We start from the raw sequence: 85,936 nt of genomic DNA on the forward strand, positions 1-85,936 counted from the left end.
TCCAGTCGGGCAGGTCTTCGCCTTTGCGTCGACGGTGGGGCATGACCAGTCCGGTGCCGGGATAGCCGCCGTCGGCGATCGTCATGGTCCGGCCGACGGCGGCCTTGGCGCCGGATTCCTCCCATGCCTTGCAGTCGTTGCGGTTTCCGGGCAAGGGCCGGCCGATCACTACGACCAGGCGGGTATCGGCGTCGATGACGACCTGGTGGTTGGTGGAGTACCGATAGTTCTTCGACTGCGCCGAGATGGTGTGGTCGCGGGTGGGCACCAGGGTGCCGTCCACGATCAGCACGGTGTCCTTGGCGAACCGCTTTCGGGGCTGGAGCGCGAGCCTCGGCCCGAGGTGGTCGATGATGCGGTCCGCCGCCGACTTCGAGACCCCGAACAGCGGGGCGAGCTGGCGCATCGTCAAGTTCGTCCGCCAGTACGCCGCCACCAGCAGAGCACGGTCCTCCAGCGGAAGGTCGGCCCTTTCGGACCACATCCGCACCCTCGCGCCGCAACACGGTCACCAGCTTCCCGAAACAGCGCGGGCTCAGTCCGCTGAACGGGGCTATCCAAGACGGCTCCGACGCCGTGATCACACCAATCACGGCGAGATCGTCTCGCCTTGATCACGCCGTGGGGACCGCCAGCCGCCGGCGGGACGCATCTCGGTCGCCCGGACGGATTCGGCATGAGAGCCTCACGTCCGTGGCTACTGAATCCGAGGTTGGAGAGCTGTTGCAGCAGCGCGGCTGGCGGACGGCATTCACGGTCACTGACAGGGTGAACGCGTGGGCTGCCCTGGTGAGCGTCATCGAGCGCGGCTACGGCGACGACATCTACGAATACGCCAACGACCTCTACTGCCGAAACTGGCTGCACGAGGCGTGGCTCCTGCTGGACGAACACGTCGTCCAGCTCTGGACCCCGCGGATCAAAGCTCTGGACGACCGGTACAAGGCCGCGACCATGGACGACGACGGCCAAGCACTCGATCAGTTCCAAAGGCTGCCCGGCCCCGATCTGTGGTGGTGGCGGCGCCACCCCCGCATCCTTACCGGAGACCTCGGGCGTTCGCTTCGCTCGGCCGGTGCCATCGGCGCTGACTCGGACACTGCATGACCCTCAGCCTCGTGGGATTACGGGACAGCGCTTAGCGCCGGTCCTGGTGCTGCCGGGACGGTCCGTGCCAGACGCGTGCCAGATCCTGCGGGGGACAACGGGCAACCGAGCCGACGGCCACCAAGCGCCAAGACCGCTTCGCCGCAAGTTAGCGTCACAGCGAGCCCGAGATCACCTTAGCTTCCCAAGCTGAGGGCTCGGCCATCATCACTACGACCCAACTACCGCGGGTGCAGCGGCCAGCGGGCCACAGCAGGCGTCTAGCGTCGGTCGGGGTGCAACTCGGTGGGACGCGCAAAAGGAAGTCCCGGTTGATGCAGATGTAACGAGCCACATCGACCCGGAGGGTCCGGTCAGTTCAAGATCCCTCACCATGGATTTGGCCCACTGTCCACGACCTTCCTGGAGAGGGACGGCTACATCTCGGCGTCCTCTTCTTCCTCTTCTTTCGCACCGCCCTTGGTGTAGTCGTCCACCCATCGCCACTCATGTCTGCAGTTGCCGATGGCGTGGCCACGAGGGTTCAGGCACTGGAAGCGCCGGTAGCCGCTTACGTCACCGGTGTAGGGCGGCCGGGGTGCAGGGGTGTTGAGACTGGAGCTGTCGTCCTGTTCCGCAGCGGCTTGATCAAGGATGCGGGCAACCTCAGCAAGGATGCCGCCGGACTCCTTGGCCTCCCCCTCGTCGTCGGTCACGGTCGCCCAGGAGTGAGCGGCAGCGATAACGCCTCCAACCACGGCAGCAGCCACCCCGATCACCCCCGCCTTGCCGGTGGGCCCAAGCTTGTTCCAGGCATCAGTTACACGCCGCCGCAGCGGCTTTCGCTCGACGTCGTCTTCTGGCGGGGGTCCAGATGGCGGTTCGGGCGATCGTGGTCCATCAGTCATGTGTCCCTCTTGGCGGAGAGTTGCCAGGGACGTCCATTTTGGCAGTCAGACCGTTCCCTTCAGAGCTGGAACCTCGGAAGTCGACCGCGCGCCTGGGAACCTAGAGGCCGGCACTGACAACGGCCACGTATTGCGATTGACCGCTGAGCGTTGCGTGTCTAACTGCGTGACAACGCAGGCGAACAGCGGCGAACAGGCCCGGACGTCTGCGAACCGTCAGTGCAGGTGAGAGCCACACCAGTCCAAGGCAACACCCCCACCTAAGTTGCTTCGGGACGAAGAGGTCCATGACCCATCGAGCGGCGAACCGCGGAGAGCCATGGTGGCGCTGGCATCGCGGAGCCCGACGGCCCCTCACTGTTTCAGCTGGCGAGGGGCAGTACACCTGCGGGTGGAGTGGGGTTTGAACCCACGGTGGTTTGCGCCAACCGCCGACGGGCCCACACCCGGCCGACAGGACGCAACGTATGGTTCCGAACCGGGGAGCTCGAGTTGGCCTATGGACTAGCTTGCGGCCATGCCGTCGTCTTCGAACCCACTGTGGCTGCGCTACGAGCAGTCTGTCCGCACCATGCTGAGCACTCTGGACTCTTCTGCCAAGGTGGTCCATAACGAGAACGTTCCTGGCCGACTAAGCGGCAAGAAGCGCCAGATAGACGTTCTGGCAACTGGGACAGTCGTCGGCCAGGAGGTGACCGTGGCCGTCGAGTGCAAGCGCCATGGGCGACCGGTCAACATCCAACTGGTGGATCAATTCATTGGCAAGCTCCTGGACATCGGGGCCGACCGGGGCATCCTCTACTCCTTCGAAGGGTTCACCAGCAGCGCAGTGTCACGAGCTATCGGTTCCTCCAACCCCCACGTGTCAACCATCGCTCTGAAGACCCCTGGCACGACCATCGGCTACGTTGTGCGGGCTCCTGGGCTGCCGAGTGATCTCCTGCACCAGGACCCAGCCCCTCAGTGGGTGGAAGAGATGGACGACGACGCGTTTCGCGGCTTCCTCACCACCGGTCGCTGGAACAAGTTTTGGGCTTGAGGTCCCACAGAGCTATCCGCCCGGGCCGTACGAGCTCGCCCGACACCACGCAACAACGACAGAAGCCCACGGCACCTGACCTGGCCAGAGCCGTGGGCTTCTCCTGTCCCGCTGGTCAGCGGAAGGGTTGATCAGTAGACCGGCCAGTCAGGCAGCAGCAGCGTGCCAGATCGTACGAGCAGTCTGCTGCCGGCCTTCCCGCCACCGTGTGTCGAAGGCCTGCACGAGGCGGGCAGCCAGCGCGTCGCGCCCCAGGTGGCCGCCTGCGCCTTGCAGCCTCAGGTGATCGGCTGAACATCCATCTCTGTCAGTGTCCGGCCATACTCTTCGGTCATGCGCAGAGGAGCGATCACACGGCAGTCCGTACTCAGCACACTGGCAGAGTACGACGAGTTGGGGCGCGAGACCTTCCTGGCGAAGTACGGCTACAGCAAGGCCCGTACATACGTCCTCGTGCACGAGGGCAGGGACTATGACGCGAAGGCGATCGCAGGAGTGGCGCACAAGTGGGACCACGAACGCGCTCTCAAGTCCTCCGAGTTCAGCGGCGGCAAGGCGCACGCGGTGACCTGGTTGGAGCGCCTTGGTTTCCAAGTCCAAGGGGGAGCCCCCGATTTCAGCGAGCTCGAATTCACTCATTTCCTCATGGAGCTACTCGCTAAGACCGGCCACCGGAACGTATCGCAAGACGTCCTATTGGGCCCAGGGGCTCGCGCGGACATTATCACTGAGTCGCAGGACGCCGTGCTCATCATTGAGGTCAAACGCGTATCGCCGCAGACGAACCTTCGCATTAAAGATGTCGTAAACCAAATGAAGCATTACGGCGGCCTTGCCCGCGCAGCACAGTATGGCGATCATAGGCAGCGCCTTGTTGTGGCAGCTCCTGGAATTTTGGCGAACAAGGGTACGGAGCCACTCGCAAAAAGCGGGATCGAAATTTGGGATGGGCCATGGATCGCTCAGAGGTCGGTGGCTGCGGGCCTGCAAGACGAGGCATCCAAGTTCCTCGCCCCAGAGTACTTCGAGGCCGCTCCACAGAGCGAAGCCCTCGACTTGATTGATAAGCTCACGCAGATGCCTGCCGGACGAGCTACCTGGTCGGCCTACCAGCGCCTTTGCCGAGACATCGCAGAATATCTGTTCTGCCCCCCTTTAAAATCCCCCGTATGGGAGAGTTTGGACGATGCCGAAATGAACCGGCGAGACTTCATCCTCCCCAATTATGCCGACGCTGGCTTTTGGAAATTCACCAGAGATAAATACTTCGCAGACTACGTAGTTGCAGACGCTAAAAATTACACACGCGGGATCGAGAAGCAGGAGATCATCCAGGTCGCCAATTATCTTTCTAAGCATGGAACAGGTCTATTCGCCTTGATTATGACGCGTGTAGAGCCTCAGGAGTCCGCAGTCCATGCAATTAAGAGTCAATGGGTGCAACACGACAAGATGATCGTGGCTCTTACTGATGCCGACATTGTGCAGATGCTGACCGACAGGTCTTTCGGAAACGACCCTAGTGAGGTGATTCGTCAAAAGATCGAAGATTTCCGCCTAGGGGTCTGACGCTGTTGCATGACATAGGCGGTTTGGCGTCCAAATCGTCGCTACCACGTGCACAGCGCACCAGGGGCCAGATGCCGTGTCGTGCCAGACGCGTGCCAGGTCGCGCGGGGAACCAAGGGGAATACCAGGGAGTCGAGCGGTGGCCCACCAGGGGCGCCAGCGCCCTTGGTCGCAGGTCAGCGGGGCGACTGGGGCTAGGAGACCCAAGCTGATGTCACGAGCCACACAGGCCAGGGAAGTGCAGTCAGCGTCGACCAGTAACCTGCGACGATCAGCCGTGGCACGTCTGGAGGCTTCGTGGAAGCTACCGCTCTCATCAGTCCCGATCGGTTGTGGTCGGCGCAAGAGATCCTGGTGCGTCCGAGCCCTGTCCCGGCGGCGGCAGGGATCTACGGGTGGCACTTCAAGCGGCCGCCCCATCCGGGCCTGGACGCTGGGCGCCTGCTCTACGTCGGGATAGCCCCGCGGTACATGGCCAACCGGACCAGCACTCAGAACCTGCGCAAGCGCGTGCGTTACCACTACCGGGGCAACGCGGCCGGCTCGACCCTGCGGCTCACTCTCGGTTGCCTGCTCGGCCTCGGTCTGCGCCGCGTGGGCAGCGGGAAGCGGATGACCTTCGGCAAGGACGGCGAAGCCACACTGACCCAGTGGATGGCGGACAACGCGCGAGTGTGTTGGATCGAGCGGAGCGAACCGTGGGACCTGGAGTCCCAACTCATCTCTCAACTCGACATCCCGCTGAACCTTGATCAGAACCGCCGCAATGCATTCCACAGCCGACTGAAGGAGCTACGGGCTCAAGCACGCGAGCGAGCACGAGAGTTGCCCATCAGCTCATAGAGCGTCGAGCGGCCGTTGGCTGGGCCGTCCGAGGACGCTCAACAGTGGCCAATGATGACCACCGACGACCACCAGGCGCACGAGTCCACCGATCCTGAGCAGCGGAAACGCAGGTCGCCAAGATCCCCGGCAAGACCCAGGGCAAGAAGAAGTAGCCCCACGCTTCAAGCCCCCTCCCCGCGGTCTTCCGCCGGGAGGGGGCTTTTTGCTGGTCGCGTTACTTCGGCGTGGCCCTGGCGGCTGCGGCGGAGAAGTGGAGAGCCTGCCCGAGGCCCCACAGCCGCCCGGTCACCGAACTGCCGTCGGGCCGGTCACCCGACAGGCACGGTCACCCGACAGACACGGTCACCCGGAGAAGTACAGGTACTTCCAGGCGCCGTACGTCGTCGAGTTCACGCTGTCCCCTGACGTGCCGTTGAAGTACGCCGACCGCACCCGGCCCTTGATGCCCGACTTCCCGGGAGCGCCCAGGGTGATCACCGACCGCCCGCTGGTGCCCAGCTCGAAGTACTGCGAGGCGGTCGTGTGCCACGAGCCGCCCGAGTAGATCTGTAGCTCGAAGCGCTGCTTGCGCCCCTTGTAGTACGTCATCGTCGTGTTCAGCACCGGGTCCGTGCTCTTGTGGAACCAGTAGTACGACGTCGAACCGATGTTGGCCTTCTTGTAGTGCTTGGCGACCGTGGTGGAGACCTTCACCCGGGCGTACGCGGTGGACTTGGCACTCTTGGGTGCTGTGCGTGAGTCGCCTGCGAACACCGCCTTGACCTCGGTGTCCCGGCTCATGTCGACGGTCGCGGACAGATTGCCGCTCGAGTTGACCCGGCCGCTCTTGACGAGCTTGTTGGGCTTGTCGCCGCCGTAGGGGTTCGCCCAGATCTCGACCGTGCGGTTCTTGTACGTGGAGCCGAGGTGCGCGGTGAAGGAGACGTCCGAGCCGTAGGCGTAGACGTTGCCGTTCTTGTTCAGGGTCAGGGCCGGGGTGGCGCGGGAGACCTCGACCGTGTCCGACGCGGAGGCCGCGACGTGCGAGGCGTCGCCCGCGTACGACACCTTGTACGTGACCTTGGAGCCCGCGGGCGGTGTGTCGGTGAAGGTGAACTTGCCGCCCGAGCCGAGGGTCTTGGTGCCGAGCGACTTGCCGTGGGGAGACTCCAGGTCGGTGCGGATCACTGTCAGGGGTGTGCCCGCGGGCAGCGGCAGGGACGCCTTGAGGGTGCCGGTGACGGTGAGGGACTTGCCGCGCGTGGCCTTGGCGGGAGCGCTGAGCGTAGCCGTCGTGACGTACTTGCGCGGCTCGGTGATGACGGTCAACGCGTCGGTGGCGTCGCCGCGGCGGTCGGCCGCGACCGCGTACAGCTTCGAGCCGTCCGGTGACCAGACGACACCGCGCGGTGCCGTGCCGAGGACATCACCGCGGTTGACGGTGCGGACGGAGGCCGGAGCACCGGACCCGCCGGGGAATACGGCCACGTCACCGATCGCGTCCCAGTTGTCGGAGCCCGCCGCGACGGTGCCGTCCGGCGCCACGGCCACGGAGTTCGTGTCGCCCGGGGTCGGGTACGTGCGGACCTCGGACAGGTCGGAGAGCCGCAGCTCCGTCAGCTTCTTGCGCCCGATGCCCGCGAGGACGATGTTGTGGCGGTCAGGGGTGAAGGTCACATCGTCGGCGAAGCCGCCCCTGTCGGCGGTGACCTTGACGCTCGGGGTGCCGGACGCGATGTCGTAGACGACGACCGGGCCCGAGCTGATGTGCCCGTCGACCGCCAGGAGCGTGCCCGGCAGGGCGGGGTCGGTGCGCAGCAGCGGCTGGCCGGAGAAGTCGAAGCCTCCGGTCCTGTCGAGCGTGACGGTCGCCGGGGTGGTGGTCAGGTCGAGTGAGCCGATGCCGGAGTCCCACTGGTCGCCGTAGCCGAACCAGAGCCGGCCGTCGGCGTAGGCGACCTGCGCGGGCTCGGTCTTCTCACCGGTCGGGTACGTGTCGGTCACCGTGAGCGTCGCGGTGTCGACGGCGACGATCTCGTCCCTCCCGGCGACGGCGGCGTACAGCGTGCCGGAGTCGTCGGAGAGCGTGAGGTCCTGTACGTAGTTCAGGCCGGTCAGGGTGGTGACGGTCCGACCGGAGAGGTCGGTGACGACGATGCGGCCGCCGGAGCGGTCGCTGACGTAGAGCCGCTGGTGGACGGGGTCCAGGACGGTGTCCCACGGCTCGTCGACGCCGATCGGCCGCACGGTGTCGGCCGCGGCCGTGCCCGTCGTCCCCGCGGCGAGCACCACCGAACCGAACAGGACCGCGACCGCTGTCGCGGCGGAAATGCTGCGCGTACGCACAGTCGTATACCCCCACAGAGGAATCCCGGTGCATGGCCGGGAGATGAGAGGGCCGCGCGACGCCCAGGTCCCTCGCACATGAGAACAGCGGGTGCCCGGGGCGCGGCCACTGCCGCGCAGCGTATGACATGGCAGTGACAGATGGGGAGGGAGTCGCGCCGGGGCTCAGGCGAGGCGGGCCGCCCTGCCCGTATGCGCCGTTGATGCGCCCGCCGCCCTGGGCATGCAATGAGGGAGGTACTCCACCGAGGAGACCACCGAGGAGGAAACCTATGGCTGCCGAGTCCCCCAGGCCCGACCAGACGCCTGGAACTCCCGTCGAAGTGAACCGTCCCGCACCGCAGTCGGTACTGCTCGGGGCCTGCGGCTGCGGCTCGGGTTGCGGTTGTGGCTGCCAGTCGGGCGCCCCCTGCCAGTGCGGCGGCTGCTCCGGCTGACACAACGGGCCCCGCACCGAACGGGTGCGGGGCCCTGCTGTCCGGACGGGCGCACAGAGCGCCCCGCTTGCGAGCCCCGCGCGCGAGCTCACCCGCGCGCCCGGCGCGCGATCCGTCAGGCCGGCTCGACCGCCGCGGCCGACGCCGCCGCGGCCTGCACGTCATCCGCGTGCTCACCCGTCACCAGGTACACCACCCGCTTGGCGACCGACACGGCATGGTCGGCGAACCGCTCGTAGTAGCGGCCCAGCAGCGTCACGTCGACGGCCGTCTCGATCCCGTGCTGCCACTTCTCGTCCATCAGGTGCTGGAAGAGCGTGCGGTGCAGCAGGTCCATCTCGTCGTCGTCCTGCTCCAGCTGCATCGCCAGATCGACGTCCTTGGTGATGATGACCTCGGCGGCCTTCGCCATCAGGCGCTGGGCGAGCTGCCCCATCTCCAGGATGGTCGCGTGCAGATCGTGCGGTACGGCCCGGTCGGGGAACCGGAGCCGCGCCAGCTTGGCGACGTGCTGCGCCAGGTCGCCGCTGCGCTCCAGGTCCGCGCTCATCCGCAGCGAGGTGACCACGATCCGCAGATCGGTCGCCACCGGCTGCTGCCGCGCGAGCAGGGCGATGGCCCGCGCCTCCAGGTCATGCTGCAGATCGTCGACCTTCTGATCGGCGGCGATCACGTTCTCGGCGAGCTTCAGGTCGGCGTCGAGCATGGCCGTGGTGGCGCGCCCGATCGCCGACCCGACAAGGCGGGCCATCTCGACCAGGCCCTCGCCGATCGAGTCAAGTTCCTCGTGGTACGCGTCACGCATACGAACGTTCCCTCTCTCTGTCGTGAGCCCGGGTCAGCCTCACGGTCCCACGTTCGGCCCCGTACGCGTCCGGATCCGGCACCCCAAGTGAACCGGTCCCGTATCCAAGGTGAACTCTGGGCGACGAGTGTTCGAGCTACCACCCGGACGGCTGTGGAGGACCTTGTCAGGCCGCATAACCTGAAGACATGGACGTGAACGCGGCGGTCGCCGCAGCGGCAGCGATCGCCGGAGTGTGCACCGGTGTCATCGCCATGCTGGCGTTTCGCTGGAGCGAGCGCGACCAGAAACGCCCCACCCGCACCTCCCTGCACACGGACCCCGTCCTGCCACCCGGCGTCGACACGGTCCTGTCGGTCCTGCGCTCCTCCGCCGTCGTCCTCGACGAGGGCGACAGCGTGGTCAAGGCAAGCTCGGCGGCGTACGCGCTCGGTCTCGTACGCGGCGGGAAACTCGCCGTCGAGCCCATGATGCAGATGGTCAGGGACACCCGGCGCGACGGCGAGATACGGCAGGTCGAGCTGGACCTGCCCCGGCGCGGCACCGGCCGCGGCGACGCCCTCGCCGTCTCCGCCCGGGTCGCCCCCCTCGGCTCCCGCCTGGTGCTGCTCCTCGTCGAGGACCTGACCGAGGCCCGCCGTATCGAAGCCGTACGCCGCGACTTCGTCGCCAACGTGAGCCACGAGCTGAAGACCCCGGTCGGCGCCCTCTCCCTGCTCTCCGAGGCCGTGATGGACGCCTCCGAGGAGCCCGAGGCGGTCGAACGGTTCGCGGGCCGCATGCAGATCGAGGCGACCCGCCTGACCAGCCTCGTACAGGAACTCATCGACCTGTCCCGGGTGCAGAACGACGACCCGCTGGAGGACGCCGAACCGGTCCGCGTCGACGAACTCGTCGCCGAGGCCATCGACCGCTGCCGCCAGCCCGCCGCCACCAAACAGATCACCATGGCCGCCGGCGGCACCGCCGACCTCCAGATCTGGGGCAACCGCGGCCAGCTCGCCGCCGCCCTCGGCAACCTCGTGGAGAACGCGGTCAACTACTCGCCGGCCCGCACGCGCGTGGGCATAGCCGCGCGCCAGGTGGCCGCGCCCGGCGGCCACCTCATCGAGGTGGCCGTCACCGACCAGGGCATCGGCATCTCCGACAAGGACAAGGAGCGCATCTTCGAGCGCTTCTACCGCGTCGACCCGGCCCGCTCCCGGGCCACCGGCGGCACCGGCCTCGGCCTCGCCATCGTCAAGCACGTGGCCGCCTCGCACGGCGGGGAGGTCACCGTGTGGAGCTCCGAGGGACAGGGCTCCACCTTCACGCTGCGGCTGCCCGAGGCCGCCGCGACCCGCGTCCCGCAGAAGCTCGGCACCCCTCTCGCCACCGGCCCCGGAGACGTACGCGACGAAGACGACGCACACGGGCCCGACCGCTCCACCGCATACGAATCCATCCCTGCCGCCCCGGAGGTCCTTCCGTGACCCGAGTGCTCGTCGTAGAGGACGAGGAGTCCTTCTCCGACGCCCTGTCCTACATGCTCCGCAAGGAAGGCTTCGAGGTCGCCATCGCGGCCACCGGCCCTGACGGCCTGGACGAGTTCGAGCGCAACGGCGCCGATCTCGTCCTGCTCGACCTGATGCTGCCCGGCCTGCCGGGCACCGAGGTCTGCCGTCAGCTGCGCGGCCGTTCGAACGTCCCGGTCATCATGGTGACCGCCAAGGACAGCGAGATCGACAAGGTCGTCGGCCTGGAGATAGGGGCCGACGACTACGTCACCAAGCCCTTCTCCTCGCGCGAGCTCGTCGCCCGCATCCGGGCCGTCCTGCGCCGCCGCGGCGAGCCCGAGGAGGTCTCCCCGCAGGCCCTGGAGGCGGGCCCGGTACGGATGGACGTGGACCGGCACGTCGTCACGGTCTCCGGCTCCAAGGTCGACCTGCCGCTCAAGGAGTTCGACCTCCTGGAGATGCTGCTGCGCAACGCGGGCCGGGTCCTGACCCGTATGCAGCTCATCGACCGGGTCTGGGGCGCGGACTACGTCGGCGACACCAAGACCCTGGACGTCCACGTGAAGCGCCTGCGCGCCAAGATCGAGCCGGACCCGGGGGCCCCGCGCTACCTGGTGACGGTGCGCGGCCTGGGGTACAAGTTCGAGCCGTAGGCCGGCGGCGGCTCAGCCCGCATCCTGTTACGCCTGAGGGCGGGCCCCGATCCGGGGGCCCGCCCTCAGGCGTACGGGATGCGTGACGTACGACTCAGTGGTCCGCGGCGTCCGGCGAGGTGGAGCCGGACGCGGAGTCCGACGGGGACGCAGAGTCAGAGGCGGAGTTCGAGGGGGACGCCGAGTCCGAAGGGGACGCGGAGTCCGACGCGTCGGCGTTCGGCGACGAGGGCGCCTTGGTCGGCCCCCACTTCTCGAAGTAGTGCTCGGCCGGCACCACGAACGCCTTCAGCTTCACGTCACCGGTCTTGCTGAACCCGAACGTGATCGGCTGCGCGTTCCCGTCGAGGACCGCGGTACGGCTGTTGGGCAGCTCGGCGGAGGCGTTGCCCTTGCCGCCGAGGACGATCGAGCCGCCGGCCGGGACCGTGATCTTCGAGCCGCCCTTGGCGCCAGACAGCTTCGCGGTCTTGTCGACACCGTCGACCTTGATCGATTCCAGGGTCTCGGCAGTCGGACCGTTGTTGAAGAGCGTGGCCGTCACGACGGCCGGGCCCTGCGACGAACGGTCCGGCTGGGTGATGACGGTGGCGTTCTGGATCTTGATGTGACCGACCGTGACCGCGGCGTTGTCCGGCTTGACCTCAAGTGTCTGGGCGTTGTTGCCGGCACCGCACGCAGCGAGGGAGGCGATCGAGAACGCGATGGAGGCGGCGGCGAGGGCGCCGCGTCGAAGGCTGCTGCTCACGGCGGCGGCATCTCCTTGAACGGGGGCGGAGCAGACGGCATCCACAGGTTGTAAAGCCGTCCTAAGGGACTGTCAGCGGCCTTAGGCTACCGAGCCGTTCCCTGGTCGCCGCACCCGACCCGCCCCTAGCCGGTCCCGGCTCGCGGATCAGGGCCACTTGCCCGTCCGTCCGGCGCCGGACGCCCCGTGCTCCCCGTGCTCCTCGCCGTCACCATTGGCACCACGTTCACCATTCGAAAAACCGCCACCCACCTGCGAGTGCGGATATCCGGTAAGGAATGCATGGCGGTCCAGAAAAACGATCATCCGATGCCGGGAATCACGGTGATCAATTCCGGAATCTCCTCGAACGGGCCCGCGCGGCCTCGAACGGAGCAGCGGAAGTTCATCGCTTCGAACTACCCAAACCGGGATGTTTGCCCCTGCGGGGGTGCGTTCGGGCGCCCGTGACGTAGATGTTTCGGGGTCGCCGGAGAGCGGCTCCGACCTGCGAATACCGTGCTCCGCCACCCCTTCGCAGCACGTTCCTGTTGTTGTTGTCAAGCCCCGAGATATGCCCTGACCTGCGAAAACGCCATTCAGAACCCGCAGTTTCCGTGTTACCCTGGATAGCCACGGAAGGGGTACCTGTCACATGACGTTCAAGGTTGGCGACACCGTGGTCTATCCCCATCACGGGGCCGCGCTGATCGAGGCTATCGAAACTCGCCAGATCAAAGGCGTGGACAAGACCTACTTGGTGCTGAAGGTCGCTCAGGGCGATCTGACGGTGCGTGTGCCAGCGGACAATGCGGAGTTCGTCGGCGTGCGTGATGTGGTCGGTCAGGACGGGCTCGACCGGGTCTTCGAGGTACTGCGCGCGCCGTACGCCGAGGAGCCCACGAACTGGTCGCGCCGTTACAAGGCAAACCTGGAGAAGCTCGCCTCCGGCGATGTCATCAAGGTCGCGGAAGTCGTCCGTGACCTGTGGCGTCGGGAGCGCGAGCGCGGACTGTCCGCGGGTGAGAAGCGCATGCTCGCCAAGGCTCGCCAGATCCTGGTGAGCGAGCTCGCTCTCGCGGAGAACACGAACGAGGACAAGGCCGAGGCCCTGCTCGACGAGGTTCTCGCGTCCTGATACGCGCTGCCGCCGCGTAGAACAATGCCGTGGTGCCCGCTGACCCTGATGGTGTCGCCGGGCGCTGCGGCATGTTCGTACCCGCAACCGTCCCGCTCATCGCTCACCGGGGACGCCCGTACTGGGTCGTACTAGGTGTGCCGGGCCCGGACAGCTGGCTCGACCAGTGTCACGGAAGGGTCCGGTCAAGAAGTCGTGCCCGACACGATGTGGCCATACCCACCACCCCCGAGCGTACAAACCTGAACGGAACCGATGTCTGACGAAACGCGTCCCGTTGCTGGTCGCGCCCGCACCGCGGTCGTGATTCCGGCCGCCGGACGGGGCGTGCGCCTCGGCCCTGGCGCCCCCAAAGCGCTCCGCGCGCTCAACGGCACCCCGATGCTGATTCACGCCGTCCGCGCCATGGCGGCGTCCCGCTCCGTCTCCCTCGTCGTGGTCGTCGCACCGCCGGACGGCGCCGCCGAGGTCAAGACGCTCCTCGCCGACCACGCGCTTCCCGACCGGACCGACTTCCTGGTCGTGCCCGGTGGCGAATCGCGCCAGGAGTCCGTGAAGCTCGGGCTCGACGCGCTGCCGTCCGGCATCGACATCGTGCTCGTGCACGACGCGGCCCGGCCGCTCGTCCCGGTCGACACCGTCGACGCGGTCATCGAGGCCGTACGCGACGGCGCACCCGCCGTCGTGCCGGCGCTGCCGCTCGCCGACACCGTCAAGGAGGTCGTACCGGCCACCGACGGCTCGCCCGAGCCCGTCGTCGCCACGCCTCCGCGGGCCCGGCTGCGCGCCGTGCAGACACCGCAGGGCTTCGAGCACGCCACGCTCGTACGCGCCCACGAGACCGTCACCGACGACGTCACCGACGACGCCGGCATGGTCGAGAAGCTCGGTCTCCAGGTCGTCCTCGTGCCCGGGCACGAGGAGGCGTTCAAGGTGACCCGGCCGCTCGACCTGCTGCTCGCCGAGGCCGTACTCGCCCGCAGGAGGGCCACCGATGGGTTCTGACCAGCAGTCGGGGCTGCCGATGGCGCTTCCGCAGGTCGGTATCGGGACCGACATCCACGCCTTCGAGGAGGGCCGGGAGCTGTGGTGCGCCGGGCTCAGGTGGGAGGGCCAGGGGCCCGGCCTCGCCGGGCACTCCGACGCCGACGTCGTCGCGCACGCCGCCTGCAACGCCCTCTTCTCGGCCGCCGGGCTCGGTGACCTCGGGCAGCACTTCGGCACCGGGCGCCCCGAGTGGTCCGGCGCCAGTGGCCTGACGCTGCTCGCCGAGGCCGCGCGCATCGTGCGGGAGGCCGGCTTCGTGATCGGCAACGTCGCGGTCCAGGTCGTCGGCGCCCGCCCCAAGATCGGCAAGCGGCGCGACGAGGCGCAGAAGGTGCTCTCCGAGGCCGCCGGAGCGCCGGTGTCGGTATCGGGGGCGACCACCGACGGGCTCGGGTTCCCCGGGCGTGACGAGGGCCTGATGGCGATCGCCACCGCGCTGGTGGCGCGGGCGTAGACCGCTCCCGGCCGGCGCCCGCCCCGCCGCTTACTGCACATCAGTTGCAGTTAGCATGGGTGGGCAAGTGTCCGGCCGGGTCCCATGGTCCTCGGTCCGAGGCGTCCGTGGTGCGTGGTGAAGGCAGTGTCAGGCAATGGGTGAGTACGAGATCCGCGCGGCCGGTGTCGGCGACGTGGACGGGGCCCGCGCCGTCATGCTGGACACCGTGTACCGCGATCTGAGATCCGGGTACGTGCCGCGCTGGCACGCCGACATCATCGACCCGGCCGCCGCCTACCTCCGCCCCGAACGCTGCACCCTGCTCGTCGCCGAGCACCTGCCGAGCGGGGAGATCGTCGCCACCGGCGGAATCCGCGACCGCGCGCCCGCCGCGCCGCCCAACCCGCGGTGGGTCGCCGACCGCTTCCCCGCCGGCACCACCGCCCAGCTCTGCCGCATCTACGTCCGCCCCGCGCACCGCCGCCACGGCCTCGCCCGCGCCCTCGTACGCGAACTGACCGCTTTCGCGGCGACGATCGGCGGCTACGAGACGCTCTACCTGCACACCGACCCGGCCGTGCCCGGCGCCGAACCGTTCTGGCGCTCCCTCGCCCACGAGGTCTGCGACGAGCGGGCGCTGCCCGGCGGCGGACAGGGCATCGTCCACTTCGAACTGCCGCTGCCCGCAGCCGTGCCCGCCGTCGCCTGATGCGCCGCCGCGGCTTCCTGCTGGCGGCGGCCGGGACCGGGCTCACCAGCGCCTGCGGCTCGTTCACCGGCACCGCGCGCGGCGGCCGGATCGCCGTCGACCTCGCCTTCGCGCCCACCCAGGGCCTCTCCCCGTACGGCGACGACGGGCTGCTGCTCAGCCGCCTCGCCGTCGTCGACGGGCTCACCCGCATGGACACCGACGGCGTCATCCACCCCGCGCTGGCCGCCGAGTGGACCCGTACCACCGCCACCACCTGGGAGTTCACCCTGCGGGACGCCCGCTTCCAGGACGGCGGCCGGGTCACCGCCGAAACCGTCGTGGGCGCGCTGCGCGCCGCCGGGCGGGCGAAGGTGACACCGCGGGTGCTCAGCGACGTGGAGCTGACGGCCCGCGCGGTGGGGGAGCGGACCGTGCGGATCACGACCCGCGCCGCCGACCCGCTGCTGCCCGCCCGGCTCGCCAACCCCTCCCTCGCCGTCTTCTCCCCGGCCGCCTACGGCAAGGGCGGCGCGGTCGACCCGGTGGGGCACGCCACCGGCCCGTTCACCCTGACGAAGCTCGACGGCGCCGTCTCCGCGACGCTCGACCGGTTCGACGGGCACTGGCGCGGCAGAGCGGCCGCACGCGGCGTCGACGTGACCTTCGTCGCCGACAACAACGCCCGCGCCAACGCGCTGCGTTCGGGCCAGATCGAACTCGCCGAGTTCGTCCCCGCCGCCCAGGCGCTGATCCTCGGCGGCCGCGCCCGCAAGGTCGCCACCGTGCGCACCACCACCCTGTACCTGAACACCAGGACCGGGCCGCTCGCCGACGCGGGGCTGCGGGCCGCCGTCCGCCGCGGCATCGACACCTCCGCCCTCGCCACCAGCGTCTACGAGGGCTACGCCGAACGCGCCGCCGGTCTCCTCGGCCCCGGATTCGCCTGGGCCGACGGCAAACAGCTCCCCGTCACCGGACGCGCGCGAGCCGCGACGCCGCGCGGGCAACGCCTCACCCTCGCCACGTACACCAACCGGGCCGAACTGCCCGAAGTGGCCGCGGCCCTCCAGCAGCAGCTGGAGCGCGCCGGGTTCGACGTCCGGCTCGTCGTCAAGGACTACGCGCGCCTGGAGACCGGGGCGCTCGACGGGGAGTACGACGCCTTCCTCATGTCGCGCTCCACCGCCCTCGACACCGGCGACCCCGTCTCCTACCTCGCCTCCGACTTCACCAGCGGCGGCAGCTTCAACATCTCCCAGCTCCGCGACCCGGCCGTCGACGCCGCCGTACGCGAGGCCGCCGGGCTCGACGGCGCCGCACGGCAGCGGGCCGTACTCGCCGCCGAAGCCGCCATCCTGCGCACCGACGCGGCCGTGCCCGTCGTCCACGAGGAGCACCTCCAGGGCGTCGGCGCCGGAGTGCGCGGGGTCGTCCTCGACCCCTACGAGCGACAGTTCGTCGGACTGGAGACCCGCGCCCGATGAAGAACGCGACAGTCGTCGCCGGCCGTGCGGTCGCGGCGGCCGGGCTGCTCCTGGTCACCGCCCTGCTGCCCTGGCTGACCCGCACCGACCCGGCACTCACCGTGCTCCACGCCCGCTACGGCGACGCGCCCACGACCCCGGGCCAGCTCGCCGAGGTACGCGACCAACTCGGCCTGGGGCAAGGCCCGTTCACGTTCCTCGGGCAGTGGGTGCGCGGCCTGTTCCACGGCGACCTCGGCACGTCCTGGGTGACCGGCGCCGACGTCGGCGCGGACGTCGGCGCCGCCTTCGGGGTCTCCCTGTCGCTGATGGCGTACGCGATGGTCGTCGCCCTCGTCGTGGCCGTCGCCCTGTGCCTGCCCACCCTGCGGCGCGGCACCACCCGGCCGCCGGGCGGGGCCGGCGCCGGGATCCTCGCCGCGCTCCCCGAGTTCCTCCTCGCCTCCGTCCTCGCGACGCTCCTCGCCGTCCGGCTCGGCTGGTTCCCCGCGCAGGGCTGGCAGTCGCCCGCCTCCGCCGTGCTGCCCGCCCTCGCCCTCGGCATCCCTGCCGGGGCCGTCCTCGGCAGGCTCGGCCAGGACGCGCTGCCCGCCGCGTTCGCCGAACCCTGGGTACGGACCTGGCGGGCGAGCGGGCTGCCCCGCGCCCGCATCGCCCGGCACGCCGCCCGGCGCGCCCTGCCCGCCGTGCTCCCACAGGCCGGCCTCACCGTGGTCGGCCTGACCGGGGCCGCGGCCGCCGTCGAAGCGGTCTTCGCCATCCCCGGCCTCGGCGGCACCGCCGTCGCCGCCGCCCTCGACCTGGACCTGCCGCTCCTCCAGGGCTGCCTCGTCGTCCTGCTCGCGCTCGGCGTCGCGGCGGCCGTCGCCGTCGGCCTGCTCCGCCGCCGCCTGCTCGGACCCGCCCTGAAGGCGGGCGCGCTGCCCGGACTGGCCAGAACCCCCGGCGGCGGACCCGCACGCCTGTACGCGGCCGGGGTCCTCGCCGCCCTGCTCCTCGCCGTCATCGTCTGGGGGCTCCTGCGCGACCCCCTCCAGGTCGACCTCGCCGCCCGCCTCTCCGCGCCCTCCGCCGCCCACCCCTTCGGCACGGACGCGCTCGGCCGCGACGTACTCGCCCGGCTGGGCCACGGCGCCCTGCGCACGCTCGCCGTCGCCGCCGCGGTGTGCGCGGTCGACTTCGTCGCCGGCGTGGCCATCGGTCTCGCCCGCTGGACCGCCGGTCTCACCGAGGTCGCCAACGCCATGCCCGCGATCCTCGCCGGCCTCCTCGTCACCGGCCTCTTCGGCGCGGGCCTGACCGGGGCCGCCGTCGCCGTCGCCGCCGTCGGCTGGGCACCGCTCGCCGCCCACACCGCGGCCCTCGCCGAGACGGAACGGGCGTCGGGCCACGTGGAAGCGGCCACCGCGTACGGCGCCGGGCGCCTGCACATCCTGCGCCACCACGTCCTGACCGGTGTGCTCCCGCCCGTCGCCCGCCACGCGGTGCTCCGCCTCGCCCCCACGACCCTCGCCCTGGCCTCCCTCAGCTTCCTCGGCCTCGGCACCCAGCCCCCCACCCCCGAGTGGGGCCGCCTCCTGATGGAGAACCTCCCCTACGCGGAGCGGGCCCCCTGGTCGGTACTGGCGCCCGCGGCGGCGCTGGCCTGCGTGGGCGCGCTGGTGGCGCTGGCATCGACCCGGCAGGGGCGCCGCACGCCGTGAGCCCTTCGAGGGGTGCGGGGAACCGTGCGACCAGCCACGACGGCGCTGCACGCGGCGGACAAAAGCCCCCACAACAGCACCCCGTGGACCCCACCGCCCAGAAGCGACTCCGCGTCCGGGAACTCCCGCCCTACCTGCGGATGCTCACCCTCACCCAGCTCGCCTTCAACATCGGCTTCTACGCCGTCCTGCCCTACCTCGCCACCCACCTCACCGACAGCCTCGCCCTCACCGGGTGGGCCGTCGGGCTGATCCTGGGGCTGCGCACGTTCAGCCAGCAGGGCCTGTTCGTGGTCGGCGGCGCGCTCACCGACCGGTACGGGCCCCGGCCCGTCGTCCTCGCCGGCTGCGCCCTGCGCATCGCCGGATTCGGCTGGCTCGCGTTCGCCGACCGCACGGCCACCGTCGTCGCGGCCGTCGTCCTCGTCGGCTTCGCCGCCGCCCTGTTCTCCCCGGCCGTCGAGTCGGAGACGGCCCGCGAGGCGGTCCGCCACGAGCGCGCCACCGGCACCCCGCGCGCCCACGTCCTCGGTATCTTCTCCGCGGCCGGCCAGGCGGGCGCCTTCCTCGGCCCGCTGCTCGGCACGGCCCTGCTGTTCGCCGGTTTCCGCGCCGCGTGCCTGGCGGGCGCCCTGGTCTTCGTCGCCGTCCTCGCGGGCCACGCCCGCCTCATGCCCCACCGCAGGCCCGGCCGGGTCCCCCGCGAGGAGCCCCGCGGGGGACCCGCCCCGGCCGGCGCCGTCCGCGCCGTCTTCGCCCGGCCCCGCTTCCTCGCCCTCTGTCTCGCGTACAGCGGCTACCTGATCGCGTACAACCAGCTGTACCTGGCGCTGCCCGTCGAACTCACCCGCGCCACCGGCAGCCAGGACGCGGTGGGTCTCCTCTTCGCGCTCTCCTCGCTCCTCGTCGTCGGCGCCCAGCTGCCCGTCACCCGCTGGTCCGCGGCCCGCCTCGCCCCGCGCACCGCGCTGACCACCGGCCTCGTCCTCGTCGCCGTGGGCTTCACCGCGGTCGCGGCCGGCGCCACCTGGCTCCCGCACCACGGCCCGTACGCCTACCTGCCCGCCGGCGCTCTCGTCGTCCTGCTCACCCTCGGGCAGATGCTGCTGGTCCCCGCGGCCCGCGGCCTCGTCCCCGATCTCGTCGACGGACGCCACCTGGGCCTCGCCACCGGCGCGCTCTCCTCCGTCTCCGGGCTCGCCGTCCTGGCCGGCAGCGCCGCCACCGGCGCGCTCCTCACCCTGCCCGCCCCCGCGCTCTGGTCGGCGCTCGCGGCGGTGCCGCTCGCCGCGGCCGCGCTCGCCCGGGCGACGACACCGGGACGGCCGGCCGGAAATGCCGCACGGCCCCACAGTGTTCGCACAGGATCGGGTACGCGTCGACCGACCCCGAACGAACCCTCCGAGAAGGAGTGAGGCCATGACCGCCCACCTGTCCGACGAGCTCAAGGCACTGCTCGACAGCAAGGTCTTCATCAACGTCGCCACCATCCAGCCCGACGGCAGCCCCCAGGTCTCCCCTGTCTGGGTCAAGCGCGACGGCGACGACGTCCTCTTCTCCACGACCGCCGACCGCCGCAAGGAGCAGAACCTGCGCCGCGACCCGCGCGTCACCGTCCTCGTCCAGCCCGCCGACAACCCGTACACGTACGCCGAGATCCGCGGCACCGCCGAGCTCACCACCGAGGGCGGCCAGGAACTCATCGACGAGCTCTCCCTCAAGTACACCGGCAAGAAGTACGCCGAGTTCAACCCGTCCTCCAGCGAGGACGGCGAGCGCGTCGTGGTCCGGGTCCGGGCGCGCAAGGTCGTCGGCAGCCTTTGAGAGCCGCGGGCCCATGGCACCCCTCCGGGCCCACTACCCTGGAGGGGTGACTATTCGCCTGTACGACACCAGCGCCCGGCAGACTCGTGACTTCACCCCGCTCGTCGCGGGCTGTGTCTCGATCTACCTGTGTGGCGCTACCGTCCAGGCGGCCCCGCACATCGGACACATCCGGTCGGGCCTCAATTTCGACATCATGCGCCGCTGGTTCACGTACCGCGGCTACGACGTGACGTTCGTGCGCAACGTGACGGACATCGACGACAAGATCATCAAGAAGGCGGCGGAGCAGAACCGCCCGTGGTGGTCGATCGGGTACGAGAACGAGCGGGCGTTCAACGACGCCTACACCGCCCTCGGTTGCCTCCCGCCGACGTACGAACCGCGCGCCACGGGACACGTCACCGAGATGGTCGAGATGATGCGCGGCCTCATCGAGCGCGGCCACGCCTACGAGGCCGAAGGGAACGTCTACTTCGACGTCCGCTCCTTCCCCGGCTACCTGGAGCTCTCCAACCAGGACCTGGACGACCTGCGCCAGCCCTCCGGCGAGGGCGAGACGGGCAAGCGCGACCCGCGCGACTTCGCCATGTGGAAGGCCGCGAAGGAGGGCGAGCCCAGCTGGGAGACCCCCTGGGGCCGCGGCCGTCCCGGCTGGCACCTGGAGTGCTCCGCCATGGCGCACAAGTACCTGGGCACCGCCTTCGACGTCCACGGCGGCGGCATCGACCTGATCTTCCCGCACCACGAGAACGAGATCGCGCAGGCCAAGGGGTACGGCGACGAGTTCGCGAAGTACTGGGTGCACAACTCGTGGGTGACCATGAGCGGCGAGAAGATGTCGAAGTCGCTCGGCAACTCCGTCCTCGTCTCCGAGATGGTCAAGCACTGGCGCCCCATCGTCCTGCGCTACTACCTGGGCACCCCGCACTACCGCTCCACCATCGAGTACAGCGAGGACGCGCTGCGCGAGGCCGAGTCCGCGTTCGCCCGCATCGAAGGCTTCATCCAGCGCGTCGCCGAGAAGGCCGGCGGCGTCGTGGACCCGGCCGACGAGGTGCCGCCCGCGTTCGCCGAGGCCATGGACGAGGACCTGGGCGTGCCGCAGGCCCTCGCTATCGTGCACACCGCCGTACGCCAGGGGAACTCGGCCCTCGCCGCCGACGACAAGGAAGCCGCCGTCGCCCGCCTCGCCGAGGTGCGCGCCATGCTCGCCGTCCTCGGCCTCGACCCGCTCGACCCGCACTGGGCCGGTGAGGGCGACCGCGGCGAGGACCTGCACGGCGTCGTCGACACCCTCGTCCGGCTCGTGCTCGACCAGCGCGAGTCGGCCCGCGCCCGCAAGGACTGGGCCACCGCCGACGCCATCCGCGACCAGCTCGGCCAGTCCGGGCTCGTCATCGAGGACGGCCCGAGCGGTCCGCGCTGGAGCCTCGGCCCCCGCTGAACCCCGAATGTGCCGCCCGCGCCGTCGGGCGGCACACTTCATAGAGGCACAGACGTACAGACGTACACCCGCAGACAACACTCACCCGAAGACAGACACAGAGACAGGTAAGTCATGGCCGCCAGTAACAACCGTCGCATGTCCGGCAAGAAGGGCGCGCAGGTCGGCAGTGGCGGCCAGCGGCGCAGGGGCCTGGAGGGCAAGGGCCCCACCCCGCCCGCCGAGGCACGCAAGGGCCACAAGAAGAACCGCGTCGCCAACGCCGCGGCCAAGCAGGCCGTCCGCCGCCCCACCAGCCGCACCGGCGGCCCGCGTGGCAAGTCCACCTCCGAGATGGTCGTCGGCCGCAACCCCGTCGTCGAGGCGCTGCGCGAGGGCGTGCCCGCCATCACGCTCTACGTCCAGCAGTTCATCGACAACGACGAGCGCGTCCGCGAGGCCCTCCAGCTCGCCGGCGAGCGCGGCGGCATCCACCTCATGGAGGCCCCCCGCCCCGAGCTCGACCGCATGACCAACGGCCTCAACCACCAGGGCCTCGTCCTCCAGGTCCCGCCGTACGAGTACGCGCACCCGGAGGACCTCGTCGCCGCCGCCTTCGACGAGGGCCAGGACCCCCTGATCGTCGCCCTCGACGGAGTCACCGACCCGCGCAACCTCGGCGCCGTCGTCCGCTCCGTCTCCGCGTTCGGCGGCCACGGCGTGGTCGTGCCCGAGCGCCGCGCCGCCGGCATGACGGCGGGCGCCTGGAAGACGTCGGCCGGCACCGCCGCCCGCACCCCGGTGGCCCGCGCCACCAACCTCACCCGCGCCCTGGAGCAGTACAAGAAGGCCGGTGTCGCCATCGTGGGCCTCGCCGCCGACGGCGACCGCGAGATCGGCGACCTCGAAGCGCTCGCGGGACCCGTCGTCATCGTGGTCGGCAGTGAGGGCAAGGGCCTCTCCCGCCTCGTCGGCGAGACGTGCGACTACCGGGTCCGCATCCCCATGCCGGGCGGCGCCGAATCGCTGAACGCCGGTGTCGCGGCAGGAGTCGTCCTGTACGAGGCGGCGCGCCGACGCGCCTGACGAGCCCGTTCTGTACGGGCCCCGTGACCTTGACGGGGCCCGGACATTTCGTTGCGGTCAAGGCAGTGTCCTAAACACACATCACTCGGTTAGATGAGTGTGGACACCAGAACGCCCCGCACACCCTCGGGGGACCGCTCGTCGGGATTCGACGACGCTCCCGCGCTGAGCATGGTGAAGGTTCCATGCGACCCGGCGCAGGTCATCGTCAACCACGCGAGTTTCCGCGTGCAGCTTCCCAGGGCGCAGCAGACACAACTCCCGCGTATCTCACGGCACTTGAGCGCCATGGGCGTGGCCGGAGCCGCCGCGGCGACCACCCGCATCCCCGTCATCACGGCGGCCGGCACGCCCGGGGCCCGACGGCGCCCCGTCGTGATGAGCGGCGCCGGGGACCTCGCCGCCAGCGGGCTGTTGCAGTCCGCGCGCCGCGTGGGCGACCCCGGTGAGGTCGGTGACGGCGGTGCCACCCAGGTCATCCCGCGCGTCGACCTCGAAGGCGACCTCGCAGGCGGCCGGTACCCGGGAGACCCGGAAGAGACGTCCGTCGTCATCAACCCCCGCCAGGGCGACAGCGGCCCCGGCACCCGCATCCTGCCCCAGATGCGCCAGGCCGGCAGCGCCTTCGAGGAGACCGGCGAACTCCCTCGGTTCCCCTACGAGGACGAGGAGTTCGACGACCGGGACGAGGAGACGGCGAACGAGACCACCGCCGCCCGGCGCTACGGACCCGTCCGCCACGCCTACTACCCCGGCCGCCGGATGAACCTCGGCGTCGTCCTCCTCCCCCTCCGCGTCTTCCTCGGCTTCATCTCCATCTACGCGGGCATGGGCAAGCTCTGCGACCCCGTCTACTTCGACGGCGGCGAGCGCGGCTCCATGGTCAAGTGGCTGAACTCCCTGCACCCCTGGGCCCTCGCCGAACCCATGCGCGACTGGGCCCTTCAGCACCCCGTCGGCGCCGGACTCGTCATCGCCTTCCTCCAGGTCATCGTCGGCGTCCTCACCGTCCTCGGCCTGTGGCAGCGCATCGTCGCCGGTTTCGGCGCCCTGCTCTCCGCCGCGCTGCTCCTCACCGTCAGCTGGAAGACCGTCCCGGCCTACGACGCGCCCGACATCATCTACCTCGCCGCCTGGTCGCCGCTGATCATCGCCGGCGCCCCCGTCTACTCCATCGACGGACGCCTCGCCGGTGGCGCCTGGCGCCGCCTCGGGCCCCGCACCACCCTGTGGGACCTGCGCCGCTTCGTGCTGCGCCGCGGCACCGTCATCGCGACCCTCGTCATCGGCAGCACCCTGCTCATCGGTTCCCTGCTCGGCGGCGCCGTCCGCGACGCCGACCGCGTCACCGCGCCCGGCCCCGGCGACACCCCGCGCAACGAGATCCCCGGCTCCCCGCTGCCCTCCGAGCCCGGCCACAAGCAGCGCCACTCCAAGAGCACGTCGGCCTCCGGGTCGCCGACGCAGGGCTCCACCGCGAGCCCCTCGGGCGCGGCCGGCACGCCCGGCGCCACCCGCGACGCCACTACCGCCGGCGGCACCACGACCACGCCCACCCAGGGCGCCACGGCCGGCCAGGCGCCGCCGCGGCAGACCACGCCGCAGCAGCCGCCGGCCACCACCACAGGCGGCCCGACCTCCGGCGGCACGACCGGCGCCGGCACCGGCGGCTCCGACGGCGGCACCACCTCCACCGGCGGCAGCAGCAGCGGCGGTGGTGGCAGCAGCAGCGGCGGCTCCGACGGTGGCGGCGGCAGCAGCAGCGGTGGCGGCGGCAGCAAGCTCGTGGGCGGCCTGCTCGGCTGACCCGCCCTCCGACCCACCCACCTCGACGACGACGGGGCCTCGCACGAACCACGTGCGGGGCCCCGTCGTCGTCGAGGTGAGGCGGGAGAGTCTCAACGCCCTTGGGCGGCAAGCTCCTTGGCGGCTTCCCGCAGGTCCTTCGCCGTGTCGATGGCCCGCCAGTACGCGCCCTGCGGGATCGGGAAGCCGGCCAGCCGCTTGGCCCGGGCCAGCCGCGGGAACGTCGTGCGCTCGTGGTCCCCGAGGTCCGGCAGCAGGGAAGCGAACTCGGCGGCGAAGACGTAGAGACCCGCGTTGATCAGGAACGGCGACGGCGGGGCTTCCACGAAGTCCGTGATGTGGCCGAACGCGTCCGTCTCGACGGCGCCCCACGGGATACGCGGCCGGGCCAGCGCCAACGTGGCCGTCGCCTCCCGCTCATGATGGAAGTCAGCCATCTCACGCAGCGAGAAACGTGTCCAGATGTCCCCGTTCGTGGCGTACCAGGGGCGGTCCTGGTGCGGCAGATGACCGGCCGCGAACTTCAGGCCGCCGCCACGCCCCAGCGGCTCCTTCTCGACGACCGTCGTGACCCGCAGCGGCAGATCCGCCTGGGCCAGCCACTCCTGGAGGACCTCCGCGAGATGGCCGCACGACACCACCGCGTCGGTGACGCCCTCCTCGGCCAGCCACGTCAGCTGATGGCCGATGATCGGCGTCCCGGTACCGGGGATCTCCACCATCGGCTTCGGCCGGTCGTCGGTGTACGGGCGCAGCCGCGAGCCCTGACCGCCCGCCAGGACGACGGCCTGCGTCGGACGGTGGGAGTGGCGGTGGGGAGATGCGTGCGGGCCGTGCGCGGCCGGTTCGACGGTCGTCATGACCGGAACTGTACGTGCGCACGGCCCGCCAGGGCTGTCGAGGGCATGGCCGCGCTCAGGCGCGGAAGCCGGCCACCCCCGACGCGAACGAGGTGTCGCAGACCGGCCGCGCGTACGACTGGGCGCGGGCCGGACCGTAGGCCTGTACCGCGGCGCGGCCCAGGGCCTTCGCGATCGACATGCAATGCTTGGCGAGCGAGGGGCGTCGGTCGACCTCCTGCTGGAGATGGGTGAGCGCGATACCGGGGTTCTCCTCCTGAAGTTCCTGGAGGAGACGGTCGCGCAGAACGTCCTGGGGGGCGCGCGACTTGGCGCGCGCGGAGACGTCCTGTGAGGAAGCCGTGAGGATGGAGTCCGAGGAGCTCCCGGACCAGTTGACTCGGGTGACCGCGAGGGTCCCGGAGAGCACCAGCATCACCGGCAGGACGAACGCGAGCGTGCGGGCGGCGCGGCGGGCGGGGCCCTGGCCCCGGGCTCGGCGCGGCTTCTGGGTGTAGTCAGCGGAGTGCGTCACGCGAGTGAGCGTAGCGGTCAGTGATGATTTGGCGACATTTAGTCACTCGACCGAGGGACGGGCAACTAGGTTTCTTTGCCTACGCGTTGACGCCACTGGCCTATATGTCTTACTTGCCGGGGTATTTGTCGACACCGTAGGCGCACGCGAAGGGCCCCGCACCGAAGTGCGGGGCCCTTCGCGCGACCTGCTTCAGGGCTCGCCTCAGTCGGAGAGACGCTCACCCGTCGAGGTGGAGAACACGTGGGTCTCGCCCGGACGCGGCACGACGTGCAGCTGGGCGCCCTTCTCCGGCACCTGGCGGCCGTTGACCCGGACGACCAGGTCCTGGTGCTCGCCGCCGACCTGCGCCGCGCCGTACACGTAACCGTCGGCGCCGAGTTCCTCGACCACGTTCACCGAGACCGCGAGGCCCGCCGGGGCGTCCGAGGCGTCCTTGGTGAGGGTCCGCGCGGCCTCGCCACCGTGCTCGACGATGTCGAAGTGCTCCGGGCGGACGCCGACCGTCACCGTGGTGTCGCCCTTGTCGGAGGCGGCCTTGAGGGCCTCACGGTCGATCGGGACGACCGAGTTGCCGAACTTCACGCCGCCGTCGGTGATCGGGACCTCGACCAGGTTCATGGCGGGGGAGCCGATGAAGCCGGCGACGAAGAGGTTGTTCGGGCGGTCGTACATGTTGCGCGGGGTGTCGACCTGCTGGAGCAGACCGTCCTTGAGGACGGCGACGCGGTCGCCCATCGTCATGGCCTCGACCTGGTCGTGCGTGACGTAGACCGTGGTGATGCCGAGGCGGCGCTGGAGCGACGCGATCTGCGTACGGGTCGACACGCGGAGCTTGGCGTCGAGGTTCGACAGCGGCTCGTCCATGAGGAAGACCTGGGGCTCACGCACGATGGCGCGGCCCATCGCCACACGCTGACGCTGACCACCGGAGAGCGCCTTCGGCTTGCGGTCCAGGTACTCGGACAGGTCGAGGATCTTCGCGGCCTCCTCGACCTTCTGCCGGATCTCCGCCTTGTTCACACCGGCGATCTTGAGGGCGAAGCCCATGTTGTCGGCGACCGACATGTGCGGGTACAGCGCGTAGTTCTGGAACACCATGGCGATGTCCCGGTCCTTGGGCGGCAGGTGCGTGACGTCGCGGTCGCCGATACGGATCGCTCCGCCGTTGACGTCCTCCAGGCCCGCGAGCATCCGCAGGGAGGTCGACTTGCCGCAACCGGACGGGCCGACGAGGACGAGGAACTCGCCGTCCTCGATCTCGATCTCCAGGCCGTCGACGGCGGGCTTGGTGGACCCCGGGTAGACGCGGGTCGCCTTGTCGAACGTGACAGAAGCCATGGCTGTGAAGCCCCCTTCACCGGCAGGAACGTGCCGGACGATCCGTTGTAAAGGTGGGGCCGCCACGGCTCGTGCCACGGCGGCGTGAAGCACTGGTGTAGTCCACGCGGGTGAACTGATCGGACCGTACCCGGCAGGTGGGGACTCTGTCAGTAGCCCGGGACCTGTGAGTTTCGCCGAAGTTTTCGAGGGGAGGCCCGCCGGGTTGGTTACACTGCTCGGGCTGCCTCCTTAGCTCAGATGGCCAGAGCAACGCACTTGTAATGCGTAGGTCGTCGGTTCGAATCCGACAGGGGGCTCTGTGAAGCCCAGGGCGCGTCTCCGTGTGCCCTGGGCTTTTTTCTGTGGTCAGTGGCGGCCCGTGATGCGGTTCGCTGCCCTGGCCAGGCGGCTGGAGTCCGGGGTGTGGGTGGTGCGTTCGCGGTGGTCGGCGGCGTTGTAGGTGGCGTACATGCCGTGCACGCCGAGCCAGCGGAGGGGTTCGGGTTCCCACTTGCGGACCTTGTGGTTGACCCAGGGGAGCGCGGTGAGTTCGGTGGGGCCGCTCTGGCCGGAGTCCTGGCGGACGAGGTCGCGGAGGGTGCGGGCGGCGAGGTTGGAGGTGGCGACGCCGGAGCCGACGTAGCCGCCCGCCCAGCCGAGGCCGGTGGAGCGGTCGAGGGTGACGGTGGCGCACCAGTCGCGGGGGACGCCGAGGACGCCGGACCAGGTGTGGGTGACGGGGACGCCGGTGAGCTGGGGGAAGAGGCGGGTGAGGATGGTGGTGAGGGCCTCGACGGTGGCGGGGTGGGTCCGGCCGTCGTGGTCGGTGCGGGAGGCGTAGCGGTAGGGGCGGCCACGGCCGCCCAGAGCGATGCGGTCGTCGGCGGTGCGCTGTGCGTACATGTAGGCGTGGGCCATGTCGCCGAGGGTTTCGCGGCCCTCCCAGCCCAGGGAGTCCCACTGCTCGGGGGTGAGCGGCGCCGTGGCGATCATGGAGGAGTTCATGGGCAGCCAGGTGCGGCGGCGGCCTTTGAGGGACGCGGTGAAGCCCTCGGTGCAGCGCAGGATGTAGGGGGCGCGGACGGTGCCGTAGGGCGTGGTGGCGTGCTTGGGGCGGATGTCGGTGACGGGTGTGGACTCGTGGATGGTGACGCCGAGGTCCTCGACGGTGCGGGCGAGTCCCTTGAGGAGTTTCACGGGGTGCAGGCGGGCGCCGTGGGGGGTCCAGGTGGAGCCGACGGCGCCGGCGACGCGGACGCGGTCGGTCGTCTCGCGGGCGCCGTGGAGGGTGCGGTCCTTCTCGCCGTAGGTGAGTTCGGTGGCGTGGAAGGCTTTGAGACGGTTCAACTGGGCCGGTGTGTACGCCACTTCGAGGACTCCGCCGTGGTGGATGTCGGCGCGGATGTCCTCGGCGCGGGCCACGTCGATGACCTCCGCCACCGTCTCGTTCATGGCCTGTTGCAGGCGGACGGCCGCGTCGTGGCCGTGGAGGGCGGCGTAGCGGTCGCGGCCGGCGATGCCGTTGTAGAGCCAGCCGCCGTTGCGGCCGGAGGCGCCGTAGCCGCAGAACTTCTGTTCCAGGACGGTGATGCGGAGGTAGGGGGCGGCCTTCTTCAGGTAGTAGGCCGTCCACAGTCCCGTGTAGCCGCCGCCGACGATGACGATGTCGGCGTTCGCGTCTCCGGTGAGGGGCTCGCGGGCCCGTGGGATGCCGTCGTCGGCGTACCAGAACGATATGCCGCCGTTGACCGGACCTCGGCCGCCGCTGCCGGTGCTGTTCGCGCTGCTCATGGCGGTGGAGGGTACTGGGCGGGCCGGGTTCGCGGCAGGGGTCGGGCACGGCCCCGGCAAAGCGGGTAGCAGGCGAGGCCGGTGAGGAGCGAGGCGAGGTGGCCCAGGTCGGTGAAGGTGCGGCCGACGGCGAGCGGGGCGGCGTAGAGGGTGAGGATGACCGTCAGGTAGGCGTATCTCCAGGGGGCGGCGATGCGGTAGGTGAGGATGCCGATGCTGCCCGCGAGGGCGTAACTCACGCCGATGTCGAGGGTGTTGACGGAGGCGGCGGGGGCGTGGCCGTTGCGGATGGCCCAGAGGAGGGCGCCTTCGCTGATGAGCGTGGCGAGGACGTGCGCTGCGGCGACGACGGCGAGCCAGCGGGGGGTGCCGAGCCAGTGTTCGGTCGGGGCGTGGAAGAGGGTGTAGAGCAGCGCGTAGGGCCACCAGCTTCCGCCGTCGGTCCAGAGCGCGGAGGAGACGAGGACGCGGAGGGGGTGCTGGGAGAGTTCGTGCAGGTTGGTGGAGCGCTGGCGCAGGAAGTCGTGCTCGAAGTGGGGGTCCATGTGGTGCACGGCGACGGTCGTGACGAAGAGCGCGAGCAGCCAGAGGTACGTGCCGGGGGCGCGGCGGATGTACGACCACGCGGACGTGCGCAGGCGGCGGAGGAAAAGGCGCATGGTCGATTCAGGCACGTGGGCGGGGGCGGCGGCGTGATCGACATTCCGGAGTGGGCCGGGGATCGCCCGGCGGTCGGTGGGGTGCGGGTGGCGGTTAGCCTGCGGTCATGATTCGTAGCGCCACCCCTGCCGACGTGTCCGTCATCCACGCCATGGTGCGTGAACTCGCCGAGTACGAGCGTGCCCTGGACGAGGTCCACGCCTCGGAGGCGCAGTTGCGCGAGGCGCTGTTCGGGGAGCGGCCGGCGGCGTTCGCGCACATCGCCGAGGACGCCGGGAGCGGGGAGCCCGTCGGCTTCGCCCTGTGGTTCCTGAACTTCTCCACGTGGCGTGGGGTGCACGGGATCTACCTGGAGGACCTGTACGTCCGTCCGGAGGCGCGGGGCGGTGGCCACGGGAAGGCGCTGCTCGCCGAGTTGGCGCGGATCTGTGGGGAGCGCGGGTACGCGCGTCTGGAGTGGTCCGTCCTGAACTGGAACGAGCCGTCGATCGATTTCTACCGGGCGCTGGGCGCTCGCGCGCAGGACGAGTGGAGTGTGTACCGGCTGACGGGCGAGGCGTTGGACCGGCTCGGTTCCTAGCTTCGCACCTTAAAAGGTTCGTGGCTTCGTGGGTTCGTAGGTTTGTCGGGGCCGGGTCGGACGGTGTTCAGGGTTCCAGGACGACCTTGCCCGTGGTGCCGCGCGTTTCCAGGGCCCGGTGGGCGGCCGCCGCGTCGGCGAGGGGGAAGCGGTGCACGGCGGGGGTGAGGATCGCGCGGGCCGCGAGGTCGAGGGCGGCGAGTTCGAGGGTGCGGACCGGGTTGTCGCCGCCGGCCCTGCGCATCATCGCGGGGCCGAGAACCTGTTCCTGGACGAGACCGCGGCGGGTCCTTTCGGCCTCGTCCAGGAGCAGCGGACCGGCGGTGTCGCCGATGCCCTGGCCCGACCAGCCGAAGATGACGTGGTGGCCGCCGGGGCCGAGCAGGTCGAGGGCGGTGGCCGCAGCGGCGCCGCCCACCCCGTCGTAGAGGACCGTCGCCCGTGTGCCGCGCCGGTCGAGGAAGTCCCGCGCCCGGGCTGCCCAGTCGGCGGTTCTGTAGTCGAGGGCGAGGTCCGCGCCGCCCGCCGCCACCAGGGCCGTCTTCGCCGGGCCGCCCGCCAGGCCGATGACGGTGCCGCCCGCGTTCTGCACGTACTGGACGAGGAGGGTGCCGATGCCGCCGGCCGCCGCGGGGACGATCGCGACCGTCTCGGAGGTGGTCTCGGTGAAGTTGAGGATGCCCACGGCGGTGCGGCCGGTGCCGATCATGGCGACGGCCTGCGCGGCGTCCAGGTTCGGCGGGATCGCGTGCAGCCGGGCCGCGTCCGTCACGGCCAGCTCGGCGTAACCGCCGGGGACGAGACCGAGGTGGGCCGTGACCCTGCTGCCCAGCCAGGACGGGTCGGTGCCGGGGCCGAGCGACTCGACGGTGCCCGCGATCTCCCGGCCCGGGATCGTGGGCAGCTCCGGGAGCTGGGGCAGCGGACCCCGCAGGCCGGTGCGGAGCGCGGTGTCGAGCAGGTGCACACCGGCGGCCTCGACCGCGACGCGGACCTGGCCGGGGCCCGGCTCGGGGTCCTCGGTCTTCTCGTAGGTGAGGTTCTCGGCGGGGCCGAAGGCGTGCAGTCGGACGGCGTGCATGGGGCTCCCCCTCGGGGCTCGGGGCCGGCGGGACGCCGGGTGGTGGCTGCGTGACGCGACGGGCGCAACCAGTCGGGTGGGTGGTGGCTGGGCTGCCGGGCGGAGCGCCAGTCTTCGACCCCAAGCGCGGTTGAGGTCAAGGGCGGCCGGGGGAGTGGTCGAGGGGCGGGGCCGGGGTTGTCAGTGGAGGCGGGCAGCATGGGGGCATGGTGGACAGGAGTGGTGGGGCGGCGACGAAGGTGAAGAAGGCGCGGCGGCCGGAGGTGCGGCTGCCGCCGCTGGTGCCGTGGGAGGAGGGCGGCCGGCTCGAAGCGGACGGGGACTACGACGGGCTGGAGTTCGGCGGCACGGATCTCGGCGGGCAGGAGGGGGCCGGGGCGCGGTTCATGGACTGCGGGATCGAGGGGTGCGGCCTCGACGGGACCGGGCTGCGCCGCGCGCGGATCCTGGACTCCACGCTGACCGGCGTCCGGGGGGTGGGTACGGATCTCGCGGAGGCGACGCTGCGGGACGTGGTGGTGACGGACGCGCGGCTCGGCGGGGTCCAGTTGCACGGAGCCGTTCTGGAGCGGGTGGTCTTCCGGGGCGGCAAGATCGACTATCTGAACCTGCGCAAGGCGCGGCTGAAGGACGTCGTGTTCGACGGGTGTGTGCTGGTGGAGCCGGACTTCGCCGGTGCGCGCCTGGAGCGGGTGGAGTTTCCCGGCTGCGTGCTCAAGGGGGCGGACCTCACGGGTGTGACGATGTCCGACGTGGATCTGCGGGACGCGGCCGAGCTGGGGATCGCGCGGGGTGTGGACCGGCTGGGTGGGGCGGTGATCTCCCCGCCCCAGCTCTTCGACCTGGCACCGGCGTTCGCGGCACAGCTGGGGGTGCGGGTGGTGGGGTAGCGCGGCGAGCCGGGCCGGCGCGTACCCTCCCGAGCGGCGCCCGGGCCCCGGGTCCCGGGTCCGCCGCCGGTGGCTACCGCTTGTCCGGGACGCGGGGGAAGCGGGACTGGAGCTCCCAGATCGCCGGGTTGTCCGCCAGGTCCTCGTGCATGTCGCTGAGGTCGGCGATGAGATCGTGCAGGAAGTCCCGTGCCTCGCGGCGCAGTTCGGCGTGGGAGAAGGTCAGCGGCGGCTCGTGGCCGGGCATCCAGTCGGCCTCCACGTCGACCCAGCCGAAGCGGCGCTCGAAGAGCATGCGGTCCGTGGACTCGGTGAAGTCCAGGTCCGCGTAGAGCGGAGTGGCGCTGCGGCTGCCGCGCGGGTCGCGGTCCAGCTGCTCGACGATGTCGCAGAGCGCCCAGGCGAAGTCGAGGACGGGCACCCATCCCCAGGCTGTGGACAGCTCCCGGTCCGCCTTCGTGTCGGCCAGGTACACGTCGCCGCAGAACAGGTCGTGGCGCAGCGCGTGGACGTCCGCGCGGCGGTAGTCCGTCTGCGGCGGGTCCGGGAAGCGGCGGGAGAGGGCGTAACCGATGTCGAGCACGTAAGGATGGTGTCACGCCGCGGGGGGCCGCCCGTCCGGGTGGGGCACGGCAGCAGCAGCCGTTGTTTCTTCGCCGCGGGTCATGGCAGCGGCGCTGTTCCTTCGCCCCGGTGACGGCGCCCGTCCGCGCGGGTCATGGCAGCAGCCGCTGTTCCTTCGCCACGGCGACGGCGCCTGCCCGCGTGTCCACGCCGAGCTTGTCGTAGATCCGGCCGAGGTGCGTCTTGACCGTGGCCTCGCTGATGAACAGGGCCTTGGCGATCTCCCGGTTGCCCAGGCCGTGCGCGAGCTGGGCCAGGATGTCCCGCTCGCGGTCGGTGAGGGTGGGGCGCGGCTTGCGCAGGTTGGCCATGACGCGGCTGGCCACGGGCGCGGACAGGGTCGTACGGCCCTGCGCGGCGGCGTGGATCGCGGCGAACAGCTCCTCCGGGCGTTCGGCCTTGAGCAGGTAGCCGGTCGCGCCCGCCTCGATGGCGCGGGTGATGTCGGCGTCGGTGTCGTACGTGGTCAGGACCAGGACGTGCGGGCCGGCGCCGGGCCCGGACGTGAGGCGGCGGGTCGTCTCGACGCCGTCGATACCGGCGCCGAGCTGGAGGTCCATCAGGACCACGTCCGGGGTGAGCCTGGCGGCGAGTGCCAGAGCCTCCTCGCCGGTGCCCGCCTCGCCGACGACCTCGATGCCGTCGGCGCTGTCCAGGAGGGCGAGCAGCCCGGCGCGGACCACCACGTGGTCGTCGCAGAGGAGGGTACGGATCGCGGGCGCGGGGCTCGGGCCGGTCATGCGCGGAGTCCTTCGTCGAGGTGGGTCGGTGCGGGGTGCGACGGCGCCCCGGGGTTGGGGCCGGGTCCGGGGCGGGTGGCGCCGAGGAGTGTGGCGCGTGGCGGCGGGCGCGGCTAGGTCCGGGGCCGGACGGTGGCGCCGAGGGGCGTGGCGCGCGGTGCCGAGTGCGGCGGGGCCCGGGCCCGGACGGTGGCGCCGAGTGGTATCGCGCGCCGTCGCGGGGCGGGCCCGTCATGTCGCCCGGGGTGTCAGCGGGACGGCCGCCGAGAGGACCGTGCCCTCGCCGGGCGCCGATTCGATGGTCAGGGTTCCGCCGAGCTGGTGGACCCGGGCCCGGATCGCCGGGAGACCGTGGCCGCGTACCCCGGCGGGTGCGTCGGGCAGGGCCGCCGGGGCGAACCCGTGGCCGTCGTCGGCGATGTCCAGGACGACCTGGTCGTCGAGGAGCGTGAGGGTGAGCGCGGCGGTGGCGGCGCCGGAGTGCTCCCGTACGTTGGCCAGCGCGCCCTGCGCGATCCGCAGCAGCGCCGACTGGACCCGGTCGGACAGCGGCGGCGCGGGCCAGGCCGCGCCGACGGGGTCGATATGGACGCGGACCGCGAGGCGTTCGCCGGACTCGCGGGCGGCGACGGTGCGCAGCGCCTCCTCCAGGCCGTCGGCGCGGGCCAGGTCGGCGGGGGCCAGATCGTGCACGAACCGGCGCGCCTCGGTGAGGTTGTGCTCGGCGACGGACTCGGCGGTGCGTACGTGCGCGCGGGCCTTGCCCGGGTCGGACTCCCACACCCGTTCGGCCGCCTGCAACAGCATCTGCTGGCTGGACATGCCCTGCGCGAGGGTGTCGTGGATCTCCATGGAGAGACGCTGGCGCTCGGCGAGGGTGCCCTCGCGGCGTTCGGCGGCGGCCAGTTCGCGGCGGGTGCGGATCAGATCGTCGATGAGGGCGCGCTGCCGTACGGCCTGGCGCTGCATCTGGAGGAAGACGGCGGTGGCGATCACCACGACGGCGGGCGGCCCGAGCACCAGGTCCGGGTCCCAGCGCCCGGCCAGCCGCAGCTGGGCCGCGATGACCAGGCCGGTCAGCAGCGTCACCAGGACGAGCGCGGCGCGGGTGGGGAGCGTACGCAGCCCGGTGTAGAAGAGGGGCACCGCGCACCAGGCGAAGCTCGGGGCGAGCGCGACGAGCACCACCCACACCACGACCACGAGGGTCAGCCAGACCCGCTGCCGCGTCGTGGACCGCTCCGTGATGCCGCGGGCGAGGCCGGTGAGGTGGACGAGGGCCAGTACGGCGCAGAGCGCGATGATCCACGGGGTGCGGCCGCCGCCGGGGTGGCGCAGCAGGAAACGGGCGAGGGCGACGGCCAGCAGCAGGAAGAACGCGGCGTGCATGACGGTGGTGAGGCGACGCGTGTCCGCGTCGAAGCTCTCGTCGATCCGGCCGATGTGCGTCCGTTGGCTCTCGGGCACGGCCCCGCACCTCCGCTGGTTCTCGGGCACGGCCCCGCACCCCTCCTCTGCGTATTCATCGGCTCGATCCCTGGGGCTCCACCCCTGATACTCCGGCCCGGTCACGGCGGCCCTACGGCTCCGAGCTGGGCAAACACTTCCATTGTCACGGGGTTCCGCGCCCTCGGGGTCAACCGTTCGGATGACCCCGGTGTCGGCCGCTCGGCCCCCCGTGAGCAGCCGGAACGCCGACGGCCCTGGGCCGGTTCGGGACCCAGGCTTGAGAGCAGAAGGCCGCGGACAGCAACCCCGGCCCGCCCGGTCCCGCCCCACCCGTTTCCCACCCGTTTCCCCCAGCCTTTTCCCCACCGAACCGAGGAGTCCACCATGAAGAAGCTCTCCCGCCGCTCCACCGTCGTCACCAGCGGTGCCGTGCTCGCCGCCGTCGCCGCCGGTACGTTCGGCGCCGTCTCCGCGAACGCCTCGGCCCCGGCCTCCCCGGCCGCCGCCTCCGCCGCCGCCAAGAGCGGCACCACGATGTCGACCACGCACCTGACGCTGGCCTCCGCCACCAAGGCCGCCGAGGCCGCGATCGACGCCGCGAAGAAGGAGAACCAGAAGGTCTCCGTCGCGGTCGTCGACCGCGACGGCAACACCATCCTGACGCTGCGCGGCGACGGCGCGGGCCCGCAGGCGTACGAGGCGGCGGAGAAGAAGGCGTTCACCGCCGTCTCCTGGAACGCCCCGACGTCCGAGCTGGCCAAGCGGCTGGACAAGGCGCCGACCCTGAAGGACATCCCCGGCACGCTGTTCCTCGGCGGCGGCGCCCCGGTGGCTGTCAAGGGCGCCCCGGTCGCGGGCATCGGTGTGGCCGGCACGCCCTCCGGCGACCTGGACGAGAAGTTCGCCCAGGCCGGTGTGGCCGCGCTCGGCAAGTAACCCCGAAGGTTCCCGCCCCACGCGAACCCGGCGGCGCACGGCTCCCCGTACCGTGTGCCGCCGGCCCTTCCCCACCTCCCCACCTCCCCGCCTCCCCGCCCTCCCCGTACGTTCCCGAGCGCGCCCCCTGGAGTACCGCCATGCCGTCCCTCAGCGAAGCCGACCGCGCCCTGCTGACCGCCGCCGGACAGGGGGACGCCGACTCCGTGCGCGCCGCCCTCGCCGCCGGGGCCCGCGTTGAGGCTCGCGACGCGCACCGCCGCACCCCGCTGCTGCTCGCGGCCCTCGGGGACCACGTACCGGCCGCCGAGGCGCTGCTCGCCGCGGGCGCCGACCCGGACGCGCAGGACGACCGCGACGACAGCGCCTGGCTGGTCACCGGCGTCACCGGCAGCGTCGCCATGATGCGGACGCTGTTGCCCGCGCGGCCCGGCCTGAAGGTCACCAACCGGTTCGGCGGCATCGCCATCATTCCGGCCTCCGAGCGCGGCCACGTCGACTACGTACGGGCCCTGCTGCGCGAGACCGACATCGACGTCGACCACGTCAACCGCCTCGGCTGGACCGCACTGTTGGAGGCCGTGATCCTCGGTGACGGCGGGCGCGCGCACCAGGAGATCGTGGAGCTGCTGATCACGGCGGGCGCCACGCCGGACCTCCCGGACGGCGACGGCGTCACCGCCCTGGAACACGCCGAGCGGCGCGGTTTCACGGAGATCGCCGGTCTGCTGCGGGCTGTCCGGTGAAGCACCGCCCGGGCAGCCGCCGCCCGGGCGCCCTACGGCACGGACATAAAGGAGCAATAGGATCACGGCGTGCGCACCCCCCGCCCCCTCACCCTCCTGCCCCTCCTCCTGGCCCTCGTCGCCGTACCCGCCTGCTCCGGCGGGGTCCATGGCACCCCGGGCGCCGCGGGCCTGCGCGACCCGTACTTCCCGAAGCTCGGCAACGGCGGCTACGACGTCACCCACTACGCCCTGGACCTCTCCTACGACCCGGGGACGCACCGCCTCACCGGCGAGGCCGGGATCACCGCGACCGCCCGCCAGGACCTCAGCGCGTTCGACCTCGACCTCAAGGGGCTGACGGTGGACGGGGTCACCGTCGACGGGAAGCGCGCCGCGGGCAGCCGCGCCGGGCAGGAGCTGAGGGTCCGCCCGGCGGACGAACTGCCGGCGGGCAGCACGTTCCGCACCACCGTCCGCTACTCCGGCGAGCCCGTCACGATCACCGACCCGGACGGCTCAGAGGAGGGCTGGCTGCGCACCGCCGACGGCGCGCTCGCCCTCGGCGAACCCACCGGCTCCATGGCCTGGTTCCCCGGCAACCACCACCCCTCCGACAAGGCGACGTACGACATCACGGTCACCGTCCCCAAGGGCGTACAGGCCGTCTCCAACGGTGAGTTGGAGAGCGAGCGCGCGTCGGCCGACGGTCGGCGCACCACCTGGTCCTGGCATGTCGCGCAGCCCATGGCGAGCTATCTCGCGACCGTCGCCGTCGGAAAGTTCCGGACGAAGAGGTCGACGACACCGTCCGGCCTGCCCGTGTACACGGCGGTCGACCCGGCCGAGGCGAAGGCGAGCGCGAAGGTCCTGGCCAAGCTCCCCGAGGTGGTCGCGTGGGGGACGAGGACGTTCGGCGCGTACCCGTTCTCCTCGACCGGCGTGATCATCGACCGCGGCGGCGACGCGGAGTACGCCCTGGAGACCCAGAACCGGCCCGTCTTCCCCGGCGCGCCCGACCTCACCACGCTGGTCCACGAGGTGGCACACCAGTGGTACGGCGACTCGGTCACCCCGAAGTCGTGGCGGGACATGTGGCTCAACGAGGGGTTCGCGACGTACGCGGAGTGGCTGTGGGCCGAGGACCACGGCGGCGCCACCGCCCGGCGGGCCTTCGACACCCTGTACGCGCGCCCGGCGGACGACGCCGTCTGGGCCTTCCCGCCCGCCGACCCGCCCACCGCCGCGCAGCTCTCGGACGCGCCCGTCTACCAGCGCGGCGCGATGGTCCTGCACAAGGTTCGCGAGACGATCGGCGACCGGAATTTCCGTGTGCTGCTGCGAAGTTGGCCCGCCGACCACCGGTACGGGAACGCGGACACCGAGGAGTTCACGGCGTACGCCGAGAAGAAGAACCCCGGCAAGGCGACAGCGCTCGGGAAGATCTGGGACGTGTGGCTGTACGGGGACGGCAAGCCGAAGCGGAGCTGATCACGGCACGAGCGGCTTCCGCAGCACCCGGCACGGGCGGCCCCGTCGCGTGTCCGCGCGGCGGTCGATCTCCTCGTACCCCAGGGCTGTCCAGAAGGCGAGAGCCCCGGGGTCGGTGTCGAGCACGGCGAGCCGCACGCCGGTCCGCCCCGCCCCGCGGAACCGGTCCTCCAGGGCCAGCGCCAACGCACGCCCGTACCCCTGGCGTTGGCGCTGCGCGGCGATCATCAGCAGGCCGATCCATGGGTCCGCGTCGGCCGGGTCCGCGTCGGCCGGGTCAGGGTCGGCCGGGTTCGGGTCGGCGGGATCCGGGTGCTGTTCGAGCGTCACGGCGATCCCCGCGAGCCGCCCCCCGGCCCGCGCGAGCAGTACCTCCGCGCCGGGCCGCGCCAGCTCGTCGGCGAGCGCGACCGCGACCTGCCCGGTGGTGATGGCGTCCGGGTCGGGGAAGTCGCCGCTCAGGGCGGAGAACTCCCGGTTGTCGGCGTACAGCTCGGTCACCTCGGTGAGCACTTCGCCGGGCAGGGAGTGGTCGGGGCCGGGGTCGAGCGGTTCGAGGATCATGGGGCGAGCGTAGGGAGTCCCGTAAACGCGTTGCGCGAGCGGCGCGCGGCCGTCCAGGATCCGGGCATGACCTCGACCGTGTTCGTTCCGCGCCCGCTGTCCGCCGCCGTCCCGGCGCGGCGACAGCAGCGGTCCGTCCGGTGCCGGAGGCCGATCCCGCGCCCCGCGTGAGCGAGGCCCTGGTCGCGGGGTTGCTCGCCGGATACGGCGTCGCCGTACCGGTCGGCGCGATCGCGGCCTACCTGGTGTCCCTGACGGCCCGGACGAATCTGCGGACCGGTTCCTGCGCCGCGCTCGGTGTCGCCACGGCGGACGGGCTCTACGCCCTGGTCGCCGTCGCCGGTGGCGCCGCGCTCGCCCCGCTGATCCGGACCGTGCGCACGCCGCTGAGCTGGGGCGCGGCCGCCGTACTGCTGGCTCTGGCCGCGCATGGCGCCGTACGGGCGGTCCGCGGGCGGCACGCGCCCCGCCCGCCCGAGCCCCGACTCGCGGCTTCCCGCGCCTACGTGGGGCTCCTCGGCCTCACCCTGCTCAACCCCATGACCGTGCTCTACTTCGCCGCGCTCGTCGTCGGCGGCGGACAGACAAGCGGCGGGATCGCCCCGCGCGTCGCGTTCACCGTGGCCGCGTTCGCCGCGTCGGCCAGCTGGCAGCTGCTGCTCGCGGGCGGCGGCGCACTGCTCGGCCGGGCGCTGACCGGCGCCCGGGGACGGCTGGTGACGGGGCTCGCGTCGAGCGCGCTGATCGCGGCTTCGGCGGTCCGCCTCGTCCTGACGGGGTGACGAGGTGACCGGGCGTCCGGGGGTGGGGGCCCGACCCCCGGACGCCCGGCAACGGCGGACGGCCCCCGGACACGGCGGACGGCCCCCGGCAACAACGGACGGCCCCCGGACACGGCGGACGGCCCCCGAAAACGGCGGACGGGCCCCAGGCACACCGCACGCGGCGCGCCCGAGACCCGTCCCGGCACCCGGAGAAGTCAGGCTCGGAGGTCTCCCTCGTCCCGGACGATCAGACGTTGACGCCGAAGTCCTGGGCGATGCCGGTGAGGCCCGACGCGTAGCCCTGGCCGACCGCGCGGAACTTCCACTCCGCCCCGTTCCGGTACAGCTCGCCGAAGACCATCGCCGTCTCGGTGGCCGCGTCCTCGGAGAGGTCGTAGCGGGCGATCTCGGCGCCGCCGGCCTGGTTCACGATGCGGATGTACGCGTTGCGGACCTGGCCGAAGTTCTGCGTGCGGGTCTCCGCGTCGTAGATCGAGACCGGGAAGACGATCTTGTCGACGTCGGCGGGCAGCGCCTCCAGGTTGACGTTGATCGCCTCGTCGTCGCCCGCACCCTCACCGGAGCGGTTGTCGCCGGTGTGGACGATGGACTGGTCCGGCGTCTGCTTGTTGTTGAAGAACACGAAGTGGGCGTCCGAGTAGACCTTGCCCTGCGTGTTCACCGCGATCGCCGAGGCGTCGAGGTCGAAGTCGGTGCCGGTGGTGGTGCGGACGTCCCAGCCGAGGCCCACGGTGACGGCCGTCAGGCCCGGAGCCTCCTTGGTGAGCGAGACGTTGCCACCCTTGGACAGGCTTACTGCCATTGCGGGAGTCCCTTCCTTCGTGAAGTCGTGCGTGCGTAGCCGAAGCTACTCGTACCCCTATGAACGCGGAGCGGGTACCGGAGGTTCCAGGTCCCTTTACTTTCTTTACCCGGCTGTTCCCCATCACAGGCCGGGGGGAAAACCGCGTGACTCGGCGGCGCGGGCACGCGACCATGGACACATGTCCGGTCCTTATCCCATCCGCGGTTCGGTCGTCCTTCCGGAGGCCGAGCTTCTCTGGCGTTTCTCGCGGTCGTCGGGGCCGGGCGGCCAGCACGTGAACACCACCGATTCGCAGGTGGAGCTGCGGTTCGACCTGGCGGCCACGAAGGCGCTGCCCGAGGTGTGGAAGGCGCGGGCGCTGGAGCGGCTCGCGTCGCGGCTCGTGGATGGTGTCGTCTCCGTGCGGGCCTCCGAGCACCGTTCGCAGTGGCGCAACCGGGAGACCGCGGCGACCCGCCTCGCGGCGCTGCTGGCGGAAGCGACGGCTCCGCCGCCGAAGCAGCGCCGGGCCACGCGGATCCCGCGCGGGATCAACGAGCGGCGGCTGCGGGAGAAGAAGGCGCGCTCGGAGACGAAGCGGGGCCGCTCCGCGCGGGACTGGTAGGCGGTCACGGGGGTGCCGCCTACCGGTCCGGCGCGGGGTGCGGTCCGGTAGGGCTCCCCGCGCGGTTCCCCGCGCCCCTGGGACGCACATTGCGTGTGCGTCCCAGGGGCGCGGGGGCGTTCAGCTCAGGCCCCGGTACTTGCCCCGGAAATAGGTCAGCGGGCCCCCGTCCGGGCTCGGCAGGGACGCGCTGAGGACCCGGCCGATCACCAGGGTGTGGTCGCCCGCGGGCACCAGCTGTTCCGTGCGGCACTCCACCGTGGCCAGCGCCCCGCCGACCAGCGGAGCGGCGGTGTGTTCGCCGCGTACGTAGGGGATGTCCTCGAAGAGGAGCCGGTCGCTGATGCGGCCCTTCATGGCGAACCGGCCGGCGATGTGGCTCTGCGACTCCGAGAGGAGCGAGACCGCCCACAGGGGCTGGTCGTCGAGCAGGTCGTCCATGCGGGAGCCGTTGCGCAGCGACACCAGGACCAGGGGCGGCTCCAGCGAGACCGACATGAACGCGGTCACCGTCATACCGGCGTCCTCGCCGACGGGCCCGTCGGGGTCGAGCGCGGCCTCGTGCGCGGTCAGCAGGACGACACCCGAGGCGAGACGGGAGAGGGCGGCGCGGAACTCGTCGGTGCTCACCCCCTCAGGATGCCCGGCGGACAGCTCCGGGGACGGGATGTGGGAGGCGGGGGAGGGGTCGGCGGGCGTGGCAGGGGAAGTCTTCAACACCCTTCAGACGCTAACCTCGTTCCCGGGCGCCTCGCATCGGGCCGATGGCCGAGACGAGGCCCGGGGCAGGACCTAGGTCTTCCGGCCCGCGATCCTACGGCCCGCGCTCTTCCGGCCTCGCGCGCGACCGTCACGCAAAGCGGGCTCACAGGCTTTCCCCTGAATCTCTCTTCAATCCCCCCTTGTCACCTGTGACTTGAGTCACAGGAGCCATATTTTGTTGACCCTGTGTACCGAGTGGGCAGCTCGCTGTGATTCAGTGGCGTTGATACTGCGAGATGAACGTGCTCATGCACGTGCGCGTAGAGAGCCGATCAGAATTCTGGAGTGCTGTCGAGGTCTCGGGGAGAACTGAGCATGGAGACCGAGTCGGAGCCGTACGTCCGTCTTGCGACCCTGCATCAGCTGCATCAAGTGATGGCGGACATGAACACCGCCCGCAGTCTGGCCGACACCTTGCAGACCGTCGCCGACGGCGTGGTCAACGGGCTCGGTTACGAGCTGGCCTGCGTCAACCTCGTCCGCCCCGACGGTGACCTGGTCGTCGCCGCCTTCGCAGGGAACTCGGCCGCGGAGGCCCTCATCACCGGCCGCGTCGGCTCACGCGACTCCTGGGACCGCCGCCTGAGCATGGGCGAGGCATGGGGCGAGCTGCGCTTCATCCCGTACACCGAGGGCTGGGTCCTCGACGAGGACGACGTGCCGCAGTGGTTCACCGACGGGCCGCCGCCCCGCTTCGACGACGAGTGGCACCCCTCCGACCGCCTCTTCGCCCCCATGTACGCGACCGGCGCCGCCGGCGGCGAACTGCTCGGCGTGATCTCCGTCGACCGCCCGCGCAACGGACGCAGGCCCGGCGCCTGGGGCCGCGAGGCGCTCCAGATGTACGCCTTCCAGGCCGCCATCGCGATCAGCAACGCCCGCCTGCGGGCCAACATGCAGCGCGCCCTGGTCCGGCTCGAACGGGAGCAGCAGGCCCTGCGCGCCAGCGAGGAAAGCTTCCGGCAGGCCTTCGAGTACGCGCCATCCGGGATGGCCGTCGCCGAGATGGGCGGTGACCAGCACGGACGGATCCTGCGGACCAACGACGCGCTGTGCCGCCTCCTCGGCCGCCCCGCCTCCGCGATGCGCCGCTACTCCTTCGCCGACCTCGTGCACGCGGAGGACATAGGCACCCTGCTGCGCACCTCCGCCGAGGGCGGGCGCGCCGAGCTGCGGCTCGCCCGGCGCGACGGGACGTACGTCTGGGTGAGCCTGCGCAACTCCGTGGTCGCCGACGCCACCGACGGGCCCCGCTTCCTGCTCACGCACGTCGAGGACATCGAGGAGCGCAAGCGCCGCGAGCTCCAGCTCGCCCACCGCGCCTCGCACGACTCCCTCACCGGCCTGCCGAACTCGGCGGAGCTGCGCGCCCGCCTCTCCGCCCGGCTGTGCCGCCGCCCGCAGGAGACGGGCAGGCCGAGCGCCGTCGACTCGCTCGACGCGGCCTACGGCGACCACCGCGCCTCCGACTCCAACGGGCACGGCTTCGACTTCGCCTCCTCGCTCCCCGTCCCGGCCCAGTCCGGCCTCTACGACGGGTTCGACGGCTTCGACCACCACGTGCACCTGACCGCCCCCGAGAGCCCCGACGGGACGGTGTCGGAGGCCGACGACGGCACGAAGGGGCTCGCGGTCCTCTTCTGCGACCTCGACGGCTTCAAGTCGATCAACGACCGGTTCGGGCACAACGCGGGCGACGCCGTCCTCATCGAGGTCGCCCGCAGGCTGAGCAGCGGCGTACGGGACGGGGACACGGTCGCCCGGCTCGGCGGCGACGAGTTCGTGGTGCTCGCCGACGGACTCGGCCGCGCGGACGCGCAGGATCTGGCCGTCCGGCTGCGGAACGCCATTATTCCGCCGATTCGTGTGGACGGCCGCGCCGTGCGTGTCGGGGCCAGTTTCGGCATCGGCTGGGCCCACTGCGGGATGACGGCGGAGGAAGTGCTCAGCTCCGCTGACCAGCGGATGTACGTGGAGAAGAGGTCCCGGGCCAAGCAGCACAGGCGGGCCGGCTGACCGGCAGGGTCGGCTCGATTCCCAGGTTTCGGTGAGGTCAAGGCCACGTCTTGCGGTCACTCGCAGCGGGTACGCTCGCCCCGGTAAGCAAACGTGTAGGGAGTGATCAGGGATGGCGCCCGGCAACAACGGCGCGAGCACCACGCCCGAGGACGACGATCCGTTCGGCTATCTGTACGCCGACGGACAGGCGGCCGGGGCGACCCCGCCCAACGGCGGGGGTGGCGGCTACGGCTATCCGAATCCCCGCTCCTCGTACCACCACGTCCGCACGGTCGGCGAGCGCCAGTACGGCGGACAGCAGCAGGTGCCGCAGCAGCAACAGCAGCAACAGCAGACGGCCGCGTACAACCAGCCGAACGGCTACTACCAGGCGCCCGAGACGCTGCCCGGCGGTGGCGCCCCCACGCAGCCGGGCCCGCCGAGGCCCGCGCGCGGCGGTGGCGGCCGGGGCCGTGGGCCGAACACCAAGGCGCTGCTGATCGGCGCGGTCGCCGTCGTGGCGGCCGTGGTGATCGGTATCGGTGTCGCCATGCTGAGCAACGGCTCGGACGACGACAAGCCCGAGGCCGGCGGCCAGCCGTCCGGCGACTCGCAGACGGTGGAGCCGAGCACGACGCCCTCCACGTCGGCGACGGCCGACCCGGTCGACCTGCCCAAGACCGACGCGAAGGCGCTGAAGCTGGCCGGCGGCACCGCCACCGCGTCCGACGTGGATGGCGCGAAGGCGGCGGGCGGGGTGTATGTCGCCGGGTTCAACAAGGTGGGCGCGAGCCTGACCTGGACCGTCAGCAACATCCCGAAGGACGGCGCGTACCGGCTGTACGTGAACTACGGCGTGCCCGGCACGGCATCCGACGCCACGATCAACGTGAACGGGACGAAGCAGTCCCGGCCCCTGAACATGGGGAACTTCGCCCACGCCAAGGAAGGCGACTGGGCGAAGGGCTGGACGAACACGTGGGCCATCGTCCAGCTCACCAAGGGGACCAACGCGATCGCGGTCTCCTGCGAGCAGGGCAACAAGTGCGACGCCAACATCGACCAGATGTGGCTCGCCAAGAACTGACGCCCCCGGCGGATCAGGCCGCGCCGGCCTGGTCCGTCACCCGCACCTCGTGCACGAGCCGCTCGTAGGTCGCCGCGTCGAACTCGCCGGCCACCGGTGCCACCACCGTCGCTGCCGACAGCGCGACCGCCCGGGCCAGCCGCTGCGGCCACGGCAGGTGTTCCACATAGCCGGAGATCAGGCCCGCGACCGCCGAGTCGCCGGCGCCCGTCGGGTTGCCGGTGAGGCGGGCGGGGGCGGGCGCCTGCCAGGCGCCCTCCGGAGTCAGGGCCCGCAGACCGTCCGCGCCGAGCGAGGCGACGACGGCGTGCGCGCCGCGCCTGCGGGCGTCCCGCATGGCCTGGGCCGGCTCGTGCGAACCGGTGAGTTCCGCCAGCTCGTCCGCGTTCGGCTTCACGATGTCGGGGCGGGCCGCGATGCCGCGGCGCAGGGGCTCACCGCTGGTGTCCAGGAGCACGGGGACCGACGCGGCCCGCGCCGCCCGCACCAGCGTCGCGTAGGCGCCGACCGGGACGCCCGGCGGCAGGCTGCCGCACAGGGCCACGGCGGAGGCGGCGCCCAGGAGATGCTCGTACGCCTCCTGGAAGGCCGTCCACTCGGCGGGGGAGACCAGCGGGCCCGGCTCGTTGAGCTGGGTCGTGTCGCCGGTCGAGGCGTCGGCCACGGCGACCGTGCGGCGGGTCGCGCCGCTGACGGGGACCAGGGCGTCCGCGATGCCGTCGGCGCCGAGGAGCCGCTCCTGGAGCATGGCGCCCGTGGCGCCGCCCGCGAAGCCCGTCACCGTCACCTCGTGGCCGAGGGCGGCGAGCACCCGGGCCACGTTCAGCCCCTTGCCGCCGGGCCGTTCGGTGACCTCGGTGACGCGGTGCGAGGCGTGCGGACGCAGTGCGTCGACCTTGTAGGTGATGTCGAGCGCGGTGTTCAAGGTGACCGTGAGGATCACAGGACCTCGCCCCCCGATGGATACGCGTACGTGCGATAACGCTTTCAGTTACGGGGGCTGATCATGCCAAAGTCAAGGCGGCCGGCCCAGTCCCTCCCGGGGCTCCCGGGCCGGCCGCCCCGACACTCACCCCAGTTGGGGTTCGACGAGCCATTCGCCCTGGCGCATGACGCCCTTGAGTTCGAACTCGGCGTCCAGGACCACGAGGTCGGCGTCCTTGCCGGGCTCCAGGGAGCCCACCTTGTCGTCGATGCCCAGGAGCCGGGCCGGGTTGGCGGAGATCGCCCGGACGATGTCCTCGACCGGCAGCCGGTCGACGGTCGCGGCGCGCTTGAACGCCCGGTCCAGGGTCAGCGTCGAGCCCGCGATGGAGCCGCCCTCGACGAGCCGCGCCACGCTCTCCTTCACCTCGACCTCCATCGGGCCGAGCATGTAGCGCCCGTCGCCGAACCCGGCCGCGTCCATCGCGTCGGTGATGAACGCGACGCGGTCCCCGCCCTTGTGGTGGAAGGCCAGTTGCAGGGCGGCCGGGTGCAGGTGCGTACCGTCGTTGATCAGTTCGACGGTGATCCGCTCGTCCTCCAGGAGCGCCGCGATCGGTCCTGGCGCGCGGTGGCCGAGGGGCGGCATCGCGTTGAAGAGGTGGGTGGCGACGGTGGCGCCCGCGTCGATCGCCTCCACCGTCTGCTCGTACGTGGCGTCGGTGTGCCCGATCGCCGCGATCACGCCCTGTTCGGCGAGGAGGCGCACGGAGTCGATGCCGCCGGGCAGCTCCGTGGCGAGGGTGACCATCCGGGCCTTGCCGCGGGCCGCGTCGACCAGCTTGCGCACCTCGGCCGGGTCGGGGTCGCGCAGCAGCGTCTCGTCGTGGGCGCCCTTGCGGCACGGCGAGATGAACGGGCCCTCGAAGTGGATGCCCGCGATCTCGCCCTGCTCGGCCAGCTCGGACAGCAGGCCCGCGCGCTGCACGAGGAAGTCGGCCTCGCCGGTCACGAACGAGGGGACGAGCGTCGTCGTGCCGTGCAGGCGGTGCGTGTGGATGCCCTTGAGGATCTCCTCGACCGTGCCGGAGGTGAAGGACGCGCCGCCACCGCCGTGGTTGTGCATGTCGACGAAGCCGGGCACCACCCAGTGGCCGGAGACGTCGACGGTCTCGGCGTCACCGGGAGCACTCCCCGCGATCCTCGGCCCGTCGACGATGACGCGTCCGTCGGTGACGGTCCCGGTGGGCAGTACCACCCGGGCACCGGCGAGCACCTTTGCTGTGGCCATCAGGCGGTTACCTCCGTGTTGGGCGGGTTGGCGGGGGCTTCGGTGAGCAGGTCCCAGGCGAGCAGCCCCGCGCCCAGGCAGCCGGCGGTGTCGCCGAGGACGGCCGGGACGATGGTGGGGGCCGTCTGGAACGTCACGCGCTCGGCGACCGCCGCGCGCAGGGGTGTGAACAAGGTTTCCCCGGCCTCGGCGAGACCGCCACCGATGATCAGGGTGCGCGGGTCCAGCAGGGTGAGTGCCAGGACGAGTCCGTCGGCGAGCGCGTCCACGGCGTCCTGCCAGACCTTGGCGGCGGCCGGGTCCCCGGCGTCGACGGCGCGCGCGCAGTCCGCCGCGGTGGCCTTCTCGTCGCCGCTCGCGGCCTGCCAGGCCAGGGTGACGGCGGAGGCGGACGCGTACCGCTCCAGGCAGCCGCGCTGGCCGCAGCCGCAGGGCAGCCCGCCGGGGCGTACGACGACGTGGCCGATCTCGCCGGCCGAGCCGTGCGCGCCGGGCTCGATGCGTCCTTCGATGCCGATGGCGCCCGCGATGCCGGTGCCCAGCGGCAGGAAGAGGAACCGGTCGGCGTCCTTGCCCGCGCCGAGCCGGCCCTCGCCGAGCCCGCCCGTGCGTACGTCGTGGCCGAGCGCGACGGGGATGCCGCCGAGCCGCTCGCTCAGCAGGGCCCGCATCGGCACGTCCCGCCAGCCGAGGTTGGCGGCGAACAGGGCGATGCCGTTCGCCTCGTCGAGCACGCCCGGCACGGCGACCCCGGCCGCGACCGCGGGCTCGCCGTAGTGCTCCTCGCCGTACGCGCGCAGCTCGGCGGCGAAGCCGAGTATGGTCTCGACGACCGCCTCGGGCCCGCGTTCGCGCATGGTCGCCCGGCGCGCCTGATGCAGCAGCGTGCCGTCCGCCCCGACCAGGGCGGCCTTCATCCCGGTGCCGCCCACGTCCAGGGCGATGACATGTTCCACGGGGCACAGTGTCGCGCGAACACCCTTGAGAGGTCTAGTCCATTCGCATGGATCTTGTGCCGATACCGCCCTGTTGCCGGAGTGAGATCCGGGTGGTGTAGACCTTAGGGTTCGGGCCTGGGGGACCCCCATGGACCCACGACATCACACGTGACACACATACGAGGGTGGGAACAGCGGTGCAGCGGCACATCACCGGTCTGATCGCGGCGACGGCCGCACTGGGCATGGCGGGCGCGCTCACCGCCTGCGGCGGCGGCTCGGACGACGTCACGCTCAAGCTGGTCGCCGCCGACTACGGCGACTCCGCGGGCAACAGCACGCAGAAGTACTGGGACAAGCTGACCGCCGCGTACGAGAAGGACCACCCGAACGTCGACGTCGATGTCGACGTCTACTCGTGGAACGACGTCGACGCCAAGGTCAAGACCATGGTCGACGACGGCCACGCTCCGGACATGGCGCAGATCGGCGCGTACGCGGACTACGCGGCCGACGGCAAGCTGTACCCCGTCGGTGACCTGCTCAACGTCCCGACCCAGGCCGACTACCTGTCCCAGCTCGCCGACGCGGGCAAGCTCGACGGCACCCAGTACGGCATGCCGTTCGCCTCCTCCACCAGGCTGCTGTTCTACAACAAGAAGCTTTTCCGGGACGCCGGGATCACGCCGCCCACCACCTGGGCCGAGCTGGCCGCCGACGCCAAGGCGCTCAAGGCGGACGGGGTGCGGATCCCCTACGCGCTGCCGCTGGGCCGCGAGGAGGCCCAGGCCGAGACGATGATCTGGATGCTGAGCGGCGGCGACGGCTACACCGACGACGTCGGCTCGTACACCATCGACTCCAAGCAGAACGTCGCGACGTTCGAATGGCTCAAGAGCAACCTCGTCGACAAGGGGCTGACCGGCCCCACCGCGCCGGGTGAGCTCAACCGGGCCGGCGCCTTCGCCGCGTTCGCCAAGGGCGAGGTCGGCATGCTCAACGGCCACCCCACCCTGATGGGGGCGGCCGCGAAGCAGGGCGTCGACTACGGGACCGTGCCGCTGCCAGGACCGGACGGGAAGGCCAGGTCCACGATGGGCGTCGCCGACTGGATGATGGCGTTCAAGCAGAACGGCCACGGCAAGCAGGTCGGCGACTTCCTCAACTACGTCTACAGCGAGAAGAACGTCCTGGAGTTCTCCCGCGAGTACGACCTGCTGCCGGTCACCAACAGCGCCTCCGAGACCATGTCGGGCGCCGAGGAGGACAAGAAGCTCTGGCCGTTCCTCAAGAGCCTCACCAGCTCCGAGATCTACCCCGTCGGCAAGACGTCCTGGGCGTCGGTCAGCGCCGACATCAAGGACCAGATCGGCTCCGCCGTCGCCGCGAACAGCAGCCCGGGCGCCGTCCTCGGCCGGATCCAGAACCAGGCGGCGGCCGCCGAGGCCGCCGAGTAACGTGACCGGCATGGAACCCCGCCCCCCTCTCGGCGAGCGCGAGCGCGCGCTGCTCGCGTTCGAGGGGCGCGGGTGGCCGACACCGGGGGCCAAGGAGCGGGCCATCCGCGAGGAGCTCGACCTGGCCCCCGTGCGCTACTACCAGCTGCTGAACGCGCTCCTCGACGACCCCCGGGCGCTCGAAGCGGCGCCGGTGACGGTGAACCGGCTCCGCCGGGTGCGCGACGGAAAACGCCGCGAGCGCTGAGCGAGCGCTTCCCCGCGTCCCCGTGCTGCCCGGGGCGCGGATAAAGTCGGTCCCATGGTGAGCCACCAGGACGACCTTTGGACCCCGACCACCACCGCCGGGCGCGACGGCCTGGCAGCCATCCTCGCGCGCCCGGAGCGCAGCGTCGTCGCCGTCGACTTCGACGGGACGCTGGCGCCCATCGTCGCCGACCCCGAGCAGGCCCGCGCGCACCCCGGCGCGGTACCGGCGCTCGCCGCGCTGGCGCCCCATGTCGCCTCCGTCGCCGTCATCACCGGGCGGCCCGCCGTCGTCGCGGTCCGGCACGGCGGCTTCGAGGGCGTCCCCGGCCTGGAGCACCTCGTCGTCCTCGGGCACTACGGCGCCGAGCGCTGGGACGCCGCCACCGGCACCCTGCGCGCCCCCGAGCCGCACCCCGGAGTCGCCGCCGTCCGCTCCGAACTCCCGGGCGTGCTCCACGAGTTCGGCCTGTGGCACGACACGTACGTGGAGGAGAAGGGCCGGGCCGTCGCCGTCCACACCCGCCGCGCGAGCGACCCGCAGGGCGCCTTCGAGACGCTGCGCGCACCGCTCGCCGCGCTCGCCGCACGGCACGGCCTCGTCGTGGAGCCGGGCCGGATGGTCCTGGAGCTGCGCCCGCCCGGCGTCGACAAGGGCGTGGCGCTCACCGAGTACGTACGCGAGGCGGGCGCCGAGTCGGTCCTCTACGCGGGCGACGACCTCGGCGACGTGCCCGCGTTCGCGGCGATCGAGAAGCTGCGCTCGGACGGCATGCCCGGGGTGCTGGTCGCGGCCGACACGGTCATCCCCGAACTGGCCGACCGCGCGGACCTGGTCCTCGACGGCCCCGCCGGGGTGGTGGACCTGCTGACCCGTCTGGGCCGGGCCGTCGGGGCCTGAGGCCCTGTCCTCGAACCCCCGGGGCTCAGAGACAGGCTCTCACTCCCGCAGCGCCGCCAGCTGCTCCAGGAACCACTGCCCCGGGGGCAGCGCGGTCCCCGCCGCCGCCAGCCTCTTCGTACGCTCCGCCCGCTCGTCCTCCGCCATGTCCAGCGCGGCGGCCAGCGCCGCCGCCGTCCCGCTGATGTCGTACGGGTTGACGGCCAGCGCGTCCTCGCCCAGCTCCTCGAACGCCCCCGCCTCCCGGGACAGCACCAGCACGCAGCCGTCGTCGGAGACGACCGGTACTTCCTTCGCGACGAGGTTCATGCCGTCGCGGATCGGGTTGACCAGGGCCACGTCCGCGAGCCGGTACGCGGCGAGCGAGCGCGCGAAGTCGTCCTTGACGTGCAGCACGACCGGCGTCCAGCTCTCGGTGCCGAACCGGGAGTTGACGGATTCGGCGACGCGCGACACCTCGTCCGTGTAGTCGCGGTACACGGCGAGGTCCTGCCGCGAGGGGTAGGCGAACGCGACGTGCACGACCTTCCCGTGCAGCTCGGGGTGGTCCTCCAGGAGCAGCTCGTAGGCGCGCAGCCCGCGCACGATGTTCTTCGACAGCTCGGTTCTGTCCACCCGGACGATGACCTTGCGGTCCTCGCCGACCTGCTCCCGCAGCGCGGCGAGGCGTTCCTCGACGTCCGGCCGGTGGGCGCGCTCCCGCAGGAAGTCCGCGTCCGCACCGAGCCCGTGCACCCCGATCCGGGTCCCCGACGTACCCCCGAGAATCCGCGTACAGCAGTCGGTGAACGCGTCCGCCCAGCGGCGGGTCAGGAAGCCGAGCCGGTCCGCGCCGAGCATGCCCTTCAGGATCTGCTCGGCGATGTCGTCGGGCAGCATCCGGAAGTAGTCGACGGGCGCCCACGGCGTGTGCGAGAAGTGCCCGATGCGCAGATCGTCGCGGAGCTCGCGCAGCATGCCGGGGACCAGCGTCAGGTGGTAGTCCTGCACGACGACGGTGGCGCCGGGCGCGGCCTCCTCGGCGAGGGCCTCGGCGAAGGCCCGGTTGTACGCCTCGTAGGAGGCCCACTGGCGGCGGAACTCCGGACCGAACGACGGCTCCAGAGGCGTCTGGTAGAGCATGTGGTGCACGAACCACAGCACCGAGTTCGCGATGCCGTTGTACGCGTCCGTGTGCACGGCCGCGTCGATGTCCAGCATCCGCACGCCGGGCTCGCTGACGCCGCGCCGTACGGCCTCCCGGTCGTCGTCGGTGAGCGCCGCGCACACCCAGAGTTTGTCGTCGACGACGCTGAGGGCGGAGACCAGTCCGCCGCCGCCGCGTTTCGTCTCGACGGCGCCGTCGTCACCCTCCCCGACGACGTACGAGACGGGGCCGCGGTTGGACGCGACGAGAACCTCAGCAGCACCTTGCGTGGAAGCCATACGGGCACGCTAGCCCGGCTCGCCCCTGTTCAAACGTACGGCCGGATTCCGTCAGGAGTCCGGCCGTACGTGTCACCCGCGGTGAAGGTCAGTCCCGGCGGCTGCGGACCGCCGCGAGGGCCAGCGCGCCGAGCCCGCACAGGGAGAGGGCGAGCCCGCCGTACAGGAGCGCCGACGACCGGCCGGAGCCCGTCTCGGCGAGCGCGGGGCCGTGGTGCGGCCGCGCGTGCGGCTGTGCCGGGGCGGGCCGGGCCTGCTGGCGGCGGGGGACGATGACCGCGGTGCACGGGTCGTCGCCGCCCCCGCGGGTCCGCTGCGGGCAGCTGGTCCTCGGCACGTCACCGGAGACCGGGACGACGAGGGCCTTGCCGGGCGCGCAGGAGACCCGCAGCTTCCACGTGATGACGACTTTCCCGTGGGCCGGGACGTCGCCGGCCCAGTGGAAGGCCGAGCCCTTTCTGGTGATGGTGCCGCGCGTCGCGGCCGGGGTGCCGACGGCGCCCTTCGCGGGCCAGTGGATCCGCGCGTCCCTGCGGGGGTGGGCGCTCGTGTTGCGCAGGGTGATGGTGTCGCTGATCCGGGCGCACGGGCGCGGGGTCGTGGTGGAGGGCCGCTCGACGATGTCCAGCGGCGGGACGGGCCCGCGCTGCTTCTTGACGACGGGCGCCGTCCCGCAGTGCGGGTCGCTCGAATCGTCCGCGCAGTTGGTGCGCGGGGTGTCGGCGACGACGTGGTTGGTGAGTCTGCCGTCGCCGCGGAGCGGGTCGTGGAGCGTGACGCTGTAGGTGATCTTCGCGGTCCTGCCCGCGGGCACGTCACCGCGCCAGTTCAGCTTCGGCGCGTCGTAGGTGACGTGGCCCAGGGTGGCCCTGGCGTCGCCGTCGTAGGTGGCGTCGTCCAGTACGTCGCTCAGGTCGTCGCTGAGCTTCGCGCCCGGGTAGTCGACCTCGCCGATGTTCTTGGCGGTGATCGTGTACGTCACCTTGCCGCCCGGCGGGACCTTCTTCGGTGTGGCGCTCTTCCTGACCTCCAGGTCGGGGACCGGCACGGAGAAGGCGAGCGCCGAGGGCACGTAGGTGTCGCCCTTGGTACGGAACGTCAGCCGGGCCGACGTGGAGCCCGGCGGCAGCGCGGCCGACGGGATGACGGCCTGCTTGGCGTCGATGCTGAAGTTGTTGTGGTCGTCCGGGTCGAGGGCGCCGTCGGCGTGGCTGTCGAAGAAGTTGCCGGTGCCTCCGCCGTCCGGGTCGCCGATCTGCCGGCCGTTGACCAGGAACTGGTCGCCCGCCACGTTCGCGTCGCCCTCGTACGCCGTGACACCGGCGCGTACGTCACCGCCGCCGGCCCGGTAGAAGTCGTCGATGGAGATGGTGGTGTCCGGGTCCTTGGACTGCTGGACGACGTGGCCGCCGTACACGTAGACGTTGCGGCGGGTGGGCGCGTACTCGCTGTTCGGGCCGGAGTACTTGTAGACGAGGGTCAGCGACCAGCCGCCGACGCAGCCCTTGCCGGTGGGGGCCCACACGTCGCCGACGGCGACGGGCACCTCGACGCCGGTGGGGACGCCGGAGAAGAGCGAGGTGATGTCGGACTCGGCGGTGTAGTAGTGCGGGCCGCCGGCCCCGGCCGGGGTGCGTACCGCGTCGCGCACGGCGACCGGGGACTCGGCGCCGCCGGCCACCCGCACCACGGGCCGCTCGGTGAGCGGGTCGCCGGGCGGCGAGGTGGCGGGGCCCGCGGTGTCGCAGCGCTTGATCTGGTTGCGGCCGAGCTTGTACGTGCCGTCGTTGCCGCCCCAGAAGAGGCGGGCGTACGCGACCGTGGCGCCGGGCGGGATCGTCACCTTGCCGGTGGAGGAGTTCAGGACCGTCGAGCCGAACCCGGCCGTGTCCGCGTACTCCATGGCGAACTGGTTGTTGTTCTCCGCGGTCTGTCCGGACTGCGCGTTCGCGCAGCGCGTCGCGGCGTCCTGGGGCGTGGCGGGGCAGCGCAGCACGGTGTTGCCGAAGGTGAGGAAGTCGCCGTAGAGGGCTTCCTCGTAGCGCTTGGCGAAGGGTTCGACGACGACGGCGGAGGCGGGGGTGGCCGCGGCGACGAGGGTCGCGGCGGCTGTCGCTGTCGCGGCGAGCGCCGCCCAGCCCTTGAGGTGTCCGAGCCACATAGGGGGCAATCTAGGCAGAAATAATGATTACCTCCTGATTACGCCACGCGACGCTCCGCATACTCACTGATCTCGGTCATCGGCGGCCGCTCCGCCGTGTCCACCGTGTACGTCCTCGGCGCGAAACCGTCCTCGCCCCGCTCGAACTGGGTGAGCACCGGCCGCACCAGATGCCCGCGGGCCAGCCGCAGCTGCGCCGTGCGGTAGATCGCCGCGGCCATCCGGCCGAGCGCCTGCCCGTCCTGGTGCCGGTGCTTGCGCACCCCCACGTCGACCTGGGCCAGCGCGTCCAGACCCACGGTGTGCAGCGCGTCGACGAGCAGCCCGAGCTCGACGCCGTACCCGACGGGGAACGGCAGCTGTTCGAGGAGCGACCTGCGCGCCGCGTACTCGCCGCCCAGCGGCTGGACGAACCCGGCGAGCCGGGGCCAGTGCATGTTGAGGATCGGGCGGGCCATCAGCTCCGTGACCCGGCCGCCCTGACCGGCGGCGTCGCCCAGCGGCCGGTCGTACATGGCCTTCACGAAGCTCACGTCCGGGTCGGTGAGCAGCGGGCCGACGATCCCGGTGACGAAGTCCGCCGAGAACTCCCGCAGGTCCGCGTCGACGAAGCACACGATGTCGCCCGAGGTGACGAAGAGCGAACGCCACAGCACCTCGCCCTTGCCGGGCAGGGCCGGGATGCGTGGCAGGACCGTGTCCCGGTGCACCACACGGGCCCCGGCCGCCGCGGCCACCTCGGCGGTGCGGTCGGTGGAGCCGGAGTCCAGGACCACCAGTTCGTCGACGAGCGGCGCGGCCGCGGTCATCAGCTCGCGCCGGATCACCGAGACGATCTCGCCGACCGTCCTCTCCTCGTCGAGCGCGGGCAGGACGACGCTGACCCGCTGTCCCGACGCGCGTTTAGCGGCGGCCAGCTGGGGCCGCGGGCGGTCGGTCACGGACCAGGAACGCCTGCTCAGCCAGGTCTCGACCTCTTCGAGCACGGTCAGAGTCCTTCCCAATGTGATCCATCTCGCGGTTCGGACGACTATCTCAAGGGTCCGGGCCTTCGGTTACAGTCTTGAACAAGGCGGGTGACCATCGCATGTCGGGGTCGCCGCCCCACACAACCGAATACCGCTCATCCAGAGGGGCAGAGGGATACGGCCCGTTGAAGCCCCGGCAACCCTCCAGCCGGTCTCGTCGCGCAGATTGCAGTGCGCCCGCGAGGCTCCCGGCTCGGGAAGGTGCCAAATCCGTCTCGTGGCGAGATGCGCCGCGAGGAAGATGAGGAGAAAGGGCCTCGCCTCTCATGGCTGTACAGACTGTCGCCACCACCGACGCCACCCCGGGCACCTCCGCGAAGACCGTCGATCTGGGCCCCGCGTCCGGCCTCTCCTGCCGCGAGTGCGGCACCAGGTTCGAGCTCGGGCCGATCTTCGCCTGCGTCGAGTGTTTCGGGCCTCTGGAAGTCGCGTACGACCTGCCCGTCGGCGACCCCGAGGCGCTTCGCAAGCAGATCGAGGCGGGCCCGGCCAACATCTGGCGCTACGCCCCCCTCCTGCCCGTCCCGGCCGACGTCGCCGAGAAGCCGAACCTGAACCCCGGCTGGACCAAGCTCGTCAAGGCCGACAACCTCGCCCGTGAACTCGGTGTCGAGCAGGGCAAGTTGTTCGTCAAGGACGACTCCGGCAACCCCACGCACTCCTTCAAGGACCGCGTCGTCGCGCAGGCCATCGAGGCCGCGCGCGCCTTCGGCTTCACCACTCTCTCCTGCTCCTCGACGGGCAACCTGGCCGGCGCCGTGGGCGCCGCCGCCGCCCGCGCGGGCTTCCGCTCCTGCGTCTTCATCCCGCACGACCTGGAGCAGGGCAAGGTCGTGATGGCCGGTGTCTACGGCGGTGACCTCGTCGCCATCGAGGGCAACTACGACGACGTGAACCGCTTCTGCTCCGAGCTCATCGGCGACCCGCTGGGCGAGGGCTGGGGCTTCGTCAACGTCAACCTGCGCCCGTACTACGGCGAAGGCTCCAAGACCCTCGCCTACGAGATCTGCGAGCAGCTCGGCTGGCGCCTCCCGGACCAGCTGGTCATCCCGATCGCGTCCGGCTCGCAGTTCACGAAGATCGACAAGGGTCTCCAGGAGCTGATCAAGCTCGGGCTCGTCGAGGACAAGCCGTACAAGCTGTTCGGCGCCCAGGCGGAGGGCTGCTCGCCGGTCTCGGTCGCGTACAAGGCGGGCACGGACGTGGTGCGCCCGCAGAAGCCGGACACCATCGCCAAGTCGCTCGCCATCGGCAACCCGGCCGACGGCCCGTACGTCCTGGACATCGCGCGCCGCACCGGCGGCGCGGTGGAGGACGTGAACGACGAGCAGGTCGTCGACGCGATCAGGCTGCTCGCGCAGACGGAGGGCATCTTCGCGGAGACGGCGGGCGGTGTGACGCTGGGCGTCACCAAGAAGCTCATCGAGGCGGGCCTCATCGACCCGTCCCTGACGACGGTCGTCCTGAACACGGGCGACGGTCTGAAGACGCTGGACGCCGTCGCCGAGACCTCCCAGGCGACGGCGACGATCCGGCCGAGCCTGGAGGCGTTCCGCGCCGCAGGGCTCGACCACTGAGCCCGATCCGAACCCGTAGCCCCGCGAACCTGTAGCACCGGGAGTCACCCAGCCATGAGCGTCAACGTCCGCATCCCCACCATTCTCCGTACCTACACCGGCGGGCAGGCCGAGGTCGCCGCCGAGGGCGCCACGCTCGGCGATGTCATCGCCGACCTGGAGAAGAACCACACCGGGATCGCCGCCCGCGTCCTCGACGACCAGGGCAAGCTGCGCCGCTTCGTCAATGTCTACGTCAATGACGACGACGTCCGCTTCGAGCAGGGCCTGGAGACGGCGACGCCGGACGGCGCCGGCGTTTCGATCATTCCCGCCGTCGCCGGCGGCTGATCTTCCCTGCTCTACCCAGAGTCACTCTGATTGCCCCCTCCGCGAGAGAAGCGGAGGGGGCAATTCTGCATGGTTGAGCGCGGTACAGTTGGGAAAGCTGATTCGTTCCCGTCCGTGGTGCATGACGGGCGCATATGAGTTCTCGGTCGAGACGCGACAAGAAGCAGCCAAAGTACCCAGCCCTTTCGGGCTCTTTACGGCATTTACCCGGCCCGACTTGCCCCGGGTTCCGGTGAATCGGCCCGGTTACCCCGATCGCGCGTGCCCAGAATTCTCGTCCGATTGACCTGTTGCAGACGGCAGTTGGGCAGATACATTCAGCCGCGGTCGACGCGTTCCGGCGCACACCCCAACACATTCGGGGGGGTGAGGTCTGACCCGGATCCGCGAAGTGCGGGTCTGTGCAAGGGCCAGTAATAGGGGAGTTAGGCATGGCTCAGGGCACCGTCAAGTGGTTCAACGCGGAGAAGGGGTACGGCTTCATCGCGGTCGACGGTGGTGCGGATGTATTCGTCCACTACAGCGCGATTCAGATGGACGGCTACCGCACCCTCGAAGAGGGTCAGCGAGTGGAATTCGAGATCTCGCAGGGCCAGAAGGGGCCGCAGGCCGACATGGTCCGCCTGGCCGCCGCCGGCTGAAGCGCGTCGCGACTGACCGCAGGCTTCGTACGAGTCGAAGGGTCCGTGCCCCCATCCGGGGGCCCGGGCCCTTCGTGCTGCGCGCGCCCCTCGCGAATCTGTGGTAGCCGCTTGCACTCGCATGGGTCGAGTGCTAATCATTGGCTTAGCACTCTCCAGGTGAGAGTGACAGAACTTGGATCGGGTCGGTGAGGTCCGGGAGCCTGGTGGGGCAAGGAACCACAAGGCTCGGGGGCCGTCCGTCGCGGGCACCAGCACGGTCCGTTTGCTTGCTTTTCCACCCCGTCCGGGAGGACCACTTCACATGGCCAAGATCATCGCGTTCGACGAGGAGGCACGGCGCGGCCTCGAGCGCGGCATGAACCAGCTCGCCGACGCCGTCAAGGTGACCCTGGGCCCCAAGGGTCGCAACGTCGTCCTCGAGAAGAAGTGGGGCGCCCCCACGATCACCAACGATGGTGTCTCCATCGCCAAGGAGATCGAGCTCGAGGACCCGTACGAGAAGATCGGCGCCGAGCTGGTCAAGGAGGTCGCGAAGAAGACGGACGACGTCGCCGGTGACGGCACGACGACCGCGACCGTCCTGGCCCAGGCCCTGGTGCGCGAGGGTCTGCGCAACGTGGCCGCCGGTGCCAACCCGATGGCCCTCAAGCGTGGCATCGAGAAGGCCGTCGAGGCCGTCTCCGCCGCCCTCCTCGAGCAGGCCAAGGACGTGGAGACCAAGGAGCAGATCGCTTCGACGGCCTCCATCTCCGCCGCCGACACCCAGATCGGCGAGCTCATCGCCGAGGCCATGGACAAGGTCGGCAAGGAAGGCGTCATCACCGTCGAGGAGTCCCAGACCTTCGGTCTGGAGCTCGAGCTCACCGAGGGTATGCGCTTCGACAAGGGCTACATCTCGGCGTACTTCGCCACCGACATGGAGCGTATGGAGGCGTCGCTCGACGACCCGTACATCCTGATCGTCAACTCGAAGATCGGCAACGTGAAGGACCTCCTTCCGCTGCTCGAGAAGGTCATGCAGTCCGGCAAGCCGCTGCTGATCATCGCCGAGGACGTCGAGGGCGAGGCCCTGTCGACCCTGGTCGTCAACAAGATCCGTGGCACCTTCAAGTCCGTCGCCGTCAAGGCGCCCGGCTTCGGTGACCGCCGCAAGGCCATGCTCGGCGACATCGCCATCCTCACCGGTGGCACCGTCATCTCCGAGGAGGTCGGCCTCAAGCTGGAGAACGCCGGTCTCGACCTGCTCGGCCGCGCCCGCAAGGTCGTCATCACCAAGGACGAGACGACCATCGTCGACGGCTCCGGTGAGAGCGACCAGGTCCAGGGTCGTGTCAACCAGATCCGCGCCGAGATCGAGAACTCGGACAGCGACTACGACCGCGAGAAGCTGCAGGAGCGCCTGGCGAAGCTCGCCGGCGGTGTTGCGGTCATCAAGGCCGGTGCCGCGACCGAGGTCGAGCTCAAGGAGCGCAAGCACCGCATCGAGGACGCCGTTCGCAACGCGAAGGCGGCCGTCGAAGAGGGCATCGTCGCCGGTGGTGGCGTGGCCCTCCTCCAGGCCTCCGCGGTCTTCGAGAAGCTGGAGCTCGAGGGTGACGAGGCGACCGGCGCCAACGCCGTGAAGCTCGCCCTTGAGGCCCCGCTCAAGCAGATCTCCGTCAACGGTGGTCTCGAGGGTGGCGTCGTCGTCGAGAAGGTGCGCAACCTGCCCGTCGGTCACGGCCTGAACGCCGCGACCGGTGAGTACGTCGACATGATCGCCGAGGGCATCATCGACCCGGCGAAGGTGACGCGCTCCGCGCTGCAGAACGCCGCGTCGATCGCCGCGCTGTTCCTCACCACCGAGGCCGTCATCGCCGACAAGCCGGAGAAGGCCGCTGCCGGCGGCGCTCCGGGCGGCATGCCGGGCGGTGACATGGACTTCTGATCCCGGTCACCGACCTGGTTCAGCTTGTCTGTTCGTTCCCGAGGGCGGCACTTCCTCTTCACGAGGGGGTGCCGCCCTCGGGCGTTCTGTGGGGGCGCTCGTGGGGGCGGAGGGCAAGCCCTAGCGGACCGGTGACTCCTGGTAGCTGGCCCAGGCGTCACGGCCCGCCTGCGCCGCGCTCTGCGCCTGGTGGAAGGCGCGGGACGCCAGCTCCGTCGGCGGCACCTGCCAGCCGCCGGTCCAGGTGCGGCCCGCGCGGGCGAGTTCGTAGACCAGTACGCCGACGCCCGCCGCGGCGACGAGCATGCCCGCGCCGGTCAGCGCCGCGCCGGTGACCAGACGCCGCTGGTCGGGGCGGAACTCGGTCCAGGAGATCTTCGAGAAAGTGCTCTCAGCCATGGGCCCAGGATGCGGGAGGGCGCGGCGAGCCGCATGCGGAGCGCGTTTCGGTTCGGGCCCGGGGCCGCGCCGGGCACCGTCCGGGTCAGCCGCGCCGCAGGTCGGCGACGAACGCGGACCAGGTCTCCGCCCGGAGCACGAGCTTCGGTCCGGCGGGGTTCTTCGAGTCGCGGACCGGGATCAGTCCGGGGTGGTCGTGGGTGATCTCAAGGCACTCGCCGCCGCTGCCGCCGCTGTATGTGGATTTGCGCCAAGTGGCCGAGGCCAGGTCAAGCTCGGGGCCTGTGATCTTCATGCTCGTAATCCTCTGCCACTGACGAGATCAGGGCCAGGGACTGTTCCGGGGTGAGTGCGGTGGCCCTGAGCAGATCGTCCAGGAGGGGCGGCTGCCGTGAGCGGGGCCCATGGGCGTCACCTCTCGTAGTGGTATCGGCAGTCGGCGATGCGGATCTCGTCGTCGGCGATCTTGTACAGGAGGCGGTGCTCGTCGGTGATCCGGCGGGACCAGTACCCCTGAAAGCCGTGCCTCAGGGGGTCTGGTTTGCCGATGCCCTCGTTGCCGTTGCGGTCGATGTCCTTATACGTGCGGGTGCGGGTGCGGGCGGGGGCAAGGCCGTACATATGTGTGCGGGGCCGCTCCGTGAGGAGCGGCCCCGCGCGTTGCGGGAGGCGAGAAGGGGTCAGACCTTCGCCGGTTCCGCCGCCGGGACGGAGTCGCCGGGCTCGGCCTCCGCCCGGGCCGCCGGGGACTCGCCCGCGTCCACGTCCGCGTTCAGCTCCACCAGCATCTCCTTGCTGAAGCCGAAGAAGTACGTGGCGAGGAAGCCGACGGCGTAGCCGATCAGGAGGCCGCCGCCGTAGATCAGGCAGGTGGTGCCCAGGCCGTGGTTGCCCTTGAGCAGCGGGAACAGGGCCCAGCCGGACGGGCCGATCGCGGTCGAGCCGACCTTCGTGCCGAGCATCGAGAACAGCCCGACGAACGCGCCGCCCGCCGCACCGCCGACGCACGCCGTGACGAACGGGCGGCCGAGGGGGAGCGAGACACCGTAGATGAGCGGCTCGCCGACGCCCAGGAAGCCCGCCGGGAGCGCCGACTTGATCGTCGTACGGATCGACGTGTTGTGCTTGAGCCGCTTGAAGACCGCGATCGCGCAGCCGACCTGGCCCGCGCCCGCCATCGCCAGGATGGGCAGGAGCACCGTGTAACCCTGCTGCTCGATCAGGGTGGTGTGGATGGGGATGAGCGCCTGGTGCAGGCCGAGCATGACCAGGGGGAGGAAGAGGCCGCCCAGGACCAGGCCGGCGAACGCGCCCGTGTTGTCCAGGAGCCAGTTGGCCGCCGTACCGATGCCGGTGGAGATCTCACCGGCGACGTACATCAGGCCGAAGATCGTGACCAGCCCGGAGACGAGGACCGTGAGGGTGGGGGTGACCAGGACGTCGACCGCCTCCGGCACCCACTTGCGGCACCACTTCTCGACGTAGACCGCGAGGACCGCCGCGCCGAGCGCGCCGAGGACACCGCCCTGGCCCGGGCTGAGCTTCTGGCCGAACGCCGAGATGTTCGCGACGCCCGCGTACACGATGATCGCCGCGACCGCGCCGCCGAGGATCGGGGTGCCGCCGAACTCCTTCGCCGTGTTGTAGCCGACGAAGACGGCGATGAGCGCCATGAAGCCGGAGGCGATCGCCGCGAGGGCGGGCGTGACGCCGGGCAGCCACTCCAGGTTGATGAGGAGTCCGTTGATGCCCGCGATGATGCCGCAGCCGATCAGGGCCGGGATCAGCGGTACGAAGATGTTGGCGATCCGGCGCAGGAACAGCTTGACCGGCGTCGCGTTCTTCGCTTTCCGGGCCGCCTTCAACTCGGCGCCCCGGCCGGCCAGTTCGGCGGCGGTCGTGCCGGGTGCGGGGACGGTGGCGGGCGCGGTGCCGGGCGCGGGGGCCGGGGCCGGGGCGTCGGCTGCCGCCTCCGCCACCAGCGTCTCGAACTCCGGGGTGACCCGGGCGACCTTTCCGGGGCCGAGAACGATCTGGTAGGTCTCGTCCTCGACGACGCCCATGACGTCGGGGAGCGCCTTCAGCGCCTCGTCCTGGACGAGCGAACGGTCCGCCAGACCCAGCCGGAGCCGGGTCATGCAGTGGACGACGGAGGTGACGTTCGCCGCGCCGCCGACGAGCGGGAGGATCGCGGCGGCGATGGCGCGGTTCTTGTTCTCGGTCATGTGCGTGGTGCCTTGCTCTGTACGGGAGTACCGGGGGATGGGGTCAAGACGTGACGGCCGCGGCGAGCGCGGCGCGCAGATGGCCGTCGGACTCGGCCAGCAGGCGGGCCGCCGTGGGCCCGTCGACCTCGCCGAGGACGACGAGGATCGCGTTCTTCACCTCCCCGTCCGTCGCGGCGAGCGCGGCCTCGATGGCGGCGTCGTCGGCGCCCGTGGCCAGGGAGACGATCCGGCGGGAGCGGGCCCGCAGCTTCTCGTTGGAGGCGCGTACGTCGACCATGAGGTTCCCGTACGTCTTGCCGAGCCGGATCATGGTGATCGTCGACAGCATGTTCAGGACGAGCTTCTGCGCCGTGCCCGCCTTCAGCCGGGTGGAGCCGGTGAGCAGCTCCGGGCCGACGACGACCTCGATGCCGTGGTCCGCGGCGGCGGCGAGGGCGCTGTCCGCGTTGCAGGACAGGCCGATGGTGAGCGCGCCGTGGCGGGCCTTCGCGTGCTCGACGGCGCCGATCGCGTACGGGGTGCGGCCGGAGGCGGAGACGCCGACGACCACGTCGTCCGCCGTCAGCTTCAGCGCGTCCAGGTCCTCGGCCGCCAGCTCCTTGGAGTCCTCGGCGCCCTCGACCGCGGTGACCATCGCCGACGGGCCGCCCGCGATCAGGCCGATGACCTCGCCCGGGTCGGTGTTGAAGGTGGGCGGGCACTCCGACGCGTCCAGGACTCCGAGCCGGCCGGCCGTGCCGGCGCCCGCGTAGATCAGGCGGCCGCCGCGGGCCATGCGCTCGGCCGTGCCGTCGATCGCGGCGGCGATCCGTGGCAGCTGGGCCGCGACGGCGGTGGGGACGGTGGCGTCCTCGCCGTTCATGATCCGCGCGATCTCCAGCGTGGACTGCTGGTCGATCTCGGCGAGCTCGGGGCGGAAGGCCTCGGTGGTGAGGGTGGCCAGCTGGGCCTGCAGCTCGCGGTAGTCGCCTTCGGCGGAGGGGGTGGCGTCGGTGGTGGTCATGTTCGGGGGGCTCTTTCTGGTGCGGGTGGCTGTTCTACGGGGTGGCGTCCGCCGGGAGCGGGCTCATGTGTCGGCCCGGGGTGGGTGGGGTGGGGGCTTCTCGCGCAGTTCCCCGCGCCCCTGGGGGTTGTGTGTCGGGTGCGGCGCCGTCGTGGTTGCTCGCGCAGTTCCTCGCGCCCCTGAGGTGCGCACTTCGTGCGTGTCCCTGGGGTGTGTGTCGGGTGCGGCGCCGTCGTGGTTGCTCGCGCAGTTCCTCGCGCCCCTGAGGTGCGCACTTCGTGCGCGTCCCTGGGGGGTTGTGTGTCGGGTGCGGGCCCGGTGGGGGTTGGTCGCGCAGTTCCCCGCGCCCCTGAGGTGCGCACTTCGTGCGCTGTCTCAGAGGGGCGCAGGTCGTGCGTCCATGGGGCAGCGGCGAAGCCGCATGCCTCAGGGGCGCGGGGAACTGCGCGAGAAGCCCCACCGGGCCCGCGGACGGACGCGATTCCAGGGGCGCGGGGAACTGCGCGATCAGCCCCCACCGGGGGTGCGGACGAAGTGCTTCTGGGGGCGCGGGGAACTGCGCGAGAAGCCCCACCGGGGCCGCGGACGGACGCGATTCCTGGGGGCGCGGGGGGCCGATGAGACCCCGGGTTCATGATCTGGCTCCCCGCGGAGCGGAGCGGTGGCGGTGGGCCAGGGCCTCGTAGGAGGCCGAGAGGGCGGGCGCCGCCGTCTCGTAGGAGCGCTGGGCGACGCCCACGAACAGGCAGTCCACGACCAGGAGCTGACTCGTGCGGGACGACATCGCGGCGGGCCGCAGCTCGCTCTCGCGGGCGATGGAGGTGGTGAGTATGTGGTCGGCATACTGCGAGACGGGACCGTCGGGCCGCCCGGTGATCGCGATGGTCGTCGCGCCGTGCTCGAAGGCGAAGCGCAGCGGCTCGATGACGTCGCCGGTGGCGCCGGAGTGCGTGATGGAGACGGCCACGTCACCGGAGCGAAGGGTCACCGCGTTGGTGATCGCCAGGTGCGGGTCGGAGTGCGCGTGGGCGACCTGGCCGATGCGCAGCAGCTTCTGCGCGAGGTCCTGGGCGACGAGCCCGGAGGCGCCGACGCCGTACACGTCGACGCGGCGGGCGCCGGCCAGCGCGCTCACGGCGGCGCCGAGCTGCACGGTGTCCAGTCCGGCCGCGGTGTCGGCGAGGGTCTGCTGCTCGTCGTAGGCGAGCTTGGCCACCACGTCGGCGATCGGGTCGTCGACGGCGATGTCGGCGGTGACGGCGGGGGCCCGGCCCGACTGCTGCTGGGCGGCGAGCCCGGCGAGCGCGAGGCGCAGGTCCCGGTAGCCGGGGTAGCCGAGGATGCGGGCGGTGCGCACGACCGTCGCCTCGCTCGTGCTGGTGAGCTCGGCGAGGCCGGTGACCGTGAGGGCCGCGCAGCCGGCCGGGTCGGCGGCGACGGCTTCGGCGACCCGCTGCATCGAGCGGGTCATCGACGGCGCGAGGGTACGCACCTTGGCCGCGAGGGCCGCGGGGGCCGGCGGCGCGTCGTTCGAGAAACTTTCCTTCACGTCATAGCTCACGCCTGAAAGATATTTTCAAAACGCTGGAGGGTCAAGGGCGCACAATTGCTGCATGGACACCATCAGCCCCCTGGAACAGGCCCTGCACGCGGCCCGCGCGCTCGTCCTCGCCGACCTGAAGGCGGTGGACGCCGCCGACCCGGACGTCGTCTCGCTCGTCGAGGAGTCGATCACCGAACGCTGCTGGTGGGTCGAGCAGTGGCCGGAGGGTGTCGAGTACGTCGCCGGGCTCGTCGCCCAGGACGTCAAGGACGGGCTTCTGGAGCGCTACGGCCGCTGGCCGCTCTGCCCGGTGTGCGGCCCCGGCTCGGACACGGAGGGCCCGCACGCCTTGGACGTCGAACCCGAGCTGGGCGCCGACCCGCACTGGGTCTGCTCGGAGGCGGGCGTGGTGGTGGCCCCGGTGGGCTCGCTCGGCACGGTCGCGGGGTGACGGGCGGGTGACCGTCTACATCGACCCGCCGACCTGGCCAGGACACGGCCGCATGTGGTCACACCTGGTCAGCGACGTCTCGTTCGACGAACTCCACGCGTTCGCCGAGCGGTTGGGCGCCCCGCGCCGCGCCTTCGAGCGCGACCACTACGACATCCCCTCGCACCGCTACGAGGACGCGGTGCGCGCCGGGGCCGTCGCGGTCGGTTCGAAGGAACTCGTCCGCAGGATCACGGCCGCGGGGCTGAGGCGACCGAAGGGGCGGCCCGCCTAGCTTGTCCGCCAATTCAGCTCAAGGGGCGGCCCGCATAGCTCTTCCGCCGAGCCAGCCGAAGAACCGGCCCACATCGCTTGTCCGCCGGTTCAGCTCCCCGGCCGGGCGCGCTGATCGACGCCGGTGGCCCCCGGCCGCTGCTCCGCGCCCGGCAGGGACTTGGCGCGTACCCCCGTCACGATCCTCGACGGTGTCCGGCGGTGCAGGCGCAGCGAGAGCGCGGTCAGGGCCAGCGCGGCCAGCGTCATCGCGCCGCCCGCCCACGCGGTGGCCGGGTAGCCGAGGCCGGCGTCGATGACCGTGCCGCCGAGCCAGGGGCCGCCCGTGTTGCCGAGGTTGAAGGCGGCGGTCGTGGTGGCGCCGGCCAGGGTGGGGGCCGCGCCCGCGACGTTGAACATCCGGGCGTTGAGCGCCGGGGCCGTGTAGAAGGCGGACAGGCCCAGCAGGAAGGAGAGGGCCACCGCGGCGAACCCCGCCTGCCCGAGCACGGCGAGCGCGGCCAGGAAGACGGTCGACGCCGCGATGCCGGTCAGCAGGACCCCGAAGAGGTGCGCGTCCGCGACCCGGCCGCCGATCACCGTACCGACCAGGGCGCCGGCCCCGAACAGGCCCAGGACCAGCGGGACCCAGCTCTCCGGCAGCCCCGCCACGTCCGTCAGGAACGGCGAGAGATAGCTGAACGCGCAGAAGACGCCGCCCGCGGCGAGCGCCGTCACCGCGACGGAGAGCCAGACCTGGCGGTCCCGGTAGATCGCGAGCTCGCGCCTGAGCCGCGGGCGCTCGGCCGGGACGGGGATCGGCGGGACGAGCGTGAGGATGCCGACGAGGGCGATCGCCGAGGCCCCGCCCACCGCCCAGAACGCGGCGCGCCAGCCGAGCCCCTCGCCCAGGAAGGCGCCCGCCGGGACGCCCAGGACGTTCGCGATCGACAGGCCGCCGATCATCACGGCCATCGCGCGGGCCCGCTGGTTCACCGGCACCATCGCGATGGCGACCGCCGCGCCCACCGCCCAGAACCCGGCACAGGCGAGCGCCGAGACGACGCGGGACGCGAACAGGACCGCGTAGGACGGGGCCAGCGCGCCCGCGATCTGGCCCAGGCCGAACAGGGAGATCAGCGTGATCAGGGTGGTGCGGCGGGGCAGCCGCAGCGTGGCCACGGCGAGCAGTGGGGCGCCCACCACCATGCCGATGGCGAACGCCGAGATCAGCAGGCCGGCCTGCGGGATCGTGACGTCCATGTCGTCGGCGACCGCCGGGAGCAGGCCGGAGAGCATGAACTCGCTCGTGCCGAGCGCGAAGACGCTCAGCCCGAGCATGTAGACGGCCAGGGGCATGCGGGTGGGGTTCTGCTGCATGTCTGGGGCAACCGGGGGTGCGGAGGAGGCATTCCCGCCCGGCCCGCCCCGGCGGCCGGTCAGCGGGACGTGTCCAGGAGGTCGAGTTCCGTCGTGAGGTTCTCGCGGGCCGGGGACTCCCAGTTCGCCGCGGCGTGCGGGGTGCGGAACAGCCGGGGCAGGTCGAGGAGTTGGCGCAGGATCGCCGCCCGGCCCTCGCGGAACGCCTCGTCCGGGACGAAGGCGTACTCCTCGCGGACCGCCTTGGTGTAAGCGGCGTACGCCTCCGGGGGCGCGGCCAGGATCGCCAGGTCGGCGTCGCACAGGGTCTCGCCGTTGGTGTCGCCGTCCGCCGGGTCGTGGCTGACCGTGAGACGCACCAGGCGCGCGACCTCCGCCACCTGACAGGCCGTCAGCCCTGCCTCCGTGAGCGCCCGTTCGGCCAGTTCGGCGGAGCGCTCCTCGTTCTCGGAACGGTCCGGCCGGTACACCGCGTCATGGAACCAGGCCGCCAGCCGCACCAGCGCCGGATCGGCCGCGTGGTCCTCCAGTACGTCGATCCGGGCGAGGACCGCCGCGAGGTGGTCGGTCGTGTGGTACTTGCGCTGCGGCTCGGCCCAGCGGGCCAGCAGACGGTCGGCGTACGGGTACGGGTCGGTGTCCGGAGCGCCTGTCGTCGCGCGCAGGGTGCGGGCCCAGTGCTCGCGCAGTTCCTCGTACTCGTGCGTCATGCCACGACCCTAGCCCTACCGTGGGCCATGACCGCAGACCCCGTACGGCGGCCCCCGGAGGGCTCCCCCGGACGGGGTCAGTGACGCTCGGCGACCCCGGCCTCGCGGTACAGGGAACGGCCGGAGTCGCCCAGGACGACAACGCTGAACGCCGCCGTGGCGAAGGCCCGGATTGCTCGCGTGAAGGTCGAAGTAGTCATGAGTCCAGGATGCGATCCCGGCCGCGCGCGCACATCCGTCCCGCGAGGTAAACGGGGTGCGCGGGGTACGACTTTCGGCGGAGGGCGACCCCGAGACGCCCCTGGGGTTGCGGGGGCGGAAACCCGTTGGCACGGGCACCCGTCCGTCCCGTACACTCGCGCGTCCGCCCGCCTCCCGCCACCGTGATCGCGGTGGCCGGAGCGCCGCCGACCGGACGGAAACCGGCCGGACCCCGTCGCATACGCGTACGTGCATCACATGGGCGCAGCCACGTCTGCCGCCACCCTCCACGTGATGCACGTACGCGTGGACCTGGAGCCGGAGGCACCACCCCGTGAGCCCGTCAACGTCAACGCCGCCCTCGCCGCTGGACCGCGAACGCGCGCATCTCGACTCGTCCCGGGCCGCGCTGCGCGCCATGCGTGAGGACGCGGAGGCGCTGGACATCCGTGACGTCACCGCGAACTGGGTCAACGCCGAGGTGCTGCAACGCCAGATCGACGAGCGGATCAAGTCCCTCGCCGACCTGAGCCACACGCCGCTGTTCTTCGGCCGCCTCGACTACCTGCACGCCCCCGGGACGGAACTGGCCGAGGGGGCCGAGGGCGAGCAGTTCTACATCGGGCGGCGGCACGTGCACGACGCCGGCGGCGACCCGATGGTCATCGACTGGCGCGCGCCCGTCTCCCAGCCGTTCTACCGGGCCTCCAAGAAGGACCCGATGGATGTCGCGCTGCGCCGCCGCTTCGGTTACACCGGCGGCGAGCTGAGCGCGTACGAGGACGAGCACCTCTCCGACCCTGCCGAGGTCGAGCGGACCAGCAAGCTGCTCCAGCGGGAGATCGAGCGGCCGCGTGTCGGCCCCATGCGCGACATCGTCGCCACCATCCAGCCCGAGCAGGACGAGATCGTGCGCGGCGGGCTCGCCGGGTCGGTGTGCGTGCAGGGCGGGCCCGGCACCGGCAAGACCGCCGTGGGCCTGCACCGGGTCGCGTACCTGCTGTACGCGCACCGCGAGCGGCTCGCCCGCACCGGCACGCTGGTCATCGGGCCGAACGCGTCCTTCCTCCACTACATCGAGCAAGTGCTGCCCGCGCTGGGCGAGTTGGAGGTCAAGCAGGCGACGGTCGACGACCTCGTCGCGCAGGTGGCGGTGCGCGGCACCGACAGCGCCGGGTCCGCCCTGGTCAAGGGGGACGCCCGGATGGCCGAGGTGGTGCGGCGCGCGCTGCGCTCGCACATCACGCCGCCGTCCGAGGGCGTCGTGGTCGTACGCGGTTCACGCCGCTGGCGCGTCGCCTCGTACGAACTCCAGTCGATCGTGCGGGAGTTGATGGAGCGCGACATGCGGTACGGGGCCGCGCGCGACGCCCTGCCGCAGCGCATCGCGCACGCCGTGCTCGTCCAGATGGAGCGGGCGGGTGAGGCGCCGGACGACCGGGTGCAGGACGCGGTCGCGCGCAACACCGCCGTGAAGGCCGTGGTCAAGGCCGTGTGGCCGGCCGTCGACCCGGCCAGGCTGGTGCTGCGGCTCCTCTCCGACGCGGAGTTCCTCGCCGAGCACGCGGCCGGGCTGCTCGACGCGGAGGAGCAGAAGGCCCTGCTGTGGGAGAAGCCCCCGCGGAGCACGAAGAGCGCCAGATGGTCCGCCGCGGACGCCGTGCTGATCGACGAGGCGAGCGATCTCGTCGCGCGTACGCACTCGCTCGGGCACGTCGTCCTCGACGAGGCGCAGGATCTGTCGCCGATGCAGTACCGGGCGGTGGGGCGGCGCGCGACGACCGGTTCCGTGACCGTCCTCGGTGACCTCGCGCAGGGCACCACACCCTGGGCGACGCGGAGTTGGGCCGAGGCGCTGGCCCACCTGGGCAAGCCGGACGCGGTGGTGGAGGAGCTGACGGCCGGTTTCCGGGTGCCGTCGGACGTCATCGCGTACGCGTCGCGGCTGCTGCCGGCCATCGCGCCCGGGCTCGCCCCGGTGGAGTCCGTCCGGGAGAACCCCGGGGCGTTCGAGATCCGTACGGTGTCGGGCCCGGCGGAGGTCGTCGCCGCGTGCGAGCGGGCGCTGGAGCGCGAGGGCTCGGTGGGGCTGATCGCGGCGGACGCGCGGTGCGGGGCGCTCGGCGCCGCGCTGGAGGCGGCGGGGCTGGCGTACCTCGCCCCGGGCGAGGAGACGACAGCCGACTCCCGCCTCACCCTGGTGCCCGCGTCGCTGGCCAAGGGCCTCGAGTACGACTACGTGGTCCTGGACGAACCCACGGCGGTGGTCCACGCCGAGCCCGACGAACGCACGGGCCTGCGCCGCCTGTACGTAGCACTGACCCGAGCGGTCTCCGGCCTGGCGATCACCCACACGACCCCTCTCCCACCCCAGCTCACCCCTCTCCTCGAAACCACGACCCCCCAGTAGGACGCGCTTTCGGGCCCACGCTCCAGGCCCTTTGGGGGCGCGAGGAACGGCGCGAGCAACCACGACGGACAAGCGACGGCGGGCGGCTTTTGGGGGCGCGGGGAACGGCGCGAGCAACCACGACGAACCCGCGGCCGGGATCGAAGGCGCCACGGAGACGGCGGGCGGCCCTTTAGGGGCGCGGGGAACGGCGCGAGCAACCACGACGAACCCGCGGCCGGGATCGAAGGCGCCAGGACGGCGGCTGAACCCCGGGCCACGGGACCGGCACAAGCGGCCCGCGCCCCCGCAGCCCAGAAGAGATGAGGCGCCGGACGCCTCAGGCGTCCAGCGCCTCCCGCCACACCCGCACCGCGTCCGCGGAAACCGGCCCGTCCCACCCGCCGGGCCGCGACGCCCCACCGATGTGGAACCCGGAGACCCCGGCGGCCCGCAGTCCCGGCACATGGTCGAGGCGGAGCCCACCGCCGACCAGGACCTGCTGTTCGTAGCCGGGTTCACCGGTGCGCGCCGCCTCGGCGACCAGGACCCCGAGCCCCGCGTCGACCCCCTCCGCGGACCCGGCCGTCAGATACGTGTCGAGCCCCGGCAGATCCGCCAGCTGCTTGCGCAGAGCATCCCGGTCCGCGGCCCGGTCGATGGCCCGGTGGAACGTCCACGCGCACCCGTCCAGCTCGGCCACGACCCGCTCGACGGCGCCCAGATCGGGGTTGCCCTGCTCGTCGAGGAACCCGAGCACGAACTCGTCCGCCCCCTCCGCGCGGAGCGCCCGCGCGGCCGTCACCAGCGCCTCCACCCCGCCGGGGCCGCCCGCCGAGAAACCGTCCGTGAGCCGCAGCATCACGCGCAGCCGGATGTCCACGGCGCCGCGGATCGCCGCGAACGTCTCCACCGGCGGCGTCAGCCCGTCCGCCGCCATGTCGGTGACCAGCTCCAGACGGTCCGCACCCCCGGCCTGGGCGGCGATCGCGTCCCGCGCGTCGAGGGCGATCACCTCCAGGACTGCACGCTTGCTCATGAGGCTCCTGTCGCGACGACCTGCCCGGGGCACCGGAGACAGGTCTAGTCCAATGTCCCGCTCAGCCTACGCCGCGTGCACCGTGAACGCAGCCGTCCTGACCTCCCCGCCGTGCTTGAAGTCCAGGAACAGCCGGTACGTCCCCACGCTCGGCGCGGTCGCCGTGAAGGAAACCCCGGGCCCCGCCCTGCCGTCGTGCGGGTGAACGTGGAGGTACGCGAGGTCGCCGGAGCGCAGCGCGACCAAGTGCCCGTACGCACCGAGGTACGGCTCCGGATCGGTGACGGGCCGCCCGTCCTCGCTGACGCGCAGGGTCAGTCCGCTCGCCGCGCCCGGCCGCGGCCGGCCCTCGTCACCGCCCGCGATGCGGGCCGTCGCCGAGTACGCGGGTAACCGAAGGTGGCGGCGGCGAAAGCGGTGATCCTCTCGGCGACCGGACCTCCAGGGCTCGCGCGGTACCCCCGGGGGGTATTAGGTCAAGCCGCTGCGAACCTTGCGATTGATACCCCCTGGGGGTATAAAGGGGACGCATTGCCGGGTACCCGCCCCGGGTACCCGTCCATCCGTCACCCAGGAGGCACCATGTCGACGCGGACCGCCGCCCCACCCGCTTCGGTGGAACTGGCCATCGGCGGCATGACCTGCGCGTCGTGTGCCGCCCGCATCGAGAAGAAGCTCAACCGGATGGACGGCGTCGAGGCGACCGTCAACTACGCGACCGAGAAGGCGAAGGTCTCCTTCGGCGACGGGGTCCAGGTCACGGACCTGATCGCTACGGTGGAGGCCACCGGCTACACGGCACGGGAACCCACGCCCCCGGCGGTGCGGGAGCAGGGGGCCGAGCCGGCCGGCGGAGCCGATGAACTGGCTTCACTGTGCCGGCGGCTGGTCACCGCCGTCGTCCTCGCCGTCCCGGTCGTCGCCATGGCGATGGTCCCCGCCCTCCAGTTCGAGTACTGGCAGTGGCTCTCGCTCACCCTGGCCGCGCCCGTCGTCACGTACGCGGCCTGGCCCTTCCACAAGGCGGCGGCCACGAACGCGCGGCACGGCGCCGCGACGATGGACACGCTGATCTCGGTCGGTACGTCGGCGGCGTTCCTGTGGTCCCTGTGGGCGCTGTTCTTCGGCACGGCCGGCGAGCCCGGCATGACGCACCCCTTCGAGCTGACCATCGCGCGCGGCGACGGCGCGGGGAACATCTACCTGGAGGCCGCGGCCGGAGTGACGGCCTTCATCCTCGCGGGCCGCTACTTCGAGGCGCGCTCCAAGCGGAAGGCGGGCGCCGCGCTCAGGGCCCTGCTCGAACTGGGCGCCAAGGACGTCACCGTCGTACGGGACGGGGGGCGTGAAGTGACCGTGCCGGTCGGCGAGTTGAGGGCGGGCGACCGTTTCCTCGTACGTCCCGGGGAGAAGATCGCCACCGACGGCACGGTCGTCGAGGGGACGTCCGCCGTGGACGCCGCCATGCTCACGGGGGAATCCGTGCCGGTCGAGGTCGCGGCCGGCGACACGGTCACCGGGGCCACGCTGAACGTCGGCGGCCGGCTCGTCGTCGAGGCCACCCGGATCGGCGCCGACACCCAACTCGCCCGCATGGCACGGCTGGTGGAGGACGCGCAGAACGGGAAAGCCGCCGCGCAGCGCCTCGCGGACCGGATCTCCGCCGTCTTCGTACCGGTCGTCATCGCGCTGTCCTTCGCCACGCTCGGCTTCTGGCTCGGCAGCGGCGCGGGCCTGACCGCCGCGTTCACCGCCGCCGTCGCCGTGCTGATCATCGCCTGCCCGTGCGCCCTGGGCCTGGCCACGCCGACCGCGCTCATGGTCGGCACCGGACGCGGCGCCCAGCTCGGCATCCTCATCAAGGGCCCCGAGGTCCTGGAGAGCACCCGCAAGGTCGACACGATCGTCCTCGACAAGACCGGCACCGTCACCACCGGCCGGATGACCCTCCTCGCCACACACGTCGCCGACGACACCTCCGAGGACGAGGTCCTGCGGCTCGCGGGCGCGTTGGAGCACGCCTCCGAGCATCCGATCGCGCAGGCCGTGGCGGCCGGTGCGACCGCCCGGGTCGGCGCGCTCCCCACCCCCGAGGACTTCGCGAACAGCGCCGGGCTCGGCGTCCAGGGCGTCGTCGACGGCCACGCCGTCCTCGTCGGCCGCGAACAGCTCCTCGCCGAGTGGGAGATCCGGCTGCCCGCCGGTCTCGCCCGCGCCAAGTCCGCCGCCGAGGCCGCGGGCCGTACGGTCGTCGCCGTGGCCTGGGACGGGGAGGCCCGCGCCGTCCTGGAGATCGCCGACGCGGTGAAGGAGACCAGCCCCGACGCCGTCCGCCGGCTCCGCGCGCTCGGTCTGCGGCCGGTGCTGCTGACCGGGGACCACGAGGCGGTGGCCCGTTCGGTCGCCGCCGAGGTCGGCATCGCGCCCGAGGACGTCATCGCCGGGGTCCTGCCCCAGGACAAGGTCGACGTCGTCAAGCGGCTCCAGGCGGAAGGGCGTTCGGTGGCCATGGTCGGCGACGGCGTCAACGACGCGGCGGCTCTCGCCCAGGCCGATCTGGGCCTCGCGATGGGGACGGGGACGGACGTGGCCATCGAGGCGGGGGATCTTACGCTCGTCCGGGGTGACCTGCGCTCGGCGGCCGATGCGATACGGCTGGCGCGGGGGACGCTTCGCACGATCCGGTCCAACCTGTTCTGGGCGTTCGCCTACAACGTGGCGGCGGTGCCGCTGGCCGCGGCGGGGTTGTTGAATCCGATGATCGCCGGGGCCGCGATGGCGTTCTCCTCGGTGTTCGTCGTGGGGAACAGCTTGCGGCTCCGCCGGTTCCGGGCGGGCTTCTAGCTCGGCGGCGGCGCCCCGCCCAGGCCACGGGGCTCCGCCCCGGACCCCGCTCCTCAAACGCCGGAGGGGCTGGGCAGGGGGTCAAGCGCCGGAGGGGCTGGATAGGGGCCTCCGCCGGACCCCGCTCCTCAAGCGCCAGGTTTCCGGACTGCCCTATCGTCGCTGAGCGTGACGCACACCACACGCAACGTCTCCATCGCCCCCGCCGCCCCCACCGCCAGTAACAACATCAGCACCAGCACCTCCTACCTTCTCCTCGCCCTCTCCGTCACCGCGTTCCTCGTCCTCTGTGCCGCCCAGCACGCCCCCATGGCGGATCTCCTCGTCTACCGGGCCGAAGGTGCCGCCGCCGCGCACGGAGGGCGCGACCTCTACGGGTTCACCGTCACCGCCTGGGAACTGCCCGCCACCTACCCCCCGTTCGCCGCGCTCCTCTTCGTGCCGGCGGCCCTGGTGCCGCTGCCTGTCCTCAAGGCCGGCTTCCTCCTCGGCAACATCGCCCTCACCGCCGTCCTGGTCCACCTCTCCTGCCGCCTGGCGGGGCTGCGGCCCACGCGGGCCGCGACCTGTGCCGTCACCGCCGGGGCGCTGTGGCTCGAACCCGTCTTCCAGACCGTCCTGTTCGGGCAGGTCAACCTCGTCCTCGCCTGCCTGGTCCTCGGCGACCTGGCCCGGCCGGACGGCGCCCGCGGCAAGGGCATCGCCCTCGGTGTCGCGACCGGCGTCAAGCTCACCCCGGCCGTCTTCATCGCCTACCTGTTCCTCACCGGCCGCCGCCGGGAGGCGGCGTACGCGGCGGCGGGCTGCGCCGGCACCGTGGCGCTCGGCGCGCTCGTACTGCCGGGCGCCAGCCGGGAGTTCTGGACGCGGCGGCTCTACGAGACCGGCCGCGTCGGCAAGGCGTGGATCGTCGACAACCAGTCGCTGCACGGCATGATCGACCGCGCGCTGCACACCACCGAACCGGGCCCGCTCTGGGTGCCGGCCGCGCTCCTCGTCGCCCTCGCGGGGCTGTACGCGGCCGCGCGCGCCCGCACCGACGCGCACGGCATCGCCCTCACGGCGTTCACCGCGCTCCTCGTCTCACCCGTCAGCTGGACCCACCACTGGGTGTGGTGCGTCCCGCTGCTCGTGGTCCTGTGGGCGGGAGGCCATCGCCGTACGACCGTCGCCGTGGCGCTCCTCTTCACCGCCCGCACCATGTGGCTGCTGCCCCACCAGGGCGACCTGGATCTGCGACTCGCCTGGTGGCAGCAGCCGTTGGCGTCCCCCTACCCGCTGCTCGGCCTCGGCCTCGTCCTCGTGGCGCTGCGTCAGCCCTCGGCGAGCAGCTCGTCGGCGTCGACGATCCGGTACGCGTAACCCTGCTCGGCCAGGAAACGCTGGCGGTGCGCCGCGAAGTCCTGGTCGATGGTGTCGCGGGCGACGACCGAGTAGAAGCGGGCCTCGTGGCCGTCGGCCTTCGGGCGCAACACCCGGCCGAGACGCTGGGCCTCCTCCTGGCGCGAGCCGAACGTGCCCGACACCTGGATGGCGACCGTCGCCTCGGGCAGGTCGATCGAGAAGTTCGCGACCTTCGAGACGACGAGGACGGAGATCTCGCCCTGCCGGAACGACTCGAAGAGCTTCTCGCGCACCGCGTTCGTCGTCTCGCCCTTGATGACCGGGGCGTCCAGGTGGGCGCCCAGCTCGTCGAGCTGGTCGATGTACTGGCCGATGACGAGGGTCTGCTCGCCCGCGTGCTTACGGACCAGGGCCTCGGTCACCTTGCGCTTCGTCGCCGTCGTCGCGCAGAAGCGGTACTTCTCCTCGGCCTCCGCGGTGGCGTACGCGAGCCGCTCGGCGTCGGTGAGGTTGACGCGGACCTCGACGCAGTCGGCGGGCGCGATGTACCCCTGCGCCTCGATCTCCTTCCACGGCGCGTCGAACCGCTTCGGGCCGATCAGCGAGAAGACGTCCGACTCGCGCCCGTCCTCGCGGACCAGGGTCGCGGTCAGGCCGAGGCGGCGGCGCGCCTGGAGGTCGGCCGTGAACTTGAAGACCGGCGCGGGCAGCAGGTGCACCTCGTCGTAGACGACCAGGCCCCAGTCGCGGGAGTCGAAGAGCTCCAGGTGCGGGTAGACACCCTTCCGCTTCGTCGTCAGCACCTGGTACGTGGCGATCGTGACCGGGCGGATCTCCTTCCTCGTACCGCTGTACTCGCCGATCTCCTCCTCGGTGAGCGAGGTGCGCTTGACCAGCTCGTGCTTCCACTGGCGGGCCGAGACCGTGTTCGTGACGAGGATCAGCGTGGTCGCCTTGGCCTGCGCCATCGCGCCCGCGCCGACCAGCGTCTTGCCCGCGCCGCAGGGCAGGACGACGACGCCCGAGCCGCCGTGCCAGAACCCCTCCACCGCCTGCTTCTGGTACGGGCGCAGCGCCCAGCCGTCCTCCGCCAGTTCGATCGCGTGCGCCTCGCCGTCCACGTACCCGGCGAGGTCCTCGGCCGGCCAGCCCAGCTTGAGCAGCGTCTGCTTGATCTGGCCGCGCTCGGAGGGGTGCACGGCCACGGAGTCGGCGTCGATCCGGACACCGACCAGCGGCTGCACCCGCTTGGAGCGCAGGATCTCCTCCAGGACGGGCCGGTCCGTCGACGTCAGGACGAGGCCGTGCGCCGGGTGCTTGGAGAGGGTGAGGCGGCCGTAGCGGTCCATCGTCTCGGCGATGTCGACCAGCAGCGCGTGCGGCACCGGATACCGGCTGAACTGCACCAGCGCGTCCACGACCTGCTCCGCGTCGTGCCCGGCCGCCCGCGCGTTCCACAGTCCCAGCGGCGTCAGCCGGTACGTGTGGATGTGCTCCGGGGCCCGCTCCAGCTCGGCGAACGGGGCGATCGCCCGGCGGCAGTCGCCGGCCTGCTCGTGGTCGACCTCGAGAAGCAGGGTCTTGTCCGACTGGACGATGAGTGGACCGTTCACACGCGGCACCCTTTCTGCATGGGCCAGCCTGGCTGGGTGTGGCCAAACGTCCAGTGTGCCGCATGCCGGGCGATGCGCGGAGTGACCCAGGTCGCCCCCGCCGCTCCCGCGCCTACGGCTACTGCTCGGAGAGCTCCGCGACGCCCGTCACCCGGTGCAGCGGATATGTGCGTACCTCCTCGGCCGTGTGGTCGTACGCCGTCACGAAGCCGCCCTCGACCCGGATCGGGGCGATGACGCGCTGGCTGGCGGCGCCCTCCGCGTTCACGTAACCGATCCAGAGGGTGTCGCCGGTGAGGACCGCGGCCTGCATCGTGGCGAGCGTCTCGGCCGCCGCCGTGCGCGGGAACCCGTCCGCCGGACGGGCCGGCATCGCCTCCTCGCGAGGCTCCTTGCGGGGCGCGGTCGCCGCCGCGTCCCCCGCCCTGATCGCCCGGATCGCGGCGTCGAGCAGGGTACCGTCGGGCAGCGCGGGCCCGTCCGGGACCGGTTCGGGGGCCGTGCGCGGCGGCGTCCGGTGCGCATGGGCGCGCGTGATCAGGACATCGCCCTCGGGGGTCTCGGCGGCCGGCGCGAACCCCATCGAGCGCAGGCCCTCCAGGAGCGTCCCCGGGTCCACCTGGGCCGCGAGGACCGTCGGGGCGAGCCGGCGCAGCCGCAGCGGCGCCGCCCGCTTGTCCGCGAGGATCTCGCCCATCAGCGCGTCGTCGTCACAGCGGACGTACGCCGACGCCGCCCCGATCCGCAGATGCCCGTGGCGCCGGGCCACGTCGTCGATCAGATACGTCAGCGGCTGCGGCACCGGCGTACGGGCGTGCTTGGCGAGGAAGGCGTGCAGGTCGGACGCGGTACGCCCGGCGTCGAGCGCGCGCCGCACCGAGCCCGGCGTGAACCGGTACACCGTCGCCCCACCCTTCGACTCCACGTCGGCGAGGACGGACAGGGCGTCCGCCAGCGGGCGCACCAGGGGGCCAGGGGCCACCGCCGTGAGGTCCGCCTGGAGGAGCACATGGTCCAGCGGGTCGGGCAGCAGCGGGCCGATCAGCGCCTCCGCTCTCGCCGTCGCCACGGCCCGCTCGGCGGGGTCCTGGTCCTGCTCCAGCAGCGCACGGCCGTGCGCCGACAGCGCCCCCCGGCCCGTCACACCGAGGAACTCGGCGTCCGACAGCGTCCATCGGGCCAGCCGCGTCCGCAGCTCCCGGGCCGCGGGCGAGGGCCGCTCCCAGGTCAGCCTCGCCACGATCGACTCGGGGTCGGGCGCCGTCCCCTCCGGCAGACCGGCCAGCAGCGTCAGGACCCGGCGCCGCACCTCGGGCGCCGCCGAACGGTCCAGGTGCGGGCCGAGCGCCGACAGCGTGCGGTCCTTGCCGTCCCGGCCGCCGACCAGACCCGCCGTGCGCGTCGCCGGCAGCCAGGCCCGCACGAGCCGCGTCCACCGCTCCGCCGGGGGCCGCTCCAGCCACGTGTCGTACGCGGGCGTCGCCGCGTACCGCTCGTCGGCCTCCCCGTCCGGCGCCAGCAGACCCGCCGCGTAGGCCAGTTCGACCCAGAAGGCCGCCTGCGGTTCCGTGCAGTCCAGGGCCGACGCCGTGCGCTTCAGGTCCCGCACGCTCAGCCCGCCGGCCCGCAGCACCGCGGGGCCGCCCTCGTCCCAGTCCTTCAGCAGCTCCTCGACCGTGGCCAGCGCGGTGTACGCCTGCGCGGCCGCCGCCGCGTCCACCACCTGCGGGCGGTGCACCGCCTTCTCCACCACCGCGGGCGCCACCGGCTCCAGCTCACGGTGGGCCCGGCCCCCGCGCAGGTGCAGCGCCGCCTCGCGCGGCAGCACCACCGTCCCCGGCGACGTCGGCAGCAGCAGCCCGCGATCGAGCAGCCAGCGCAGATGCGCCGCCGGCTGCGCCGTCACCTGCCCGTACGGCGGCCCCCACAACAGCCGGTTCAGTACGTCGATGGACTGCACGGGCGCCTCGTCCAGCAACGCCGACATCCGGTCGGGATCGGTGAACAGCCCGGTCAGCGCCGCCACCGCCGAGACACTGTCGTGCGTCGACGACAGGCCCGCCGCCGCGACGATCTCCTGCAACCGGGTCGGGGAGATACCGGCCGTGGCCTCCGCGACCGTCGGGCCGAGACCGGTGGGCGACGGGTGCTGCGGGCCCGGCGCGAGCAGTTCGCGGGCCGTACGGACGAGACGGAGCTGGTCGTCCGCGCCCCACAGCAGCGCCTGCTCGCGCAGCGTCGCCACCGCGCCCGGCAGCGCCCGCTCCGCGTGCTCGCCCGGCAGCAGGCTCAGCAGCGTTCCGTACGCCGTCGGTTCCGGGATCACCGACAGCGCCTGCGCCACCTGCTGCGTGAACCGGTCCAGGTGGTCCAGCGCCCGCACCACCGAGGCGCGGGTACCGGCCCGGGTGGCCAACTGGGTCAGATCGTTCGGAACCGGGCCGAGCAGGTCCGGGCGGGCGCGCAGCAGGCGCGCCAAGGAGGCGTCGTCCCTGGCGCGGAGGGCTTCCGCCAGGGAACGCGGGGCGGACGGGGTCGTCGTGGTCGCCGCCGGGCTCTGCTCGTTGGGGCTCATCTGACCCACGGTAGCGGGCCGGGCCCCGCGGCCCCGCTCTGTCGCGGCCCGCGCCCCGGCTCCGTCATGGGGCGGGCGCTGGCGGGCCCCGGCATTCGCGATACCGTCGACACAACAACTGCTGCACCCCGGAGGGGACTTCGTGGGGATCGAGAGTGATCAGCTCGTCTTCGACTATCTGAGCCGGGTCGGCGACCTGGCCCAGCAGCGGCAGCTGCCGTCGGCGACGCGGATGCGCCTGGTGACGGAGTTGCGCGGGGAGATCGACCGGCACCGCGCCCGCGCCACCGTCGACAGCCCGGCCGCAGTCCGCCGCATCCTCGACCGGCTCGGCACCCCGGACCGGATAGTGACCGGCGCCCAGAGCGGCGGGTCCGCCACCGACCCGGCGGCGCCCCTCACCCGGCCGCTGCCCGAGCAGCGCGACCCCAAGGGCGGCTCGCTGCGCCGCAGGGTGCCCAGGCCCCGGCGCGGGGCCGCACCCGAACCCGTACGGGACGAGTCCGACGTGCCCTCGCCGCCGCACCTCGCCGGTACCGAGGAGCTCGGCGCGTCCGGCGGGGAGACCGACTGGTGGCGGCTGGGGGCCGGCGGGGGCGGCTCGCTCACCGACACCGACACCGTGCCCGGGTTCACCGGCGGGGTGGAGATCCCGGACATCCTCAAACCGCCGCAGGCCCGCGCCGATCTGCGCAAACGGCCGCCGGCCCCGGCGGCCGATGCCGTCGACGAGCCCGCCGAGGAGGACGAGGCCGAGGAGTACGCGGGGCGCGGCGCGCGACGGCTTCTGCCACGCCGGGTCCCCCGCGTCGTACCGGCCGGCGGCTGGACCAACCCGCTCCTGCTGCTCGCCGCCGCGGCCCTCGTCGTCGGCGCCGCCCTCGGCAACGTCCTGGCGCTCCTGATCGGCTGGGCCGTCGCCTACCTGTCCCGGCGCCTCACCATGGGCCAGAAGAAGATCGCCGTGTTCGGCCTGCCCGGCCTCGCCGTGGCCTGCGGCATCGGCTGGCTCTGGGGGCGCAGCGCCGGGAAGTGGGGCGCCCCGATCCCCGACGGACAGCTGACCGGCGCGCTCGGGGACACCTGGCCCTGGGTGCTGCGGTGCGCCGCGATCGGCTCCGCCCTCTACCTGGTGTGGCGCTCGCAGCGGAGCCGGGTCTGAGCGCGGCCGCCGGCCGGGAGGGGGCCTCGTACGGCGGGCACAATGGGCTCCATGGCTGCTCTCATAGATCCCGCCCGCACCGGCCCCACCGTCGGTTTCGACCTCGACATGACGCTGATCGACTCGCGTCCCGGGATCCGGGCGACCTGGGTGGCCCTGTCCGAGCGGACCGGCACGTACGTCGACGCCGACCTGACCGTCACCCGGCTCGGGCCGCCGCTGGTCGACGAGCTGGCGGAGTGGTTCCCGGCGGAGCGGATCCCGGCGATGGCGGACCTCTACCGTGAGATGTATCCCACATACGCCATCGAGGCGACGCTGCCGCTGCCCGGCGTCCACGAGGCGATGGACGCCGTGCACGCCGCGGGCGGCCGCACGATGGTCGTCACCGCCAAGTACGAGCCGAACGCCAAGCTCCACCTGGCCCACCTGGGCATCGACGCGGACGTCGTCGCCGGCAACCTGTGGGCCGAGGGCAAGGCGGAGGCGCTGCGCGAGCACGGCGCGAGCGTCTACGTCGGCGACCACGTCGGTGACGTGCGCGGCGCGCGCACGGCCGACGCGTTCTCGGTGGGCGTCACGACCGGCCCGTGCGACGCCGCGGAACTGCGGGCGGCCGGCGCCGACGTGATCCTGCCGGACCTGACCGCGTTCCCGGCCTGGCTGGAGGGCTACCTCGCGCGCTAGCTGGAGCGCTGCCTCGCGAGCTAGGTGGAGCGCGCCGCCCGGCGTTGAGCCGCGACGCCGCGGAGGAGACCGGCCGCGGCCAGCAGGAAGCCGACGCCCATGAGCATGCAGACGCCGTAGGCGAGGGGCGGGAACGGGTCGGTGTCGAGGAAGAGCGGGGCCACCGTGACGAGGGTGGCGATCGCCCCCACGACGAAGACGATGCCCCCCGCCTTCACGAGGCCGTCACCGGGTCCGGGCTCGGTCGCCCGGGAATTGACTTGGGTTTTGTCGCGCACCCCGCAAGGGTAGTTCCCAGGCGGCAGGGACAAGCAAGCCAACCGTTCGGCGACGTCTTGTCACCGGCCCCGGGACCCATAGTCTTGGTGGCGGCGGGTCGTCCCACGACCCGCTGTACTGCTATCCAGAGCGTTTTCTTTCTAGTACGAGGACGAGGACTTCAGGTGCCTACCGGCAAAGTCAAGTGGTTCAACAGCGAGAAGGGCTTCGGCTTCCTCTCCCGCGACGACGGCGGCGACGTCTTCGTGCACTCCTCCGTACTGCCCGACGGTGTCGACGCCCTCAAGCCCGGCCAGCGCGTCGAGTTCGGGGTGGTCGCCGGCCAGCGCGGTGACCAGGCGCTCTCCGTCACCATCCTCGACCCGACCCCGTCCGTCGCCGCCGCACAGCGCCGCAAGCCGGACGAACTGGCTTCCATCGTCCAGGACTTGACGACGCTGCTGGAGAACATCACACCGATGCTGGAGCGCGGCCGCTACCCCGACAAGGCCGCGGGCGCGAAGATCGGCGGGCTGCTGAGGGCGGTGGCGGACCAGCTGGACGTCTGAGCCCGCCCGGTCCTACGGGAACGCGAGCGCGTCCGGGGCGAGCGCCGGGACCAGGCCCTCGGCCGCGGCCCGGGTCAGCAGGCCCCGGATCGCCGCGTACCCGTCCTCGCCCAGGTCGGCGGTGAACTCGTTGACGTACAGGCCGATGTGCTGGTCGGCGACGGACGGGTCCATCTCCTGGGCGTGCTCCATGACGTACGGGCGGGACGCCTCGGGGTCGTCCCAGGCCATCCGGACCGAGGTGCGGACGGCCGCCGCGTACGCCGCCAGCGTCTCGGCGCCCAGGTCGCGGCGGGCGATGATCGCGCCGAGCGGGATCGGCAGGCCCGTCGTGGCCTCCCAGTGCTCGCCCATGTCGGCGAGCTTGTGCAGGCCGTAGTTCTGGTACGTGAAGCGGGCCTCGTGGATCACGAGTCCGGCGTCGATCCGGCCGTCCCGGACCGCGGGCATGATCTCGTGGAACGGCATGACGACGATCTCGCCGACCCCGCCGCCGGGCACGGTGTCCGCCGCCCACAGCCGGAAGAGGAGATACGCGGTCGAGGTCTCGCTCGGCACCGCGACCCGCTTGTCCGAGAGGTCCACGTCCGGTTCGCGAGTGAGGACCAGCGGACCGCAGCCGCGGCCGAGCGCGCCGCCGCACGGCAGCAGCGCGTAGTCGTCGAGGACGTACGGCAGGACCGCGTAACTGACCTTGAGGACGTCGTACGCGTCCTCGCGGCGCTCGGCGACGCCGTTGGTGATGTCGATGTCGGCGAACGTCACGTCGAGCGCGGGGGCGCCCGGGACGCGGCCGTGGGCCCAGGCGTCGAAGACGAAGGTGTCGTTCGGGCAGGGCGAGAAGGCGATGCGCACCGGGGCGGGCGTGGTGGCCGCCGGGGTGGCGAGGGGGTTCGTCGTCATGTGATGTTCCAACTCTCCAGTACGGGCGCCGACTTCCCGAACGCGTCGGCGAGTGCGCCGAGCGCGTCACCGATGCGCCAGGCGGCGCGGTCGCGGGGCCCGACGGCGTTGGAGACGGCGCGTATCTCGGCCACCGGCACGTCGTGCGCGGCGGCGGCCTCGGCGACACCGAAGCCCTCCATCGCCTCGGCGACGGCGCCCGGGTGGCGCTGGGCGAGCAGCGCGGCACGGTCGGCGGTGCCGGTCACGGTGGAGACGGTGAGCACGGTGCCGACGGTGGCGGAGGCGGCCGCGGCGAGGTCTCGTACGAGGGACGCCGGCGGACGGTGGGTGACGGTGCCGAAGCCGAGTTCGGTGACCGGCAGGAAACCCTCGGGGGTCTCGGCGCCGAGATCGGCCACGGTGATCGCGTCGGCGACCAGGACCGTGCCGGGCGGGGCGGCGAAACCGCCGCCGATGCCGGCCGAGACGACCAGCGTGTACGGGCGGCCGTCGAGCGCGGCCCGGGTGAGGGCGGTGGCGGTGCCCGCCGCGGCGGCCGCGGGGCCGACGCCGACGGCGATCACGTCGATCGCCGGGTGGGGTGCGCGCAGTCCGCGCGCCACCGCGTCCCGTTCGGCCGGGACGGCGGTGGCGATCAGTACGCGGGCGCGCGTCGTGCCGGTGTCCGTCAGGAGTCCTTCTTCAGCTTGAACGACCACAGGCCGTACGCCTTGGAGTCGCTGCCCTCCAGGATCGTCACCGTGGTGGAGTCGCCGGTGGCGCCGTACTGCTGGTTGAAGAAGACGCTGCCGGGGACCGTGCGGTACGTCTTCTTGCTGGAGTCCGTGAGCGGCTGACCGTTCATCAGGATCGTCCAGCCGTGGTCCGCGATCTTCGGGTCCACGCCGAACCGGACCGTCTCGTCGGGGTCGACCTTGATGGTCTTGGCGTCCTTGTTCTTCAGGCAGCCTTCCAGCGACGACGGCTTCAGCGCGTCGCCGTCGTCGTAGCAGGATGCCTTGGAGTTCACCGAGTCGCGGCCCACCGTGACAGTGGCCAGCGGGCTCGGCTTGTCGCAGGCGGAGAGGGCGAGCAGTCCGGCGCCGACGGCACCGACGGCGGCCACGGTGCGCCTGTGGCGCACTACGAAACGCTGGGAGGTCATGGCGGAAGGCTATCTGGCTCCGCCAGGGGGACGGGGGGTGGGTGTCCCGGTCGGCGTGGCCGTGGCCGCGGGGGGAGAACCTCAGGCCACCCGCGCCCGGGCCGGGCCGCTGTGACGTGCCGCCGCCAGCAGGCCCCGGACCGTCGTCAGCCAGCCCACGGCCACGATCGCCGCGGCCACCGAAAGGCCCAGCACCCCGTTGAGCGGCAGGGCGATCCCGATGGCGCCGCCGACCACCCACGCCATCTGCAACAACGTCTCCGAGCGGGCGAACGCGGACGTCCGCACGGCCTCCGGCACGTCCCGCTGGATCGTCGCGTCCAGCGAGAGCTTCGCCAGGGCCTGCGCGAAACCGGCGACCGCCGCCAGACACGCCGTCATGAACGCCCCGAAGAAGACCGCGGAGGTGATGGCGGCGCCGAGCACCACGGCCACCACCGTCACGATGATGACCTCCGGCGCCCGCGATCTCAGCCAGGCCCCGACGGCCGTGCCCAGCGCGTTCCCGGCCCCGGCCGACACGCCGACCAGGCCGAGCGACATGGCCGCGCTCTGCCCGGTCAGCGGATGCTCGCGCAGCAGGAACGCCAGGAAGAAGATCAGGAAACCGGAGAGGCAGCGCAGCGCGGCGTTGGCGGCGAGGCCGTGGGTCACGGCGGTGCCCACGGTCCGCAGGCCCGGTTTGCGCTGTTTCTTCACGGGGCCGTGCAGATGGGCCTCGTCGGCGGCGAGCAGCGCCTTGCTCTCGCCCTTGGCCGAATCGACCTTGCGCGGCAGGGAGAAGGACAGGAACATCCCCGCCACGAAGATCACGAAGGCGCCGTAGAGGGGCCAGCGCGGCCCGAGGACCTGAAGGCCCGCCCCGACCGGCGCCGCGGCCCCGGTGGCGAGCAGCCCGCCGAGCGTGACCCGCGAGTTGGCCTTGACCAGGGAGAACCGGGGCGGGAGCAGCCGGGGCACGACCGCCGAGCGGACGACTCCGTACGCCTTGGAGGTGACGAGGACGCCGAGCGCGGCCGGGTACAGCTCGATGCCGCCGGTCACCACCGCGCTCGACAGGACCAGCGCGAGCAGCGCCCGCGCCAGCATCGAACCGGCCATCGCGGCCCGCCGCCCGTGCGGCAGCCGGTCCAGGAGCGGGCCGATGACCGGGGCGAGGAGGGTGAAGGGCGCCATGGTGATGGCCAGGTACAGGGCGACCCGGCCGCGCGCCTCGTCCGTGGGCACGGAGAAGAAGACCGTCGAGGCCAGCGCCACCGTGATCATGACGTCGCCCGCGCCGTTCACCGCGTGGAGTTCGATGAGTTTTCCGAGGCCCGACTCGCCCGCGCCGTGCGCGTGTGTCACTTTCCGGATACCGCGCGCCGTGCCCGTGAAAGGCAGCCTCAGGGCACGCCCGACCTTGCGGACGGCCCCGCGCACCGGGCCCGAACCGCTTTCCGCGTACGCCGACCGCGCGGTTGCCACGGAGTCATAGTGCCCCGGGAACGGGCGTACTAGGTCGTTTCTGATGGCTCTTGGACGGTGTCGCGGAGCCAGATGGCGATCGCTGCGACGGTGAGGGTGCCGTTGAAGATGTAGTCGCGTTT

General features: G+C 71.9%; 80 protein-coding genes, 1 tRNA gene, 2 pseudogenes and 1 riboswitch (1 of these 84 only partly in view). Of the genes and pseudogenes, 42 read left to right on the forward strand and 41 right to left on the reverse strand.

Features of this window, described 5'->3' with window-relative positions:
* Nucleotides 1-593, reverse strand: a pseudogene (locus ACZ45E_RS31945) (transposase); it reaches 167 nt to the left of the window's first position.
* 100 nt (nt 594-693) lie between these two features.
* On the opposite strand from ACZ45E_RS31945, the gene ACZ45E_RS31950 reads away from it, so the two are divergent.
* The gene (locus ACZ45E_RS31950; protein WP_468227470.1) at nt 694-1,107 is read left to right on the forward strand and encodes a hypothetical protein; all 414 of its coding nucleotides are present in this window, start codon (nt 694-696) and stop codon (nt 1,105-1,107) included.
* Between the two features lie 416 nt (nt 1,108-1,523).
* Here ACZ45E_RS31950 and ACZ45E_RS31955 read toward each other — a convergent pair whose 3' ends face one another.
* Nucleotides 1,524-1,802 carry a hypothetical protein gene (locus tag ACZ45E_RS31955; protein WP_468227472.1) on the reverse strand — a complete coding sequence of 93 codons (279 nt, stop codon included), beginning with the start codon at nt 1,800-1,802 and terminating at the stop codon, nt 1,524-1,526.
* Nucleotides 1,803-2,511: 709 nt separating this feature from the next.
* Here ACZ45E_RS31955 and ACZ45E_RS31960 point away from each other — a divergent pair.
* From ACZ45E_RS31960 to ACZ45E_RS31970, 3 genes are all read left to right on the forward strand, one after another.
* The gene (locus tag ACZ45E_RS31960; protein WP_468227475.1) at nt 2,512-3,033 is read left to right on the forward strand and encodes a restriction endonuclease; all 522 of its coding nucleotides are present in this window, start codon (nt 2,512-2,514) and stop codon (nt 3,031-3,033) included.
* A gap of 333 nt (nt 3,034-3,366) precedes the next feature.
* Nucleotides 3,367-4,602, forward strand: coding sequence for a ScoMcrA-related endonuclease (locus tag ACZ45E_RS31965; RefSeq protein ID WP_468227478.1), 1,236 nt, complete (start codon nt 3,367-3,369; stop codon nt 4,600-4,602).
* A gap of 471 nt (nt 4,603-5,073) precedes the next feature.
* Nucleotides 5,074-5,445, forward strand: a complete 372-nt coding sequence (locus ACZ45E_RS31970) for a GIY-YIG nuclease family protein (RefSeq protein ID WP_468227481.1) — start codon at nt 5,074-5,076, stop codon at nt 5,443-5,445.
* A gap of 345 nt (nt 5,446-5,790) precedes the next feature.
* On the opposite strand, the gene ACZ45E_RS31975 is transcribed toward ACZ45E_RS31970, so the two are convergent.
* Together ACZ45E_RS31975 and phoU are read right to left on the reverse strand one after the other, a co-directional pair.
* Nucleotides 5,791-7,773 (reverse strand): Ig-like domain repeat protein, encoded by a 1,983-nt coding sequence (locus ACZ45E_RS31975; RefSeq protein WP_468227483.1) that lies wholly within the window; start codon nt 7,771-7,773, stop codon nt 5,791-5,793.
* A 552-nt stretch (nt 7,774-8,325) separates the two neighbouring features.
* Nucleotides 8,326-9,015 carry a phosphate signaling complex protein PhoU gene (gene phoU / locus ACZ45E_RS31980; RefSeq protein ID WP_468227485.1) on the reverse strand — a complete coding sequence of 230 codons (690 nt, stop codon included), beginning with the start codon at nt 9,013-9,015 and terminating at the stop codon, nt 8,326-8,328.
* Between the two features lie 188 nt (nt 9,016-9,203).
* Here phoU and phoR point away from each other — a divergent pair, with 188 nt between their 5' ends.
* Nucleotides 9,204-10,487, forward strand: coding sequence for a two-component system sensor histidine kinase PhoR (phoR, locus tag ACZ45E_RS31985; protein ID WP_468227488.1), 1,284 nt, complete (start codon nt 9,204-9,206; stop codon nt 10,485-10,487).
* A gap of 5 nt (nt 10,488-10,492) precedes the next feature.
* Entirely contained in the window at nt 10,493-11,164 is a 672-nt protein-coding gene (phoP, locus tag ACZ45E_RS31990; protein ID WP_468227651.1) for a two-component system response regulator PhoP, read from the forward strand.
* Between the two features lie 94 nt (nt 11,165-11,258).
* Here the strand turns inward: phoP and ACZ45E_RS31995 are convergent, their stop codons facing one another.
* Nucleotides 11,259-11,912 carry a copper chaperone PCu(A)C gene (locus ACZ45E_RS31995; protein WP_468227491.1) on the reverse strand — a complete coding sequence of 218 codons (654 nt, stop codon included), beginning with the start codon at nt 11,910-11,912 and terminating at the stop codon, nt 11,259-11,261.
* Nucleotides 11,913-12,546: 634 nt separating this feature from the next.
* Between ACZ45E_RS31995 and ACZ45E_RS32000 the strand changes: the two genes are divergently transcribed.
* The 11 genes from ACZ45E_RS32000 to ACZ45E_RS32050 all read left to right on the forward strand — a co-directional run bounded on the left by ACZ45E_RS32000 (nt 12,547) and on the right by ACZ45E_RS32050 (nt 24,532).
* Nucleotides 12,547-13,029: a CarD family transcriptional regulator gene (locus tag ACZ45E_RS32000; protein WP_003953493.1), complete on the forward strand. Its 483-nt coding sequence runs from the start codon at nt 12,547-12,549 to the stop codon at nt 13,027-13,029.
* 255 nt (nt 13,030-13,284) lie between these two features.
* Complete coding sequence (gene ispD, locus ACZ45E_RS32005) at nt 13,285-14,034, forward strand: 2-C-methyl-D-erythritol 4-phosphate cytidylyltransferase (protein ID WP_468227495.1); 750 nt, start codon at nt 13,285-13,287, stop codon at nt 14,032-14,034.
* A complete protein-coding gene (gene ispF / locus ACZ45E_RS32010) occupies nt 14,024-14,530 on the forward strand; it encodes a 2-C-methyl-D-erythritol 2,4-cyclodiphosphate synthase (RefSeq protein ID WP_468227497.1) in 507 nt (168 codons plus the stop codon). The genes ispD and ispF overlap by 11 nt, the downstream gene beginning before the upstream one ends.
* A gap of 136 nt (nt 14,531-14,666) precedes the next feature.
* Nucleotides 14,667-15,221: a GNAT family N-acetyltransferase gene (locus ACZ45E_RS32015; RefSeq protein ID WP_468227499.1), complete on the forward strand. Its 555-nt coding sequence runs from the start codon at nt 14,667-14,669 to the stop codon at nt 15,219-15,221.
* On the forward strand, nt 15,221-16,687 hold the full coding sequence (locus ACZ45E_RS32020) for an ABC transporter substrate-binding protein (RefSeq protein ID WP_468227502.1): 1,467 nt from the start codon (nt 15,221-15,223) through the stop codon (nt 16,685-16,687). Before ACZ45E_RS32015 ends, ACZ45E_RS32020 begins: the two co-directional genes overlap by 1 nt.
* Nucleotides 16,684-18,390 carry an ABC transporter permease subunit gene (locus ACZ45E_RS32025; protein WP_468227505.1) on the forward strand — a complete coding sequence of 569 codons (1,707 nt, stop codon included), beginning with the start codon at nt 16,684-16,686 and terminating at the stop codon, nt 18,388-18,390. The genes ACZ45E_RS32020 and ACZ45E_RS32025 overlap by 4 nt, the downstream gene beginning before the upstream one ends.
* 140 nt (nt 18,391-18,530) lie before the next feature.
* The gene (locus ACZ45E_RS32030) at nt 18,531-19,805 is read left to right on the forward strand and encodes an MDR family MFS transporter (RefSeq protein ID WP_468227652.1); all 1,275 of its coding nucleotides are present in this window, start codon (nt 18,531-18,533) and stop codon (nt 19,803-19,805) included.
* Nucleotides 19,806-19,809: 4 nt separating this feature from the next.
* The gene (locus ACZ45E_RS32035) at nt 19,810-20,214 is read left to right on the forward strand and encodes a PPOX class F420-dependent oxidoreductase (RefSeq protein WP_468227507.1); all 405 of its coding nucleotides are present in this window, start codon (nt 19,810-19,812) and stop codon (nt 20,212-20,214) included.
* Between the two features lie 46 nt (nt 20,215-20,260).
* Nucleotides 20,261-21,661, forward strand: a complete 1,401-nt coding sequence (gene cysS, locus ACZ45E_RS32040; protein WP_468227508.1) for a cysteine--tRNA ligase — start codon at nt 20,261-20,263, stop codon at nt 21,659-21,661.
* A gap of 114 nt (nt 21,662-21,775) precedes the next feature.
* Nucleotides 21,776-22,726, forward strand: coding sequence for a 23S rRNA (guanosine(2251)-2'-O)-methyltransferase RlmB (gene rlmB, locus ACZ45E_RS32045; RefSeq protein ID WP_468227511.1), 951 nt, complete (start codon nt 21,776-21,778; stop codon nt 22,724-22,726).
* A gap of 99 nt (nt 22,727-22,825) precedes the next feature.
* Entirely contained in the window at nt 22,826-24,532 is a 1,707-nt protein-coding gene (locus tag ACZ45E_RS32050; protein ID WP_468227655.1) for a DoxX family protein, read from the forward strand.
* Between the two features lie 92 nt (nt 24,533-24,624).
* On the opposite strand, the gene ACZ45E_RS32055 is transcribed toward ACZ45E_RS32050, so the two are convergent.
* The 3 genes from ACZ45E_RS32055 to ACZ45E_RS32065 form a co-directional block, all read right to left on the reverse strand.
* Complete coding sequence (locus ACZ45E_RS32055; RefSeq protein WP_468227513.1) at nt 24,625-25,392, reverse strand: nucleotidyltransferase family protein; 768 nt, start codon at nt 25,390-25,392, stop codon at nt 24,625-24,627.
* A gap of 55 nt (nt 25,393-25,447) precedes the next feature.
* Nucleotides 25,448-25,906, reverse strand: coding sequence for a hypothetical protein (locus ACZ45E_RS32060; protein WP_468227515.1), 459 nt, complete (start codon nt 25,904-25,906; stop codon nt 25,448-25,450).
* A gap of 204 nt (nt 25,907-26,110) precedes the next feature.
* Nucleotides 26,111-27,247 (reverse strand): ABC transporter ATP-binding protein, encoded by a 1,137-nt coding sequence (locus ACZ45E_RS32065; protein ID WP_468227518.1) that lies wholly within the window; start codon nt 27,245-27,247, stop codon nt 26,111-26,113.
* Between the two features lie 225 nt (nt 27,248-27,472).
* Between ACZ45E_RS32065 and ACZ45E_RS32070 the strand changes: the two genes are divergently transcribed.
* A tRNA-Thr gene (locus tag ACZ45E_RS32070) sits at nt 27,473-27,546 on the forward strand.
* Between the two features lie 49 nt (nt 27,547-27,595).
* On the opposite strand, the gene ACZ45E_RS32075 is transcribed toward ACZ45E_RS32070, so the two are convergent.
* Nucleotides 27,596-29,020, reverse strand: a complete 1,425-nt coding sequence (locus ACZ45E_RS32075; protein WP_468227520.1) for an NAD(P)/FAD-dependent oxidoreductase — start codon at nt 29,018-29,020, stop codon at nt 27,596-27,598.
* Entirely contained in the window at nt 29,017-29,679 is a 663-nt protein-coding gene (locus ACZ45E_RS32080; protein WP_468227523.1) for a rhomboid-like protein, read from the reverse strand. Before ACZ45E_RS32080 ends, ACZ45E_RS32075 begins: the two co-directional genes overlap by 4 nt.
* A gap of 107 nt (nt 29,680-29,786) precedes the next feature.
* On the opposite strand from ACZ45E_RS32080, the gene ACZ45E_RS32085 reads away from it, so the two are divergent.
* A complete protein-coding gene (locus ACZ45E_RS32085) occupies nt 29,787-30,260 on the forward strand; it encodes a GNAT family N-acetyltransferase (protein ID WP_468227526.1) in 474 nt (157 codons plus the stop codon).
* A 67-nt stretch (nt 30,261-30,327) separates the two neighbouring features.
* On the opposite strand, the gene ACZ45E_RS32090 is transcribed toward ACZ45E_RS32085, so the two are convergent.
* Nucleotides 30,328-31,341 carry a zinc-binding dehydrogenase gene (locus tag ACZ45E_RS32090; protein ID WP_468227529.1) on the reverse strand — a complete coding sequence of 338 codons (1,014 nt, stop codon included), beginning with the start codon at nt 31,339-31,341 and terminating at the stop codon, nt 30,328-30,330.
* Nucleotides 31,342-31,547: 206 nt separating this feature from the next.
* Between ACZ45E_RS32090 and ACZ45E_RS32095 the strand changes: the two genes are divergently transcribed.
* Nucleotides 31,548-32,231, forward strand: a complete 684-nt coding sequence (locus ACZ45E_RS32095) for a pentapeptide repeat-containing protein (RefSeq protein WP_468227532.1) — start codon at nt 31,548-31,550, stop codon at nt 32,229-32,231.
* 73 nt (nt 32,232-32,304) lie between these two features.
* Here ACZ45E_RS32095 and ACZ45E_RS32100 read toward each other — a convergent pair whose 3' ends face one another.
* The 3 genes from ACZ45E_RS32100 to ACZ45E_RS32110 all read right to left on the reverse strand — a co-directional run bounded on the left by ACZ45E_RS32100 (nt 32,305) and on the right by ACZ45E_RS32110 (nt 34,984).
* The gene (locus ACZ45E_RS32100) at nt 32,305-32,814 is read right to left on the reverse strand and encodes a hypothetical protein (RefSeq protein WP_468227535.1); all 510 of its coding nucleotides are present in this window, start codon (nt 32,812-32,814) and stop codon (nt 32,305-32,307) included.
* Nucleotides 32,815-32,947: 133 nt separating this feature from the next.
* Nucleotides 32,948-33,595, reverse strand: a complete 648-nt coding sequence (locus ACZ45E_RS32105; protein ID WP_468227538.1) for a response regulator — start codon at nt 33,593-33,595, stop codon at nt 32,948-32,950.
* 231 nt (nt 33,596-33,826) lie between these two features.
* Complete coding sequence (locus ACZ45E_RS32110) at nt 33,827-34,984, reverse strand: sensor histidine kinase (protein ID WP_468227657.1); 1,158 nt, start codon at nt 34,982-34,984, stop codon at nt 33,827-33,829.
* 444 nt (nt 34,985-35,428) lie between these two features.
* On the opposite strand from ACZ45E_RS32110, the gene ACZ45E_RS32115 reads away from it, so the two are divergent.
* The 3 genes from ACZ45E_RS32115 to ACZ45E_RS32125 all read left to right on the forward strand — a co-directional run bounded on the left by ACZ45E_RS32115 (nt 35,429) and on the right by ACZ45E_RS32125 (nt 38,196).
* Complete coding sequence (locus tag ACZ45E_RS32115; RefSeq protein WP_468227541.1) at nt 35,429-35,980, forward strand: GlcG/HbpS family heme-binding protein; 552 nt, start codon at nt 35,429-35,431, stop codon at nt 35,978-35,980.
* A 140-nt stretch (nt 35,981-36,120) separates the two neighbouring features.
* Entirely contained in the window at nt 36,121-36,726 is a 606-nt protein-coding gene (locus tag ACZ45E_RS32120; protein ID WP_468227544.1) for an ankyrin repeat domain-containing protein, read from the forward strand.
* 69 nt (nt 36,727-36,795) lie between these two features.
* Nucleotides 36,796-38,196 carry a M1 family metallopeptidase gene (locus tag ACZ45E_RS32125; protein WP_468227546.1) on the forward strand — a complete coding sequence of 467 codons (1,401 nt, stop codon included), beginning with the start codon at nt 36,796-36,798 and terminating at the stop codon, nt 38,194-38,196.
* On the opposite strand, the gene ACZ45E_RS32130 is transcribed toward ACZ45E_RS32125, so the two are convergent.
* Nucleotides 38,197-38,760, reverse strand: a complete 564-nt coding sequence (locus tag ACZ45E_RS32130; RefSeq protein ID WP_468227549.1) for a GNAT family N-acetyltransferase — start codon at nt 38,758-38,760, stop codon at nt 38,197-38,199.
* Nucleotides 38,761-38,927: 167 nt separating this feature from the next.
* Between ACZ45E_RS32130 and ACZ45E_RS32135 the strand changes: the two genes are divergently transcribed.
* Nucleotides 38,928-39,542, forward strand: a complete 615-nt coding sequence (locus tag ACZ45E_RS32135) for a LysE family transporter (RefSeq protein ID WP_468227551.1) — start codon at nt 38,928-38,930, stop codon at nt 39,540-39,542.
* A 229-nt stretch (nt 39,543-39,771) separates the two neighbouring features.
* Here the strand turns inward: ACZ45E_RS32135 and ACZ45E_RS32140 are convergent, their stop codons facing one another.
* A complete protein-coding gene (locus ACZ45E_RS32140; RefSeq protein WP_468227554.1) occupies nt 39,772-40,347 on the reverse strand; it encodes a TerD family protein in 576 nt (191 codons plus the stop codon).
* A 181-nt stretch (nt 40,348-40,528) separates the two neighbouring features.
* Here ACZ45E_RS32140 and arfB point away from each other — a divergent pair, with 181 nt between their 5' ends.
* The gene (gene arfB / locus ACZ45E_RS32145; protein ID WP_468227557.1) at nt 40,529-40,954 is read left to right on the forward strand and encodes an alternative ribosome rescue aminoacyl-tRNA hydrolase ArfB; all 426 of its coding nucleotides are present in this window, start codon (nt 40,529-40,531) and stop codon (nt 40,952-40,954) included.
* 120 nt (nt 40,955-41,074) lie between these two features.
* Here arfB and ACZ45E_RS32150 read toward each other — a convergent pair whose 3' ends face one another.
* On the reverse strand, nt 41,075-41,674 hold the full coding sequence (locus ACZ45E_RS32150; RefSeq protein WP_468227560.1) for a flavin reductase family protein: 600 nt from the start codon (nt 41,672-41,674) through the stop codon (nt 41,075-41,077).
* A gap of 357 nt (nt 41,675-42,031) precedes the next feature.
* Here ACZ45E_RS32150 and cdgB point away from each other — a divergent pair, with 357 nt between their 5' ends.
* Nucleotides 42,032-43,732, forward strand: a complete 1,701-nt coding sequence (cdgB, locus tag ACZ45E_RS32155) for a diguanylate cyclase CdgB (protein WP_468227563.1) — start codon at nt 42,032-42,034, stop codon at nt 43,730-43,732.
* Nucleotides 43,733-43,844: 112 nt separating this feature from the next.
* Nucleotides 43,845-44,801 carry a carbohydrate-binding protein gene (locus tag ACZ45E_RS32160; protein ID WP_468227566.1) on the forward strand — a complete coding sequence of 319 codons (957 nt, stop codon included), beginning with the start codon at nt 43,845-43,847 and terminating at the stop codon, nt 44,799-44,801.
* A gap of 13 nt (nt 44,802-44,814) precedes the next feature.
* Here the strand turns inward: ACZ45E_RS32160 and ACZ45E_RS32165 are convergent, their stop codons facing one another.
* From ACZ45E_RS32165 to ACZ45E_RS32175, 3 genes are all read right to left on the reverse strand, one after another.
* Entirely contained in the window at nt 44,815-45,744 is a 930-nt protein-coding gene (locus tag ACZ45E_RS32165) for a 1-phosphofructokinase family hexose kinase (RefSeq protein ID WP_468227569.1), read from the reverse strand.
* Between the two features lie 126 nt (nt 45,745-45,870).
* Nucleotides 45,871-47,016, reverse strand: a complete 1,146-nt coding sequence (nagA, locus tag ACZ45E_RS32170) for an N-acetylglucosamine-6-phosphate deacetylase (protein WP_468227571.1) — start codon at nt 47,014-47,016, stop codon at nt 45,871-45,873.
* The gene (locus ACZ45E_RS32175; protein ID WP_468227574.1) at nt 47,016-47,972 is read right to left on the reverse strand and encodes an ROK family protein; all 957 of its coding nucleotides are present in this window, start codon (nt 47,970-47,972) and stop codon (nt 47,016-47,018) included. Before ACZ45E_RS32175 ends, nagA begins: the two co-directional genes overlap by 1 nt.
* A gap of 179 nt (nt 47,973-48,151) precedes the next feature.
* Between ACZ45E_RS32175 and ACZ45E_RS32180 the strand changes: the two genes are divergently transcribed.
* Genes ACZ45E_RS32180 through otsB form a run of 3 tightly spaced genes read left to right on the forward strand, consistent with a single transcriptional unit; the run spans nt 48,152 to nt 50,558 of the window.
* Nucleotides 48,152-49,411 carry an ABC transporter substrate-binding protein gene (locus tag ACZ45E_RS32180; protein ID WP_468227660.1) on the forward strand — a complete coding sequence of 420 codons (1,260 nt, stop codon included), beginning with the start codon at nt 48,152-48,154 and terminating at the stop codon, nt 49,409-49,411.
* Nucleotides 49,412-49,421: 10 nt separating this feature from the next.
* Entirely contained in the window at nt 49,422-49,658 is a 237-nt protein-coding gene (locus ACZ45E_RS32185) for a DUF3263 domain-containing protein (protein ID WP_468227577.1), read from the forward strand.
* A gap of 54 nt (nt 49,659-49,712) precedes the next feature.
* Nucleotides 49,713-50,558: a trehalose-phosphatase gene (gene otsB, locus ACZ45E_RS32190; RefSeq protein ID WP_468227580.1), complete on the forward strand. Its 846-nt coding sequence runs from the start codon at nt 49,713-49,715 to the stop codon at nt 50,556-50,558.
* 39 nt (nt 50,559-50,597) lie between these two features.
* On the opposite strand, the gene ACZ45E_RS32195 is transcribed toward otsB, so the two are convergent.
* The 3 genes from ACZ45E_RS32195 to ACZ45E_RS32205 form a co-directional block, all read right to left on the reverse strand.
* On the reverse strand, nt 50,598-51,983 hold the full coding sequence (locus ACZ45E_RS32195; RefSeq protein WP_468227583.1) for an alpha,alpha-trehalose-phosphate synthase (UDP-forming): 1,386 nt from the start codon (nt 51,981-51,983) through the stop codon (nt 50,598-50,600).
* Between the two features lie 88 nt (nt 51,984-52,071).
* On the reverse strand, nt 52,072-54,144 hold the full coding sequence (locus tag ACZ45E_RS32200) for a DUF7927 domain-containing protein (protein ID WP_468227586.1): 2,073 nt from the start codon (nt 54,142-54,144) through the stop codon (nt 52,072-52,074).
* Nucleotides 54,145-54,182: 38 nt separating this feature from the next.
* A complete protein-coding gene (locus ACZ45E_RS32205; protein WP_468227588.1) occupies nt 54,183-55,130 on the reverse strand; it encodes a glucosyl-3-phosphoglycerate synthase in 948 nt (315 codons plus the stop codon).
* Between the two features lie 134 nt (nt 55,131-55,264).
* Nucleotides 55,265-55,420, forward strand: a riboswitch (SAM riboswitch).
* An 18-nt stretch (nt 55,421-55,438) separates the two neighbouring features.
* On the opposite strand from ACZ45E_RS32205, the gene thrC reads away from it, so the two are divergent.
* From thrC to groL, 4 genes are all read left to right on the forward strand, one after another.
* The gene (gene thrC, locus ACZ45E_RS32210; protein ID WP_468227591.1) at nt 55,439-56,749 is read left to right on the forward strand and encodes a threonine synthase; all 1,311 of its coding nucleotides are present in this window, start codon (nt 55,439-55,441) and stop codon (nt 56,747-56,749) included.
* 54 nt (nt 56,750-56,803) lie between these two features.
* Complete coding sequence (locus ACZ45E_RS32215) at nt 56,804-57,079, forward strand: ubiquitin-like small modifier protein 1 (protein ID WP_307538002.1); 276 nt, start codon at nt 56,804-56,806, stop codon at nt 57,077-57,079.
* A 431-nt stretch (nt 57,080-57,510) separates the two neighbouring features.
* Nucleotides 57,511-57,720: a cold-shock protein gene (locus ACZ45E_RS32220; RefSeq protein ID WP_109445992.1), complete on the forward strand. Its 210-nt coding sequence runs from the start codon at nt 57,511-57,513 to the stop codon at nt 57,718-57,720.
* Between the two features lie 304 nt (nt 57,721-58,024).
* Nucleotides 58,025-59,650: a chaperonin GroEL gene (gene groL / locus ACZ45E_RS32225; RefSeq protein ID WP_468227594.1), complete on the forward strand. Its 1,626-nt coding sequence runs from the start codon at nt 58,025-58,027 to the stop codon at nt 59,648-59,650.
* 120 nt (nt 59,651-59,770) lie between these two features.
* On the opposite strand, the gene ACZ45E_RS32230 is transcribed toward groL, so the two are convergent.
* The 6 genes from ACZ45E_RS32230 to ACZ45E_RS32255 all read right to left on the reverse strand — a co-directional run bounded on the left by ACZ45E_RS32230 (nt 59,771) and on the right by ACZ45E_RS32255 (nt 64,841).
* The gene (locus tag ACZ45E_RS32230) at nt 59,771-60,049 is read right to left on the reverse strand and encodes a hypothetical protein (protein WP_468227597.1); all 279 of its coding nucleotides are present in this window, start codon (nt 60,047-60,049) and stop codon (nt 59,771-59,773) included.
* 85 nt (nt 60,050-60,134) lie between these two features.
* Nucleotides 60,135-60,344: a DUF397 domain-containing protein gene (locus ACZ45E_RS32235; protein ID WP_468227599.1), complete on the reverse strand. Its 210-nt coding sequence runs from the start codon at nt 60,342-60,344 to the stop codon at nt 60,135-60,137.
* Nucleotides 60,345-60,460: 116 nt separating this feature from the next.
* Nucleotides 60,461-60,670: a Txe/YoeB family addiction module toxin gene (locus tag ACZ45E_RS32240; RefSeq protein WP_468227602.1), complete on the reverse strand. Its 210-nt coding sequence runs from the start codon at nt 60,668-60,670 to the stop codon at nt 60,461-60,463.
* 59 nt (nt 60,671-60,729) lie between these two features.
* Complete coding sequence (locus tag ACZ45E_RS32245) at nt 60,730-62,274, reverse strand: PTS transporter subunit EIIC (protein WP_468227603.1); 1,545 nt, start codon at nt 62,272-62,274, stop codon at nt 60,730-60,732.
* 43 nt (nt 62,275-62,317) lie between these two features.
* Entirely contained in the window at nt 62,318-63,280 is a 963-nt protein-coding gene (murQ, locus tag ACZ45E_RS32250; RefSeq protein ID WP_468227606.1) for an N-acetylmuramic acid 6-phosphate etherase, read from the reverse strand.
* Between the two features lie 631 nt (nt 63,281-63,911).
* On the reverse strand, nt 63,912-64,841 hold the full coding sequence (locus tag ACZ45E_RS32255; protein WP_468227609.1) for a MurR/RpiR family transcriptional regulator: 930 nt from the start codon (nt 64,839-64,841) through the stop codon (nt 63,912-63,914).
* 52 nt (nt 64,842-64,893) lie between these two features.
* Between ACZ45E_RS32255 and ACZ45E_RS32260 the strand changes: the two genes are divergently transcribed.
* On the forward strand, nt 64,894-65,274 hold the full coding sequence (locus tag ACZ45E_RS32260) for a hypothetical protein (protein WP_468227611.1): 381 nt from the start codon (nt 64,894-64,896) through the stop codon (nt 65,272-65,274).
* Nucleotides 65,275-65,281: 7 nt separating this feature from the next.
* The gene (locus ACZ45E_RS32265) at nt 65,282-65,548 is read left to right on the forward strand and encodes a DUF4031 domain-containing protein (RefSeq protein ID WP_468227614.1); all 267 of its coding nucleotides are present in this window, start codon (nt 65,282-65,284) and stop codon (nt 65,546-65,548) included.
* 89 nt (nt 65,549-65,637) lie between these two features.
* Here the strand turns inward: ACZ45E_RS32265 and ACZ45E_RS32270 are convergent, their stop codons facing one another.
* The 3 genes from ACZ45E_RS32270 to ACZ45E_RS32280 form a co-directional block, all read right to left on the reverse strand.
* Entirely contained in the window at nt 65,638-66,885 is a 1,248-nt protein-coding gene (locus ACZ45E_RS32270) for a Cmx/CmrA family chloramphenicol efflux MFS transporter (RefSeq protein ID WP_468227663.1), read from the reverse strand.
* Between the two features lie 80 nt (nt 66,886-66,965).
* Nucleotides 66,966-67,616, reverse strand: coding sequence for an HD domain-containing protein (locus ACZ45E_RS32275; RefSeq protein WP_468227616.1), 651 nt, complete (start codon nt 67,614-67,616; stop codon nt 66,966-66,968).
* Nucleotides 67,617-67,693: 77 nt separating this feature from the next.
* On the reverse strand, nt 67,694-67,816 hold the full coding sequence (locus ACZ45E_RS32280) for a hypothetical protein (protein ID WP_468227618.1): 123 nt from the start codon (nt 67,814-67,816) through the stop codon (nt 67,694-67,696).
* 419 nt (nt 67,817-68,235) lie between these two features.
* Here ACZ45E_RS32280 and ACZ45E_RS32285 point away from each other — a divergent pair, with 419 nt between their 5' ends.
* On the forward strand, nt 68,236-70,227 hold the full coding sequence (locus ACZ45E_RS32285) for a HelD family protein (RefSeq protein ID WP_468227666.1): 1,992 nt from the start codon (nt 68,236-68,238) through the stop codon (nt 70,225-70,227).
* 319 nt (nt 70,228-70,546) lie between these two features.
* Here ACZ45E_RS32285 and ACZ45E_RS32290 read toward each other — a convergent pair whose 3' ends face one another.
* Both ACZ45E_RS32290 and ACZ45E_RS32295 read right to left on the reverse strand, forming a co-directional pair.
* The gene (locus ACZ45E_RS32290; protein WP_468227621.1) at nt 70,547-71,245 is read right to left on the reverse strand and encodes a copper homeostasis protein CutC; all 699 of its coding nucleotides are present in this window, start codon (nt 71,243-71,245) and stop codon (nt 70,547-70,549) included.
* A 66-nt stretch (nt 71,246-71,311) separates the two neighbouring features.
* Nucleotides 71,312-71,641 (reverse strand): annotated as a pseudogene (locus ACZ45E_RS32295) (hypothetical protein); the annotation flags it as partial.
* A gap of 186 nt (nt 71,642-71,827) precedes the next feature.
* Between ACZ45E_RS32295 and ACZ45E_RS32300 the strand changes: the two are divergent.
* Nucleotides 71,828-74,089 carry a heavy metal translocating P-type ATPase gene (locus tag ACZ45E_RS32300; RefSeq protein ID WP_468227624.1) on the forward strand — a complete coding sequence of 754 codons (2,262 nt, stop codon included), beginning with the start codon at nt 71,828-71,830 and terminating at the stop codon, nt 74,087-74,089.
* Nucleotides 74,090-74,398: 309 nt separating this feature from the next.
* Nucleotides 74,399-75,451 (forward strand): glycosyltransferase 87 family protein, encoded by a 1,053-nt coding sequence (locus ACZ45E_RS32305; protein WP_468227669.1) that lies wholly within the window; start codon nt 74,399-74,401, stop codon nt 75,449-75,451.
* Here the strand turns inward: ACZ45E_RS32305 and ACZ45E_RS32310 are convergent.
* Nucleotides 75,403-77,046 carry a DNA repair helicase XPB gene (locus tag ACZ45E_RS32310; protein WP_468227627.1) on the reverse strand — a complete coding sequence of 548 codons (1,644 nt, stop codon included), beginning with the start codon at nt 77,044-77,046 and terminating at the stop codon, nt 75,403-75,405. The genes ACZ45E_RS32305 and ACZ45E_RS32310 overlap by 49 nt on opposite strands.
* A 118-nt stretch (nt 77,047-77,164) precedes the next feature.
* Nucleotides 77,165-79,621, reverse strand: a complete 2,457-nt coding sequence (locus ACZ45E_RS32315; protein WP_468227629.1) for a helicase-associated domain-containing protein — start codon at nt 79,619-79,621, stop codon at nt 77,165-77,167.
* 142 nt (nt 79,622-79,763) lie between these two features.
* On the opposite strand from ACZ45E_RS32315, the gene ACZ45E_RS32320 reads away from it, so the two are divergent.
* On the forward strand, nt 79,764-80,783 hold the full coding sequence (locus ACZ45E_RS32320; RefSeq protein ID WP_468227632.1) for a hypothetical protein: 1,020 nt from the start codon (nt 79,764-79,766) through the stop codon (nt 80,781-80,783).
* A gap of 42 nt (nt 80,784-80,825) precedes the next feature.
* A complete protein-coding gene (locus tag ACZ45E_RS32325) occupies nt 80,826-81,470 on the forward strand; it encodes an HAD family hydrolase (RefSeq protein WP_468227634.1) in 645 nt (214 codons plus the stop codon).
* 20 nt (nt 81,471-81,490) lie between these two features.
* On the opposite strand, the gene ACZ45E_RS32330 is transcribed toward ACZ45E_RS32325, so the two are convergent.
* Nucleotides 81,491-81,748, reverse strand: a complete 258-nt coding sequence (locus tag ACZ45E_RS32330) for a hypothetical protein (protein ID WP_468227636.1) — start codon at nt 81,746-81,748, stop codon at nt 81,491-81,493.
* Between the two features lie 165 nt (nt 81,749-81,913).
* On the opposite strand from ACZ45E_RS32330, the gene ACZ45E_RS32335 reads away from it, so the two are divergent.
* Nucleotides 81,914-82,297: a cold-shock protein gene (locus tag ACZ45E_RS32335; protein ID WP_468227639.1), complete on the forward strand. Its 384-nt coding sequence runs from the start codon at nt 81,914-81,916 to the stop codon at nt 82,295-82,297.
* A 12-nt stretch (nt 82,298-82,309) separates the two neighbouring features.
* Here ACZ45E_RS32335 and ACZ45E_RS32340 read toward each other — a convergent pair whose 3' ends face one another.
* The 4 genes from ACZ45E_RS32340 to ACZ45E_RS32355 all read right to left on the reverse strand — a co-directional run bounded on the left by ACZ45E_RS32340 (nt 82,310) and on the right by ACZ45E_RS32355 (nt 85,769).
* Nucleotides 82,310-83,200, reverse strand: coding sequence for a 1,4-dihydroxy-6-naphthoate synthase (locus ACZ45E_RS32340; RefSeq protein WP_468227641.1), 891 nt, complete (start codon nt 83,198-83,200; stop codon nt 82,310-82,312).
* The gene (locus ACZ45E_RS32345) at nt 83,197-83,901 is read right to left on the reverse strand and encodes a futalosine hydrolase (protein WP_468227643.1); all 705 of its coding nucleotides are present in this window, start codon (nt 83,899-83,901) and stop codon (nt 83,197-83,199) included. The genes ACZ45E_RS32340 and ACZ45E_RS32345 overlap by 4 nt, the downstream gene beginning before the upstream one ends.
* A complete protein-coding gene (locus tag ACZ45E_RS32350) occupies nt 83,871-84,347 on the reverse strand; it encodes a DUF2771 domain-containing protein (protein WP_468227646.1) in 477 nt (158 codons plus the stop codon). The genes ACZ45E_RS32345 and ACZ45E_RS32350 overlap by 31 nt, the downstream gene beginning before the upstream one ends.
* Nucleotides 84,348-84,428: 81 nt before the next feature.
* Nucleotides 84,429-85,769, reverse strand: a complete 1,341-nt coding sequence (locus ACZ45E_RS32355; RefSeq protein WP_468227672.1) for an MFS transporter — start codon at nt 85,767-85,769, stop codon at nt 84,429-84,431.
* Nucleotides 85,770-85,936: the final 167 nt, after the last annotated feature.

The sequence above is a fragment of the Streptomyces sp. NPDC030991 genome (assembly GCF_055571235.1).

Coding starts and splice junctions, on each gene's coding strand:
- ACZ45E_RS32340 (WP_468227641.1), bottom strand. CDS start 83,200: ATGACGACGAACCCCCTCGCCACCCCGGCGGCCACCACGCCCGCCCCG.
- phoU (WP_468227485.1), bottom strand. CDS start 9,015: ATGCGTGACGCGTACCACGAGGAACTTGACTCGATCGGCGAGGGCCTG.
- nagA (WP_468227571.1), bottom strand. CDS start 47,016: ATGGCCACAGCAAAGGTGCTCGCCGGTGCCCGGGTGGTACTGCCCACC.
- ACZ45E_RS32095 (WP_468227532.1), top strand. CDS start 31,548: ATGGTGGACAGGAGTGGTGGGGCGGCGACGAAGGTGAAGAAGGCGCGG.
- ACZ45E_RS32105 (WP_468227538.1), bottom strand. CDS start 33,595: ATGACCGGCCCGAGCCCCGCGCCCGCGATCCGTACCCTCCTCTGCGAC.
- ACZ45E_RS32160 (WP_468227566.1), top strand. CDS start 43,845: ATGGCGCCCGGCAACAACGGCGCGAGCACCACGCCCGAGGACGACGAT.
- ACZ45E_RS32350 (WP_468227646.1), bottom strand. CDS start 84,347: ATGACCTCCCAGCGTTTCGTAGTGCGCCACAGGCGCACCGTGGCCGCC.
- ACZ45E_RS31970 (WP_468227481.1), top strand. CDS start 5,074: ATGGCCAACCGGACCAGCACTCAGAACCTGCGCAAGCGCGTGCGTTAC.
- ACZ45E_RS32085 (WP_468227526.1), top strand. CDS start 29,787: ATGATTCGTAGCGCCACCCCTGCCGACGTGTCCGTCATCCACGCCATG.
- ACZ45E_RS32075 (WP_468227520.1), bottom strand. CDS start 29,020: ATGAGCAGCGCGAACAGCACCGGCAGCGGCGGCCGAGGTCCGGTCAAC.
- ACZ45E_RS32115 (WP_468227541.1), top strand. CDS start 35,429: ATGAAGAAGCTCTCCCGCCGCTCCACCGTCGTCACCAGCGGTGCCGTG.
- ACZ45E_RS32280 (WP_468227618.1), bottom strand. CDS start 67,816: ATGACTACTTCGACCTTCACGCGAGCAATCCGGGCCTTCGCCACGGCG.
- ACZ45E_RS32215 (WP_307538002.1), top strand. CDS start 56,804: ATGAGCGTCAACGTCCGCATCCCCACCATTCTCCGTACCTACACCGGC.
- phoR (WP_468227488.1), top strand. CDS start 9,204: ATGGACGTGAACGCGGCGGTCGCCGCAGCGGCAGCGATCGCCGGAGTG.
- groL (WP_468227594.1), top strand. CDS start 58,025: ATGGCCAAGATCATCGCGTTCGACGAGGAGGCACGGCGCGGCCTCGAG.
- ACZ45E_RS32065 (WP_468227518.1), bottom strand. CDS start 27,247: ATGGCTTCTGTCACGTTCGACAAGGCGACCCGCGTCTACCCGGGGTCC.
- ACZ45E_RS32240 (WP_468227602.1), bottom strand. CDS start 60,670: ATGTACGGCCTTGCCCCCGCCCGCACCCGCACCCGCACGTATAAGGAC.
- ACZ45E_RS32015 (WP_468227499.1), top strand. CDS start 14,667: ATGGGTGAGTACGAGATCCGCGCGGCCGGTGTCGGCGACGTGGACGGG.
- ACZ45E_RS32035 (WP_468227507.1), top strand. CDS start 19,810: ATGACCGCCCACCTGTCCGACGAGCTCAAGGCACTGCTCGACAGCAAG.
- ACZ45E_RS32305 (WP_468227669.1), top strand. CDS start 74,399: ATGGCGGATCTCCTCGTCTACCGGGCCGAAGGTGCCGCCGCCGCGCAC.
- ACZ45E_RS32235 (WP_468227599.1), bottom strand. CDS start 60,344: ATGAAGATCACAGGCCCCGAGCTTGACCTGGCCTCGGCCACTTGGCGC.
- ACZ45E_RS32000 (WP_003953493.1), top strand. CDS start 12,547: ATGACGTTCAAGGTTGGCGACACCGTGGTCTATCCCCATCACGGGGCC.
- ACZ45E_RS32140 (WP_468227554.1), bottom strand. CDS start 40,347: ATGGCAGTAAGCCTGTCCAAGGGTGGCAACGTCTCGCTCACCAAGGAG.
- ACZ45E_RS32055 (WP_468227513.1), bottom strand. CDS start 25,392: ATGACGACCGTCGAACCGGCCGCGCACGGCCCGCACGCATCTCCCCAC.
- ACZ45E_RS32120 (WP_468227544.1), top strand. CDS start 36,121: ATGCCGTCCCTCAGCGAAGCCGACCGCGCCCTGCTGACCGCCGCCGGA.
- thrC (WP_468227591.1), top strand. CDS start 55,439: ATGGCTGTACAGACTGTCGCCACCACCGACGCCACCCCGGGCACCTCC.
- ACZ45E_RS32020 (WP_468227502.1), top strand. CDS start 15,221: ATGCGCCGCCGCGGCTTCCTGCTGGCGGCGGCCGGGACCGGGCTCACC.
- ACZ45E_RS32260 (WP_468227611.1), top strand. CDS start 64,894: ATGGACACCATCAGCCCCCTGGAACAGGCCCTGCACGCGGCCCGCGCG.
- ACZ45E_RS31965 (WP_468227478.1), top strand. CDS start 3,367: ATGCGCAGAGGAGCGATCACACGGCAGTCCGTACTCAGCACACTGGCA.
- ACZ45E_RS32285 (WP_468227666.1), top strand. CDS start 68,236: ATGCGTGAGGACGCGGAGGCGCTGGACATCCGTGACGTCACCGCGAAC.
- ACZ45E_RS32130 (WP_468227549.1), bottom strand. CDS start 38,760: ATGATCCTCGAACCGCTCGACCCCGGCCCCGACCACTCCCTGCCCGGC.
- ACZ45E_RS32110 (WP_468227657.1), bottom strand. CDS start 34,984: ATGCACGCCGCGTTCTTCCTGCTGCTGGCCGTCGCCCTCGCCCGTTTC.
- arfB (WP_468227557.1), top strand. CDS start 40,529: ATGTCCGGTCCTTATCCCATCCGCGGTTCGGTCGTCCTTCCGGAGGCC.
- ACZ45E_RS32200 (WP_468227586.1), bottom strand. CDS start 54,144: ATGTGGCTCGGACACCTCAAGGGCTGGGCGGCGCTCGCCGCGACAGCG.
- ACZ45E_RS32245 (WP_468227603.1), bottom strand. CDS start 62,274: ATGACCGAGAACAAGAACCGCGCCATCGCCGCCGCGATCCTCCCGCTC.
- ACZ45E_RS32030 (WP_468227652.1), top strand. CDS start 18,531: ATGCTCACCCTCACCCAGCTCGCCTTCAACATCGGCTTCTACGCCGTC.
- ACZ45E_RS32290 (WP_468227621.1), bottom strand. CDS start 71,245: ATGAGCAAGCGTGCAGTCCTGGAGGTGATCGCCCTCGACGCGCGGGAC.
- ispD (WP_468227495.1), top strand. CDS start 13,285: ATGTCTGACGAAACGCGTCCCGTTGCTGGTCGCGCCCGCACCGCGGTC.
- ACZ45E_RS32220 (WP_109445992.1), top strand. CDS start 57,511: ATGGCTCAGGGCACCGTCAAGTGGTTCAACGCGGAGAAGGGGTACGGC.
- cdgB (WP_468227563.1), top strand. CDS start 42,032: ATGGAGACCGAGTCGGAGCCGTACGTCCGTCTTGCGACCCTGCATCAG.
- murQ (WP_468227606.1), bottom strand. CDS start 63,280: ATGACCACCACCGACGCCACCCCCTCCGCCGAAGGCGACTACCGCGAG.
- ACZ45E_RS32025 (WP_468227505.1), top strand. CDS start 16,684: ATGAAGAACGCGACAGTCGTCGCCGGCCGTGCGGTCGCGGCGGCCGGG.
- ACZ45E_RS32315 (WP_468227629.1), bottom strand. CDS start 79,621: ATGAGCCCCAACGAGCAGAGCCCGGCGGCGACCACGACGACCCCGTCC.
- ACZ45E_RS32270 (WP_468227663.1), bottom strand. CDS start 66,885: ATGCCCCTGGCCGTCTACATGCTCGGGCTGAGCGTCTTCGCGCTCGGC.
- ACZ45E_RS32300 (WP_468227624.1), top strand. CDS start 71,828: ATGTCGACGCGGACCGCCGCCCCACCCGCTTCGGTGGAACTGGCCATC.
- ispF (WP_468227497.1), top strand. CDS start 14,024: ATGGGTTCTGACCAGCAGTCGGGGCTGCCGATGGCGCTTCCGCAGGTC.
- ACZ45E_RS32090 (WP_468227529.1), bottom strand. CDS start 31,341: ATGCACGCCGTCCGACTGCACGCCTTCGGCCCCGCCGAGAACCTCACC.
- ACZ45E_RS32230 (WP_468227597.1), bottom strand. CDS start 60,049: ATGGCTGAGAGCACTTTCTCGAAGATCTCCTGGACCGAGTTCCGCCCC.
- ACZ45E_RS32080 (WP_468227523.1), bottom strand. CDS start 29,679: ATGCGCCTTTTCCTCCGCCGCCTGCGCACGTCCGCGTGGTCGTACATC.
- ACZ45E_RS32325 (WP_468227634.1), top strand. CDS start 80,826: ATGGGCTCCATGGCTGCTCTCATAGATCCCGCCCGCACCGGCCCCACC.
- ACZ45E_RS32185 (WP_468227577.1), top strand. CDS start 49,422: ATGGAACCCCGCCCCCCTCTCGGCGAGCGCGAGCGCGCGCTGCTCGCG.
- ACZ45E_RS32275 (WP_468227616.1), bottom strand. CDS start 67,616: ATGACGCACGAGTACGAGGAACTGCGCGAGCACTGGGCCCGCACCCTG.
- otsB (WP_468227580.1), top strand. CDS start 49,713: ATGGTGAGCCACCAGGACGACCTTTGGACCCCGACCACCACCGCCGGG.
- ACZ45E_RS32195 (WP_468227583.1), bottom strand. CDS start 51,983: ATGGCTTCCACGCAAGGTGCTGCTGAGGTTCTCGTCGCGTCCAACCGC.
- ACZ45E_RS31960 (WP_468227475.1), top strand. CDS start 2,512: ATGCCGTCGTCTTCGAACCCACTGTGGCTGCGCTACGAGCAGTCTGTC.
- rlmB (WP_468227511.1), top strand. CDS start 21,776: ATGGCCGCCAGTAACAACCGTCGCATGTCCGGCAAGAAGGGCGCGCAG.